This is a genomic window from Aeromicrobium sp. Root472D3 (genome assembly GCF_001426485.1).
Classification (GTDB): Bacteria; Actinomycetota; Actinomycetes; order Propionibacteriales; family Nocardioidaceae; genus Aeromicrobium.
Map to the genome: position 1 here is coordinate 1,489,151 of NZ_LMET01000001.1, position 113,414 is coordinate 1,602,564.

A 113,414-nucleotide genomic window follows, 5' to 3' on the forward strand; every position below is an offset into this window, starting at 1 on the left:
GCTTGCTGCGGTGGTGATGACGGCTCCTCGGTCGATGTGTGCTCCCAGCCTATCGGCGCGGGACCGCCGAACCGTGGAGGCCGCGACGAAAGAACGCGGTGCCGGAGGGGTGTACGGACGATTCGACGGGGAACCGTCAGGTGGTTCTGTGCGTTCTCTCAGGTGAAGGAACAACGATCGACCCATGAAGGCAGACGACGTGGCCACCTCGACGCTCGACCGGGCACCCGCCGACGGGGCCCTGCCCGACTGGGAGGGCATCGTCGCCGAGCACTCGGCCCGCGTGTACCGGCTGGCCTACCGGCTGACCGGCAACCGTCCTGACGCCGAGGACCTCACGCAGGACGTGTTCATCCGCGTCTTCCGGTCGCTCGACACCTACGAGCCGGGCAACTTCCCGGGCTGGCTGCACCGCATCACGACCAACCTGTTCCTCGACCGGGTGCGTCGCAAGTCGCGGCTGCGCATGGACGGCTTCGGCGAGGGTGCCGAGGACCGGCTGCTGAGCGCCGAGGTGCTGCCGGAGTCGGCGGTGCACGACGCCAACTTCGATCCCGACATCGAGGCCGCGCTGGCCTCGTTGTCCGACGACTTCCGGGTCGCGGTCGTGCTGTGCGACATCGAGGGCCTGTCGTACGAGGAGATCGCCGACGTCCTGGGCATCAAGCTCGGCACGGTGCGCTCGCGCATCCACCGCGGCCGCACCCAGCTGCGCGAGACCCTCGCCCACCGCGCCCCCACCGAGGGTCGCACCAGGTTCGTGGGTCCGGTCGGCATCTGATGCCTCACCTGGGTGCCGACGTCGCCGCGTACGTGGACGGACAGCTGTCCGATGCCGCGCAGCGCGACGCGTCCACCCACCTGCAGACGTGCGACGCGTGCGAGAAGGCCGTGCGCCAGCAGCGTCTGCTGAAGTCCCGCATGTCGACGGTCGCGACCCCCGGACCGCCCGCGGCCCTGCTGGCCTCGCTGGCCGGCCTGGCCGCCGATCCGCCCGCGCGGGAGTCGTGGTGGGTGCGGCTCGGACGCTCGGTGCCCCTGCGCGCCGGCGTCGTGCTGGCCAGCGCCTCGCTCGCGGTGGTCGGGACGGCCTATGCGGTGGGCGGGTCGGAACGGGTCGGCGACGAGGTCGTCCCGTCGTACGCGCGCTACGCCGCCGACTTCTCCGCGCCGGCGCCGGGCCCCGACGACACGATCATCACGGCCGCCGCGATGGACGACCTGACGGAGTTCGGCTGGGCCTGCCACGACACCCTCGCCGGCGACCTCCACCGCGTCTCGGGCTCGTTCACCGACAGCGACGAGGTCATCGCGCTCGAGTACACCGACGGCTCGGCGCGGCTCAACCTGTTCGAGCAGAACGGCGTGATCGACCCGTCGACGCTGACGGGCTTCAGGCCCGAGACGATGGCCGGCTCGGAGGTCTGGGTGCGTGGCGGAACGCCGATGGTCGTGACGTGGGACGACGCGGGGACGGTCTTCACGATCGTCACCGACGTCGACCGGGACCGCGTCGAGCAGGCCGTCGCGGAGCTGCCGACGGGATCGCACGAGCAGGGCGTCGGGCAGCGGGTCGGCAACGGGCTGACGCGGATGTCGTCGTGGATCGGCGCCGCCTGACCCGTCGGGCCGACGACGACGGCGTCAGGTCGCCTCGGAGTCGAACGGCGGACGCTCGCCGGGGCGCAGGATGCGCGTCTCCTTGGTCGCCGCGGGCGTCGTGTCCCCGGCGTCGTCGTCGAGGAAGTTGCGGCGCACGATCTCGCGCGGGTCGAGGTCGCGCAGGTTGAGGTCGGAGAAGTCCTCGCCCATCTCGCGGCCGAGGTCGTTCTTGGCGTTGTCGGCCATGCGCCGCACGGTGCGGACGAACCCGCCCGCCTGCTTGGCGAGCTCGGGGAGCTTCTCGGGCCCGAACAGCAGCAGGGCGACCACGAGGATCAGTCCGATCTCGGGCCAGCCCATGCCGAACATGCGGGGACCCTACAGGCGTCCGGCGGGCGCGAGCCCCAGCTGCATGCCCACGAGGCCGCGTGACCGGCCGCTGAGCTGGTCGGCGACGCCCTGCAGGATCTTGGCCGACTCGGAGTCGGGATCGGACTCGACGATAGGGTCGCCGGCGTCGCCGCCCTCGCGCAGCTTCTGGTCGAGGGGGATCTGCCCGAGCATCGGCACGTCGTAGCCGAAGCGGCCGCTGAGGGTCTCGGCCACCTTGGCGGCACCGCCCGAGCCGAAGATCTCCATGCGCTCGCCGCCGGGGACCTGCAGGTACGACATGTTCTCGATCACGCCCGCGACCCGCTGGTGCATCATCGAGGCCATCGTGCCGGCCCGCTCGGCGACGTCGGCGGCAGCGGGCTGCGGCGTCGTGACGACGACGATCTCGGCGTTCGGCAGGTGCTGGCCCAGGCTGATCGCCATGTCGCCCGTGCCGGGCGGGAGGTCGAGCAGCAGCGCGTCGAGGTCGCCCCAGTAGACGTCGCTCAGCATCTGCACGAGCGCGCGGTCGAGCATCGGCCCGCGCCACGCGACGACCTGGTCCTTGCGGGGCTTGAGCATGCCGATGCTGATGACCTTGAGGCCCTTGATCGGGACCGGCATGATCATGTCCTCGACCTGGGTGGGGCGGATGTCGCCCACGCCCAGCATGTCGGGGATCGAGTGGCCGTAGATGTCGGCGTCGACGATGCCGACCTTGAGCCCGCGCTTGACCATCGCCAGGGCGAGGTTGACCGTGACGGTCGACTTGCCGACGCCGCCCTTGCCGGACGCGATCGCGAACACCTTGGTCAGCGAGCCGGGCTGGGCGAAGGGGACCTCGCGGTCGGCGCGTCCGCCGCGGAGCATCGTCTGCATGTCCTTGCGCTGCTCGTCGCTCATGACGCCCATGTCGACCACGACGGCGGCCGCGGGGGCGACGGTGCCGACCGCGGCGGTGACGTCGCGGGTCAGCGTGTCCTTGAGCGGGCATCCGGAGACCGTCAGGAGGATGCGGACCGTGATCTGGTGGTCGTCGATCGTGATCGTGTCGACCATGCCCAGCTCGGTGATCGGTCGCTTGATCTCGGGGTCGTTGACGCCGTCGAGGGCTGTGCGGATCTGCTCTTCGGTCACTGCTGCCATGTCCCCATCGTACGGGGAGGACCGTCACGGCGAGCCTGAGTGTGACCTAACCACGGGCGCACCGGGGGCCGCGGCGCTTTGAGAGGATGACCGGGTGGGACACCTCGACCTCAACTCCGTGAGCTACACCCTGTCGGACGGACGTCCGCTGCTCGACGACGTCAGCCTGCGCGTCGGCGAGGGGGCCAAGGTCGCGCTGATCGGTCCCAACGGCACCGGCAAGACGACCCTGACCCGCATCGCGACCGGCGACCTCGCGCCTCACGCGGGGGCCGTGACCGTGACGGGAGGGCTCGGCGTGATGCGCCAGTTCATCGGGTCGGTGCGCGACGAGACGACGGTGCGCGACCTGCTGCTGTCGGTCGCGCCCGGGGCGGTGCGCGACGCCGCGGCCGAGGTCGACCGCACCGAGCTGCTCATGATCGAGCGCGACGAGGAGCAGGACCAGATGGCGTACGCGCAGGCGATCGTCGACTGGGGCGACGTCGGCGGCTACGAGCACGAGTCGCTGTGGGACGTCTGCGCGACGTCGGCGCTCGGCCTGCCGTTCCAGCAGGTGCAGCACCGTGCGGTCACGACGCTGTCGGGCGGGGAGCAGAAGCGGCTCGTGCTCGAGGCGCTGCTGAGGGGGCCCGAGCAGGTGCTGCTGCTCGACGAGCCCGACAACTACCTCGACGTCCCCGCCAAGCGCTGGCTCGAGGAGCAGCTGGCCGAGTCGCCCAAGACGGTGCTGTTCGTCAGCCACGACCGCGAGCTGATCGAGCGGGTCGCGCAACGCATCGCGACGCTCGAGCCGGGGCCGGACGGCAGCACGCTGTGGGTGCACCCGGGACGCTTCTCGACGTACCTGCAGGCGCGCATCGACCGCAACGCCAAGCTCGAGGAGCGGCGCCTGCGGTGGGACGAGGAGCGCGCCAAGCTCAAGGCGCTGGTGATCATGTACCGGCAGAAGTCGGCCTTCAACTCCGACATGGCCTCGCGGCTGCAGGCCGCCGAGACGCGGCTCGAGCGCTTCGAGCGGCAGGGGCCGCCCGAGGCGGTCCCGATCGCGCAGAACCTGCGGATGCGGCTCGAGGGTGGCCGGACGGCGAAGCGGGCCGTCGTCGCCGAGCAGGTGGGGCTCACGGGACTCATGAAGCCCTTCGACCTCGAGATCTGGTTCGGCGAGCGGGTCGGCGTGCTGGGCGGCAACGGCTCGGGCAAGTCGCACTTCCTGCGGCTGCTGGCGGGGGGCGGATCGCGACCGGACGTCGAGCACGAGCCGGTCGGCGACGTCGTCCCGCCGCCGGTCGACCACACCGGCATGGCGCGCCTGGGGTCCCGGGTCCGTCCGGGCTGGTTCGCGCAGACCCACGAGCACCCGTCGCTGGTGGGACGGACGCTCCTCGAGGTGCTGCACCACGGAGACGGTCACCGCCGGGGCATGGGGCACGAGGCCTCGGCCAAGGCGCTCGACCGGTACGGGCTGGCCAAGGCCGGCGACCAGGTGTTCGACCAGCTGTCGGGCGGCCAGCAGGCCCGGTTCCAGATCCTGCTGCTCGAGCTGGCGCACGCGACGCTGCTGCTGCTCGACGAGCCGACCGACAACCTCGACCTCGAGTCGGCCGAGGCGCTGGAGTCGGCGCTGTCGACCTTCGAGGGCACCGTCATGGCCGTGACGCACGACCGGTGGTTCGCCCGCGGCTTCGACCGGTTCGTGGTCTTCGGCGCCGACGGCCAGGTCTACGAGGCGGACGAGCCGGTGTGGGACGAAGGTCAGGTCGACCGGGTGGAGCGCGCGAGGGAGAGGAACGACCGATGAGCCAGGACGTGTTCGGCGAGGAGTTCTGGGACGAGCGCTACGGCGCGGACGACCGCGTCTGGAGCGGGCAGCCCAATCCGCAGCTCGTCGACCGGGTGACGGGTCTGACGCCCGGCCGGGCGCTCGACGTCGGCGCGGGCGAGGGCGCCGACGCGGTGTGGCTCGCGCGGCGGGGGTGGGACGTCACGGCGTTCGACGTCTCGCGGGTCGCTCTGGACAAGGTGCGCGCCCACGCCGTCGACGCGGGCGTCGCCGACCGCGTCACGTGCCACCGGGTCGACCTCGCCACGTGGGTCGGGGAGCCCGCCGCGTACGACCTGGTGTCGGCGCAGTTCATGTACCTCGACCAGCCGGGGCTGACGACCCTGTACCGCCAGCTCGGCGCCGCGGTCGCGCCCGGCGGCCGGCTGCTGCTCGTGGGGCACCACCCCGTCGACGAGCGGCACGGCTCGCACGACTTCCCCGACGTGCGGTGGACGCCCGAGGACGCCGCGGCCTGGCTCGACGCCGACGACTGGGCGTCGATCGACACCGCCACGGTGCAGCGGCAGGGGCACCTCGGGACCATGCACGACGGCATCGTCGAGGCGGTCAAGCGGAGCGGGTGACGCGCGTTCACCGGGGCGTCGCCGCACGGTCACGCACTGGACGGCCTCGTACCGAAAAACTTGCTGGCTTGGCAGGACGTTCGTCCGTCGATCCGTTAGAGTCGGGCTGTCATTCCGATTGTCATCCCGCCGTGGTTCGTCCGTGGCGCTGTAGAAGGGGTATGCAGCATGGCCAATGTTTCAGTTTCCTACCAGGAGATGCAGGACCAGGCGACCAAGCTCAACAACGGTCGCGTCGACATCGAGTCGCAGCTGTCGGCTCTGAAGACCCAGATCGAGGGCCTCGTGTCGGGCGGCTTCGTCACCGACTCGGCCTCGGACGCGTTCCGCACGTCGTACGAGGAGTTCAACTCCGGCGTCTCGAAGGCCCTCGAGGGCCTCGACGGCATGGCGACGTACCTCAACAAGGCTGCCGAGACGTTCGCCGACGTCGACACGCAGCTCGCGAGCGCCCTCAAGGGCTGATCCGCCCCGATCGATCGCCCGGCAGGGGCGCCCTCAGGGGTGCCCCTGCCGACGCGGTCGTGAGCGCCGCGGCGCGCTCTTCACGACCTCTTCACGGTGACCACTCCCACGCGAAGGATGCCTCACGATGGCTGATCTGACGTACAACAGCGGCGACCTCGAGACCTTGGGCGCCCAGCTGAAGGACCTGCACGGCAAGCTCAAGGACGACGGGCGCCTCAAGGAGCTCAACAAGGAAGAGGTCGGACACACGAAGGTCGCCGAGGCGATCGACGACTTCGTCAACGACTGGGACGACAAGCGCAAGAAGCTCAACGACAAGGTCGAGGCACTCGGCGAGATGGCCAGCAAGTCCAGCGAGGAGTTCACGAAGGCGGACCTCGAGCTGGCCGAAGCACTCAAGCAGGAAGCGGAGTAGAGATCGTGAGCGCGCGCAACTACCTCCAGTGGGAGCTCGTCGGCGAGGGTTCGGACCCCGTCGTGGCGTCGGAGTACGACGTCGACCAGTCGGCCAAGATCTTCGCCGACCAGGGCCAGCAGATGAACGACGCCGCGTCCCTGCTCAAGCAGATCGCGGACCTCACCGGCTGGACGGGCGAGGCCGCCACGCAGCTGGCCGACAAGGCCGACGACGCCTACAGCGACCTCGACAAGGCCGCCCAGAAGTACATCGACGCGGGCGCCGCCCTCAGCACCTTCGCGGGCAAGGTCGGCACGGCACGCGCCGAGACGGCCGCCGCGGTCGCCGACGCCGTCGAGGCCGAGGCCCAGCGCAAGAGCAACGCGACGAGCGAGCTCGAGGGCGTCGCCGAGCCGACCGACGCGCAGAAGGACGCCGACGAGCTGCGCGGCGACCGGCTCGACGCGGCCAACTCCGCCCTGTCGGCGGCGCGCACGCGCCTCGTCAACGCGCTCGAGGACCTCGAGAGTGCCGCCAGCACGTGTGCGAGCGCGATCAAGAACGCGTCCGAGCAGTTCAAGGACAGCACGATGGACGACGTCAAGGGAGCCGTCAGCTCGGCCCTGGCCGTGATCGTCGACGCGCTCAACGTCCTCGCGATCATCCTGGCCGTCGTCATCGTGGTGCTGCTGATCATCGGCACCGGCGGCGCCTTCCTCGCCTTCCTCATCACGGCCGCCTTCTGGGTCGGCATCGCGATCCTCGCGGGCACGACGATCCAGTTCCTGATGGGCGACGCCGACGGGTGGGACCTGCTGTTCGCCGCCTTCGGTGCGTTCGGTGGCAAGCTGCTCACGGCGGGCGGCAAGCTCGCCGCGAACTCGATCAAGTCGGCCCGGGTGCTCCAGGTCGCCCGCATCACGCAGTCCACCAAGGACGGCATGAACGGGCTGGTCAAGTTCGGCCAGCGCTTCCCCCTGAAGTCGGTCCGGGCGTTCGCCAACGGCTTCGAGACCCGCGCCATCACCAAGGCCGTCAGCGCGTTCAACACCCAGATCGACGACCTCGCGTCGACGTCGCGTCTGCTGCGCGGCCTCGACCTGGCCGAGATGTCGACGAGCATCCGGCAGATCAACGCGCTGCGCGGCATGAACCCGACCCCCGCCATGATGGCTCACCTCGACGAGGCGGTCGGCGGGCTCAAGCTGGCCGGCACCGGTGCCGCGATGCAGTTCTCGTCGCAGTTCAAGGACGGGCTGGGCGCCCCCGAGTCGTTCACCAACACCTTCAACAACATGCGTGACGGTCTCGACATGCTGCAGGACAACCCGCCGGTCGGGCCCATCAGCGCCCCGATCAACATCCACGTCTCCGGCGTCGGGCGGTGACGCGCTCGTCCCTGCGACCCGGTCCGCGTGCCGGCCTGGAGATCGCGGAGGCGAGGGGGTGGCGCATCGAGGTCACCTCGGGTGGCGGGGTCACGATGACGTCGCCGGGCGAGCCCGACACCCTCATCGCGTCGCCGGGCCAGGTCGCCCGGGCGGTCGTGCTGCGTGGCGCCCAGGTTCCTGACGCCGCCCTGCACCCTCGAGGGTTCGAGGAGAGCCTGGCGCTGCTCTCCGACGACGCGGCGCTGCTCGTCGTCCCGTTGCACCTGCTCGCGCACGGCGACGTGCGCGACGCCGCCGAGCTGCGTCGGGTCGCCGGGGCCGACGACTTCGCCCAGTCCCTCGGGCTCGCCCTCGAACCGGCCACCGACGCCGAGGCCGCCCTCGCATCGCGCTCCGCCGTGACGGTGGACCGCGGTCCGGTGCGGTCGGGTCTTCGGCGGGCTGCGTCGCGGCACGTCGCCCTGCTGGTGCTCTCGGCACTGGGCGCGATCGCGGCGATGGCCCTGGGTGGCGACATCGGGCCCTACATCGGCCTCGCGGCATCGGCCGTCGTGCTGTTCGTGGCCTTCGAGCAGTGGCGCTACCGCGCGACGTTCCTCCAGCTCGTCGCGGGGCCGCCGGCGGCCTCCGGACGGGCCGACGTGTCCAACGGGTCGACCGGCGAGCTGCTGCAGATCGGCGCCGACGACGTGGTCCACGTCGGCGCGGGCACCGAGACCTGGCTCGCGGGCCCAGGCCGGGGCGGGGTCGTGACGTGCTCGGTCTCCGGCGGCAGTCTGCGTCTGGTCGACCGACGCGGCACCGACCTGCTGGTGCTGGGCGCGACGGGGTGGTCGTCGGCCGGCGACCGGGACACGCTGCAGCGTGCCTGTCGCGCCGCCGGCATCGACCTCGACGTCGCCCGGGGCGCGTTCGAGGGCGGCGACACGGCAGAGCCTCGCGGCACGACCCGCATGTCGGCTGCTGCGTCGGGCGACGTCGTGACGGCGGGCCCGTTCGCGGCCCTGCTGATCTCGTTCTTCATCGCCGTGACCCATGCCGCCCCGGTCGACGACCTCGACCCGATCCGGGCCGTGGTCGTCGTGGTGGCCCTGGCGGCGCTGGCGCTGACCGGCGTCGCCCAGCTGCGACAGCGACAGTGGTCGCGTCGCCAGACCCGTACGAGAGGATGACGATGGAGGACGACTACCTGGACGTCGGGGGATTCCGCGAGTGGCTCCCGCTCGAGATGGAGCTCGACGCCGACCAGTACGTGGAGTCCGTCGTCGACCACTTCGTCGACGATCCGGCCGATCCGGCCGTGCTGCGGGCCATGGCCGCACACCTGGCGACGATGGCCGCACAGCTCAGGGACATGAACGACGACCAGACCATGGTGCTGGGTGGCTGGGTCCTGCTCCCGCCGGGGGGCCGGCGGCTCGAGCCCCTCACCGTCGCCCGTCTGCTCGCCGTGCGCGTGCCGCAGGGCATCACGACCTCGGAGCTCGTCGCCGACCTGATCCACGACGCCCCGCTGCACCAGCCGATCGAGGCCGAGACGATCACCACGGCCTCGGGACCGGCCGAGCTGGTGCGGGTCCGCACCTACGAGACCACCGAGCACGGTGTCGACCTGAGCGAGACGATCTGCGTCCTGTGGCTGCCGTCCGGCGAGAACTACGCCATCGTGCTCGCGACGCTGCCCATCGACGACCTGGTCGTGGCCGCCGACGCGGTGCCCGCGATCACGGGTCTGGCCGAGTCCGTGAAGGGCCTCCCGCAGTGAACGGCATCCGAACCGTCAGGGCCCCGGGCGGCTGGAAGCTCGTGATCCCCGCGGGGTGGGCGACGCTGTCGACCGACCCGAACGTGCGCAACGACCAGATCAAGCGGCTGCTCGACCGTCAGTTCGAGGGCACGGCCCGCGACGAGCTGATCCAGGTACGGGTCGAGGCGGACCGGCGGCTCAAGCAGGACCTCGCCCGGGCTGCCGAGAACGGCGTGACCCAGATGCACGCCCTGGTGGACCCGATCGTGAAGCTCCCGATCTCGGCGACGCTGCTGGTCGCGCAGCTCTACGTCGGATCGGACCGCGAGGTCGTCGACGGGCTCGCGAAGCTGCTCGGCAAGGCCGAGGGCGTGCTCGAGGTCGAGAACCTGACGCTCGGCGGGGTCCCCGCGACGCGCCGCCGCCGTCGGGCGCTCGAACCGTCGGGCGAGGAGCCGGACGCCCCGGAGATATGGCACACCCACGTCGACTACATGATCCAGATCAGCATGGACGACCTGCTGGTCCTGAGCTTCGTCACCTCGACCGATGCGCTGTCCGACCAGCTGACCTTCGTCTTCGACTCGATCGCCGCGACGCTGCACCAAGGAGACAGCGGTCTGGAGTGGGAGCCGACGTTCTACGCGCCGAACGAGGCAGAATGAGCACTCCCTGACGTCGAGGAGAGCTTCATGACCGACATCCGCACGCGCACCTTCTCGGCCGGCTCCGGCGCCGGCCCCCGACCGTGGGGCGTGCTCCTGGTGGCGATCCCCGCCCTCGTCGTGGCGGTGTACTTCCTCGGGATCGTGCTGGCCGCGGTCGTGGCGCTGGTGACCGCCGTGATCGTGGTCCCGCTGGCGCTGCGACACCGCCGGCTCGAGTCCACCGGCGAGGTCGACGTCACCGCCGACACCGTGACGTACCGGCGGGGCGGCTCCGAGCAGACGCGGCTCGACCGTCGGTCGTCCGCCTACGAGGTCGTCTCGTTCAGCGACCGGTACGGCATGAACCCCCAGCTGCTCCTGACGGACGGCTCGCAGCACGTGCGCCTCGTGCGCGGCCAGTGGACGGCCTCGACGCTGACCGAGCTCGCCGCCGCCGCGGCCGACGGCCCGCCGCGCGTCGCGACGTGGCAGCAGGTCAAGGCCGAGCACGGCGCGGGGCTGGCCTGGTGGGAGCGCCACACCACGGCCCTGATCGCCGGCACCGTCATCGGCCTCCCGGTGCTCGCGATCGTCGGCGCCGTGCTCGCGGTGCTGCTGTTCGACGTCGGCTGACGACCCTGTGGGTCGCCGGCCGACGTCGTCAGCGCGGGGGAGCGATCGTGGCGACCTGCACCGGCGTGCCGTCGCCGAGGTGCAGCCAGCCACGCCCGACGGCCACGGGCAGACCGAGCACGTTGCGCGGCATGCGCGTGCCGATCAGCTCGCCGTCGGAGATGCCCTGCGGTGACAGGAGCAGGCCCTGCCGGGCCTTCTTCATCTCGGGCTGCCAGCCGCTGAGCCCGGCGCCGACGCCCTCGGAGTGACCGCCGAGGACGACGAACGTGTCGGCGACCTGGCCCCGCGCGACCCGCAGGAAGAAGTCGCCGCCCGCGGCGTCGCGCAGGCCCTCGCCGTCGTCGATCAGCACCAGGACGGGCCGGCCGGCCTCGGCGACGAGCTCGTCGAACGTCGCCGCCGGGGTCGTCGGGTCGGTGAAGACCGCCAGCACGCCGGGACCGTCGAGGTCGCGCAGCGGGCTGGGCCGCGGGGCCATCGCGATGACGGCACCGCCCGTCGCGATGAACGTCCGCGCCATGCCGACCAGCACCGAGCTGCGCCCCGACCGTCCGGGGCCCGCGACGATGAAGGCATTGCTGCGGGTCGTGTCGATCGCGAAGGCCGTGAGCTCGTCGCCGCCGACGCCCGCCACGACGTGGGGTGCGGGAGTCCCCGTCGGCACGAGTGCCATGGCCTCGTCGGCCTCGATGCGCGCGGGCAGGGCGTCGACGCGGAACGGGGGCACGGCGACCTCGCCGACCCGCTCGGCGGCACGGGCACCGATCTCGCGCAGGGCCGCGGCCTGGGCCTGACCACCGAGGTCGTCGGCGAGCAGGTAGATCTGCGACTCGTTGCCGTCGCGTGTGAACCCGCGCCCCGGCAGGACCGTGTCGGGCATGTCCTTCGGACGCAGCCCCACCAGGCCGTAGTCGTCGCGCTCGGCCAGTCGCAGCGTCAGCTTGTTCTCGGTCATCGAGAACACGCGCGTGTTGTAGGCCAGCGAGCGGTCGCCCGTGATGATGGCGTGGATGCCGAGGCTCGCGCCCTCGCGCAGCACCCGCATGACGACGTCGTTGAGCGCGTCGACCGTGCCGAGGGTCGCCACGAAGCCCTCCCAGCGGTCGAGCATGACCACGAGGTGGGGCAGCGGCTCGTCGCTGACCCGACGCTGCTCGGAGATGTCGCCGAAGCCCTCCGCCGAGAGGATCTGCTGGCGACGGTCGAGCTCCTCGCCGATGCGCGCCAGCAGACGGCTGGCGCGCTGGCCCTCGCTGCGGCTGACCACGGTGCCGGTGTGCGGCAGGCTCGTGAACACGTTGAGCGCTCCGTTGCCGCAGTCGATGCCGTAGAGGTGGACGTCGGACGGATCGGCCAGCTTCGTGATCGACGCGGCGATCGTCCGCAGCAGCTGCGACCGGCCGCTGCCGCTGGACCCGACGACCAGGAAGTGGCCGTCGCGCTCGAGGTCGAGCTCGGCGACGACCTGGCGCTGCTGCGCCGGCACGTCGCGGCGGCCGAAGGGGAACGACGGGACGTGACCGCGGCGGGCCTCGCCCTGCACCTCGTCGGCCCACTGCATCGTCGTCGGCAGGGCCGGCAGCCACGGGCTGCGCTGCTGCTGGATCTGCTCGTCGGCGGAGGCGTCGACGATCGCGGACACCAGCTCGGACAGGTCGGTGCCGGCGACCTCGGTCTCCTTGCGGCGCGGCGGCCGGGCGGCCGGGTAGCCGAGGGTCCGCCACGACACCCGTGACACGAACGGCGGCGGCACGTCGGCGGCGACGGTGCCCGGCCGGCGTCCACCGACGCGGCCCGACTGGAACGCCTGGAGGGCGCCGGCGCCCAGGCGGGCGTAGGCGCGGCCGGGGGTCGACTTGGCGATGCGGGACGCGTCGGGGGTGTCGAGCACGTCCGTGCTGTCGGCGGCGTCGCCGACGCGCAGGGCGATGCGCATGTTGGTGTTGGCGCGGATCTCGGCCGACACGACACCGCTCGGGCGCTGCGTCGCCAGCAGCAGGTGGATGCCGAGGCTACGTCCGAGCTGCGCGATGCTGACCAGCCCGGCGACGAAGTCGGGCAGGTCCTTGCTGAGCTGGGCGAACTCGTCGATGACGAGCAGCAGGCGGGGGAGGGGCGGACGGTCGGGCTCCTTGGCGTGCAGGGCCTGGTAGTCCTCGATGTCCTTCGTGCCGGCCTCGGCCAGGAAGTGCTCGCGGTACTTGAGCTCTGCCTTGAGCGACTCGAGCGCGCGGACGACCAGGTGCGGGTCGAGGTCGTTGACCTTGCCGACGGTGTGCGGCAGCTTGACGCACTCCTTGAACGCGCTGTCGCCCTTGTAGTCGACCAGCACGAAGTTGATCGCGTCGGGGCGGTTGGCCACCGCCAGCGAGGCGATGATGGTCTGCAGCAGCTCGGTCTTGCCCGATCCGGTCATGCCGGCGATCAGGCCGTGGGGGCCGTCGGTGCGCAGGTCGAGCGAGAAGGGGCCGTCGATGCCCGCGCCCAGCACCATCGTGGTGCTCATGGGGCTCATGATCCAGCCCGAGCGGACCTTGTCGGCGGTCGGCGGGTCGAGGTCGAGCACGTCGAGCAGACGGGCGCTGTCGGGCAGCGTCTCGCCGTCCTCGGGCCCGCCGATGTCGCGCAGGCTCGCGAGCGAGCGGGCGACGTCGTCGGCCCAGCGGACCGAGACGCCGTCGAGCAGCAGGTCGGGGACGGCCCGGTGGCCGCTGCGGCGCAGCGCCGCCCGGTTCTGGTCGACGGGGTCGACCTGCACCGTGGCGTCGCACCGCTCGGGCAGCGACCGCTGGTGCTCGTCGACGCACAGCGCGAAGACGCCGACCGCGGGGCCGTCCTCGAGCACCTGGTTGAGGCCCGGCACGGCGCGCAGACCGCGGTATCCGTGCAGCACGACGACGTGCGCGGCGAAGCTGTCGGCGCTGGCGCGCGAGGCCTTGCCGGCGTCCTGGCGGGCCTTGATCGTCGCGTTGAGCCATGCCACCTGCGCGGCCAGCGTGTCCGCGTCGTTGCCGATCATCGCGACGGGGCCCTCGGGGTCGTCGGAGCGCACGTGCGGCAGCCAGCCGATCCACGACCACTCGTCGGTGCCGCGCGACGTGAGGAACGACATCGAGAGGTCGCGCGGTGCGTGGTACGCGGCCATCTGCGCGATCGTCCAGCGCAGCACGGCGTCGGCCGCGTCGTCGGGACCGGCGATGCCGACGATCTTCGACTCGGTGACCGAGAACCCGACCGGCACGGCGTGGAGCACGGGCAGGGTCTCGGGCACCTCGCCCGTGATCGAGATCGTCGTCGGCTCGTCGCTGGTGCCGAGGCGCAGGCTCAGGAAGTCCTCGTCGTGCCGGCGTCGCTCCCACAGACGGTTGCCGGGCAGCGTCGCCGTCACGAACGTCTCGGCCGCGTCGGGCATCTCGTCGCGCAGCCGGGCCTGCTCGGACGTCGTCGACTCCGACAGCCGGGTCTGCGCCGTCTCGAGCGCCTCGTGGTACTCCGCGAGCTTCTGCTTGTAGTTCTTGGCCCCGCCGCGGCGCTCGGAGAAGTAGTTGGCCAGCAGCATGACCGGCGACATCAGGCAGAAGATCAGGAACGTCTTGCTGCCCGTGACGGCGACCATGACGAAGCCGAGCACCAGCGGTGCGAGGGCCGCGATGATCGGGAAGCTGCGGCGGCTCTGCTCGGACGGCGGCTTCGGCACCTCGACGGCGGGTGTCAGGTGGTAGGGCTTGATGCGCGGCGGACGCAGGAACGTGCGCCAGCCGGGCTCGGCCGCCTCGACGACCGTCTCGTCGTGGCGTGCCGGGCGCACCATCACGGCCGAGTCGCCGATCTCGAGCACCTCGCCCAGCGGCCACGGGGTCTCGACGTCGGGATCGAGCTGCACGCCCTCGAGGAACGTGCCGTTGGTGGAGCCGAGGTCCGTCACGGTGATCCCGTCGGCCGAGACCGTCAGGCGGGTGTTGCGGCGCGAGAGCGAGCGGTCGTCCCAGGCGATCGAGGCACCGCGGCCCAGCTCGTGGGTGCCCTGCGGCAGCGCCATGACGGTCCCGGCGTGCAGCCCGCCGACGACGTGCAGCTGCAGGCCGGACGGCGGGAGGTGCGTCGGGGCCGCGTCGACCCCGAAGCCGATGCGCGCGCCGTGGCGCAGCCCGTCGGGGACGACCGTCGCGACGGCGCTGTCGCCGGTCTCGGCGCGTCCGAGGCTCCAGCCGCGGTCGGCGCCGATCTCGAGCGCCAGCGCGCGCTCGATCTCCTCGGCGGGTGTCGCGTCGTCACAGTCGACGACGACGTCCGTCTCGTCCGTGGGCTGTGCGAGGGTCACGGTGATCCGCATGCTGGCGAGTCCTATCCGTTGGGGCCGACGACGAGCAGGCTGTTGCTCTGGACGTCGTCGAAGTTGCCGACGCGCCCGGTGAGGGTGCATCCCTGTACCTGGCCGCGCACGACGACGGTGCCGTCGCTGTCGGCGATGACCGCGCCGTCGCAGCTCGAGGAGGGCGTGAAGGTGGGCTGTGCGCCGCCCGAGAACGAGCTCAGCAGGGCCGACGGCCGTCCGGTGGAGCTGCTGTCGTACAGCGGCTGGAGCTCGTCGGGCTTGCCGTCGGCGAACACGGGGTACAGGCGCACGCGCACCGCGTCGTCCTTGCCCAGGGTCAGGGTGCTCGGGATGCGCAGGTCGAGCCCGGTCAGACGCTGCAGGGGGTACGACGTGACACCCGTGACCTTGGGATCGGTGACGGCCGCGCGGGTGATCTCCTGCTGGCGGTCGAGCCACGACTGCAGCGCGTCCTGCGGCTCGCTGCCGAGGTCGATGTCGGTGATCTTCGCCTCGACCTGGACGTCGCCCGCCGCCGCGATGCCGAGATCGATCGAGTACCCGCCGCACTGCGGCAGGACGCCCGTGCTGCGACCGATGTTGGGGGTCACGGGGCCGCCCCAGGCGACCGCGGGGCACTCGTCGGTCTCGCGGACCGGCGGGACGACCGCCAGCACGTCGCCGTCGAGACCCGACCGGTCGGCCGAGTAGGTCATCGTCAGCGAGATCGTCTGCGAGTCGGCGTCGTACTGGGCGCTGGACTCGATGCCGAGCCCCGTCGGGTAGACGTCCTCGTCGGTCGTGGCCTCGACGGCCTGGGCCGCGGACGGGCCGGCGGAGCCGCCGCCACCGGGCAGGCCCTTGGACACGAACAGGAACACCACGCCGATGACCGCCGCGGCACCGACGAGGCCCAGCACCCACCACCACCGCGTACGGCGTCGGTCGGCCTCGGGCGTCGGGGCTGCCGGCTCGAGGATCGGCGGGGCGTACGTCGGCACGTGGCGGCCGATGTTCGTCTGGTCGGTGCCGACGCCCGGGTCGCCGGGCGACAGCGGCACGACCTCGCCGGGCTCGGCCACGGGTGCGACGGGCGCCGCCAGCCCGCGGATGTTGGTCGCGCCGACGTCGAGCTGCTCCTCCTGGCGCACCTGGACGACCTGCGACGGTGCGCCGGCTCCTCCCGTGCTGGTCCACGTGGCGGGATCGCCCTGGGGCATCAGGGCGGGCACCGCGAGCACGTCGTCGTCGAGCTCGCGCAGCATCGCGGCGGCGCCGGACGCCGACGGGCGGGCCGTCGGGTCCTTGCCGAGCATCGCCCGCAGCACGTTCCAGAGCGGGTCGGGCACGGGCAGGACCGGCGGGTCGGCCGTGACGTGGCGGAAGCCGATCGTGTGGGCCGTGCCGGGGCCGGCGAACGGGGTGCGTCCGGCCAGCAGCTCGTAGAGCATGATGCCGGCGGCGTAGACGTCGGACGCCCCGCTGAAGCGTCCCTCGGAGAACAGCTCGGGCGGCATGTAGCCGGGGGTGCCGAGCAGCCCCGTGGCCTGGACCGTCGACTCCTGGGCGAGGCGGGCGATGCCGAAGTCGGAGAGGCGCACGCGACCGGCCAGGGGTGTCTCGCCGTCCTCGACCAGCACGTTGTCGGGCTTGATGTCGCGGTGCAGGCACCCCTGCTCGTGGGCGGCGGCGATCGCGTCGAGCACCGCTGCCATCGCGGTGACCGCCTCGTGGGGGGCGAACGTGCCGACGCGTCGCAGGTGGGCCCGCAGGTCCTGGCCCGTGACGAGGTCCATCACGATCGCGAGGTCGTCGCCCTCGACGACCAGGTCGCGCACGCGGACGATGCCGGGGTGGTCGAGACCCAGCAGGATCGAGCGCTCCTGGATGAACCGACCGACGATCTCGGGGTCCTGCGTCAGGTCGCTGCGCAGCAGCTTGGCCGCGACGAGCTCGTCGGCGACACGGTCGTGGGTGCGCCAGACCTCGCCCATCGCACCCGAGCCGAGCCGGTCGATCAGCTCATAGCGGCTGCCGAGCGCCCGACGACTGCCGACGTCCATGCTCCACTCCCTACGCGTCGTTGCCGTCGTCGGTCAGCTCGAACCACGTGAGGACGGGGGAGTCGCCGACGGGTCGGACCCCCGGGTCCTGCGTCGTCGCGTAGAGCGGGGCGACGCTGTCGGCGGGCAGGGCGTAGGGCGAGGAGAAGTCGAGGCCCGGCCCCGCGAGCGACTGCTTCGTGCCCAGCGTCAGGGTCGGGAGCGCCTTCGCGACGTCGGCGGGGACGGCCGATCGGGCCTTCGCCGCGGCCCGAACCAGCGCGAGGACCGCGTCGTGGCTCGGCAGGTCGGCGTCGGCGGCGATCGCCGAGAACGGCGAGCCGTCGAGGGACGACGTGAACGACTCGTCACCGGCCGCGAGCCGCAGGGCCGCGAAGTAGGCGGCGGCCGAGTCGGCGGCGGCGGTCGAGCCGAGCGTCGAGGAGTCGGACGCGGGGGCGCCGACCGACACGAAGCGTCCCGACGTCGTGCCCGAGCTGCTGTCGAGGGCGGCGGCGAACTCCGGCGTGAGGGCCTCGGGCGTCAGGTACAGCGGCACGTCCGGGACAGCGCCCTGCAGCGCCGCGACGACGGCGCCCTGGCTGGCGGCCGGGGCGCTGACGACGACGCTGTCGACGGTCTTGTCCTCGACCGCCTTCGTGGCGTCGTCGACGATGTCGTCGAGCGCCGAGCCGGTGAACTGGACGGGGGCCGCGGTGCCGATCGCGGGCGCGGGGGCCGCGTCGGCGCTGATGACCAGCGGCGAGGAGACCTCGTCGGCCTGCATCGCCTGCTCGACCGAGGCCGTGATGGCGTCCTCGCTGGGCCCCGTGACGTAGACGCCGTCGGGCAGCTCGTCCTGCGTGCGCAGGTACGGGGCAATGACGGGCACGCCGGCCTCGGACGCGGTCTCGAGGGCCGGCAGGACGTGGGCTCCCGTCGTCGCGACGACGATGCCGGAGACGCCCTGGTCGATCAGCGACTGGACGCCCGTCTCGGCCTCGTCGGCGTCGCCGCGGTCGTCGGCGACCGTGACCTTCACCTTGGTGCCGCCGAGGCGCAGGCGGTAGCCGGCGAGCTCGGCACCGGCCGACGGGCCGATGTAGTCGGAGCCCTCGCCGGCCGCCGAGGTCGTCGACACGAGCACGCCGATCGAGACGTCGTCGACGCCCTTGACCGTGAGCCCGACGTCGGCGGGCTCACGCGGCGGCGGTGCGTCGTCGCCGCCGGTGCAGGCCGCGAGCGTGGTCGAGGCCACCAGGGCCAGACCCGCGAGGGACAGGGCGGTGGTGCGCGTACGTGCCATCGTGCGTCAGTCCTTGCCGATGTGGAACGAGAAGACCGTGCGCGTCGTCGACCCGGCCGGGGCCTTGAGGTCGAACAGCGGGAACGCGGCCTCCTTCTCGAGCGATGCCGTGACCTGCGCCTGCTGGAGGTACAGGTCGTCGAGCGAGGCGCCCCGCACGCGGCTGAAGGCGTCGGCGAGTCCCGCGGCGTCGGCGAGGTCGCCGTTCGAGGCGCCCGTGCGGCGTGCGCCGGTGTAGATCGCGCCGAGCAGGCCGCTGCCGTTCTTCTCGGGCGTGCCGATGTTGACCAGGATTGCCTTGAGGTCGGCCACGAGGTCCTTCTCCGACGAGCTCAGGTCGCGGTTGGCCGAGCCGACCTGCGCACCGATCGTGCGGATCGCCTTGGCCACGGTGCCGTCGAGCCCCTTGGCGAACGAGCTCGCCTCGGCGTCGAGCTGGTCGCGCTGACGACGCACCGACTCGGCGCCGTCGGCGACGATCGAGGAGCCGACACCGGCCAGCGACTTGCTGAACTCGCTGAACAGGCCGCTCGAGCCGGCCTCGGCCTCGGCGCGGGCTGCGTCGACGACGGACTTGCTGCCCTCGATCTTGCCGGTGCCGTCTGCCAGATCGGTCTGGGCGTCCTTGAACGCCGTCGCGAGCTTGCCCTCGACGTCGCGCTGGTTGGCCTCGAAGGAGTCGAAGGCGGCCTCGAGCGTGATGGCCGGACCCTCCACCGTCTTCTTGATCGGCGCAGGGTTCGGGTTCTCCTCGGTCGGCGGCACCGGGACCTCGATCTGGTACGAGTACAGCCTCTCGATGTCCGTGGTGAGGGCCTGCACCCTCGCGGTGTAGTCGCCGCTGTTGCCGGTCAGGATCTCGTTGAGCTGGGCGATCAGGTCGTCGACCTGGTCGAGCAGGTCCGCGACGACGCCGCCGACGGGCGGGGTGGGCGAGCCGGGATCGGGCGTCGAGGACGAGTCGGCCTGCACGAGCTTCCACGCAGCGAGCGTGCTGGCGATCTTGCCGCGCAGCGAGTCGGTCTCGTCGGTGGCCGGGGCGGTGTCGCAGGTCGATCCCTGCAGCAGGTCGATCGCCTGGTCGCGGGCCGCCGGGTCGGTGACCTGCGTGCAGATCAGCTCGGCGAGGTCGTCGGCCTGCGTCAGCGCACCGCCGCTGCCCTCGAGCAGCGTGATCTGGTCGGTGGCGCTCTGGTTGATCTCGCCGAGGTCGGTGCTGACGTCGTCGAGCTGGTCCTTGACGTCGCCCAGCCCCTGCTTCAGCTCGTCGAGGGTCGCGCCGACGGCACCGCTGTTGAGCGCCTGGGCGCGGGCGCGGATGACGGCCAGTCCACCCTGTCGCTCCGACGTGTCCGGGTCAGGGGTGCGGACGCCGGTGAGCAGGTCGTCGATCTTCGTGCGGGCATCCGTCAGGAGCTGGCCGTCGAAGGTCTTCTTGATGTCGGCCTCGACGGCGGTGAGGCTCGTCGTCGTGACGCTGAGGGCGGTGGTCGCGCAGTCGAGCGAGCCGATCGCCGTCGACTCCTCGCACGTGTCGTCGAGGGCGCCGATCGACTCCTTGAGCCCGACGGCGATCTGGTCCTTGCAGCCCGCGGTGGCGGTGGAGAGCTGCGTCAGCTGCGACTCGATGACCCGCAGCTGTCCGAGCACCGTCGAGGAGTCCTTCTCGGTGAGCACGGGCACGACGCAGCCGGCCGCGTTCGGCGGGGGGATGGCCGGCGGGAGGTTGTCGGGATCGCCGAGCACCTTGTCCTTGACCTGCTTGAAGCTGGTCGCGAGCTGCTGGACGGCCTTGTCGCGCGACGTGTTGAGCTGGCTGTCCATCGACGTCTCGAGGCTGTCGAGGTCGCCGGACAGGCCCGTGAGCGCCGACGTGACGTAGGACGAGCTCGACTTCAGGTCGGAGATCGTCTTGCTGCCGAGGTCCTGGGCCGATCCGTCGAGCTGCTGCTCGACCTTGGCCAGCACCGTCGTGGCGTCGGTCAGGACGGTGCCGACCGATCCGAGCAGCGCGATCGTGCGGCTCGTGAGCTTCTGGGTGCCGTTGTCGTCGGTGAACACCGAGTCGATCAGGCGCGACACCGACGTGTCGGTCACGAGACCGGGCTGGACGCTGATGTCGAACGTCGGGGGCTCGAAGTCGTCGACGTCCTGCACGAGGGTGAAGGTCGCGCTCGTGGCCAGGCGGGGCGGCGCGAGCATCGTGGCCCACTGCACCTGCGAGCTGCCGCCCGAGGCGCGGCTCACGACGCCGTTGGTGCCGGCCGAGTCGTCGTCGGCGTCGCGCGCGACGACCTGCGACAGGGGGGTGTCGCCGAGGTCGGCGGAGGCGACGACGGTCAGCGGCGTGCCGACCAGGGCGGGGGAGGTCTTGCTCTGCGCCTCGGAGTCGTACGACAGGAGCGTCGGACGGACCGTGGTGTTCTGGACCGTGACCTCGATGTGGACGCGGCCCGTGGCGCCCTTGAGGTCGTCGAGGTCGGTGCCGGTCTTCTTGCCGAGACGGTACGACGTCAGGACGCGGATGGGGAGCTCACCGGCGACCTTCGACGGGTCGTGCGTCGTGTCGTCGTCGGACGGCTCGTCCTGGCCGGAGTCGCGGATCGCGGTGCTCGAGATCGCGTCGACCGTGCCGTCGGTGCCGAGGGTGACGTCGACCGACTGCAGCACCTTCTCGGGTGCGGCCTGGGCCGCGGACTGCAGGCCGTAGGCGACCAGTCCGACGGTGACGGCGCCGACCGCCGCGACCCGCAGGCCGCCGGTGACGCGACGACGGTCCCGGGCGGTGGCCCGGGTTCCAGTGGTAGAGCTCTGCACGATTCCCCTGTCCGGCCCGCGTCGCTCGTCGCGCGGGCACTCTCGTGAACAACCGCCGAGACGTGACGAAGTCACGCCCCGGTGCGGGGACATCGTACCTGCAATCGGTCGAGGAGACTGCCTGACCGGAAGTCAGCCCCGATCGTCCTCGTGATCGTCGTCGCGCTTGTCGAGCTCGCTGACCAGGGTGCGCAGCTCGCCGCGGATGAAGTCGCGGGTCGCGACCTCGCCGATGCCGAGGCGCAGGCTCGCGACCTCGCGCGCCAGGAACTCCATGTCGGCCGTCGTCTGGGCCGCCGCGGCACGGTCCTGCTCCTGCGTCACGCGGTCGCGGGCCTCCTGGCGGTTCTGGGCCAGCAGGATCAGCGGGGCCGCGTACGAGGCCTGCAGCGACAGGATCAGGGTCAGGAAGATGTAGGGGTACTCGTCCCACCGGGGACGGTCGGGACCGTACGGCATGTTCCAGCCGATCCAGACCGCGACGAAGACCGTCATCCACGCGATGAACGTCGCGGTGCCGAGGAAGCGGGCGGTCGACTCGGCGAAGCGTCCGAACCGCTCGGGGTCGACCTCGCCGCGGCGGGGCCGGAAGGTGCGCCGGACCTCGCGGGGCTGGTCGAGACGTGCGCGCTCAGCCATGCGTGACCGCCTCCGCCTCGTCGGGGTCGCTCTCGCGCCACCCCTCGGGCAGCAGGTGGTCGAGGACGTCGTCGATGGTCACCGCCCCGAGCAGGTGGGCGTTCTCGTCGACGACCGGCAGCGCGACCATGTTGTAGGCGGCCAGCAGGTTCGCGACGTGCTGGAGCGAGGCGGTGGGGCGCGGCCAGTCGATGTCGTTGTCGACGATCGTGCCGACCAGGGTCGACGGCGGCTCGCGCAGCAGCGCCTGGAAGTGGACGATCCCGAGGAAGCGCCCGGTGGGGGTCTCGAGGGGCGAGCGGCACACGTAGACCATCGAGGCCAGCGCCGGGATGAGGTCGGAGTTGCGGACGCGCGCCAGGGCCTCGGCGATCGTGGCGTCGGCGGGCAGCACGACGGGCTCGGTCGTCATCATGCCGCCGGCGGTGCGCTCCTCGTAGGACAGCAGCCGGCGGACGCCCTCGGCGTCCTCGGGCTCCATCTGGGCCAGCAGCTGCTCGGCCGTGGCCGGGGGCAGCTCGCCGAGCAGGTCGGCCGCGTCGTCGGGGTCCATCTCGGTGAGCACGTCGACCGCGCGGCCCGGGTCGAGCACGCCCAGCACCTCGACCTGGTACTTCTCGGGCAGCTCCTCCAGGACGTCGGCGAGCCGCTCGTCGTCGAGCTCGGAGACGACCTCCATGCGGCGCTTCGGCGGCAGGTCGCGCAGCGCGTTGGCGACGTCGGCGGCGCGCATCTCGTCCATCGTCGCGAGCAGGTGCGTCGCGCCCTGCGTCGTCTCGGCGCCGGTGAGGCCCTTGACCTCGTCCCACTCGAGCACCTGGTGCGGGCCGCGCCGTCCGAACCGCTTGCCCGCGGCCTGCACCGCGAGGGTCGAGATGTACCAGTCACGGCGGGGGTCCTGCTCCATCGCGAGGTCGTAGACCGTGCCCGGGGTGCCGTCGGGCAGCGTGACCGAGCGGTCGAGCAGCTGGTGGATCGCGAGCGTCTCGGTGCTGCGCTGCTCGAAGCGGCGGACGTTGAGCACGCCCGTCGTGATGATCTGCCCGGAGCCCAGCGACGTGACCCGCGTGATGGGCAGGAACACGCGGCGACGTCCGAGCACCTCGACGACGATGCCGAGCACGCGCGGACGCTGCGTCGCCGACCGCACCGCGACGACGACGTCGCGCAGCTTGCCGACCTGGTCGCCCGCGGGGTCGAAGACGGCCTGCCCGACGATGCGGGACAGGAAGATCCGTCCGGGGGTTGCACTCACAACCCGAACCCTACCGGGGCGTCGAGGTGCGCCACCCCGGTGACCGGCCTACGTTGAGGGGCGCATCACCCGTGTCCGAGGACGCGCCTGCACCTGCATCAACGAGGGGGAACCATGTCACTTGCCATGCTCGATCGTCAGCGGACGGTCGCGAAACCGGGCTTCAACCGGTGGCTCATCCCGCCGGCGGCGCTGGCGGTGCACCTGTGCATCGGCCAGGCGTACGCGACGAGCGTCTACAAGGCGTCGCTGGTCAAGAACTTCGACGCGAGCCTGACGCAGATCGGCATCATCTTCTCGATCGCGATCGTGATGCTCGGTCTCTCGGCCGCGGTCTTCGGCACGTGGGTCGACACCGGCGGACCGCGCCGGGCGATGTTCACGGCGGCGCTGTTCTGGTCCGGAGGGTTCCTGATCGGCTCGGCCGGCATCGCGACGGACCAGCTCTGGCTCGTGTACCTGGGCTACGGGTTCATCGGCGGCATCGGTCTCGGCATCGGCTACATCTCGCCGGTGTCGACGCTGATCAAGTGGTTCCCCGACCGTCCCGGCCTGGCCACCGGCATGGCGATCATGGGCTTCGGCGGCGGCGCGATGATCGCCAGCCCGCTGTCGGCCAAGCTGCTCGGCATCTACGACGACTCGTTCGACACCGCGACCGGCATCGCGTCCGGATCGGCGGTCGCCAAGCTGTTCGTGACGCTCGGTCTGGTCTACCTCGTGCTGATGCTGTTCGGTGCGTGGCTGATCCGCGTGCCGGCCGACGGCTGGAAGCCCGCGGGCTTCGACCCGTCGACCGTGAAGGCGAAGGCGCTCGTGACGACCGACAACGTCTCGGCGGCCAACGCGATCCGCACGCCGCAGTTCTGGCTGCTGTGGGTCGTGCTGTTCTGCAACGTGACGGCCGGCATCGGCATCCTCGAGCAGGCCGCGCCGATGATCCAGGACTTCTTCCGTGACGGCGAGGCCTCGACCGTCACGGCCGCGTCCGCGGCCGGCTTCGTGGGGCTGCTGTCGCTGTTCAACCTGTCGGGCCGCTTCGTGTGGTCGTCGACGTCCGACGTCGTCGGGCGCAAGAACATCTACGTCGGCTACCTCGGCCTCGGCATCCTGCTGTACGCCTTCCTGGCGTTCCAGGGCTCGAGCTCGACGATCCTGTTCGCGCTCGTCGCGGGCGTCATCATCAGCTTCTACGGCGGCGGGTTCGCGACGGCCCCGGCCTACCTGCGCGACCTGTTCGGCACCTACCAGGTCGGCGCGATCCACGGGCGACTGCTGACGGCGTGGGCCGCGGCGGGCGTCGTCGGACCGCTGATCATCAACGGCTTCCTCGACGCCAAGGGCGAGCCGGGCCAGCTCAACGCGGGCGACTACCGTCCCGCGCTGCTGACGATGGTCGCGATCCTCGCGGTCGGCTTCGTGGCCAACCTCGCGATCCGTCCGGTCGCCTCGAAGTTCCACGAGGAGAAGAAGGCCGTCGCCGACTCGCCGGAGCAGACCGCGGGCGCGGCTGCGGGGCACGACGTCGCGGTCGACAAGGCCGGCCCGCTGCTGGTCGTGGCCTGGGTCGTCGTGCTGATCCCGCTGGTCTACGGGATCTACGAGACCGTCGTGAAGGCCGCCAACCTGTTCTGATCAGCAGGGGGCCCGCCCGAGGAGGTGGATCCGCGACGTTTCCGGTGCCGGGACGGTCGCGGATCCACCTCCTCGTGTTTCGTGCAGACGACGCGTGTCGACTAGATCGTTACAGCGCCGACATGCGGCTGGATCGTCCGGTTCACGCGAGCCGCATAGAAACGGTGACATCCCGTCCCCCTCGGAGAAAGTCACCGGCACACCCATGTCACACACCACCCCCGGGCGTCGTCTCACGCGCCTCGTCGCCGCCCCCGCGGCGACCGCCCTCGGCCTCGGCCTGCTGGTCTTCGCGCCGCCCGCGCAGGCGCTGACCGGCGTCGCGACCGGCAACGGCGCGACCGTCAACGTCAACGACGCGCGACGTCCCGGCCTCGACACCGGCTCGATCCGCAACGTCTCCGGCTCCCGCATGGAGGGGTTCGGCAACATCTTCGTGCACGTCGACACGCCCGCCGGCGAGACGCCGCGCATGAACGACCAGATGATGCGCGGCTTCGGCCTGACGGCCACCGCGCCCGGCTCGTACACGTCGACGAGGTCGGTCCGCCTCGACGACCTGCTGATGACCCGCAAGGTGCAGGTGCAGGCCTCGAGCAGCACGACGAGCTTCTTCGACACGTTCACCAACACGTCCGACGAGCCCCTGACGTTCGAGGTGTCGTTCGGCGGCTCGCTCGGATCGGGCTTCTCCGCCACCAGCCCCAACAAGGCGACGATCACGGCATCGAGCAGCGGTGACGCGGCGGTCGACACCGCCGACACCTGGATCGCCGCGACGACCCCCGGCAGCACCCGCCCGACCGGCGTGGTCGTCGGCTCGGACGTCACCGACCTCGGCGACCAGCAGTCGAACCCCTTCACGACCGCGTACGTGCCGACCGGCAGCCGTGCCAACGACCTCGGCTTCGTCCGCACGGTCACGGTCGAGCCGGGGCGGACGACGTCGCTGATGCAGTACGTCGTCGTGGGTGCCGTCGGCGACGCGCAGATCGCGGCGACCACCGCGAGCGCCGCCGCGAACCCCGACTTCAGCAACCTGACGCTCGACGAGCTGTGCACCGTGTCGAACTGGACGCTGCCCAGCGCGACCGAGGCGGCCTGTGCCGGCGCCGAGCCGCTCCAGGTGCCGGCCGCCCAGGCCGACGTCCAGCCCGTCACCGACGTCGCGTACGACGTGACCGGCAAGACCATCGCCGACCTGCAGGCCGACATGGTGGCCGGGAAGGTCACCTCGGTGCAGGTCACCAAGGCCTACCTCGACCGCATCGAGGCGTACGACGACGGAGCCCTCGGCTTCAAGGCGTTCATCACGGTCGCCCAGGACGCCGTCGCGCAGGCGATGGCGGCCGACGAGGCACGCGCCGCCGGCACGAAGGGCGACCTGCTCGGCGTGCCGATCGCGCTGAAGGACCTCTACGACACCAAGGACATGCCGACGTCCGGCGGCACCCTGGCCCTCGAGGACTGGGAGCCCGGCAAGGACGCCTGGCAGGTCGCCAAGCTGCGCGAGGCGGGTGCCGTGATCATCGGCAAGACCAACCTCTCGGAGTTCGCGAACTCGGGATCGTTCAGCGAGAGCGGCTTCCAGCAGACCTGGAACGCCCTGTACCCGTCCAAGACGTCGTTCGGCTCCAGCGGCGGCTCGGCCACGGCCGTCGGCACCGACATGGCGCCGGCCGCGATGGGCACCCAGACGGGCGTCTCGCTCTACGCCCCCTCGACCGGCGCGGGCCTGACGACGTTCCGTGGCACCGACGGCCTGACGAGCACCAACGGCGTCATGCCGCTCACGTGGGCGACCGACTACGCCGGACCGATCGCCAAGTCGGTCACCGACGTCGCGTCGATCCTCGACGCCACCGCGACGCAGTCGACCGGCAACGACCCCGACGACCTGCTGACGTCACGCGTCGACAACGCCAAGCGCCCCGTGGAGTGGAAGTCGGCGCTGAGGGCCGACGCCCTGCAGGGGGCGGTCATCGGGTACGTGCCGTCGGCGTTCGCGTCGACCGCGATCACCGACGACACGGCCGGGGCGGTCGCGCTGGCCAGGACCAAGGCGGCCGTGGAGGCCGCCGGCGGCACGCTCGTCGCACTGCCGAGCGGCGCGGCCACGGCACCGACCAACCCGCCCGCGGCGAGCTACCCGACCTCGGGCAGCGCCGGCGCGGAGGGCTGGGAGCGCTACATCGCCGAGAAGCGCCCCGCGACCTTCCCGCTCACGACCAAGCAGCTCATGGAGAGCCCGAAGAACCTGCCCTACAACGTGTCGAGCGGCTACACGTCGCAGCCCATGGACGACACCAGCGTCGACAACCTGCTGAAGCGTCGCGACGCCTACAAGGTCAACGCCGCGAGCTGGATGGACACGGCCTTCGGCCAGAAGGTCGACGCGGTCGTCTACCCGGGCTTCCTGACCAGCGTCGGCAACAACGACGCCTCGTCGGCGATCTTCAGCTCCGACCGCGCCTCGGGCGTCATCACGCAGGGCGTCGGCCTGCCGACGGCGATCCTGCCGATCGGCGCGAACGACGAGGGCCAGTCGAACAACGTCCAGATCGTCGGACGCGCGTGGGACGACACCACGGTGCTGGGTCTCGGCTACGCGCTCGAGCAGCAGGCCAAGGCCTCGGTCCGGACGCGCTTCGCCCCGGCCCTGGAGTGGAGCGGTCCGGCCGCCTCGGTCACCACGCTGACGCTGGGCACGACGGCCGCGACGTTCGGACGGTCCACGACGGCCACCGTGTCGGTCGAGGCCGATCCTGCCGCGGCCGGCACGGTGTCGGTCGAGGTCGCCGGCACGACCGTCCGGGGCACCCTGTCCGGGGGTCGGGCGACCGTCACGCTGCCGAAGGACGTCCCGGTCGGCACCCACCTGGTGACGGCGACCTACGGCGGGTCGGACCAGGTGGCAGGCAGCACCGCCACCGCGACCCTCAAGGTCGCCAAGACGGGTGCGTCGGCCCGCATCCGGTTGCAGAAGTCGACGGTCAGGAAGGGCCAGCGGGCCCTGCTGCGGGTCGAGGTCGACGCGCCGGTGCGCAGCACGGTGCTGATCTACGACGGGTCGAGGATCGTCCGCACCGTCACGGTCGACTCGCCCAGGTCGCTGCGGCTGCCCAAGCTGTCGCCGGGACGTCACGCGATCCGCGCGTACGTCGTCGCGGGCGACCAGTACACCCCGGCCTGGAGCAACAAGGTCAACCTGCGGGTGTCGAAGAAGAAGTAGGCGCTACCGGAGGTGGATCCGCGACGTTCCCAGCGCTGGGAAGGTTGCGGGTCCACCTCCGCCGCGTGGCGGCCCGGTCAGAGCAGCTCGAGCGTCGCCGGGTCGGGTCGACCGTCGAAGTGGCGGGCCAGCAGCATCTCGAACGTCGCGGTCGCCGGGGCGGCAGCACCGAACACCGTCAGCGACGAGTGCAGCTTCTGGGTGTCGACGCCGCCCAGCACGTCGACGACCGACACCTCGCCGAGGTCGAGCAGGGCCCGGCAGCACTCCTCGTACCGCGGGCCGAGCACGGGGTGCGCCCAGTACGCGGCGGCCTCGTCGACGCCCGACAGCGCGTAGCGCACCGACATCTCGCTGCGGCCGAGACCCGCGACCTGCGGGAAGACGAACCACATCCAGTGGCTCGTCTTCGCCCCGGTCGACAGCTCGCCGAGCGCCTGCTCGTACGTGCCGCCGTCCTGGGCGTCGACGAACCGCTGGAGGTCGTGCGGGTCGGCGTCGCTCACGACAGGTGCACGGGCTGCGGGTGCTCCTTGTGCCCCTCGTCGGACCCCTCGGCGTCCTGTCCGTCCTCGGCGACGTCGGGCTGCTGCGTGTCGTACGACCCGTGCCGGGTGCGACCCGTGTCGGCGGCCTTCATCGTGATGATGACGGCCTTCGACGTCGGCGTGTTGCTGCCCTCCGCGGTCGAGTCGAGCGGCACCAGCGGATTGGTCTCGGGGTAGTACGCCGCCGCCGTGCCGCGCGGCGTGTCGTACGGCACGATCCGGAAGTCGGGCGCCATGCGGACGATGTCGTCGTCGTCCCAGCGTGCCGTCAGGTCGACGAGGTCGCCGGCCGAGAACCCCAGGTGGGCGATGTCGTCGGGGTGGACGAACACGACGCGTCGGCCGCCCTCGATTCCCCGGTAACGATCGCTCAGCCCGTAGATCGTGGTGTTGTACTGGTCGTGGCTGCGCAGGGTCTGCAGGAGCAGGTGGCCCTCCGGCACCTCGAGGACGTCGATCGGCGACGCCACGAACTCCGCGAGGCCCGACTTCGTCTGGAACGTGCGGGTGTCGCGCGGCGGGTGCGGCAGGACGAAGCCGCCGGGACGGTCGACCTTGGCGGTGTAGTCCTCGCAGCCGACGACGACGCGCGAGATGTGGTCGCGGATGACGTCGTAGTCGTCGCGCATCGCCGACCAGCGGATGCCGTGCCGGTCGCCCAGCGTCGCCTCGGCGAAGCCGCACACGATCGCGGTCTCGGAGCGCAGGTGGGGGCTGGCCGGGTCGAGCACCCCGCGCGACGCGTGGACGGCGCAGACCGAGTCCTCGACGCTGATGAACTGCTCCTTGCCGCCGCGGACGTCCTTCTCGGTGCGCCCGAGGGTCGGCAGGATCAGCGCCGTGTCGCCGCAGCGCAGGTGTGAGCGGTTGAGCTTGGTCGAGATCTGGACGGTCAGGCGCGTCTTGGTCATCGCCTCGGCGGTGACGGCGGTGTCGGGCGAGGCGTGCACGAAGTTGCCGCCCAGGCCGATGAACACGTGCGCCTTGCCGTCGCGCATCGCGCGGATCGAGTCGACCGTGTCGAGACCGTGCTCGCGCGGCGGGTCGAAGCCGAACTCGGTCTGCAGCGAGTCGAGGAACGACTGCGGCGGACGCTCCCAGATGCCCATCGTGCGGTCGCCCTGCACGTTGGAGTGGCCGCGGACGGGGAACAGCCCCGCGCCGGGCTTGCCGATGTCGCCGCGCGCGAACGCGACGTTGCAGACCTCCTTGATCGTGGCGACGGCGTTGCGGTGCTGCGTCAGGCCCATGGCCCAGCAGTAGATCGTCTTCTTCGAGGCGCGGATCATCTCGGCGGCCTGGGTGATCTGCTCGCGCGACAGGCCGGTCGCGTGCTCGACCGTGGCCCAGTCGACGGAGCGGACGTGCTCGGCCCACTGCTCGAAGCCCGTCGAGTGACGATCGATGAAGTCGTGGTCGAGCGCGTCCCACTCCACGAGGAGCGAGCCGATCGCCTGGAACAGCGCGAGGTCGCCGTTGATCTTGATCGGCAGGTGCAGATCGGCGATGTCGGTGCCCTTGCCGACGATGCCGCGGGGCACCTGCGGGTTGCGGAAGTTGTGCAGGCCGGCCTCGCGCAGCGGGTTGACCGCGATGATCTTGGCGCCGCGACGCTTGGCGATCTCGAGCGCCGACAGCATGCGGGGGTGGTTCGTGCCGGGGTTCTGGCCGGCGATCAGGATGACGTCGGCCTGGTAGACGTCGTTCATCGACACGCTGGCCTTGCCGATGCCGATCGACTCGGCCAGCGCGATGCTGGTCGACTCGTGGCACATGTTCGAGCAGTCGGGCATGTTGTTGGTGCCCAGGGCCCGCGCGAAGAGCTGGTAGGCGAAGGCGGCCTCGTTGGAGGCGCGGCCCGACGTGTAGAAGATGGCCTCGTCGGGGGAGTCGAGCGCCGTGATCTCGCGCGCGATGATCGCGTTGGCCTCGTCCCAGTCGATGGGCTCGTAGTGCGTGCCGCCGGGGCGCTTGACCATCGGGTGCGTGATGCGTCCCTGCTGGCCGAGCCAGTACTCGTCGTGGGCGTCGAGCTCGGCGATGCTGTGCCGCGCGAAGAACGCCGGGGTGGCGCGGTCCTTGGTGGCCTCCTCGGCGACGGCCTTCGCGCCGTTCTCGCAGAACTCCGCGGCGTGACGGTTCTCCGGGTCGGGATCCGGCCACGCGCAGCTCATGCAGTCGAACCCGTCGGCCTGGTTGAGCTTCAGCAGCGTCTTGGCGGTGTTCTTCACGCCCATGTGTCCGACGGCGCGCTTCATGGAGACGGCGACGGCCGTGACTCCGGCTGCGTGGTCCTCTGGCGCGGTGACCCGCAGGTTCGCCTCGTCGATGGTGTCCTTGGCCATGGTGGTCCTCCCGGTTGGTCTCCAGTGTCTCCCGCGCGGCGTGCTGGCGCACGCCGCCGACCGCGTCAGCGGCTGAGCAGGGGAGCGGTGCGGCTCAGGTCGTGCGCGATGGTGGACGGGGTCGAGGCGGGTGCGTCCGGCACGAGCCGGACGACGACGCTCTCGGCGGCCCAGCGGTCGACGGCCGTCGCGGTGTCGGCCAGGTTGAGCCGGCCGGCTCGCAGCGCCGTCGTGACGGTCTCCCAGTGCTCCGAACCGGGCGCGACGACCTCGACCCGCGCCTCGACGCGGGCCGCGAGCGCCCGCGTCGACTTGCTGCGCAGGCTGATCGTCACGACGTCCTGGTCGGCGACGTGCGGCAGCGACTGCTCGGAGCCTCCCGACACGACGCACACCGCGTCTCCGACCCACTCGTGCCAGACCGCGTGGTCACGGCCCCCGTACGTCACCCAGACGAGGCCGGACTTCTTGGCCAGCTCGGCGACGAGATCGGTGGTGCTCACCCCGCCAGCACATCACACGTCAGAGCCGGGCGACGCGTGCGGTGGGGGCGACCGGCGCCGCGGCGACCGGTGCGGGGACGACGGCGGGCACCTCGCGCTCGGCGAGCCCGCGCACGAAGGTGCCGATCTCGTCGATCGCCAGACGTGCCTCGGGCACCCACGACGCGGCGGCCTGGAAGACGTGCACCTGCTTCTCCCAGACCTGCAGGTCGCAGGGGACGCCGGCCGAGACGAGCCGGTTGGCCATGAGCTCGGCGTCGGCCATCAGCACCTCGCGCGAGCCGACGTGGATCAGGGCGGGCGGCATGTCGGCCAGCGGCATGTTGACGGGGTCGACCCGCTTGGCCGTGACGCCGCGGCGCGTGTCGAGGCGCAGCGACACGTCGCCGAGCTTGGCGACGGCGTGGACCGGGAACGTCTGGCACCGGTTGGCGTTGCGGTGCGCCCGCTTGCCGGTGGGGTCGAAGTCGAGCAGGGGCGAGAGGGCCACGACGCCCGCGGGGCGTCCCCAGCCCTTGTCGATCACGGCACGCGCGACGCTGAACGCGAGGTAGCCGCCGGCGGAGTCGCCCGCGATCGTGATGTTCTCCGGCAGGTAGCCCTGGTCGAGCAGCCAGCGGAAGCCGTCGACGCCGTCGGCGACCGACTCGTTGATCGGCTCGTAGGGCATCTGGCGGTAGCCGACGTTGAGCACGGGCTGCTCGGCCGCGTACGAGATGCGCGAGACGAGGCGGCGGTGCGTGTTGAGGCCGCACGTCAGGAACGCGCCACCGTGGAAGTACAGGATCGCGCGGTCGTTGCCGCCGCCGATGTCGGCGACGCCCTTGGCCTGCAGCCACTCGCTGGTCGTGGTCGGCAGGTCGACCGGACGCCACATCGTGCCCTCGTGGACGGGCAGCAGCTTGGCCGCGTGCTCGACCAGGTTGGGTGGGAACACGTCGAACGGCAGATGGGTCCAGAGGCCCAGCAGGGGGCGGACGGTGTGGCGCAGCGTCAGGCCCAGCGCCCTCGATCGCAGGCTCTGGCCCCGGAAGTACTGGGGCTCGGCAGCCAGTGACAGGTGAGCCATGGATCCTCCTCGTGCGACCTCGTGGACGTTCGCGATGCGTTCACGAACGTTTCACATAGAGTGACCTGCGCCACATGTGGCTGTCAGCGTACTGCCGGTACGGGTACCCCGCAGCCGGTACTCCACTCCCGAAGGACCGTCGTATGTCTTACATGCCGCCCACCGACTCGATGTTCCTGCTGGCCGAGTCGCGTGAGCACCCGATGCACGTCGGTGGGCTGCAGCTGTTCACGCCCCCCGCGGACGCCGGCCCCGACTTCGTCCGCGAGGTCATCGAGTCGTTTAGGAGCCACGAGGTCTCGCCGCTGTTCCGCAAGCGTCCGGCCGAGCCCGTCGGATCGCTCGGCAACACGTGGTGGAAGGTCGACGACTCGATCGACTTCGAGTACCACGTGCGGCACTCGGCCGTCCCGCAGCCGGGGCGCATCCGCGAGCTGCTGCAGCTGACGTCCCGGTGGCACGGCTCGCTGCTCGACCGGCACCGTCCCCTGTGGGAGGCGCACGTCGTCGAGGGCCTGGCCGACGGGCGGTTCGCGGTCTACAGCAAGGTGCACCACTCGATGGTCGACGGCGTGGGGGCCCTGCGGCTGATGCAGCGGTCGCTGAGCGTCGACCCGGACGCCCGCGACTGCGTGCCCCCGTGGGCGCTGCCGAGCCGTGGCGGCGCGTCCGCGGCCCCGCGCAAGGGCCTCGACCCCACCGCCCTGCTGCGGGCGGGGGCCGACGTCGTGGGCGACGTCGCGGGTCTCGTGCCGGCGACCCTGCGCATCGCCCGCCAGGTCATCCGCGACGGCGACGTGACGCTGCCGCGTGCGCCGAAGACGATCCTCAACGGCCCCGTCGGCGGGGCGCGACGGTTCGCGGCGCAGTCGTGGGAGATCGAGCGCATCCAACGGGTCGCGAAGTCGTCCGCCACGACGCTGAACGACGTCGTGCTGGCGATGGTGTCGGGCGCGCTGCGGCAGTACCTGCTCGACCAGCACGCCCTGCCGGACGACCCCATGACGGCGATGGTGCCGATCTCGCTGGCCCTGCGGGCCGATTCGGCCGGTGGGTCGGACGGCGGCAACTCGGTCGGCGCGATCGTCGTCAACCTGGCCACCGACCGCGAGCACGGCGCGACGCGTCTGGAGGAGATCGCGTACTCGTCGCGGCAGGCCAAGAAGATCATGGGCGACCTGACGCCGACGCAGATCCTGGCGTTCTCGGCCGTCCAGATGCTGCCCCTGGCGATGACGCCCGTGCCGGGGTTCGTGCGCTACACGCACCCGCCGTTCAACGTCATCATCTCGAACGTCCCCGGGCCGAAGGAGCAGATGTACTTCAACGGCGCGAAGCTCGAGGGGATGTATCCGGTGTCGATCGTGCTCGACGGTCAGGCGCTCAACATCACGCTGACGAGCCGCGACAAGTACCTCGACTTCGGCCTGATCGGCTGCCGTCGCTCGGTGCCGTCGCTGCAGCGGCTGCTGGCGCACCTCGAGTCGTCCCTCGCCGAGCTCGAGCAGAGCTGGGGCTGACCGCCCGCCCGGCCGGCCGCGGGGGATGGGTCAGAGGACGAGGATCAGGATGCCGACGACCGCGATCGCGTCGGCGATCGCGATGAGCACGAACACCTGGGTCAGGGGAGTCGCCGCGCGGGCGTTCGCCGGGTCCTCGGCGTCGTAGCGGACCTGCACGGGCCCGCCGACGCCGGAGCCCGCGGTGGTCCCGTCGGGTGACCAGACCGTGTGCTCGGTGCCGTCGCCCGACGTGTACCGGAACGAGGCGCCCCGGTGCGGAGCCCACGCGGGTGCGCTGCTCGAGAGGCCGATGATCTCGCCCGTCGCACGGGCCCAACCGGTCGGGCGGACGATCAGGGACGTCGCGAAGAGGCTGAGCGCCGCTCCGACGACGATGAGGACGATGGCCACGAGAGTCATGCGGACATCGTGGCACGTCGACGTCCCGCGGCCTCCGTGCCGCGTGTTGAACATGTTCAAGAAATGCTCTAGATTCAATCTTGAACGTGTTCAACTATGAGGAGGTCGGCATGGGCCCGGACGTCTACGCGCGGACGATCGGCTGGTCGGCGCTGATCGGGATGGTGGCCGGATCAGGGTGCGCGGTCCTGGTCGCCGCCCTCGTGCTGGTGGGCGAGGGGTTGGACGGCGAGGTCGCAGGGCTCGTCGTGGTCGCCGCGCTGTACGGCGTCGGCATTGGCTTCGCCGCCGGCTGGGTGATCGGCCTGCCCGCCGCCCTCGCCGCCGGCCTGGCCCGCCGACGCACGCGTCACTGGCGTGCGGTCGGCACCGCCACCGCGGCCGTGGTCGCCGCCGTCCCCGGTGTGCTGATGACCGGTCCGTCGGGCGCGACCCTGGCCGTCCTGGCTGCGGGCTGCGCGTGGTGGGGCCTCGGTCGCGTGTTCGCGAACGACCCCGACGGCGTCGTGGGCCGGGAGGCCAGCACACTGTTCGGGTGAACGCCCTCCTCGTCGTCGTCGCGATCCTCGGGGTCTCCGCCTCCGGCCCCCTGATGGCCGGGGCGTCGGCCCCCGCGCTGGCGATCGCGTTCTGGCGCAACGCGCTCGGCACGATCGCCATCGCGCCGGTCGTCGCACCCCGCGCCCGGCGCGAGCTGGCGACCCTCGGACGCGACCTCTGGCGCACGACGGTGTTCGCGGGCGTCATGCTCGCGGTGCACTTCGCCACGTGGGTCACGGCGCTCAAGATGACGTCGGTCGCGGCCGCGACCGCGATGGTCAGCATGCAGGTCGTGTTCGTCGTCGTGATCGACCGGTTCCGGGGCGAGCTCACGCCCCGCTCCGTGATCGGGGGCATCTCGCTGGCGATCGTCGGCGTCCTCGTCATCACCGGCGTCGACTTCTCGCTGTCGGCCCGCGCCCTGGTCGGCGACCTGCTCGCGCTGGTGGGCGGCCTGACCGCGGCCCTCTACATGATCGCGGGCAGCCGGGTGCGCGAGCGCCTCTCGACGGGCTCGTACACCGTCGCCTGCTACGGGATCTGCGCGGCGACGCTGCTGGTCGCGTGCGTCGTGGCGCAGGTCGAGATGGTCGACTTCAGCGGACGCACGTGGCTCGCGATCGTCGGCGTGACGATCTGCGCGCAGCTGCTGGGGCACTCGGTGCTCAACCACCTGCTGGCGGTCATGAGCCCCGGACTGATCTCGCTCCTGCTGCTCCTCGAGGTGCCCGGCGCCGCGATCCTGGCCGGCATCTTCCTCGACCAGACGCCGCCCGTGGGCGTCTACGCGGGGCTCGCGCTGATCCTCGCGGGGCTCGTGGTCGTGGTGCTGCGCCGTCCGCCGTCGGCCCCCGCGATCGCCGACTGAGCGGGCCCGCAGGTTAACGTCTTGTAACGCAGGTCACCTCGTCGTCGAGGGGACGTGCCCGTTACTTGTCGGTACATTCAGCAGGTCGTCGAAGGCCGCACGCCAACCGTTGGAGGAGCACGATGGGTCGTCTTGTCAGCACCGAAGGTCTCACCGAGGATCAGCAGGAGATCCTGAAGCTCGTCCGGCAGTTCGTCGAGAAGGAGATCATCCCGGTCGCGACCGAGCTGGAGCACAAGGACGAGTACCCCACCGAGATCGTCGAGGGGCTCAAGGAGCTCGGCATCTTCGGCCTGATGATCCCCGAGGAGTTCGGCGGGCTCGGCGAGTCGCTGCTGACGTACGCGCTGGTCGTCGAGGAGATCGCCCGCGGCTGGATGAGCGTCTCGGGCGTCATCAACACGCACTTCATCGTGGCGTACCTGCTGATGCACCACGGCACCGACGAGCAGAAGCAGAAGTACCTGCCGAAGATGGCCACCGGCGAGGTCCGCGGCGCCTTCTCGATGAGCGAGCCGAGCCTCGGGTCCGACGTCTCGGCCATCTCGACGAAGGCCACCCAGACCGACGACGGCGGCTACGAGATCACGGGCCAGAAGATGTGGCTGACCAACGGCGGCTCGTCCACGCTGGTCGCCGTCCTGGTCAAGACCGACGAGGGCGCCGAGAGCGTCTACAAGAACATGACGACGTTCCTGGTCGAGAAGGAGCCCGGCTTCGGCGAGACGGCCCAGGGCGTCACGGTGCCCGGCAAGATCGACAAGATGGGCTACAAGGGCATCGACACGACCGAGATGATCTTCGAGAAGCACAAGATCTCGGCCGACCAGATCCTCGGCGGGGCGCCGGGGCAGGGCTTCTACCAGATGATGGACGGTGTCGAGGTCGGCCGCGTCAACGTCGGCGCCCGCGCCGTCGGCATCGCCAACCGGGCCTTCGAGCTCGGCATCGCCTACGCGCAGCAGCGCGAGACGTTCGGCAAGCCGATCGCCCAGCACCAGGCGATCCTGTTCCGCCTGGCCGAGATGGCCACCAAGGTCGAGACCGCCCACGCGCTGGTCGTCAAGGCCGCCCGCCTGAAGGACGCCGGCAAGCGCAACGACGTCGAGGCCGGCATGGCCAAGTACGTCGCCAGCGAGTACTGCAACGAGGTGGTGCAGGACTCGTTCCGCATCCACGGTGGCTACGGGTACTCCAAGGAGTACGAGATCGAGCGTCTCTACCGCGAGGCCGCGTTCATGCTGATCGGTGAGGGCACCTCCGACATCCAGAAGATGATCATCGGCCGGGCCCTCCTGAAGGACTACAAGATCTGAGACCAACGAGTCATTTCGGGAGTCCATGTCGCGATGACACGCCGGGGACGGTCGGGGACGCCTAGGCTGGCCGGCGGCCTGACGGATGGTTGGGCCTGCTCCCACAGCGCGACGTCGGTCGCGAGTCCAGAGGTTTCCGAATGTCCTTGTCCCGGCGCGTGCTCGCGTCCATCGTCTCGGCGGCCCTGGTCGCCGTCGTCCCCGTCGTCACGGCCCCGGCAGCGAGTGCTGCCGTGCCCGAGATCGCGACCTACTACCCGTCCGGACCGCAGAAGGACGTGCCGGTGTCGACCGTCACGGCCGGCGGCTGGACGCAGTGCGCGGTCAAGACCATGGCGGAGCCCGCCGGAGCTGCGGGTGAGAAGCTGCTCAGCACGTGCACCGGCAACTACATCATGCTGGCCGGACGGGCAGCGGGCAGCAACACGCTGTCGCTCCTCGCCGCCGCCCCCCGGGCGGACGCGACCTCCGCGACCGACGTCGAGAACAGCAGGACTCGGCTGTCCAACGGCTCCGAGTGGTACTTCGGCCCCGGCTACTCGTGGGGCTTCGCTCCCGCGGGCTCGTCGGTGTCCTTGAGCATCTGCGACGTCGACGACGGTGACCAGCGGCTGTGCGTGCACAACATCACGTACACCGGCGGGTACCGCATCGGCAACCGCCTCGGTCTGAACGGAAGCACGGACTACGAAGTCGTCGTGTACCAGGCAGACAAGGTCAAGGAGAACCAGACCGTCACGATCACGTCGACGCGTCCTGACCCCGCGTCGATCGGATCGACCTACACCGTCGCGGCGACCGCCAGCTCGACCCTGCCCGCGTCGTACTCGCTGACCGACACGAGCAAGGACGTCTGCTCGATCGACGGCGCGACGATCACCTTCGACCACGCGGGCTCCTGCACGGTGAACGCCGACCAGGCCGGCGACGACAGCTACAACGCCGCCCCGACGGCCACGGAGACGATCACGGTCGCCAAGACCGCGCAGACCGCGACGATCGACTCGACCCCGACGGCTGCGGTCGTCGGCGCGACCTACACGCCCACCACGAGCGGCAGCGCGGGCGGCTCGCCGACCGTGCTGGGCGTCGAGGGCGGCGCCTGCACGCTGGCCGACGGCACCGTGACCTTCACCCACGCGGGCCAGTGCACCGTGACGGCCGACCGCGCGGGCAGCGAGGACTTCTCGGCCGCCACGCAGGCGCGTCAGGAGCTCGTCGTCGACCGGGCGGCCACGAAGACGACGTTGACGGTCGAGCCCGACCGGCTCGTCGCGACGGTCGCCGTCGAGGCGCCCGGCGCGGGCAACCCCGGCGGGAACGTCGACTTCCTGGTCGGTGGCACGTCGGTCGGCACCGCGGAGGTCGAGGACGGCCGGGCCGTCCTGGCGTACGCCGTCCCGAGCGGCCAGTCGCGCCAGGTGGCGGCGAGCTTCGCCGGCACCGAGGACTTCGCCGGATCGTCGACGTCCGTGACGCGCAACGACCCGTCCATCACCGCCTCGATCAGCAGCCCGTCGGCGAAGTCGGCGGCGGGCTGGTACCGCGCCCCGGTCACGGTCAGCTTCACGTGCACGCCGAACGGCGCGCCGCTGGCATCGGCCTGCCCCGCGCCCGTCACGGTGGGTGCCGAGGGAGTGGCCCCGGCCATCACCCGATCGATCGCCGCGACCGACGGCGGCGTGGCGACGGTGAACGTCGACGGCATCGCGATCGACCGCTCGACGCCCCGCGCCAAGGTCACCGGCGTCAAGGCCGGCCGCAGCTACGCGGGCGCGGCGCCCAGGGCCCGGTGTGCCGCTCGGGACGCCGTGTCGGGCGTCGACTCCTGCACGGTGTCGCGCAAGACCAAGGGATCGCGCACGACGGTCACGGCTGTCGCCACGGACCGCGCAGGCAACACGTCGCGCGCCTCGGTGACCTACAGCACCCGCGCGGTCTACATCGACGGCGCACGCTACTCGCGCGGCGTCTACTCGGTGAAGGCCGGGCGGGCCTACCGCCTGGTCGTCGTCGGACGCTCCGGCCGTCCCGTGTACTACGACGCCGAGGTCTCGCCGCGCAAGCCGTTCAAGCGCGACCATGCCTTCAAGAGGGCCGGCAGGAACCGGTGGGCCCTGTCGGTGCTGATGGAGAACGGCATGCAGCGCCAGAAGCAGTGGAACCTGGGCGTCAAGACGGGCTCGACGATGAACGTCCTGAAGGTTCGCGCGAGGTAGCGCACGGCGCACGACCACGGGGCCCCGGACGATCGTCCGGGGCCCCCGTCCGCGCGACCGGACTACGCTGGAACCATGCCTCCCCTCCAGAACGGGCTCTTCGAGCTCGAGTTCCCCCAGTCGCTCGGGGTGTACGACAAGTACGCCGACGCCCAGAAGGTCGTCGACCACCTCTCCGACCACGACTTCCCGGTGCAGAACGTGCTGATCGTCGGTACCGACCTGCGCCAGGTCGAGCGCGTCACGGGCCGCCTGACCTGGAGCAAGGTGCTCTCCGCCGGCGCCTGGTCGGGCATCGGCATGGGTCTGTTCGTGGGCGTCGTGCTGTCGGCGTTCTCCGACGGCAGCGGCTTCCTGGCGACGGTGGCCGGATGCGTGCTGCTCGGCATCGTGTTCGCGATGATCTTCTCGGCAGCGGGCTACGCCGCCACCCGTGGGCAGCGTGACTTCAGCTCGGTGCAGAGGGTCGTCGCCACCCGCTACGAGGTGCTGGTCGAGCACAAGCTGCTCGGACGGGCGCAGGAGCTGGTCGGCCAGCAGCCCGGGCTGCGCCCCGACCCCTTCGCCTGAGACACCCGCAGATCGGGCATGCTGGGGCCGTGAACAAGACCAATCCCGGCAACTTCTTCGAGGACTTCGCGGTCGGCCAGGTCATCGACCACGCCACGCCCCGCACCGTCACCGAGGGCGATCGTGCGCTCTACCAGGCGCTGTACCCGACACGGTTCGCGATCCCGTCGTCGGCCGAGTTCGCCGCCTCGGTCGGTCTGACGCCGGCGCCGGTCGAGGACCTCGTGGCGTTCCACATCGCCTTCGGCAAGACCGTCCCGGACGTGTCGCTCAACGCCGTGGCCAACCTGGGCTACGCCGAGTGCCGGTTCCACCGGCCGGTCGTGCCGGGTGACACGCTGCGCACGTCCTCGGAGGTCATCGGCCTCAAGCAGAACTCGAACGGGAGGACCGGCGTCGTGTACGTCCGGTCGACCGCGACGAACCAGCGCGGCGAGACCGCCCTCGACTGGGCGCGCTGGGTCATGGTGCACAAGCGCGACGCCGCCGCACCGGCGCCCGAGACCGTGGTGCCCGAGCTGGCCGACGTCGTCGCGCCGGCCGACCTCGTCGTGCCCGACGGCCTCGACTTCAGCGCCTACGACGTCGTCGCGGCCGGCGAGCCCCACCGCCTCGGCGACTACGAGATCGGCGAGACGATCGACCACGTCGACGGCGTCACGCTCACCGATCCCGAGCACATGCTCGCGACCCGGCTGTGGCAGAACACCGCCAAGGTGCACTTCAACACCGAGGCGCGCCCCGACGGCACCCGGCTGATCTACGGGGGGCACGTCATCTCGATGGCGCGGGCGCTGTCGTTCAACGGCCTGGCCAACGCCCAGCTGATCGCCGCGATCAACGCGGGCGCGCACGTCGCACCGGCGTTCGCCGGCGACACGGTCTACGCGTGGTCGGAGGTGCTCGACACGGCCGAGACGTCCGCCCCCGGCGTCGGCGCGCTGCGGCTGCGACTCGTGGCCACGAAGGGTCGCGACGAGTCGACCACGCTGCGCGGAGACGACGGGAAGTACCGCGACGGGGTGCTGCTCGACCTCGACTACTGGGCGTTCGTCCCCCGATGAGCGGCGACGCGACGCCCGTCGAGCTGTGGCTCGTCCGCCACGGCGAGACCGAGTGGAGCCGCTCGGGCCAGCACACGTCCGTCACCGACCTCGAGCTGACGCCCGACGGCGAGGCCGTCGCGGCGCGCCTGACGCACCCGCTGGCCGAGCACTCGTTCGGTCTGGTGCTCACGAGCCCGCGTCGCCGGGCCCGACGCACGGCCGAGCTCGCGGGCTTCGCGCACGCCGAGCCCGACGCCGACCTGGCCGAGTGGGCCTACGGCGACTACGAGGGCCTCACGACGCCGCAGATCCACGAGTCCGACCCTGACTGGTCGATCTGGACGGGGTCGACGCCGGGCGGCGAGACGGCCGCGCAGGTCGGCGAGCGGCTCGACCGCGTGGTCGCCAGGGCGCGCGCGGCCGGCGGACGCACCCTGGTGTTCGCGCACGGCCACTCGCTGCGCGTCCTGGCGGCCCGGTGGCTGGGGCTCGAGGTGTCGGAGGGCCGGATCTTCGACCTCGACACCGCGACGGTCTCGGTGCTCGGCGACGACCGGGGCACCCCCGTCGTCCGCCGCTGGAACGTCTCCGCCTGACGGTCGTCCGTCTGTGGCAGGCTGTCGGCCAACACATCGGGGGACGATCATGCTGAGAACCGTCGCGACCACCGCGCTGGCGTCGTTGCTGCTGCTGACTGCCTGCGGCGGTGGCTCCGACGAGCCGTCCGGCACGGCGCCGAAGCCGACGGCGGGGGCGGGGGCGGCCGCGAGCAGCAGCCCGACGCCGGAGCGCGTCCGGACCGTCGCGGAGCTGACGGCCGCGTTGCCACGCAGCAGCCAGGTGCCCACAGGAGACCGGAAGATCGGGTCGTGCCCCGGGGACGACTCCTGCCAGGCCGACACGGCCTCGGTGACGATCGAGCTGACGCGGCCCGTCGGCGCCCAGGAGCAGGAGAGGCTGGCGGCCGAGGAGTTCTCCAGGGACTTCGTCCAGGTCACCGCCACCGCCGGCACCGACGAGGCGGCACCGCAGACGACGCTCGCGACGATCCGCGACCGTGCGGCGCGCTACGTCGGCGCGTTCGACCTGCCGGCCACGAAGACGTCCGACACGACGTACACGCCGGCCGAGAAGGGCGAGGGGACGCTCGACGACGTCACGCTCGAGGGGTGGAAGGGCTTCGTCTCCGCGCGGGACGTGACGTTCGCAGACCCCGAGGGCGAGGGCGCGACGCACCCGTACCAGTCGACGCAGGTGCACCTCGTCAAGGGCACCACCTTGATCTCCTGCTACGTCACGGTGATGACCGGGCCGCGGGGCGCGGGCGCGGCGACCGAGATGGCCCGGCAGCTGGCCACCGACTACATCCAGCGGCTGGGCTAGCGCGAGCGCCTCGATAGCCTGAGGCCGTGCGCATCGACCTCCACACCCACTCGAACCGATCCGACGGCACCGACACGCCCCGCGAGCTGGTCGAGAAGGCGGCGGCCCAGGGGCTCGACGTCGTGGCCCTGACCGATCACGACTCGACCGCCGGCTGGGCCGAGGCGCGTGCCGCCGCCGAGCGGGCCGGCATCGAGCTGGTCGGCGGCATCGAGATCTCGACGATGCTCGACGGCGTCAGCATCCACCTGCTGGGCTACGGCTTCGACCCCGACGACCCCGCGCTGCTGGCCGAGCTCGGACGCGTCCTCGGCGGGCGCGACGACCGGCTGCCGGCGCTGCTGGACCAGCTCGCCGGCCACGGCATGCCCCTGACGGTCGACGACGTCGTCGCCCAATCGGGCGCCGCGGCGGCGTCCGGCCGCCCCCACGTGGCCGATGCCATGGTCGCGGCGGGCTACGTCCGCGACCGCGACGAGGCGTTCCGCGACTGGCTCTACGACGACGGGCCGGTCTACGTCGCCCGCTACGGCACCCCGCTGCGCGACGCGATCGACCTGGTCGCCGCGGCGGGGGGCGTCTCGGTCGTGGCCCACCCGTGGGCCCGCAAGGCGCGACGGGTGCTGACGCCCGACGTCATCTCGGCCCTCGCGGCGCAGGGGCTCGGCGGGGTCGAGGTCGACCACCTCAACCACTCCGACGAGGCGCGCACCGAGCTGCGGGGTCTGGCTCGCGACCTCGACCTCGTCGTGACGGGCTCGAGCGACTACCACGGTGCCGGCAAGGGGCCCGAGTTCCACCTCGGGGCGCACACGACGGCCCCCGAGGAGCTCGAGCGCCTTCTCGGTCGCTGATCCGCCCGCGGCAGGGGGCCGGCTCAGCCGGTGGGGCCGAACTGCTCGACGCGCACGGCGTCGCTGCGCACGCCGGCCTCACCGAGGATGCGGCCGACGAAGCTCACGAAGCCCACCGACCCGCACACGTACGCCCGCTCGATCCCGTCGGCCAGCGGCACGAGCTCGTCGGGGTAGATGTGCGCCGCGACTCGCTCGGGCCCGTCGGCCTGCGGCTGGTTCTCGCGGGTCAGTGCGATGAACGCCCCGTACTCCTCGAGCTCGTCGGCGTACGGCAGACGGTCACGCGTCTGCGCCGAGGCCACGACGCGCAGCAGCGGCTCGGTGCCCGTGCGGCGCGCGTGCCGCATCATCGAGACGAACGGGACGACGCCCGAGCCTCCCGCGACGCACAGCGACGGCGTGGTGCCGCCCCACACGAACCAGCGTCCGATCGGGCCGCGCACCTCGAGCTCGTCGCCGACCTCGACGACCTCGTGCAGGAAGCCCGAGACCTCGCCGCGGGGCATGCGCTCGACCATGATCTCGACCAGCGGATCGGCCGGGTCGGACGCGATCGAGTACGACCGCTGGGCCGTGTAGTCGTCGGGGGCCCGCAGGCGGACGACGTAGTGCTGGCCGGGCACGTGGTCGTGCCGGTCGACGACCTCCAGGCGCAGCTTCACGAACGACGAGCCGACGTGCTCGACCTCGCGCACCGTGGCGGTCGTCCACGAGCTCGCGACCGGCTCGGGGAGCACCTCGTCGGCGGAGGCCGTCATGCATCGCCCTGGTAGCGCTGCTCGAGCCACGGGTCGCCGCGGTCGTGGTAGCCGTTGCGCTCCCAGAACCCCTGCTCGTCGTGGTCGCGCAGCTCGATGCGGGTGATCCACTTGGCGGACTTCCAGAAGTACAGGTGCGGCACGAGCAGCCGGACCGGGCCGCCGTGCTCGGGCGTCAGCGGCTTGCCGTCGAACTCCCACACGAGCCAGGCCTTGCCGCCCGTGATGTCGGCGAGCGGCAGGTTCGTCGTGTAGCCCGTCGTGGCCGTCGCGAAGACGTGGGTCGCCTCGGGCCGCACGCCGGTGACCTCGAGGAGCGTGTCGACGCTGACGCCGGTGAACGTCGTGTCGAACTTGGTCCACGTCGTGACGCAGTGGATGTCGCCGAAGTACGTCGAGCCGGGCAGGGCGTGGACGCCCCGCCAGTCCCACGTCGTCGGGGTGTCGACGAGGCCGTCGACCGTCATGGTCCACGTGTCGACGTCGACCTGCGGCGTGAGCTCGGCCGTCAGCGTCGGCCATCCCGCGCCGGTGTCGTACTGGCCCGGCGGCAGGCGGTCGTCACCGCCCCGGCGGTCGCGTCCGGTGAATCCTCGTGTGACGGCCATCAGATCGTCTCCTCGTGCTGGGTCTGCAGGAAGGGCAGCCACGCGTCCATCAGGGCTGCGGGGTTCTCGACGGCGGGGGAGTGCGCCGAGTCGGGCACGACGTGGACCGTGGTGCCGAGCCGCTCGGCCAACGTGTCCTGGACGTCGTGCGGCCACGCGTCGTCGTCCGCGCCGCGGCCCACCCACGTCGGCACGCCGGTGGCGAGCACGTCGTCGACGACGTCGGGGGCGTCGATCAGGTGCTGGGTGATGGCGCGCAGCGAGCGGGGGTCGTTGGACGTGAACCGCTTGGCCAGGAACCGCGTGATCTGCGCGGGGCGCTTGATGCCCTGCTCGCGCAGCTCGTGGATGTCGAGCAGCGGCACCTTGCCGATCGCCGAGACGAGCTTGTGGAGCGGACGCCGGTCGGAGTCGCCGAGCGCCCCGGGGCCGGTGCACAGCAGGCTGAGGCTGCCCACCTGTGACGGCGCCAGGACCGTGGCGACCTGCGCGACCAGACCGCCGAACGAGTGGCCGAGCAGGTGCGTTCCGGCGCCGGTCGCGTGGGCCAGGTGCAGGGCGTCGCGGGCGAAGGCCTCGAGGGAGTAGTCGTCGCTGGGGGCGCTCTCGTACTGGCCCGCCTGGTCGTACGTGCGCGCGTCGTAGCCGCTCGCGGCGAGCAGGGGCAGCAGCGGCAGCAGGTCCTCCTTGCTGCCGGTCCAGCCCGGGACGAGCAGCACGGCGCCCCGGCTGGGGCCCACGGCGTCCGCCGACAGCACCGCGAGCTCGCCGTGCAGGCCGGCCTCGGTGGTGCGGACGACGCCGGGCGGCAGCTCGAGGAACTTGGGGACGCTCACGACGGCTCGCCCACGCGACCGCTCACCTCAGCGGCCACGCTTGGCCATCCGGGTGACGAACGGGGCCGGCAGGTGACGGGCGAGGCCGGCGAGCACCTGGTAGCGCAGGCTCGGGATCGAGACCGCCTTGTCGCGCGCGAGGTCGGACAGCGACGCCGCGACGACCTTGTCGGCCTTGAGCCACATCCACCGCGGGACGCCCGAGACGTCCATCTCGCCGCGCTGGTGGAACTCGGTGCGCACGAAGCCGGGGCACAGGGCCTGCACCGAGATGTTGACGTCGTCGTAGTGCACGTCGGCCCACCGCGACAGGTTGACGAGCCACGCCTTGTGGGCCGAGTAGACGCCGCGCGGCGTGAAGGCCGCGACGCTCGCGACGTTGATGATCTGGCCCCCGCCGCGCCCGGCCATGGTCTTGATCGCGGCGTCCATGAGGTGCATCGGGGCGCGGACCAGCAGGTCGAGCTGACGGTCCTCGTCGGCGATGTCGGTGGTGCCGAACCAGCCCGCCAGCGACGCGCCCGCGTTGTTGACCAGCAGGTCGACCGGACGGGTCGTGTCGGTCAGGGCGTTGGACGCCAGCTGCATGCCCTGCTCGGTCGACAGATCGGCCGTGACGACGTCGACGCGGACCCCCGAACGGTCGCGGATGTCGGCGGCGACGGACTCGAGGCGGTCGGTCGTGCGGGCCACGATCACGAGGTCGTGGCCACGTCGCGCGAGCTCCTGCGCGAACGCGAGGCCGATGCCTGATGTCGCCCCGGTCACCAGTGCTCGACGTGTCATGCACCCAGCATGCCAAACCCTCGCGCGAGCGCCCCCTCTGCGGTCGCATTACTGACACAATGGGCGCGTGACGACGACGATCGCGGTGGCCAACCAGAAGGGCGGGGTCGCCAAGACGACCACGGTGGTGTCCCTCGGGGCGGCGCTCGCCGAGCTCGGGCAGCGCGTGCTGCTGGTCGACATCGACCCGCAGGGCAGCCTGACGTTCTCGCTCGGCATCGACCCGGAGGACCTCGAGCTCACGGTCGCCCAGGTGCTGCTGGGCACCCAGCTGGCCGACGACGCGATCGTCGTGACCGACGACGGCATGCACCTGCTGCCGGCGAACATCACGCTGACGCAGGCCGAGGAGAGCCTCGTGGGCCGCACCGGACGCGAGCAGCGTCTGCGCGTCGCGCTCGACAAGGTCGTCGACGACTACGACTACATCCTGATCGACTGCCCGCCGACGCTGGGCGTGCTGACCGTCGGCGCCCTCTCGGCGGCGCAGCAGGTGTTGATCCCGCTGCAGGCCGAGACGTTGTCGCACCGCGGCGTCGGCCAGCTGCTCGACACGATCCACGACGTCCGGCAGTTCATCAACCCCAAGCTCGAGATCATGGGCGTCCTGCCGACGATGTACGACGGCCGCACGACGCACGCCCGCAACGTCCTCGAGGCGATCGGCGAGACGTACGACCTGCCGGTCGTCCTGCCGCCGATCCCCAAGACCATCCGGTTCGCCGAGGCCCCCGCGATCGGTCGGTCGGTGCTGTCGACGGCCAAGAACCACAAGGGGGCCGAGGCGTACCGCGAGGTCGCGGCCGGCATCCTGGCGGCCGCGGGTGCGGCGACGGGCCCGAAGGGGCCCCGCTCGCGCAAGCGCTCCGACTCCCCGGACTGAGCCGTCGACCCGGGGCTAGGATGACGGGGTGTCCAAGCACCGCGCCGAACGTCGCCCTGCCCGCCGGGCAGCCCTCGCCGTGGCCGCGCTGGGGCTCACGGCCGTCGTGGGTGCCGCCGCAGCGGTGGTGCCGCAGCTCGGCACGGACGCGGCCGACGCCCGGCAGGCGGTCGCCGCACCCGGTGGCCCGACGCCCGCGGTGACGCAGGCCGCGCCGGTCGAGCAGGCCGCGCCGTCGACCGCCGTCACCGAGCCGGAGGTCGACGTCGACGTCGACGCCGTCGCGCTGGCCGTCGACGATCCCGCCGTGCCGGCCGACTCCGGCGAGGGCCGGCGCATCGTGTTCTCCGAGACCGAGCAGCGGGTGTGGCTGGTCGACGCCGACGAGACCGTCGAGCGCACCTACCCCGTCTCGGGCAGCCGCTTCGACAACCTCGACCCGGGCACGTACCGCGTCCAGTCCAAGACGCGCGACGCGACGGCCTTCGACGCGAGCGGCACGATGGAGTACTTCGTCCGCTTCGCGACGGGCTTCAGCGAGCCGATCGGCTTCCACTCCGTGCCCCGCGACAACGACGGCGTCCTCGAGCAGACCAAGGCCCAGCTCGGCACGCCGCTGTCGGCCGGCTGCGTGCGGCAGTGGAAGCCCGACGCGATCGCCCTGTGGGAGTTCGCCCCCGTCGGCACCGCCGTCGTCGTCACCCCCTGACGCCGACGAGTCGCGCACGCCCGCCGACGAGTCGCGCACGCTCGCCGACGAGTCGCGAAGGCCCGACCACGAGTGACTCGTGGCCGGGCCTGTGCGACTCGCGAGCGGGCGCCAGCGACTCGCGGGCGGGTGCTACTCGGGGTTGGTCGAGCGCTGACCGCTGCGGGTACGGGTGCGGCTGCGCTTGCGGATGCGGGGCGCGTCCTCGCCGGTCGGCAGGGGAGCCGGGGCATCGGGAGCGGCCTGCGGACGGCCACCGCCCGACGACTGCTGACGTCCGCCGCGGTCTCCGCCGCCACGGCTGCCGCCGTCACGACCACCGCCGCCACCGCCACCGCCGCGGTTGCCGCCCTCGCGACCACCGCCGCGGTTGCCGCCGCGACCGCCACGGTCGTCGTCCTTCTTCGGCTCGCGCGGCGACGCGGCCTTGAGGCGTCCCTTGACGTTCGGGTCGATGCCGAGGTCGTGGAACAGGTGCTCGGACGTCGAGTACGTCTCCTGCGGCTCGTCGAACGGCAGACCCAGGGCCTTGTTGATGAGCTTCCAGCGCGTGATGTCGGCCCAGTCGACGAACGTCACCGCGATGCCCGAGGCGCCGGCGCGACCCGTGCGGCCGATGCGGTGCACGTAGGTCTTGTCGTCCTCGGGGCAGTTGTAGTTGATGACGTGCGTGATGCCGGCGACGTCGATGCCGCGGGCCGCGACGTCGGTCGCCACGAGGATGTCGATCTTGCCCTCGCGGAACCGGGCGAGCGCCTTCTCGCGGGCCGGCTGCGCCATGTCGCCGTGCAGCGGCGAGGCCGGGAAGCCCCGGTCGATCAGCTCGTCGGCCACCCGCTGCGCCGTGCGCTTGGTGCGGGTGAAGATGATGACGCGTCCGACGTCCTCGGCCTGCAGGATGCGCCCGACGATCTCGGGCTTGTCCATGTCGTGGGCCTGCCAGACGAACTGCGCCGTCGCCGGCACCATCTGGCTGTCGTCGTCACCGGACTCGGCGCGGATGTTCATCGGGTGGCGCATGTGCTTGCGGGCCAGCCCGACGATCGCGCCCGGCATGGTCGCCGAGAACAGCATCGTCTGACGCGACTCGGGCGTCTTGGCCAGCAGCGACTCGACGTCGGGCAGGAAGCCCAGGTCGAGCATCTCGTCGGCCTCGTCGAGCACCAGCGTGCGGATGTGCGACAGGTCGAGCGCGCCCCGGTTGGCCAGGTCGAGCAGACGTCCGGGCGTGCCGACGACGATGTCGACGCCGGCGGTCAGCGCGTCGAGCTGCGACTCGTAGGGGACGCCGCCGTAGATCGTCAGGTTGCGGGTGCCGCGCCCCTTCGAGGCGACGGCGACGTCGCTGGCGACCTGGATCGCGAGCTCGCGCGTCGGCGCGACGATGAGGGCCTGCGGCTTGCCGGCGAGCTCCTCGTCGAAGTCGGCGTCGGCCGGCAGCGAGATGCGCTGGATGACCGGGATGCTGAAGGCCAGCGTCTTGCCGGTTCCGGTGCGCGCCTGGCCGATGAGGTCGGTGCCCTGGAGGGCGACGCCGAGCGTCATCTCCTGGATCGGGAAAGCTTCTTCGATGCCGACGGCGATGAGCGCGTCGGCGATCTCGGGCATGACGCCCAGATCTTTGAACGTAGTCAGGGTCTTCTCGAATTCTTCAGATTCGTGGGATTTCCACCGTCAGTCTAACGTCTGCGAGCCCTGTGGTTCGTGAGCCCGCCGCCGCGGGCGCACGCTACGCTCCATCGTCATGGCCTCCCTCGACGATCCGACCCCCTCCACGATCGACGATCCGGTGTACCGCACCGGCGTCCTGGAGCTGCTGGGGCTGCTCGCCTACGGCGAGATCAGCGCGTGCGAGCGACTCGCCGAGGACGCCAAGATGGCGCCCGACCTGCGCAACAAGGTCGAGATCGCCGCGATGGCGACGGCCGAGTTCGGGCACTTCGAGAAGCTGCGCGACCACCTCGTCGCGATGGGGGAGGACCCCTTCGAGGTCATGCTGCCGTTCGCGGCCACGTTCGAGCGGTTCCACCGGCAGACCAAGCCGTCCGACTGGCTCGAGGGCCTGGTCAAGGCCTACGTCGGCGACGGCCTGGCCGCCGACTTCTACCGCGAGATCGCGGCGTACCTCGACGCCGACACCCGCGAGCTCGTCCTCGACACGCTCAGCGGCACGGGCCACTCCGACTTCGTGATCGACGCGATCCGCGGCGCGATCGACGACGACCACCGCGTCGGCGGACGTCTCGCGCTGTGGGGGCGCCGGCTCATGGGCGAGGCGCTGAGCCAGGCGCAGATGGTCGTCGCGGAGCGCGACGCGCTGAGCACCGTCCTGGTGGGCGGCGTCGACCACCCGGGCATGGACCTGGCCGGCATCGGACGCATGTTCACGCGCCTGACCGAGGCCCACGCCGCCCGCATGGACAAGCTGGGCCTGGCTGCCTAGAGGCGCTCACCGTCCCGGTGACCCGGCGACCCGTCCGGTCGCAGGACACGTCGCCAGGTCACCGCCCAGCGGTCAGGCTCCCGCGGTGACGGCTTCGCTGGCGGCGAGGCCGAAGCCGACCTTGCGCCCGGCGTCCGACGTGAAGTCGAGGTAGGCGACCTTCGCGGCCGGGACGGCCACGGTGCGGCCCTTGTCGTCGGTCAGCGTGAAGACGCTGTCGTTCTTGAGAGCCTCGTCGAGCGCGGCCAGGACGTCCTTCGGCGCGTCCTCGGTCGACACGGACAGCTCACGGGGCGCGTACTGCACGCCGATCTTGACCTCCACGGTCACTCAACTCCTTGGATGTTGTCGTCTTCGTTGCGGGGAAAGGCTCCGATGCCGCGCCACGCGAGGGCTGCGACGAGCTGGACGGCCTCGTCGCGCGACAGGCTCGAGTCGTGCGACAGCCAGTTGCGCGCGCCGACGTGGCCCATGCCGACGAGGCTGACCGCCAGCAGGTGGGAGGCGGCCGGCGGCAGGCCGGTGTCGTCGCTGATGACCTCGGCCACGAGGGCCGCGGACTCCTCGACGACCCGGTCGACCTGCGCGCGGACGGCGGGGTCGCTGGTCAGGTCGGACTCGAACACGAGGCGGAACGCGGCGCCCTGGTCGGCGACGTAGTCGTACCACAGCTCCATCGTGGCCTTGACGCGTCGGCGGTTGTCCTGCGTCGACGCCAGGGCGTCCTTGACGCCCTCGACGACCGTGTCGCACGACGTCTCGAGCAGGGCGAGGTACAGGTCGAGCTTGCCGGGGAAGTGCTGGTAGAGCACGGGCTTGGACACGCCGGCGCGGTCGGCGATCTCGTCCATCGACGCCGAGTGGTAGCCCTGCTCGACGAACACCTCGAGCGCGACCTCGAGCAGCTGGGCCCTGCGCGCGGTGCGCGGCAGTCGGCTCGTGCGCTGACGCATCGGGATGGCTTCGGTCACCAGCCCAGCCTACTGGGGGCGCCCACGATCCGGACGGGCGGAGCGGGCCCGTGCCCCGACCGGGAACAATGGGGAACTGATGCGACGTTGTGCCTGAAGTCGTCGTACGTGCCATCGAAGGAGAACCCGTGGTCGCCCCACTCGTCGAACCAGCAAGCGAGCTCACGATCGACGAGGTGCGCCGCTACAGCCGCCACCTCATCATCCCGGACGTCGGCATGACCGGCCAGAAGCGTCTGAAGAACGCCAAGGTGCTGGTCATCGGCGCCGGCGGCCTCGGCAGCCCCGCGCTGCTGTACCTGGCCGCGGCGGGCGTCGGCACGCTCGGCATCATCGACGACGACGTCGTCGACGAGTCGAACCTGCAGCGCCAGATCATCCACGGCCAGTCCGACATCGACAGGCCGAAGGCCGAGTCGGCCGCCGCGTCGGTCGCCGAGACCAACCCGTACGTGACGACCATCGTCCACAACGAGCGTCTCGACAACGACAACGTGCTGGAGATCTTCGCCCAGTACGACCTGATCGTCGACGGCACCGACAACTTCGCGACGCGCTACCTCGTCAACGACGCCGCGGTCATCCTCGGCAAGCCGTACGTGTGGGGCTCGATCTACCGCTTCGAGGGTCAGGTCAGCGTCTTCTGGGCCCAGGAGGGACCGCAGTACCGCGACCTCTACCCCGAGCCGCCGCCGCCGGGCATGGTCCCGTCGTGCGCCGAGGGCGGCGTGCTGGGCGTCCTGTGCGCCTCGATCGGCTCGATCATGGTCACCGAGGCGATCAAGCTCATCACCGGCATCGGCGACCCGCTGATCGGCCGCCTGATGGTCTACGACGCGCTCGAGATGCGGTACTCGACGCTCAAGATCCGTCGCGACCCCGACGGCGTCCTGCCCACCGAGCTGCTGAGCGACTACGAGGCGTTCTGCGGTGCGATCAGCGAGGAGGCCGCCGACGCGGCCGCCGACTCGACGATCTCGGTCGCGACGCTCGACGGCTGGCTCAAGGAGCGCAACGACGGCGGCCGCGACTTCGTCCTGGTCGACGTGCGCGAGCCGGGCGAGTACGAGATCAACAAGATCCCGGGCTCGATCCTGATCCCGAAGGGCGAGTTCCTCAACGGCAAGGCGCTCGAGCAGCTGCCGAGCGACCAGCAGATCGTCCTGCACTGCAAGTCGGGCGTCCGCTCGGCCGAGGCGCTGGCGGTGCTGAAGGGTGCCGGCTACAAGGACTCCGTCCACGTAGGCGGCGGCGTCGTGGCGTGGGTCAACCAGATCGACCCCAGCCAGCCGACGTACTGAGCGAACCGACGTGGACGACGGTTACACCGATCGCGTCCTGGACCTGGTCGAGCGGATCCCGCCCGGCCAGGTCCTGTCGTACGGGGCGATCGCGGAGATCCTGGGCGAGGGCGGCCCGCGCCAGGTGGGTCGTGTCATGGCGATGGACGGTGGCGCGGTCGCATGGTGGCGCGTCGTGCGGGCCGACGGCAGCCTCACCGCGGCGCACGGCATGGGTGCCCAGGAGCACTACGCCGAGGAGGGCACGCCGATGCGTGCCAGCGGCCACGCGGTCGACATGTCGCGGGCACTCTGGCAGTACCGCGACTGACTGTCGGCCCCGTCTGGTGGGATGGGGTCATGCCGATCGAGTACGTGCTCCAGACGCCTGACGTCGAGCCCGCGCTCGTGCCGACGCTCGACGCCGAGCAGCGAGCCGTCGTCGACCACCCCGGTGGGCCGTTGCTGGTGCTCGCCGGCCCCGGCGCGGGCAAGACGTCCACGCTCGTCGAGGTCGTGGCCGACCGGGTCGACCGGGGCCTCGCGCCCGACGAGATCCTGGTGCTGACGTTCAGCCGCAAGGCCGCCGACGAGCTCAAGTCGCGCATCGCGCGCCGGCTCGCCCGCACCACCGCGTCCACGCCGGCCATGACGTTCCACTCCTTCTGCTACGCCCTGGTGCGGCAGCTGCAGGACCCGGACGACTTCGTGCGTCCCCTCCAGCTGCTCAGCGCGCCCGAGCAGGACGCCGTGATCCAGCGGCTCCTGGCCGAGGGCGACGCCGAGGAGTGGCCGGCGATCATCCGCCCGTCGCTGCGCACGCGCGGTCTGGCGGCCGAGATGCAGCGGCTGCTGTCCACGGCCCGCGGGCGCGACATGGACGCGCTCGACCTGCTGCGCCTGGGCGAGTCGACCGGACGCGAGGAGTGGAAGGCCGCCGCGCGGTTCTTCGACGACTACACCGGGGTCGCCGCCCTGCAGAACACGATCGACTACTCCGACCTGGTCTTCCAGGCCGTCCAGATGCTGCGCGACCCGGCCCGGCGCGACCGCGTCCGCGCCGCCTACCGCCTAGTGGTCGTCGACGAGTACCAGGACACCGACCCGCTGCAGGTCGAGCTGCTGCGGGCACTGGCCGGCGACGGGAGGGACGTCATCGTCGTCGGCGACCCGTACCAGTCGATCTACGGGTTCCGCGGCGCCGACGTGCGCGGCATCCTCGACTTCCGCACGCAGTTCCCCCGGTCGGACGGCTCGCCGGCCGATCTCGTGGTCCTCGGCCGCACCAGTCGCTACGGCGCGACGATCTCGTCGGCCGCCGCGTCGATCGTGTCCAACCGCGGTGTGCTCGGGGCGGTCGACGGCCCCGACTTCGACGGTCTGCGGCACCTGACGCCGCGTCGCCACCTCGAGGGCGACGTGCACGTCGAGACGTTCGCGACGCCCACCGCCGAGGCCGAGCACATCGCCCTGATCCTGCGCGAGCAGCGCCTGGCCCGCGAGGTGCCGTGGGGGCAGATGGCCGTGCTGGTGCGGTCGGGCGCCGACATCGCCCGCTACCAGCGGTCGCTCAGTGCGGCCGGCGTGCCGGTCGTCGTGGCCGGCGACGAGCTGCCGCTGGCGTCCGAGCCCTCGGTCCGCTCGCTGCTTGCGGCGCTGCGGGCCGCCGACGACATCGCGCACGACCGCCCCCTCGACCCGGCGGCCGCCGACTCCCTGCTCTCGGGACCGCTGTGCGGGCTCGACGCACCGGCCCTCCGGCGCGTCGGGCGTGCCCTGCGCACCGCCGACCGCACCGACGAGCGGGGTCCACGGGCCTCGCGGCTGCTGCTGGCCGAGGCGCTCGGTCAACCCGCCGTCCTGCTGACGCTCGCGCGACCCGACGAGCCGCTGGGCCACTCGGCGGCCAAGGCCTCGCGGCTGGCCTCGTTGCTGCGTCGCGCCGCCGACCAGATCCTGGGGGGGCAGTCGGCCGAGCGCGTGCTCTGGACGCTGTGGTCGGGCACCCCGTGGCGCGACCGCCTGCGGGCCGAGGCGCTCGGCGACGGCGAGGGCTCGGCCCGCGCCGACCACGACCTCGACGTCCTGGTGGCGCTGTTCGCGCAGGCGGCCCGCGCCGAGGAGCAGCAGCAGCGTCGTGGCCTGGCGACCTTCGTGGCCGAGCTCGAGGCGCAGCAGATCCCGGCCGACACGCTGGCCCAGGGGGCGATCGCCCCCGACGCCGTCCAGCTCATGACGGCGCACCGGTCCAAGGGGCTCGAGTGGCGCACCGTCGTCGTCGCCGGCGTGCAGGACGGCACCTGGCCCGACGTGCGGCACCGCGGCAGCTTCCTGCGCGCCGAGCGGCTCGGCCCGCACGGCGAGGTGTCGCCCCCGACGGCGCGCGAGGCGCTGCGCGAGGAGCGACGACTGTTCTACGTGGCGTGCACGCGGGCCCGGCAGCACCTGGTCGTCACGGCGGTCGAGAGCGGCCGCGAGGACGGCGACCAGCCGTCGTTGTTCGTCTCCGAGCTGTGGGACCACCTGCACCGGCACGCCGACGGCTCGGTGCCCGAGCGGCAGCCCCGGCGCCGCCCCGACCGCCCGCTGTCGCTGCGCGGGTCCATCGCCGCGCTCCGGCGCCTCGGCGAGACCACCGACAGCGACGTCGTCCGCGACCGGGTGGCCCGCTCGCTCGCGCTGCTGGCCGAACGCCCGGGCGGTGCCACGCGACCGGCCCGTCCCGAGCGGTGGTGGGGCATGGCGGCGATCACCCGCAGCGAGCTGCCGATGCGCGATCCCGAGGCGACGATCCGCCTGTCGGGCAGCTCGGTCAGCTCGATCGTCGAGTGCCCGCTCAAGTGGTTCTACGACCACGAGGTCAAGGCCTCCACCGCCACCACCACGGCCCAGGGCTTCGGATCGGTCGTCCACGCCGTCGCGGCCGAGGTCGCCGAGCAGCGCCTCCCGGCCGACGCCGAGGCGCTCGGGGTCTACGTCGACTCCGTCTGGGACCAGCTGGCCTTCGCCGCCGACTGGATCGGCGGCCGCGAGCGCGCCGAGGCGCGCGACGCGCTGGTGCGCTTCGTGTCGTGGCACCTGCGGCACGGCCGCACGACGCTGGCGGCCGAGCACGAGTTCTCGGTGACGACCACGATCGACGGGCGCGAGGTCACCCTCGACGGCTCGATGGACCGGGTCGAGATCGACGCGGACGGCGTCCACGTCGTCGACCTCAAGACCAGCAAGTCGGTGGCCGACCGCAAGGACCTCGCCGAGCACCCGCAGCTGGGCTTCTACCAGCTGGCGGTCGACCTCGGCGCGACGTCCGGGCTGGCCGAGGGCATCCGGGCGGCCGGTGCCGAGCTCGTCCAGCTGCGCAACGGCGAGAAGAAGCTGCCCGACTACCCGGTCGTCCAGCCGCAGGACGCGCCACCGGCCGACCAGCCGTTCTTCGCGCTCGAGCAGCTGACCCGATCGGTGCACGTCATCGCCGACGAGAGCTTCGACGCGACCCCCAGCGAGAAGTCGTGCCGCTACTGCGAGTTCCAGCGAGCCTGCCCCGCCCAGCCGGAGGGCGCCAGCATCCTCGGAGGTGGGCAGGCATGACGCGGCTCCCCACGACCGACGCGCTCGACCGCGTCTTCCAGGGCCTGTACCCGGCAGCGCCCGGGCGGCCGCCGTTCCGCTTCTCCGAGCCCCAGCTGGCCGCCATCACGGCTCCCGTCGACCGACCCAGCGTCATCATCGCGGGCGCCGGGTCGGGCAAGACGACCGTCATGGCCGCGCGCGTGGTGTGGCTCGTGGGCCACCACGGGGTCGCGCCCGAGCGCATCCTCGGCCTGACCTTCACCAACAAGGCCGCCGCCGAGCTCGGCGTCCGCATCCGGCGGTCGCTGGCCGCCCTCGAGGTCGAGGCCGACGGCGAGCCCACGACGTCGACGTACCACGCCTTCGCGGGCACGCTGATCGCCGAGCACGGCCTGCGGCTCGGCATCGAGCCCGATCTGCGCATCCTCTCGGACGCGTCGCGCTTCCAGCGGGTCGCGCAGGCCATCGAGTCGTACGACGGCGAGCTGGTCGAGGTCTCGACCAACGTGCCGCGGCTCGTCGGCGACGTTATGGCCCTCGACGGCCAGCTGTCCGAGCACCTCGTCACGACCGACGAGCTGCGCGCCTTCGACGTCGACCTCATCGCCCGGCTCGAGGGTGAGGAGAAGCGGTACGCGGTGCACGACAGCGGCATCGCGGCAGCCCGCAAGCGCATCGAGCTGACGCGCCTGGTCGACCGTTACCGCCGCGCCAAGGCGACCGCCGGCGTCATGGACTTCTCCGACCAGATGGCGTGGGGCGCCGAGCTGTCGGCCGTCCCCGAGGTCGCCGAGTCGCTGCGCGAGCGGTTCGACGTCGTCCTGCTCGACGAGTACCAGGACACCTCGGTGGCCCAGCGCGACCTGCTCAAGAACCTGTTCTCGGGCGACGACGCCGAGCACGGGCTCGGGCACCCCGTCATGGCGGTGGGCGACCCGGCACAGGGCATCTACGGGTGGCGCGGAGCCGCGGCGGGCAACCTGATCGAGTTCCTCGACCAGTTCCCGACGTCCGACGGCGGCCGCGGGGCACAGTTCTCGCTGGTCGAGACGCGGCGCTGCGGCCGCAGCATCATCGGCGCGGCCAACGAGCTGGCCGCCGAGTTCTACGCGACGTCCGACGTCGTGCAGCCCCTGCAGGCGCACCCCGAGAACGTCGAGGGCGAGGTGACGGTGGCGCTGCACCCGACGGTCGCCGACGAGGTCGCCTCGGTCGTGGCGGGGGTCCGTGCGGCGATCGACGCCGGCCACCCGCTGTCCGAGATCGCGATCCTCGTGCGCGTCGGCGGCGAGAACGGCGAGATCGTCGCGGGGCTGCGGGCCGCCGGCATCCCGTTCGAGGTCGTCGGGCTCACCGGGCTGCTGTCGCAGCCCGAGGTGCTCGACCTCGTGTCGGTGCTCGAGGTCGTCGACGACGTCACGGCCAACCCCGCGATGCTGCGCCTGCTCACGGGGCCGCGATGGCACATCGGGCCGCGCGACCTCGCGCTCCTGGGCCGGCGTGCGGCGTCGCTGAGCGGCCGGACGTTCGGCCGTGAGGGCGACCTGTCGCTGGAGGAGCAGCTCGCCAAGGCCGTCGAGGGCGCCGACCCCACCGAGATCGTGTCGCTCGCCGACGCCGTCGAGGACCCGGGCGACCTGCCCTACTCGCCCGAGGCGCGCGTCCGGTTCCAGTCGCTGGCCGGCCTGCTGTCGGGCCTGCGCTCGCACGTCGGCGAGCCGCTGTACGACTTCGCCCGCCGGGTCATGCACGCCCTCGACCTCGACGTCGAGCTCGAGGCGGCCGGGGCGCCGTCCGGCCTCGACAACATCGCCCTGCTGCTCGACGCCGTCGCGGCCTACTCCTCCGACGACTCCTACGCCTCGCTCGCGGGTCTGCTGGCGTACCTCGAGGCCGAGGAGCGCTACAACGACGGCATGGAGGTCTCCACCCCGTCCGACGCCGACTCGGTCAAGCTGCTGACGGCGCACAAGGCCAAGGGCCTGGAGTGGCGCGTCGTGTTCGTGCCCTTCATGGCCAAGGGCGTCTTCCCGCACTCGCGGGGGCGCTCGCGGTGGGTCGGCAGCGCCACGACCCTGCCGGTCGCGCTGCGCGGCGACGCCGACCAGCTGCCCGACATCGAGGCGTGGACGTACGCCGGCGACAAGGAGTACCGGGCGCTGAACTCCGCCGACGCCCTGCAGGAGGAGCGTCGCCTCGGCTACGTCGCCTACACGCGGGCCAAGCTCGAGCTGCACGTCTCGGGGCACTGGTGGGGTCGCACGGCGACCAGGCCGCGGGGTCCCTCGCCGTTCCTCGACAACACCCGGGCCTGGCTGGCGGCGCGCGGGGTCGAGCCGCTGCTGTGGACGCCCGAGCCCGACGCCGACGACCGCAATCCCCTGGCCGAGCAGCGACTCGCCGTGGCCTGGCCCGCCTCGACGGCCGACCTCACGGCCCGCCACCGGCTCGCCGCCCTGGTCGACGCCCACATCGACGACCCCGGCTCGCCCGACCTGCCCGAGTTCGGCACGGCCGACGAGCAGGCCGAGCTCGAGCTCGTCCGGCAGATCGAGGACGAGCTCGAGCTGCTGATCGCCGAGGCCGACCGGGCCGCCGACCCCGTGCGCACGATCGAGCTGCCGTCGACGCTGTCGGCCACGACGGCCCTGCGGCTCGCGCAGGAGCGCGACGAGCTGCTGGCCGAGCTCGCCCGCCCGATGCCGCGCGAGCCCGTGCCCGGCGCGCGGTTCGGCACCCGCTTCCACGCCTGGGTCGAGGCGCAGCTCGAGGGCGGTCAGCAGTCGCTGCTCGACCCTGCCGACCTGCCCGGGCGGGGCGACGCCCACATCGGCGACGACGACGAGCTCGACGAGATGACCGCGAAGTTCCTCGCGGGCCCCTACGGCGGCAGCACGCCCCACGCGATCGAGGCGCCGTTCTCGATCATGCTGGGCGGGCAGCAGGTCATCGGTCGCATCGATGCGGTCTACCGCACCGAGAAGGGCTTCGACGTCGTCGACTGGAAGACCAACCGGCAGCCGACGTCCGATCCGCTGCAGCTCGCGATCTACCGGCTCGCGTGGGCCGAGCTGCAGGGCATCGACCCGTCCACGGTCGATGGGGTCTTCTACTACGTGCGGCTCGACGAGGTCCGCCGGTACTCCGACCTGCCCGGCCGGGCCGACCTGGAGGAGCAGCTCGGGCTAACGTGATGGGGTGGACTTCGCCTTCGATCACGCCCAGCACGACCGCGCCGGACATCTCCGCAAGGACGACGCCTGGCGGCGCGTGCCGGTCGGCGACCCGGACGTCAAGGTGCTGGTCATCGGTGGCGAGCACGTCCCCACGACCGGTGGCTCGGGCCTGCGCTGGGTCTCGCTCGACGAGGCCCCCGACGGTGAGTGGATCTTCCTGGGCCTGAAGGGCGACCAGCGCTACGCCGCCGTGATGGTCGAGCGCGTCCCGGACGAGCTCGAGCCCGCCAGCCTGCGGATGATCGGGCCGAGCGTCGACGCCGGCGAGGCCTCGCTGGCCGTGCACGCCGTCGGCATCGCGCGATGGCACCAGACGCACCGCTTCTGCGCGCGCTGCGGCGCCCCGACCGACGTCGCGGACGCGGGCCACGTCCGCGTGTGCCCGGTGTGCTCGGCCCACCACTTCCCCCGCACCGACCCGGCCGTCATCATGCTGATCACCGACGACCAGGACCGTGCCCTGCTCGGACGTCAGCCGGTGTGGCCCGAGGGCCGCTTCTCGACGCTCGCGGGCTTCGTCGAGCCGGGGGAGACCCTCGGCGACGCCGTGCGCCGCGAGGTCATGGAGGAGGTCGGCGTGCCGGTCGGCGACGTCACGTACGCCGCGAGCCAGCCGTGGCCGTTCCCGTCGAGCCTGATGCTCGGGTTCTTCGGCCGGGCCCTGTCGTACGACATCAGGGTCGACGAGAACGAGATCGCCGAGGCCCGCTGGTTCACCCGCGACGAGGTCACCGAGATGACGGCCTCGAGCGAGCTGCTGCTGCCGCCCAACGTCTCGATCTCGCGCTGGCTCCTGCAGCAGTGGCACGGCGGCACGATCCACGGGAAGTGGGCCTGACCGGTCGGCTCAACCGCGATCCCGGTCGCCAGAAAGGCCGCTCTCGGCCGACCGTGAGCGCAGCGAGGCGACATCAATCGAGCTCGACCGCTCGCCACGCCTCGCAGGCGGGCGGCTCCGCCGCGCGGCGCTCACGCTTCGCTGGCGCACAGCCGGCCGTTCGCGCGCGGGGCGCGCTCAGGCCAGCTGTGCCTTGATCTGGGCGAGGCTGGGGTTGGTCAGCGCGGTGCCGTCGGCGAAGACGAGCGTCGGCACGGTCTGGTTGCCGTTGTTGGCCTTCTCGACGATCAGGGCGGCATCGGGCTGCTGCTCGATGTCGACCTCGTCGAAGTCGATGCCCTCGCGCTTGAGCTGGCCCTTCAGGCGGTGGCAGTAGCCGCACCACGGGGTGGAGTACATCGTGAACGTGCCGGACATGGAAGGTCTCCTTCGACGACTGGTGTCCATCATGTCAACAGGAGGGACGCCCGTGTCATTCCGGGGCCCCGTGTGAGCCACCGCTCGGCGCTCCACACCCCGTGACCCGGAGGGCCGGGGGTGTCGGCGGCGCCGACTAGTCTTGACGCATGCCCGACGCCGACGACCTGCTGACCGGCCTCGATCCCGAGCAGCGCGAGGTCGCGCTCGCGCTCCGCGGCCCCGTCAGCGTCGTGGCCGGAGCCGGCACCGGCAAGACCCGCGCGATCACGCACCGCATGGCGTACGGCGTCGCGACGGGCGTCTACAAGCCCACCGAGGTCCTGGCCGTCACGTTCACGACCAAGGCCGCCAACGAGATGCGCGTGCGGCTGCGCGACCTCGGCGCCGAGGGCGTCCAGGCGCGCACGTTCCACTCCGCGGCCCTGCGCCAGGCGCGCTACTTCTGGCCGCACGTCTACGGGGGCGAGTTCCCCGAGGTCACGCAGTCCAAGTTCTCGCTCGTCGCCGAGGCCGTGCGCCGGCTCGGTCAGCGCGCCGACACCCCGCTGCTGCGCGACCTGTCGTCCGAGATCGAGTGGGCCAAGGTCTCCAACATCGCCCCGACGGCCTACGCCGCCGCCGCGGGCCCCGCGCGGCGCGAGGTCGCCAACCTCGACCCGGGGCAGGTCGCCAACGTGCTGGCCGCCTACGAGGAGGTCAAGCGCGAGCGCGGGCGCATCGACATGGAGGACATCCTGCTCGTCACGGCCGCGATCCTGGCCGACGACGAGCGCATCGCGGCGACGGTCCGCCAGCAGTACCGCTGGTTCGTGGTCGACGAGTTCCAGGACGTCAACCCGCTCCAGTCGACGCTGCTCGACCTGTGGCTGGGCGGGCGCAACGACATCTGCGTCGTCGGCGACCCCCGTCAGACGATCTACTCGTTCGCGGGAGCCTCACCGCGCATCCTGACGTCGTTCGCCCGCCGGCACGAGGGCGCCGAGCGCATCGAGCTGGTCCGCAACTACCGGTCGACGCCGCAGATCGTCGCGGCCGCCAACGCGGTCTTCGCGCGGGCCGCCACCACCGACGACATCCGCCTGCAGTCGCAGCAGGAGCCCGGCGACCCCGTCAGCTACATCGGCTACCCCGACGAGCTCGCCGAGGCCAATGCCGTCGCCAGCGAGATCTCCCTGCTGCACCGTCGCGGCGTGCCGTACCGCGAGATGGCGATCCTGTTCCGCATCAACGCGCAGTCCGAGGCCTTCGAGGAGGCGCTCGGCGAGCACGGCATCCCGTACGTCATGCGCGGTGCGACGGGCTTCTTCAACCGTGCCGAGGTGCGGCAGGCCGTCACGCTGCTGCGGGGGTCGGCCCGCGGGGGAGAGGCCGAGGGTCACCACCTCGTCGACGACGTGCGCGCCGTCCTCTCGACCATGGGGCACACCGACGATCCGCCGACCGGCGCCGGAGCCGTGCGCGACCGGTGGGAGTCGTTGCACGCGATCGTGTCGATGGCGTCCGACCTCGCCGAGAGCAACCCCTCGGCCGGCATGACGGCCCTCGTGGCCGATCTCGACCGGCGCATCGAGCAGGCGCACGCGCCGGCCGCCGACGGCGTCACGCTGGCGACGCTGCACTCGGCCAAGGGCCTGGAGTGGGACGCCGTGTTCTGCGTCGGCATGCACGAGGGCATGATGCCGAGCGTCCACGCCGACACCCCCGAGATGGTCGAGGAGGAGCGCCGGCTGTTCTACGTCGGCGTCACCCGCGCCCGTCACGACCTCATGATCTCGTGGGCCGCGACCCGCAAGGCCGGAGGGCGCGGCAACCGCCAGCCGACCCGCTTCCTCGACACGCTGCTGCCCGCGGGGCACGCGGCGCGTCAGGTGTCGTCGCAGGCGCGCCAGCGCAAGGTGGCCAAGTGCCGTGTGTGCAACACGGTGCTGGCCGTGGCCGACCGCAAGCTCGGCCGGTGCGCCGACTGCCCGGCGACATACGACGAGGAGCTCTACGAGACGTTGCGCACGTGGCGCAAGGAGCAGTCGACCGAGCAGGGCAAGCCCGCGTACGTCGTGTTCACCGATGCCACGCTGCAGGCGATCGCGGAGTCGAAGCCGTCCGACGCCGATGCACTGGCCAAGGTCCCGGGGGTCGGGCCCGCCAAGATCGAGCAGTACGGCGAGGCCGTGCTCGACCTGGTGCAGCAGGCCTGACCGGCGCGCAGCACCCTCAGCCGTCGGCGAACCCCGGGAGCGACTCCTCGAGGATCGCGCGGAACGGCGCCGTCGCACCGAGCTGGCTCAGCACGCCGATGCCACCGATCCACACCCGGTGGATCAGCAGGTACTGCGGGGGCAGGTTGATCTTCATCGCCGTTCCCATGCCCTCGGCCGTGGGCGCACTGACGCGCAACGTCTGCTCGCGCATCCACTCGCGGCTGAAGGTGAACCGCTCGACCCGCGCCGGCTCGACGAAGGGCCCGATGTAGCGCGCGATCGTGTCGGCGTCGAGATCGGTCTTGCTCTTGAGGAAGCCCTCGTCGCGCAGGCCCTCGAGCACGCCGTCGTAGTCGCCGTCGACGGCGTGACGCAGGAGGCGCCCCATCGAGGCCGGGAGCCCCTCGGGCAGGCGCGCGACGGCGCCGAAGTCGACGACGCCGAGCCGGCCGTCGGGCATGATGCGGAAGTTGCCGGGGTGCGGGTCGGCGTGCAGCATGCCGGCGCGGCGGGGCCCGGCGAACAGGAACCGCACGTAGGCCTCGCCGTAGCGGTCTCGCTCGTCCTGGGTTCCCGACGTGATGACCTGCGCGAGCGACGAGTCGCTCTCGAGCCACGTCGACACCAGTGCGCGCTCGGTGTGGGCCAGCGGCTCGGGCACGACGATGTCGGAGTCGCCGTTGAACTCGGCCGCGAAGACCCCTTGGGCGCCGGCCTCGAGGCTGTAGTCGAGCTCCTCGGCGACGCGATCCTGCAGCTCCTTGACGAGTGGCTTGACGTCGAGCCCGGGTGCGATGACGCCGAAGAGGCGGGCGAGCCGCGAGATCTGCTTGAGGTCGGAGATGAGGGCCTTCGCGGCTCCCGGGTACTGCAGCTTGACCGCCACGTCGACGGGATCGGCGTCGTCGTCACCGGACCACGTGGCGCGATGGACCTGTCCGATCGAGGCCGAGGCGGCGGGCCGGTCGTCGAAGGTCGGGAACCGGTCGCGCCAGGCGGGGCCGAACTCCTCGGCCATGACGCGGTGGACGGTGCCGGGTGGCATGGGCGGCGCGGAGTCCTGCAGCTTGACGAGGGTCTCGCGGTAGGGCCCGATGAACTCCTCGGGCAGGGCGGCCTCGAAGATGCTCATGGCCTGGCCGAACTTCATGGCCCCGCCCTTGAGCTGGCCGAGCACGCTGAAGATCTGGTCGGCCGTGCGTCGCTGCACCTCGTCGAGGACGAGGTTCGCCGGCGTGCCGACGATGCGCTTGCCGAGGCCGAGGGTCGTGCGCCCGGCGAATCCGACCGGCAACGACGCGAGTCGTGCCGTGCGGGCAAAGGTGCTGCCGTTGATCGGACGGCTCCTGCTGGGATCCTTCGCGGGCTTGTCGGACACCTCGTCAGGATAGTCCCCAGCCGGTCGCTCCGCCCCGTCAGCGATCGGGCCCGGTCGGCGGGGCCCCACGCTCCCGCGACTATGCCGCGGTGAGCAGATCACAGGCGCAGCGGTGGTGGAACGCGACGGGCCACGACGCGCGGTCGTCGTGCCGGGGGCCGACGACCAGGCAGTGCCCGGCGGTGCGGAGCGTGTCGTCGTCCAGCAGCGCCACGACCTCGGCCGCGACCTCGACGGCGGCGGCGTGCAGCGCGAGGCCGTCGAGGGCGGCGGGCCGGACGAGCGGTGGCCGGCTGCCCAGCTGCGGCACGATCGCGGTCCAGGCGGGGTCCCAGTCGGCCCGGTGCAGGTCGTGGCACGTGACGCACGGGGTGCGTCCGGGACGGACGAGGGGCCCGATGCGCACGCGGTCCTCGTCGACGACGACCGGCAGGTGGTCGAGGCCTCTCGTCGACGCCAGCTCGTAGACCGACCGCTCCACCTCGCCGTGCGACACGATGACCAGCAGCTCGGGATCGGACGAGGTGAGGTCGTGCAGGCCCGCCGACACGAGGGCGGCTCGCGTCGTCGCGACGAGACCGGCGGCGCCGGGGGTCACGACGAACCCGACACGTCGTCGGTCGAACCGCCGGCGGACGGCCTCGGCGGCGTCGGCGTCGACGACCGCCCCGACGGCCCGCAGCTCGGCGAGTGTCGATGCGACGTCGGCGTGCAGCTCGGGGACGTCACGGGCGACGAGCTGCTGGAGGCGCTCGGTGTCGCGGACGCCGTCGAGCAGGCGCAGGAGGGCCCCGAGCCCCGGACGATCGGGGATCACGATGCCCGGGGAGGTGCCGATCTGCAGGTGTGTCGCGTCGCGTCGCAGCAGCGGAGCGCCGGGTCGCAGGGCGGGTCGGAAGGCCATGGCGCCAGCGTCGTCCCGCGGCGGGCTCCAGGCCAGCCGGTCGTCCACAGGAGGACACGGAGGCGGCGACGCGAGGGCGACGCACGGTGCGACCGATCACGGCTACCCTGACAGTGATCCACATCACAACTTCTAGGAGGCAGCCATGGCGGAGACCTGGAGTGGCGAGTTCTACTGCGTCAAGTGCAAGGAGAAGCGCGAGACCACCGGAGAGGTGCAGGTCAGCGAGAAGGGCACCCGGATGGCCAAGGGCATCTGCCCGGTGTGCAGCACCAAGCTCAACCGCATCCTCGGCAAGGCCTGACGACCGTCCGACCGGGACCTCGGCGGCGTGACCGTAGGGGTCCCGGGAGGGTCCCGTCAAGCGACTTCTCCGAACTGTTGTCCACGCTTGTGGATAAGACTGGGGACAAGCTGTGGGGAACGCCGAGCGAGCGTGTGGACGGGGCCGTGCACAACATGTGGACAGCCTGGGGACGAATGCATCGAAGGTCCTCTGACCAGCGCTGATGCCTGCATGAGCCTGTGGACAACATCAGCTCGACCGGACCGGTAGATTGCTGGTGTGGGAGACATCGAGATCCGTCGAAGCGCCCGTCGCAAGCGCACCGTGCGCGCGTACCGCGACGGTGACACGACCATCGTCCTGATGCCGGCGAATCTGCCCCGGGCGGTCGAGGAGGAGCACGTGCGCACCCTCGTGGCCCGGCTCGAACGACGCGAGCAGCGGGTGCGGCCCGGCGACGACGAGCTCCTCGAGCGTGCTGCCGTGCTGTCGCGGAAGTGGCTCGGTGGCGAGGCCGTCCCGGCGTCGGTGCGGTGGGTCACCACGATGGAGAAGCGCTGGGGGTCGTGCACGAGCGACGACCGCACGATCCGTCTGTCGCACCGTCTCCAGGGCATGCCGACCTACGTCGTGGACTACGTGCTGCTGCACGAGCTGGCGCACCTGATCGAGCCGAACCACGGCGCACGGTTCTGGTCGCTCGTCGACGCCCACCCGGAGGCGACGAAGGCTAAGGGATTTCTCGAAGGCGTCTCGTGGCAGCAGCGATGAGGTCGCGCACCGACTGATCCACGCCGTCGGGCAGGTCGTGGACCCCGAACCAGCCCAGGTCGTCCGACTCGTCGCTGATGACCTCGCGCGCGCCCTCGGGGGCGACCGCGACGTACTGCACGTCGAGGTGGTGGGACGGCCGGACGGGCCCGCAGCCGGGCACCTCGTGCAGCGACAGCAGCACCGGGTCGGGATCGACGGCGAGGTCGTCGATGCCGCTCTCCTCGCGCCCCTCGCGGGTCGCGGCCTGCGCCAGGGAGGCGTCGGACGACTCGCAGTGCCCGCCGGTCTGCAGCCAGCGCCCCAGGCGTCGGTGCAGGGTCAGCAGGACCCGCGTGTGGTCGGCCGAGACGATCAACGCGCTGGCGGTGAGGTGGTCGGGGTGGCACTCGCGGCTCAGGGCGTCGTCGTGACGCTCGACGTGGTCGAGGTAGAGCGACCGCAGGCGATCCTGCTCGTCGTCGGGTGCCGACCAGTGGGTCAGGACGTCGCGAGCATCCTCGCGCAGCGTCACCCGGTGGGGCCCTTGTCGTCGGGGGAGTCGGGCGACTCCGGCGACTCGGGTGCCGTGCCGTCGAGCAGCTCACCCAGCGCGGCGTCGAAGTCGTCGTCGCTCTGCGACCGCTTCTCGCCCTGCGCGAAGCCCAGGGGGTCGTCGAGGTCGGAGGCGTCGGGCATCAGGTCGGGGTGGCTCCACACGGCGTCGCGCGCCTCGGCGCCCTGCCGGTCGCGGATGGCCGCCCACAGCGACGTCGCCTCGCGCAGCTTGCGGGGGCGCAGCTCGAGCCCGACGAGCGCGGCGAACGTCTGCTCGGCCGGCCCACCGGTCGCGCGGCGCCGACGCATCGCCTCGGCCAGCGGGGTCGCGGCGGGCATGCGTCCGGCGGTGGCCTGGGCGACGACCTCGTCGACCCAGCCCTCGATGAACGCCAGCAGGGTCTCGAGCCGGTCGAGCGCCCGCTGCTGCTCGGGGGTGCGCTCGGGCTCGAACAGGCCGCCGGCGAGCGCCTCCTGGATGTCCTCGGGGCGCGACGGGTCGAGACCGCGCATCTGCGACTCGATCGCCGCGACGTCGATGCGCGTGCCGCGTCCGTACTCCTCGATCGCGCCGACGAGCGCGGACCGCAGCCACGGGGAGTGCTGGAACAGGCGGTGGTGCGCGCACTCGCGCAGCACGACGTAGAGCAGGACGTCGGAGGCGGGGTGCTCGAGCCCCTCGCCGAACGCGGCGACGCCCGACGGGATGACCGCGGCGACGCGCTCGCGCCCGAGCGGCAGCCCGATGTCGGTCGACGAGACGACCTCGCCGGCGAGCCCACCGAGGGCCTGGCCGACCTGCTGGCCGAACATCGCCCCGCCGGCCTGCGACAGCATGCCCATGAGCGGACCGGCCATCGCCTTGGCCTCGTCGGGCAGCGCCTCGCTCATGGCCGTGACGACGTGCTGGGCGATCGGCTCGACGAGCTGCTGCCACGTCGCGGCGGTGGCCTCGATCCACTCGGCCTTGCTCCACGCGGTGGCCGTGGTGGCGCCCGCGGGGAACGAGGTCGCGGTGTCGAGCCACAGCTCGGCCAGGCGCGCGGCGTCGTCGACGGCGTTCTGCTGGTGGGACGTGGGGCTCGGATCGGGACCGGCGGCGGCCAGCGTCTGGCGCGCGACGTCCTTGGCGAGATCGAAGTTGACGCTGCCCTCGTGCGGCGCGAACATCTTCTGCATCTGCCCCATGATCTGGTTCATGTCGATCTGACCACTCGAGAACGCGCCGAAGATCTGCTCCATCGGCGTGCCCTTGAAGGGGTTCTGCGCGTCGTCCCTGTCGTCATCGGCCATGCGTCCACAGTACCGAGTGGTCCCGCCGGATCCCCGCCCTCGCTGTTCGCCCTACGATGAATTCCCGCCCCCAGGGCAGCCACCACCCCGAAAGGTCGCCGTGACCGCCGTACGCCTCGTCGACATCCGCGAGACCCCGCTGAGCCTCGACGAGGTCTACGCCGCCGTGGGCGACCCCGCAGCCGGGGGCATCTGCCTGTTCGTCGGCACGGTCCGCGACCACGACGGGGGCCAGGCCGTCGCGGGCCTCGGCTACTCGTCGCACCCGACGGCGGTCGACCGTCTGCGCGAGGTGGCCGAGCGCATCGCGGGGGAGTGCGACGTCGTGGCGCTCGCCGGCGTCCACCGCGTCGGTGACCTGCGGATCGGCGACCTGGCGGTCGTCGTCGCGGCGTCGGCCGCCCACCGCGCCGACGCCTTCGAGGCGTGCCGCCGGCTGATCGACGAGCTCAAGGCCGACGTCCCGGTGTGGAAGCACCAGACGTTCGTCTCCGGCGACGCCGAGTGGGTGCGCCCGGACCACGGCGGGTAGCGCCGGACCACGTGCCCGTCGAGTTGGGGCGATTCACTAGGATTCACCCCGTGTCCGACCCCACACGGCTGAGCCGTCGCTACTCGACGATGGTCGTGGCGACGATCTCGTTGATCGTGCTGACGTGTGCGGCGTACCTCATCCCGATGCCCTACGTGACGATGCGTCCGGGGCCGGCCTTCGACACGCTCGGCTCGTTCGACGACCAGCCGATGTTCACGTTCGGCGAGGACGTCAAGACCTACCCGACCTCGGGCTCTCTCGACTTCACGACGGTGTCGGTGACGCGCGCCGACGCCCGGCTCTCGCTCGCCGACGCCGTGCGCGCCTACTTCTCGGGCGACGTCGCGGTCGTGCCGAAGTCGCTGGTCTACCCCGACAACCAGACGGCGCAGCAGTCGACCGCGGTCTCGGCGGCCCAGCTCGACGGCTCGAAGGACTCCTCGCGCGTCGCCGCCCTGCGCGCCGCCGGGTACACCGTGACGGGACGCCCGCAGGTCGCCGGTCTGACGCCTGGTGGGGCGGCTGCGAAGCTGCTGAAGGTCGGCGACGTCATCACGTCCGTCGGCGGCACGAAGGTCGCGAGCTCGCAGGAGGCCGTCGCCGCGATCGGCGAGACCACCCCGGGCGAGTCCGTCGCGGTGACCGTCGAGCGCAAGGGTGCCGAGCGCACGGTCGACGTCACGACCCGCCCCGACGCCGACGACCCGTCGGTGCCCCGCATCGGCGTCTCGCTCGGCACCGACTACACGTTCCCGTTCGAGATCGACAACAACGTCGGACGCGAGATCGGCGGGCCCAGCGCCGGCACGATGTTCGCCCTGGCCATCTACGACAAGCTGACCCCCGGCGAGCTGACGGGCGGCCGGAAGATCGCCGGCACGGGCGAGATCGACGCCGACGGCGTCGTCGGCGCGATCGGCGGCATCCGCCAGAAGATGCGCGGGGCGGCGAACGCCGACGCCTCGATCTTCCTGGTGCCCCAGGCCAACTGCTCCGAGGCGACCGACGGCGACGACGACGGCCTCAAGCTCGTCAAGATCACCAAGCTCGACGACGCGATCTCCTCGCTCGAGGCGCTCGCCCAGGATCCAGACGCGAAGGTCCCCTCATGCAGCTGATGCCCGACTCACCCCTGCGCCGCGCCGCCCTCGAGGTCGAGGCGCACGTCGCGGCCGAGGGCTGGGACCAGTCGCCGCGGCTGTTCGCGCTCGTGCCGACCGCCGACCTGATCGCGCACGAGCCCGCGCTCGCCGACCAGCTGTCGTCCGACCCCGACGGCATCACGCCGGTCGAGCAGGAGCTCGACCACTCCCGCGAGCTCGAGGACCTGCTCACCGAGATCGAGTGGCCCGAGGCCGTGATCGGGTGCGCCGCCGTCATCGAGCGCATCATGCTGCCGCCGGAGGCCGAGGAGTCCCTGCCCGACGATCCCGAGGCACTCGTCGCCGCGGCCGCCGCCCACCCCGACCGCCAGGAGGTGCGCCTCGTCGCCGCGGTCGTCCGCGAGGGCCAGTCGCACAGCGCCGTCCGGGCCCGCGAGCCCCTCGAGGCCGAGCTGCTCGAGGGCCCCGACCTCGTGCCCGGCCTGATCGAGCACCTGCGCAGCACGCTGACCGCAGCACCCTGACATAGAGTCATGAACCACCCCTACCCAGGAGACCCGTGAGCGACATCTTCGGAACGCCCCGACCTCGACAGCCGAGCCCACCGGCCGGCCGCCGCCAGAAGGTCCTGGTGCCGACCCTGATCACTCTGGCCGTGCTGCTGTTCCTCGGCTCGATCTTCACGAGCGTGTGGACCGACCGGCTGTGGTTCAAGTCCGTCGGCTACAGCGACGTGTTCCGGAGCATCCTGTTCACGCGCATCTCGCTGTTCGTCGCGATGGGGCTGATCTTCGGCCTGTTCGTGATGGTCAACCTCTACATCGCGTACCGCACCCGTCCCGCGACGGTGCCGGTGCGCCGTGACGACCCCGCCTACCGCTACCGCCTCGCGCTGACCCCGATCCTCAAGCCCATCGGCATCGGCGTGTTCGTCGTCCTGACGGCGTTCAGCGGATCGGTCGGCGCGAGCCACTGGGACACGTTCAAGGTCTGGCGCAACGGCACGTCGTTCGGCATCAAGGACCCGCAGTTCGGCAAGGACGTCGGGTTCTACACGTTCGACTACCCGTGGTGGCGCTTCATCACGTCGTTCTCGTTCGCGATGATCATCGTGACGGTGCTGGCGGTCGTGTTCGTCAACTACGTCTACGGCGGCATCCGCATCGCGGGTCGCGGACCCAAGCTCACGCGGGCGGCGCAGATCCACCTGTCGGTGCTGGTCGGCATCGGCATCCTGACGCGTGCCGTCTCGTACTACCTCGACCGCTTCGGCCTGCTGGTCGCCAACGGCGGTCTGGTCGACGGCGGCACGTTCACCGACATCAACGCGCGCATCCCCGCCAAGAACATCCTGATCTGGGTCGCGATCGCGTGCGCCGTGCTGTTCTTCGCCTCGGTCCTGATCCGGTCGTGGGCCCTCCCGGCGATCGGCCTGGGTCTGCTCGCGGTCTCGTCGATCCTGCTCGGGGCGATCTGGCCCGCCATCATGCAGGGATTCCAGGTCAAGCCGTCGGAGCCCGACAAGGAGGCGCCGTACATCGCGCGCAACATCGAGGCGACGAGGCAGGCCTACGACGTGGCCGACACCGAGGTCGAGTCGTACAGCGCGACGACCGACCTGACGCCCGAGGCCCTCGCGGCGTCCGCCGAGTCTCGGGTCAGCACCCGCCTGCTCGACCCGACCCTGATCTCCGACGCGTTCGAGCAGCTGCAGCAGGTGCGTGGCTACTACTCCGTGCCGCAGACGCTCGACGTCGACCGCTACACGCTGCCGGGCGAGACCCAGCCGCAGGACACGATCATCGCCGCGCGCGAGCTCAACCTGAGCGGTCTGCAGTCGAACCAGCGCAACTGGGCCAACGACCACACGGTCTACACGCACGGCTACGGCATCATCGCCGCGCGCGGCAACCAGCGTGGCCCCAACGGCGAGCCGGTCTTCACGGCCAGCGACATCCCGCAGGCGGGCGAGATCGAGACCACGGTCCCGCCGCGCATCTACTTCGGCGAGCAGTCGCCGTCGTACTCGATCGTGGGTCGCCCCGAGGGCGCGGCACCGATCGAGGTCGACATCCCGCGCGGCGGATCGGCCTCCAGCTCGGCCGACACCGACAGCGAGAACGTCACGCAGAACACGTACGACGGCAAGGGCGGCGTCCCGGTCGGCAACCTGTTCCACAAGGTGCTGTACGCGTTCAAGTTCGCCGAGCCCAACATCGTCCTGTCGGGTCGCGTCAACTCCGAGTCGAAGATCCTCTACGACCGTGAGCCGCGCGACCGCGTCAAGAAGGTCGCCCCGTGGCTGACGGTCGACGGCGACACCTACCCGGCCGTCGTCGACGGTCGCGTCGTGTGGATCGTCGACGGCTACACCACGAGCAACTCGTACCCGTACTCCGAGCACCGCTCGCTGCGCGAGGCCACGGCCGACACCCTGACCGACGGCAACGCCCAGGCGGCGCTGCCGACCGACCAGGTCAACTACATGCGCAACTCGGTCAAGGCCGTCGTCGACGCGTACGACGGCACGGTCAAGCTGTACGAGTGGGACAGCAAGGACCCCGTGCTGAAGACGTGGAAGAAGGTCTTCCCGGGCGTCGTCGAGCCCAAGTCGTCGATCGACCAGGGTCTGCTCGAGCACCTGCGCTACCCGGTCGACCTGTTCAAGGTGCAGCGCGACGTGCTGCAGCGCTACCACGTGACCGACGCGCAGACGTTCTACGAGGACGGCGAGCGCTGGAAGGTCCCCGAGGACCCGACGGCTCCCGCCAGCTCGCGAGCCCTGCAGCCGCCGTACTACCTGTCGACGGCGCGTCCGGGCGAGACCGATCCCAAGTTCTCGGTCACCAGCGTCTACCTGCCCAACAGCCGGCAGAACCTGGCGGCGTTCGTCTCGGTCAACTCCGAGGCGACCGACACCGAGAACTTCGGCAAGATGCAGATCCTGCAGCTGCCGAGCGAGACCCAGATCCCGGGTCCGAGCCAGATCGCCAACTCGTTCCAGACCGACCGAGGGGTCACCCAGGCGCTGCTGCAGTTCGAGCAGTCACGGGAGGCGCGGATCCTGCGCGGCAACCTGCTGACCCTGCCCGTCGGCGGCTCGCTGCTGTACGTCCAGCCGGTGTACATCCAGCGCAGCGCGTCCGAGGGAAGCTTCCCGGTGCTGCAGTTCGTCGCGGCGACGTTCGGCGAGTCGGTGGGCTTCGGCACGACGCTCGACGAGGCGCTGCGCGTCGCGCTGGGCATCGAGGAGGGCACCTCGCCCCCTGCCACCGACGGTGAGGGCGACACGCCGGCCGACGGCGACACCGGTGGCGGTGGAGACACGCCGACCACCAAGACGACGTCGCAGTGGCTGGCCGAGGCATCGGCGGCGTACAACGACGCGCAGCAGGCGCTGGAGGACGGCGACCTCGCCGGCTACCAGAGCAAGATCAACGACATGAACACCGCGATCGAGGGTGCGCAGAACAGCCTGACGCCCGCGGAGTAGCACCGGCACGACGATGCGAGGCCGGGATCCCCACGGGGTCCCGGCCTCGCGTCACGTCTCAGAGCAGGTAGTGGAACAGCGGGCTGCCGGGCGGGATCTGCTCGACGCCGAGCGGGCTGTCGTCGAGGCGTCCGAGCAGGCCCGGGAGGTCGTCGCGGTCGGCCAGCTCGATGCCGATCAGCGCGGGCCCGTTCTCGCGATTGTTGCGCTTGACGTAGTCGAACAGCGTGATGTCGTCGTCGGGGCCGAGGATCTCGTCGAGGAAGCGACGCAGGGCACCCGGCTCCTGCGGGAAGCTGACCAGGAAGTAGTGCTTGAGCCCCCGGTGGATCAGCGATCGTTCGAGGATCTCGCCGTAGCGGCTGACGTCGTTGTTGCCGCCCGAGACGACGCACACGACGGTGCTGCCGGGCTCGATGCGCAGGCCGTCGTCCAGCACCGCCGTGGCGAGGGCGCCCGCAGGCTCGGCGATGATGCCGTCGGACTGGTAGAGGCGCAGCATCTCGGTGCAGATGTGGCCCTCGTCGACCGTCCGCATCTCGACGCCGGCGTCGCGCACGAGCGGGAAGGTGTGGGCGCCGACGGTGCCGACCGCGGCGCCGTCGACGAAGGGGTCGACGGCGTCGACCGCGACGGGCTGGCCGGCCGCCAGGGCGGCGGTCATCGACGCGGCGCCGGCGGGCTCGACGCCGACGATGCGCGTCGACGGGTGGCGCTCGTGCATCCACGTCGAGATGCCGGCGACGAGCCCGCCACCGCCGACCGGCAGCACCAGCAGGTCGGGGGCCGAGCCGAGCTGGTCGACGACCTCGCTCGCCACGGTGCCCTGGCCGCTGATCGTGCGCGGGTCGTCGAACGCGGGCACGAGCACGGCGCCGGTCTCGGCCGAGTGGGCCTGTGCCGCGCGGAACGCGTCCTCGTAGGAGTCGCCGACCACGACGACCTCGACGTTGCTGCCCCCGAGCGTCACGATGCGCTCACGCTTCTGCCGCGGGGTCGTGCCGGGGACGACGATGCGTCCCTGCACGCCGAGACGCCGACAGGCCAGTGCGACGCCTTGGGCGTGGTTGCCGGCGCTCGCGCACACGACGCCCTTGGCGCGTGACTCGTGGTCGAGCTGGACGATCAGGTTGTAGGCGCCGCGGATCTTGTACGACCGGACGGGCTGCAGGTCTTCGCGCTTGAGCCACACCTGCGCGCCCGTCGCCTCCGACAGCCGCGCACTGAGCTCGAGCGGGGTCCGGCTGACGACCTCGGCCACGCGCACGGCGGCCTCGTCGATCGTGGCGGCGGTGACGGGCGAGGGGAAGGGGGTGGGACTCACGTGGACCCACGCTAGTCCTGCCCCGTCCGCCCCGGGATCGCAGTGTCGGACCGCGGACGTCCGCACGTCCGCCCACCCCGATTTGGTCTGCCGGACACCGACCTGTAAAGTTGTCTTCAGCGACGCGGGGTGGAGCAGCTCGGTAGCTCGCTGGGCTCATAACCCAGAGGTCACAGGTTCAAATCCTGTCCCCGCTACCACCACGAAGGCCCTCACAGGATTGACTGTGAGGGCCTTCGTCATGTGTGCGGCCTCCTGGCCGACCAAGCACGTCGCAGCGGGTTGGCCGGTCATCGCGGCGAGGGGACGCAGCGGTGGCCGGCCGTCCACGCCCTGCGCGCCGCCGTCCTGTTCCGCCTCGCGCTCGAGTCGGCGCCGGCCGGCACGACGGGGCGGGCAGTTGCCGACGAGGTGACCAGGTCCGCGACATCGTCGCGATGGACCACGGATGCTGGGCTGCGCTTCGTCCTCGGGGTGCTCCGCGGGTCTGCATGCTGGCTAGGCGGGTTGGGTCGTCAGCGACCTTGAGGGCACGGTCGTTGGCGTGCTCGCGTGTGGGACGCTGGCTCGGTGACCCCTTCAGCGGACCGTTCGGCTCCCGTCGCCCTGCACTGGCGGTCCGGCTCGTGGACGACGCCACCGCCGTCGGCCGTGGAGCGCGGCACGAGCCTGCTGGTGACGGCCGCCGAGGGTAGTGACGCGTGGCGTTACACGTCCTACGGATTCGTCCACGCCAGCGAGCACGCGCTGCTGGCGGGGATGCCACCGAGCTCGAGCGTCGAGGTCACGTTCGTCGCGGATCTGCCGGAGCAGTTCGACCAGGCCGGTGTCTTCCTGAAGGTGGACGAGACCCGGTGGATCAAGGCGGGCGTGGAGCGCTCCGACGGCGTCCTCCAGCTGGGGGCCGTCGTGACCGATGGGTGGTCGGACTGGTCGGTCGCACCCGTCCCGGACTGGGCGGGCGGTCGGGTCACGATCCGGGTGAGCCGGACCGCCGAGTCCGTGACGATCCGGGCCCGGCTGGACGATCAGCCCTTTCAGCTCGTGCGGGTGGCACCGCTGCGCACCGAGGACGAGATCGGCGCCGGGCCCTACGTCTGCGCTCCGACACGCGACGGGCTGACGACCGAGTTCCTGTCGTGGACGGCCGGACCGCCTGACGCCGACCTCCATCCCGACTGAGAGGAGCTCGTCTACCCGCGGCGATAGGCTGGGCCGATGGTGTCACCACCCGGGTCGACCGGCGAGAGCTCGCTACGGGCAGATGCCGCGCGCAACCGCGAGCGCATCGCCGAGGCGGCACGATCCGCGTTCGCCGAGCTGGGAGCCGATGCCCCGATTGCGGAGATCGCGCGGCGTGCCGGCGTGGGTTCGGCGACGCTGTACCGGCGGTTCCCGACCAGGGACGACCTGCTCGAGCTGGTGTTCGCCGACCAGATCGTGCGGTGCGCTGACGAGGTCGAGGGCCTCGTCGACCGCGCTGACCCGTGGGAGGCCTTCGCGGAGTACCTGACGTTCCTGTTCGAGCTGCAGCGCGAGGACCGGGCCTTCACCACCGCCCTGCTCCGGTCCTTCCCCGAGGGTGGTCGCCTGGCCCGCGAGCATCGACGAGCCGACGACGGTCTCGAGCTGCTCGTGGATCGGGCGCGTGCCGCCGGGGTGCTGCGCGCCGACTTCACAGGCGTCGACGTGGTGATGCTCCTCCAGGCGCACGAGGGCGTCATCGCCGGCTTCGACGCGGCGGATCGGGACGGTGCCGAGGCGGCGTCGGCCCGCGTGGCCGCCATCCTGCTGGACGGTTGCCGTCCGCGCGGGGCAGGAACCTGAGCGCACACGACTAAGTGGAGAGCAGTCCCCGCTTACGTGTAGGCTCCTAAGTGAACGCACATCCTCACTTAGGAGCATGCCATGAGCACGATCGCCATCGTCGGAGCCGGACCGGGTCTGGGACTCGCCATCGCCCGCGTCTTCGGAGAGCAGGGATTCTCCGTGGCACTCATCTCCCGGACGCAGAGCCGCCTCGACGAGCTCGCCGAGACGCTGGGCGACGAGGGCATCGAGGCGCGCGGCTTCGCCAGCGACGTGATGGACCGCGACAGCCTCGCGGCCGCCCTGGCTTCGGCCAAGGAGAGCTTCGGCTCGATCGACGTGCTCGAGTTCTCGCCGGCACCGCACTCGCCGGTTCCGGGACTCGAGATGGTCGGAGCGCTGGACCTCACCGTCGACTCCATGGCACCCCAGCTGGAGTTCTACCTGTACTCGGCCATCGCGGCGGTCCGCGAGGTGCTGCCCGAGATGCTGGAACGCCGCTCGGGGACGCTGCTGTTCACGACGGGCGGCGGCTCGATCAGCCCGATCCCGATGATGGGCAACATCAATGCCGCCTCGGCGGCTCTGCGCAACTGGGCCGTCAACCTGAACGGCGCACTCGCCGGCTCCGGCGTGCACGCCGCCTACGTCGCGATCAACCTGCTGATCGACTCCGGACCCGAGGAGGCGTCCGCGGCCGCCATCGCGCCGCTGTACTGGACGGCCTACGAGGCGCGCGACACCGCCGAATACCTCTACGCGCTCGACTCCGACTGAGTGCGGCACCAGGGGCAGCGTCATTGGTTCTGCTCGAAGCACGTCTCGTCCCGCTTCGACAGGTCATGCACCCGTTGCCGACCCCGCCCCGAGAGGTCCAGATAGGCGACGCCGCGGCCTTCGTCGGCATCGCCCTCGACGACGTCCGTGACGCCTTCGGCGGCGCCGCACCCGGATCGGCAGTGATGCGGATCGGGCGCTCGTGCCCGGCCGTTGGCGCATCGGGACCTGATCGCGCCATGCGGGCACCCGACGACGTGGGTACCGTCGAAGCATGACGAAACTCGCGATCATCTACTACTCCAGCTATGGAACGATCCACTCGATGGCGTCTCGCCTCGCGGCCACCGCCGAGAGCAGTGGAGCCGAGGTGCGCCTGCGCCGGGTGCGTGAGACCGCTCCCGACGACGTCGTGAAGAGCGTCGAGCCGTGGGCGGCGCACGCCGAGTCGGTGGCCGACCAGCCCGTGGCCGAGCCCGCCGACATCGACTGGGCCGACGCGGTCATCTTCGGGTCGGGGACGCGCTACGGCCACGTGACCAGCCAGCTGCAGTCGTTCATCGACACCCTGGGCCCGCTGTGGCAGGAGGGGAAGCTCGCCGACAAGGTGTACGCCGCCATCACCTCGGCCTCCACCCAGCACGGCGGCCACGAGACGACCCTCGAGGCGATGAACACGACGTTCGCGCACTTCGGCGGCATCATCGTCCCGCCCGGCTACACCGACCAGGTCAAGTTCAACGACGGCAACCCCTACGGTGTCAGCAAGGTGGCGGGCAGCGACCTGGACGACGCCGACACGGCCGCGCTCGACCACCTGGTCACCCGGGTGCTCACCGTGGCCGGCAAGCTGAACAGCTGAATCCACGCGAGCTCCGGAGGGACGACCGCCATGTGCGGTCGTCCCTCCGTCGTGTGCGGCAGGTCGTGCAGAGGGACTTCTTCGACGCGCCCAGGGACCTTCGACCCTGCTGACGGGTCGCGTCGTGGGGTCGAGTGATGGATAGACGAAGGGGCGTCCAGTCGTCGGCCCGCGACGACGACAACTGCTCGTGGAGAGGTGGCAGTCCCGTGACCGCATCCAGCTCCCGTACCTGGCCCCGCAGGGCTGCCGCGATCGTGACGCTGTCCGTGGTGGTGACGCTGGGAGCGCCGGCCGTCGCGCCTGCAGCGACCGGTGCCGAGACGAACGCGTCGTCGGCGCGGCAGCTGGAGGCGCAGCGGGCGTCGGCCGACACCACGTTGAACTCGGTCGGTGCGCGCTACGTCGGCGCGCGGATCCCGATCAAGGGCTACACCTCGGGGCTGGGCTCGGGCAGGCACAAGCTCGTCCTGCAGCGCCGCAAGCCCGGCACGCGCCGATGGGTCACGCGCGCCGTCAAGCACGTGCGCAACGGCGCCTACCGGTTCAGCTCCCAGACGTGGAGGACTGCGGGGCGCGTGAAGTTCCGCACGGTGCTGTACTCACGCGGCCGCAAGGCCGATGTCTCGAACGTCATCACGGTCAGGGTGCTGGCCACGCCGCAGGTCACCTGCGCGAACGCCCCCAGCCCGAGCACGTGCCCGAGGCCCGCCTCGATCGTCGAGCAACGCGTCGTCGAGATCCCCAGCTGCCCCCAGCTGACCGTGACCCGGCGCGACGAGACGCGCGTCGTGTCGTGGGCCTGGGACGCCGGCCGCCTCGAGTGGGTGCAGAGCCCGCAGGCCTGGGTGCAGGTGGGGGCCGAGACGTCGCGGGCCGCGGGTGCGGCCGACTGCATCAAGGTCGTCGACCGGGCACCTGCGGGTGCGGCCCTCCCGGACCTGCGGATTAAGGACCTGACGAAGTGCGGTCTCGGCGACTCCGCGGCGACGGGGGGAACCTGCTTCATGATCGTCCCCGAGGCGCCGTTCAACGCCTCCTTCCCGGCGTTGGCGGGCAGGAAGCTGCTGAAGTTCGGCGTGATCACGATGAACGTCGGCGACGGACCGGGGGAGATCGTCGCCGATCGTTCCAGCCCCGACGCCGCCTCGTGGCGGGCGTTCCAGAGCTTCTACGACCCGAGCGGCGCGCTGCTGGGCTCCGTGGCCAAGCCGGAGGTGCAGTTCTACTTCGCCGGTGACGGCCACGACCACTGGCACGTGCGCGACTTCGACACCTACGAGCTCCTCGACGCGACCGGGGCCGTGGCGGCACGTGCGGAGAAGCACGGCTACTGCATGCAGGACAACACCTCGTACGAGCCGTTCAGGGCGCAACCCCGTGTACCGGCCGCTCCCGTCTACACCGATGCGACCTCGTGCGGGAAGGGCCTGCCTGACGCCCTGACGATCATCCACGGCCTCAGCAGGGGATGGGGCGACACGTACCCGACCACCCTCCCGGACCAGGCCATCGACGTCACGGACCTCGCCGACGGCGAGTACACGGTGCGCGTGCACGCCGACGCGGTGGGCGCCGTCACCGAGTCCGACGAGAGCAACAACACCACCGAGGTCAGGATCTCGATCGCCGGGAACGCGGTGACCGTCGTCCCCGGCACGTCGTCGGGCGGGCTCTCCTGAGGCGTCTGACGGCGTTCGCGCACCCGCACCGACGGCGGCTCGTCGCGCGAGCCTGATCAACCCCCGACAATTGCGAAGGCGCCACCGTCGCCGAAGGCCGTCGCGGCGAAGCGATCGCCGATGAGCCGGTGCGTCGCCGCGTCCGGGTGCAGGGCGTCGGGCAGGGGGTGGTCGACGGCGTCCGCCTCGCCGTAGAGGGCCAGTCCGTCGAGGTGGTGCAAGTGGGGATCGGTCGCCGAGCGCTGCTCGACGATGCGGGACAGCTCGCTGCGGATCACGCCCAGCGTGAGCTTGCCCGCCGCCCGCTCGGACGGGTCGCCGGTGGCGACGAACCGCACCTGCCCGTCACTCATCTCGACGGCACCCGGCCCGGGGGTCTCCTCGTGGATCGGGCACCAGAGGGGGGAGATCACCAGCAGGGGGACGTCGGGGTGACCGTCCCGGATCGTGTCGAGGAACCCGTGCACGGCCGGCCTGAACGCCCGCAGCCGCATGAGGTCGAGGTTGACCAGGTTGATGCCCATCTTGACGCTGACGAGATCGGCCGGCGTGTCCCGCATGGTGCGGGCCGTGAACGGGTCGAGCAGGGCGCTGCCGCCCATGCCCAGGTTCGTCAGGGCGACCCCTCCACGAGCCGCCGCGAGAGCGGGCCACGTGGTGCTGGGGCTGGCGGCGTTCGAGCCGTGACTGATCGAGCTGCCGTGGTGCAGCCACGCGCGGCGGGCGTCGTCGGCGGCCGGGGCGATCGAGGCGTCGGAGCGGATCGCCACGAGCTCGGTGGTCTCGGTGTGCGGCAGCCAGATCTCGACGTCCTTGGCCCGCGCGGGCAGGCCCTCGAAGCGGACGGTGGCGGCCTGCCCGGGACGGGTGGCGGCCGACCCGGTCGCCAGGTCGATCTCGAGCACGTTGCCGCCCGCGACGACACCCTGGTCGAGGAGCACGCCGTCGACCACCACGTCGTAGACGCCGTCCGGACGCGGAGGAGCCCCTCGGTACGAGACCTTGGTCGGCCGGGTCCGCAGCTCGACGACCGTCGCGTCGGTGCGGAACGCCAGACGGACGCCCGACGGTTGCGACTCGGCCATGAGCAGCTGGCCGTCGCCGCTCTGTCGACGGGCCCAGGCGGGCAACCGATGCGGGATCACGCCGTCCGTGGTCTGCTCGAACTCGATGGCGCCGCGCACCAGGTCGGCCGTGATCGGTGTCGTCCGCAGGGGGTTCGTGGCGCTCATGAGGTGGGCCAGCCGAGCAGGAGGGCGTGCAGGGACTCGAGGATCTTCTCCCACGACTGCTGGGCGTCGGGACTGCTGTGGCTGAACCCGCCGCCCCGCTCGAGGCTGACGTACCCGTGGAAGACGCTCCCGAGGAGCCGGACGGCGTGGGTCTGGTCGGCCTCCGTCAGGTCGTAGCCCCGCAGCACCGCTCGCATCATGGCCGAGTGCCGGGGGCCCGCGCTGGCCGCGGCCGTCGCGGCGTCCAGCGGCAGTCGCGCGGCGTCGTACCGGCCGGGGTGGTGGTGGCCGTAGTCCCGGTAGACGTTGCCGAGTGCCGCCAGCGCGTCCGCGCCCGCCCGACCGGCCAGCGCGTCGGCGCCGTGGTCGGCCATCTCCTGGAGGGCGAGGAGGGCGATCCGGGTGCGCAGGTCGTCCGAGCTCGCGACGTGGGCGTACAGGCTCGGTGCCTTGACGCCGAGTCGTCGAGCCACCTCGGAGACCGTCACCCGGTCGAGCCCGACCTCGTCCGCGAGCTCGGCGCCCGCTTCGGATATCCGTGCGGACGTGAGTCCTGCTCGTGCCATCGTGTGCTCCTCGTCGTGGACGACCGTGCGGTCGACCGGTCAACTACAGACTATAGGCAGAACATGAATAGTCATAGTCTCGTGCGCGGCACCGGCTACCGCAGCGCGTCGACGGCGATGCGGGTCGCCGCGGCGACGACGGCGTCGTCGGAGGGGCGTCGACGTCGTCACGGCTCGTCATGACGGCGATCAGCACGGCTGCACGCCCGGGCGGGAACGCGACGGCCACGTCGTTGCGGACGCCGTGGTCGGCGCTGCCCGTCTTGTCGGCCACGACCCACCCGTCGGGGACGCCGGCGCGGATCAGCTCGTCGCCGGTCGTGCTGCCGACCATCAGCGTCCGCAGCAGGTCGCGATCGCTCGGGGGCAGGGTGTCGCCCAGGACGTAGGCGCCGACGGTCGTCGCGATCGCCCGCGGGGTGGTCGTGTCGCGGACCTCGCCCGGCACGGCGGAGTTGAGGTCGGGCTCGATGCGCACCGGCCGGGTGACGCGGTCGCCGAGACGCTCGAGCGCGCGGTCGAGGCCCGAGGGCCCGCCGACCTCCTCGAACAACAGGTTGGCCGCGGTGTTGTCGCTGAAGCGCAGCGCCGCGTCCATGACGTCCCGCAGGGGCATCCCGGTGCCGACGTGCTGCTCGGTGACGGGGGAAGTACGGCACCAGGTCCCCGGCGTCGAAGCGGATGACGCGCGACAGGTCCTCGGACGGGACGAGGTCGAGGACCGCGGCCGCGAGCGGAGCCTTGATCGTCGAGGCGAAGGCGAACCGTTCGCCGCTGCGCCAGGAAACGGAGCGTCCTGAAGCGGTGTCCAGGACGAAGACCCCGACGCGGGCGTCGTGCCTCTCCTCGAGCGCGGAGAAGGCCTGGTCGGTAGACGCCGAGACGTCGGCGACGTCGGACGGTCGCGCGCCGGCGTCCCGCCCGGGACGGTCGGGACGGTCGGCGGGCGTGCTCGCGCACGCGGCCACCAGGGCGACCACCGCGACCACGGCGGCCCGGAGCGCGATGCGGTCCGTGAGCCTCACGGCATCGTCCCGGTGTGCTGCCTGCTGCCTGCTGCGCCGGTCGCCGGCCGCGGGCGACGGTCGGCTAGGTGGCATCGGACCCGTTGATCGTGGCCATGAGGCGGTCGACGAGCTCATCGAGGCGGTTGACGAGGAACTTCGCCTCGGCCCCGCTGCTGGTCGTGACCAAGAGGCACCTTCTGGGGGAGAAGGTGCGGGGATTCCAGCTACGGTCCGTCCGCTCGACCGCCGTGATCGAGCGGAGGTCGACGGTGAAGGGCTTCCCGCCGGTGCGGCGGTCCAGCACGTGCGGCACGAACTCGAATCGTCCGCGGCCGACCTCGATGCGTCCGCCGATCGCGCGGCGGCCTTGGTAGAGGCTCGCTCCGTGCTTGCATGAGGTCGTCATGCGTTCATCCTGACCCACGGACTCCCGAAACCTCACCGGGCGCACCCGGCTCCCACCGCGCCGGGGACCTCAGTGCGACCGGACCGACAGCACCTGCCAACCGTCGGGGACGCGGTCGTCGAGGGCGTCGCGCGCGGTGTCGTAGTCGTCGGCGCGAGCCGTGATGACGTCCATCACGAGGTCGTCGAGGGGTGTTCCGGGTCGGGGACGGGTGCGGATCGTGGCCGTGAGCTGCATCCGTCCGACGGTAGCCGCGGGGCCTGACAGAACCGTCCTACGCGGTGCCGGCGAACCGGCGACGGTACGACGTGGGCGTCGTGCCGTAGGCGTCGCCGAAGCGCTGGCGGAACGTCACGACGCTGCCGAAGCCGGTGCGGGCGGCGATCGCCTCGATCGGCAGCGACGTGCGCTCGAGCAGGCGACGGGACTCGTCGAGCCGCCGTGTCACGAGCCAGCGGGCGGGCGTCGACCCCGTCATCTCGGCGAAGCGCCGGGTGAAGTTGCGTCTGCTCATCCGCGCGTGCGCCGCCATCGTCTCCACGGACATCTGCTCGTCGAGGTGCGACAGGACCCAGTCGATCGTGGGGCCCAGCTGCCCCGTGCCGTCCGGCTCGGGCATCGGCCGCGCGATGTACTGGGCCTGGCCACCGTCGCGGTGGGGTGCGACGACGAGGTACCGCGCGAGGGTGGCCGCCGTCTCGGACCCGAGCTCGCGCCGCACGACGTGCAGGCACGCGTCGATCGCCGAGGCGGTGCCGGCCGAGGTCAGCACGTCGCCGTGGTCGACGTAGATCGCATCGGCGGTGACCGTCACCGCGGGATGCCTGGCCGAGAGCTCGTCGGCCGCGTCCCAGTGCGTCACGACCGTCCTGCCGTCGAGGACCCCCGAGCCGGCCAGGGGGAACGCGCCGAGGCACAGGCCCACGAGGCCGACGTCCCGCCGCGCGGCGACGTCGATCGCGGACGCGACGTCGGCATCGGCCGGGCGCAGGTCGGCATGCCACGACGGGAAGACCAGCAGATCGGCGTCGAGGACGGTGTCGGGCCCGGCGAGGTCGTCCAGCGTGACGCCCTCGGCCGTCGTGACCCGCGGCGCGCTGCTCCAGACCACGGTCGACCAGTCCGGCGCGAGGCCGAGGTGGTCGACCTCGCCGAAGACCGTCGTGGGCACCGCGAGGTGGAACAGGCTGATGCCGTCGAAGGCGTGGATCGCGATGCGCATGGTCTGTCCTGAATCCATCGGTAGTCGGCTTCTGCGCCACTCACGATAGCGCCGCCGGGCGGCGAGCATGGAGGTCCACCACCCCCGAGGAGACCATCGTGACCACCACCCGCGCGCTCATCGTCGTCGACGTCCAGAACGAGTACTTCGACGGCATCCTGCAGGTCCAGTACCCGCCCCGCGACGAGACGCTGGCCAACATCGCCCGTGCGATTGACACCGCCGTCGAGCTCGACCTGCCCGTCGTGGTGCTGCAGCACGAGGCGCCTGAGGGGTCGCCCGTGTTCGCCGTCGGCTCGTCGAGCTGGTCGCTGCACCCCGAGATCGAGCGTCGCCTGGCGCCCGGCTTCCACCGCGCCTCGAAGGTGCTGGGAAGCGCTTTCACCGGTGAGGGCGTCGCCGAGTTCCTGGCCGAGCGGCACGTCGACACCGTCACGATCGTCGGCTACATGACGAACAACTGCGACATCGCGACGGCCGTCGACGCCGAGATCCGCGGCATCGACGCCGAGGTGCTGTCGGACGCGTCGGGGGCCATCCACCTGTCGAACGACGCCGGCGAGGTCTCGGCCGAGCAGGTGCACCAGACGCTCATGGTGCTCCTGAACTCGAACTTCGCGGCGGTCGGCAGCACGGACGACTGGATCGAGGCCGCCCGCACGGGCGCCGCGCTGCCGAAGAGCGACCTGGGATCGTCTGCCGTGCAGGGACGCGAGCGCTTCGGCGCCTGACGTCAGGGCGCCGGGTGCACCCGGCCCGTCTCGTCGACCCGGTGTCCCTCGGCGACGAGCAGGGGTGTCGCGACCTCGCGGTGCTGGCGGTACAGGCGTCCGTCCATCGGCAGCACACGCCACCACGGCAGCCCCGGCACGCGCCGCAGGACGTTCGCGACGGCCTGCCCCGCGCCCGGGTGGCCGGCTTCGAGGGCCACCTCGCCGTAGGTCACGAGATCGCCCGGCTCGAGCGTCGACACGACCGCGACGACGTGCTGCTGAAACGGGCTGAGCCGCTCGGGCGGATCGGCGTGACCGCCTCCGGGGAGCGGCATCACCGCGTCGTCCGAGCTCATGGGGCCAGTGAACCAGCAGCCGGTGTGAGTCGCGTCATTCCACCCGGCCGACCGCGGCACCGGCCCGCACACTGGATCCATGATCACCTCGCGGCTGCCGATGACGACCACCGCCTGGCGACCGCTGCTCGTGCCGGTGGCCGTGCTGCTGGCGTGGGACGTCGGCGTGACGATCGCCTTCCAGGTCGGCTGGATCGAGTTCCGCGGCATCACGATCCAGTACACGCTCTACGGGACGGCCATCGCGCTGTTCCTCGGCTTCATGGTCAACGCGTCGTACGCGCGCTGGTGGGAGGCGCGGACGCTGTGGGGCAGCATCGTCAACCACTCCCGCAACCTCGCGCGCCAGACGACGACCCTGCTCGACACCACGGTGCCCCACGCCCGGCCGGGGATCGTCGACGAGATGGTGCGGGCCCAGATCGCGTACGTCCAGTCGCTGCGGACGTCGTTGCGCGGCCAGCCGCTGGCGCCCGAGGTCGAGGTGTACCTCGACGAGGCGGCGGTGGCCGGCGTCCGTCGCGCCACGAACGCCCCGACCGCCGTGCTGTCGCACCTCGGCCGCCTGCTCGCCGAGGCCCACCGCTGCGGCATGGTCAGCGACATCGCCCGCGTGCAGGTCGAGTCGACGCTGAGCGTCCTGACCGACTCCCAAGGTGGGCTCGAGCGCATCAAGAAGACGCCCCTGCCGGTGCAGTACCGCTTCCTGCCCTCGTTCTTCGCCCGGGCCTTCTGCCTCGTCCTGCCGTTCGCGGTCTACAAGGACCTGCAGTGGTGGACGCCCGTCGGCTCGGGCCTGGTCGGCGTGATGTTCCTGCTCGCGGTGCAGATCGGGCGCGACCTGGCCGACCCGTTCCTCGACCGCGTCCACGACGTGCCGATGACCGCGATCTGCCGGTCGATCGAGATCGACCTGCTCGAGATGATCGGTGCCGAGACGCCCGAGGCCGTGGGCCCCGTCAACGAGGTGCTCTGGTGACGACCGGCCGCTGATCGCGCGGCGTTCACGGGAGGCTCACAGGATCGGCACAACGCCCTGACTGCTCGCGGCGCCACGGTGGTGACACAGCCACCCAGCAGTCAGGAGCACACCATGAGCCAGATCCCCGAACCCGACGAGACCCCGCAGGGGCCGGCCTACGAGGGACGGCTGCTCGTCCGTCCCGAGGACGAGGTCGTCGACCAGGGCGCGGGCTTCGATCTGACGACGCTGCTGTCGCGACGTCACGTGCTGAGCGCGCTGGGTCTCGGAGCGGGCGCCCTCGCCCTCGCCGCATGCTCGGGCGGATCGTCGGGTGGCTCGGGATCGTCCGCCTCCGCCGGGACGACGACCGCCACCACCGCCGGCGAGATCCCAGAGGAGACCAACGGTCCGTACCCGGCCGACGGGACGAACGGCGTCACGGTGCTCGACGAGTCGGGCATCGTGCGCAGCGACATCACGTCGAGCCTCGAGGGCGGCACCGTCGCCGAGGGCGTGCCCCTGTCGTTCACCTTCACGCTGACCGACCTGTCGGCCGACGGCGCCACGCTCGAGGGTGCGGCCCTGTACCTGTGGCAGTGCGACGCGGCCGGCCGCTACTCGATGTACTCCGAGGGCGTCGAGGACGAGACGTACCTGCGCGGCATCCAGGTCGCGGACGCCGACGGGGCGCTGACGTTCTCGACGATCGTCCCGGCCTGCTACACGGGCCGGTGGCCGCACCTGCACTTCGAGGTCTACCCCGACGCGGACTCGGCCACGTCGGCGGAGAACGCGATCGCCACGTCACAGGTCGCCTTCCCCGAGGACGTGCTCGCCGACATCTACGCCCTCGACGCGTACGCCGGGTCGACCGAGAACCTGGCGCAGGTCAGCCTCGACACCGACAACGTGTTCTCGGACGGCCACGAGCTCGAGATGGCGACGCTGACCGGCGACACGTCGTCGGGCTTCGTCGGCTCGCTGGCCGTCGCGATCGACCCCACGACCGAGGCCGGAGTCACCGGTGGCGGCGGGGGAGGCGCCGGTGGTGGCGGCGAGCCGCCGTCGGGCGGTGCCGGCGGCACCCCGCCGAGCCGCGACGACGGCTGACGCCCCACTCCTCACGCGACCCCACCGCACGACCCCCACCACGACACACACCAGGAGAACACCATGCTGCAGAACCTCACGGGCTGGCACGCCCTCGTCATCCTCGCGATCGTCCTTCTCGTCTTCGGCTCCTCCAAGCTGCCGCAGCTCGCGAAGGGCGTGGGCCAGTCGATGCGCATCCTGAAGGACGAGGTGCACGACGCCTCCTCGACCGACGCCGCCGTCGACCCCGTCACGGGTCAGCGCGCCGCATGACCACCGCCACCGCCGCGCGCGGCACGATGCCGCTCGCAGGTCACCTGGCCGAGGCGAAGCGGCGCGGCGTCCGCTCGGCGGTGGCCCTGGTCGTGGCGGTCGCGGTCGGCTTCGCGCTGTCCGACCAGGTCCTGGACGTCCTGCGGCAGCCCGTCGAGGACCTCGCCCGGTCGCGCGACGCGAGCCTCAACTACGACACCGTCACGGGGGCCTTCGACCTGCGGCTCCGGATCGCGGTGTTCGCGGGCGTCGTGCTCGCGAGCCCCGTCTGGCTGATCGAGCTGTTCGCCTTCGTGACCCCCGGCATGACGCGCCGGGAGAAGAGGTACGTCCTGGGCTTCGGTGCCGCCGCGGTGCCGCTGTTCGCGGCCGGCTGCGCGTTCGGGTTCGTCCTGTTCCCGCACATGGTGACGATGCTGACGGGCTTCGCGCCCGCGGAGGACAGCACGATCCTCTCGGCGTCCTACTACGTCGACTTCGTCATGAAGATCGTAATCGCGATCGGCGTCGCGTTCGTGCTGCCGGTGTTCATGGTCATGCTGAACGTCGTGGGGCTCGTGTCGGCGCGGACGCTGCGTCGGAGCTGGCGGGTCATCGTCGTCGTGATCGCGCTCTTCAGCGCCCTGGTCACGCCCGCCGCCGACGTCCTGTCGATGTTCATGGTCGCCCTGCCGATGTCGGCGCTGTTCGGTGCCGCCCTGCTGGTCGCCCACCTGCACGACCGGGCCCTGCCGGCCCGGGAGAGGAGCGCGTCATGTTCGGACTGACCTTCGAGAAGCTGCTGCTGGTGGCGATCGTCGCCGGGGTGCTGATCGGGCCGCAGCGGCTGCCCGTCCACGCCCACGAGCTCGCCCGCCTCGTTCGGTCGTTCCGGTCGCTGCTCGAGACGGCCCGCGCCCGGGCCGAGCACGACTCGGGCGTGTCGCTGCAACGGTCCGACTGGGACCTGACGCAGTACGACCCGCGCCACATCGTCCGCGAGGCCCTGCAGGACCCGCCCGCCCCCCGGGACGTCGTGGGCGAGCAGGCGCTCCGGGTCCGTCCGGGCCAGACGCACGTCGTGACGGGCTCGGCCGCCCACCCCCGGCGCGTCCTGATCGACTCGCTGCCCCCCGACGACCCCCGCCGCGTGGCGGCCTCGGCAGGGGAGGACCGCTTGCGGGACGCCCAGCCGGGTACGCCTCCGGCATGACCCCGCCACCGACCGGCCCGCACCGCTTCGACTTCGCATGGGACGAGCGCTACCGCCGCGCCGCGCGTCTCGTCGGCGTGACGCCGGCCAAGGCGTGGATCGAGGTCGACGACACGTCGCTGACGGTCCGGTTCGGGTGGTGGAGGCTCACGTCGCCGATCGACAACGTCGTGGACGCCGAGGTCACCGGGCCCTACGGGTTCGCGAAGACCGCGGGGCCTCCGCACCTGTCGCTCGCCGACCGTGGCATCACGTTCGCGACGAACGGCCGCGCCGGACTGTGCGTCTCGTTCCGCGAGCCCGTCCCCGGGATCGACCCGACGAAGATCATCCGGCACCCCGGGGCGACGATCACGGCCGCCGATCCGGAAGGCCTCGCGCGGGCCCTGGGCCGACCGATCCGCTGACCCCGAGGATGTCGTCGTTCGGTGAGGAGCGCAGCTCCCTCATGATCCCGGCGCGCGACCACCTCCAGACCCTCGGCGACCAGTCGGCCCGACCACGCGTGACCAGGCCCTGCTCGACGCTGCGAGCGACGTCCTGTCGCACCGCGACGCCAGAAGCTACGAGATCCGTGCCTTCGGCTGGTAGTCTCACCGAGTTCGTCCAACAGCCGATGTCGGGGATTCCATGAAGTTTCGTCTTGCTCTAGCGGTCCCGGCTCTCGGGGCTCTCGTCGCCGGGGTGCTCGTCGCCTCACCTGCAGAAGCGGTTCGCTCGCAGGTCATCACCGGCACGGTCTCCGGCCCCGGCGGAGCCGGCAACGTCGGTCCGACCCGGGTCGAGCTGATCTCGGTCGTCAAGGGCGGCAACACCAAGGTCGTCCGGTTCGCCAACGACATCCCGGACGGCGGGTCGTACTCGTTCGCGATCCCGCTCAACGGCTCGAAGAACAAGTCGTCGAAGCCCTACCGCCTGCGGATCGTCGCCCAGTCGAGCGCCGGCGAGGCCCGCTCGTGGTACTGGCGCGGCAAGAACAACGCCGCCTCCAGCGGCGGACGCCACCTGCGCGACGCGACCGTCGTCAAGGCCACCAAGTACGGCGCCTTCCGCGCCGACTTCCGGTACTCGTCGATCTCCGGCACGGCCCCGGCCGGCGCCCAGCTGACGGTCGCGGGGGCCCCCGCCTCGTACAGCGGCGGACGCGACGCGCGCCGCGAGCTCGACATCGCCGGCTGCGGCAACGTCTTCTCGTCGGCGACGGCCTCCAACGGCACGTACCGCTTCGACTTCCTGCCCTTCGCCCCCGGTGACCGCCGCTACATGATCGGCGCGCGCCTGGACGGCGAGACCCGCTGGAACAACCAGTTCGGCAGCTGCTTCGACGTCCAGGAGTACCGCTACTCGCGGTCGAACATGATCGCCCTCGACGCGGGCGGCACGAACTTCCCCGTCGCGGTCGGCGCCAGCGGCAACCACCTGACGGTCAAGAGCCTCTTCCGCGGGTACAAGGCCACGGCCGAGGGCGACCGCTGGATCAGCATCCGCGAGGCCGCCCCCCGCACCGCGATCCTCGACTCGCCGATCGTCGCGCAGCGACAGGCGTCCAGCAGCGGCCGCACGACGTTCTACAACCTTCCGCCCGGCCGCTACTACGTCGAGCTCGGCCGCCGCACGGGCTGCGCCGACTGGGCCCCGAGCCGCTACACCAACAACAACTCCTACTTCAACGGCCTCGACCGCGGGTCGGAGCGGTGGAAGACGTTCCCGTACTTGAGCAAGCTGCCGGGCAACAAGAACCGCGGCCTCGAGCTGCTCGCGCGTCGCGCCAACCCGAACCCGGCCACCGACGCCGAGCAGGGCAAGAAGCCCCGCGGCGCCAAGGGATGGATGTACCGCCTGCACTGCAAGGCGCTCGGTTACGGCCAGGTCAAGACCGTCGACATCACCGGCACCGGCACGGGTGAGCGTCGCACCACGCTGACCTCCAAGCGGGGCGGCGTCGTCAAGGGTCACGTGAGCCGCTCGCCGGGCCGCACCAACCAGGAGATGATGGTGACGCTGTCGTCGCGCGACGGCAAGCGGGTCCTGCGCACCGACCTGACCGACGGCAAGGGCAACTTCTACGTCGCGGGCCTCGCGCCCGGCCGGTACCAGATCTCGGTCAACGCCGACTCGTGGCGCGGCATCGGCCGCGCGTTCAAGGGCCGTCACTTCATCACGGTGAAGGCCGGTCGCACCAAGAACGCGGGCAACCTCCGCTTCAGCCGCTGAACCCGCTGACGATCTCGACCCCGATCCCGGGCGGCCTTCTCACAGGCCGTCCGGGATCGTCGGGTCCCACGAGCCCAGGGAGCAGACGCGCATGACCGCCGCCCAGCACCGCGGACCGTCGTCGGCACCGGACGCGACGGCGCTGACCCGGCCCGACCACGGACGCACGATCCGCCTCGACATCGAGGGGATGCGCACGATCGCGGTCGGCTCGGTGCTCGTCGCGCACGCGGGGGTGCCGTTCCTGGCCGGCGGCTTCGTCGGCGTCGACGTGTTTTTCGTGCTGTCGGGCTTCCTGATCACGGGTCTGCTGGCGCGCGAGGTGTCTCGGTCGGGACGCGTGAGCCTGACGACGTTCTGGGCGCGGCGGATGAAGCGGCTCCTGCCCGCCAGCGCGACCGTGCTGCTGTTCTCGGCCGCCGTGGCCTACGCGTTCCTGCCGATCACCCAGCGCAAGGACTTCGGCGGCGACATCGTCTCGGCGGCGCTGTACGTCGTGAACTGGCGCCTGGCCGACCGCGGCGTCGACTACCTGGCCGAGGACGTGGGTCAGTCGCCGGTGCAGCACTACTGGTCGCTGGCGGTCGAGGAGCAGTTCTACGTCGTCTGGCCGATCCTGATGCTGGTCATCGGGCTCATCGCGGCGCGCCGGTGGAGGCTCGGTGCCTTCGGCGTGCTCGGCGTCGTCACGCTCGCGTCGTTCGCGTACTCGGTGCAGCAGACCGCCTCGAGCCCCGCGACGGCGTACTTCGTGTCGACGACCCGCATCTGGGAGCTCGGCATCGGCGCCCTGCTGGCGCTGGGGGCCTCGCAGGTCGAGCGTCTCCCCGCCGTCGTGCGCGCCGTCGGCGGCTGGGTCGGCATCGCGATGATCGCGTACGCGGTGCTCGTGTTCGACGACTCGACGACGTGGCCGGGCGCCAACGCGCTCGTGCCGACGATCGGGGCGGCGCTGATGATCGCGAGCGGGCTGCGCGCCACCCCCGGGTCTCCGCAGCGGCTGCTGAGCCTGCCGCCGATGGTCTGGGTCGGCGGGCTGTCGTACTCGATCTACCTGTGGCACTGGCCGATCCTGGTCGCGGTCCAGGCCGAGCGTCCCGACCTGCAGCTGCGGTGGGTCGTCCTGGCGATGATCGCCTCGATCGTCCCGGCGTACCTGTCGAACCGGTTCATCGAGAACCCCATCCGGTTCGGCACGTTCTTCAAGCCCGACGGCCGGGCGATCGGTATGGGCCTGGCGTTGACGGCCGTCGGCGTGGGCGTCGGCTGGGGCCTGTCCGTCTCGGCGACCGCCGGCGGGGTCGACGAGGCGACGACCGCGGCCAGCCCCGGAGCCGCGGCGCTGCTCGACCCCTCGAACCAGGACGTCGACTGGTCGGCGATCCGCGAGGTCGACCGCATGCGTCCCCTTGCGACCGAGGCGGTCGACGACCGTCCGGCGTTCTACGACGACGGATCCGGCTGCCAGGTCAGAGACGGCGACGCGGTCCCGAAGCCGTGCGAGTCGGGCGACACGTCGTCGAGCCGCACGGTCGTGATCGTCGGCGACTCCAAGATCGCCCAGTGGCAGCCCGCGATCGCCGCGATCGGGCGGCGCGAGGGCTTCAAGGTCGTCCAGTTCACCAAGTCGGCGTGCTCGTGGACCGACGTCGACCTCGACCGCAAGAACAACACCGACTGCCGGGCCTGGGGCCGCGCGGTGCTGAAGGACGTGCTCGCGCTCGATCCCGAGCTCGTCGTCGTGTCGCACCGTCAGGGCACGGCGCTGCCGGCGGGGGCGACCGATCGGAGCCAGGAGACGAAGGCCGCGATGGTCGGGGGCCTGGTCTCGTACTGGGGCACCCTGACCCGCGCGGGCATCCCGGTCACGGCGTTGCTCGACAACCCCGCGCCGACGACGCAGCCCGTGTACGAGTGCGTCGCCCAGAACCCGAAGGACCTGCCGCGGTGCGCCTTCGACCGTGACGCGGGCATCGCCGCCTCGGGCGCCCCGGCCGCCCGCGAGGCCGCCGCCGAGGTGCCGGGGGTGTCGGTGGCCGACCTGACCTCGACGATCTGCCCCGATGGTCGGCGCTGCGCGGCCGTGATCGGCAACGTGCTGGTCTACCGCCAGACGACGCACCTGACGAAGACGTTCGTGCTGAGCGCCGAGCGACAGCTGTCGGCCGCGCTCGCGGCCGCGACGGACGGTGCCGTGGGCGAACCGCTCGCCGCCCCCTGACCGTCCGACCCGCCCGCCACGCGGGAGGTGCATCCGCAACCTCCTGGAGGCCGAGACGGTTGCGGATCCACCTCGTCGCGAGGACGGCGCGGTCAGTCGGTCGTGACGGGCTGGGTCGAGCCGAGCCACGGGCCCAGCAGGCGGACGGTGAGGACCGCGGCGACCGTCTGCGCCGCGAGCAGCCCCGCCAGCACCAGCAGCTGCACCTCGGCGGCCTCGGCGGGGGAGGCCCCACCGAGCAGCAGGCCGACGAACGCGCCGGGCAGCGTCACGAGCCCGGCGCTGCGGGTCTGGTCGATCGCCGGGACGAGCGCCCGGGCGACGGCCAGTCGACCGAAGGTCGACGTCGCCTGCCGGGGGGAGGCCCCGATCGCGAGCCACGCCTCGACCTGGCCCCAGTCGCGGGCGACGTCGTCGCGCATGCGTCCACCGGCCAGCGACGCCGCCGTCATCGAGCCGCCGACGATCTGTGCCGCGAACGGCACGACGGTCTGCGAGCGCCACTCCAGCGCGCCGGTCGCCAGCACCGTGACGACGGCGGTCGTCGCGCCCACCACGATCGCCGCGCCGACGTGCGGCGCGAGACGGGCACCGCAGCCGATGCGCCGCACCGACGTCGCGGTCGCGGCGGCGATCATCACGCCCAGGTACAGCGCGACGCCCTCGGGGTGCCGGAACACCCAGGCGATGACGAGCGCGACGGCCACGAGCTGCACCGCGGCCCGGGCGACCGCCACCAGGGCGTCACGGCGGACGTGGACACGCGACACGGTCAGTGCCAGCAGGGCGAGACCCACCAGTGCGGCGACGGCCAGTGCCGACTGCGCCGGATCGATCGTGCTCACCCCGGCAGTCTGCCCCCTCGGGGATCAGTGCGGCGGTCTCAGGCGCGGACCGCCGGTGGCCGGTCGGCCGACAGCGACGCGAGCAGCGACAGCTTCTCGGACGTCCTGGTGCCCGGCGCGGGGTGGTAGACCACGAGGGTCAGGCCGTCGTCGCCCGCGACGGCGAGACGCTCCTTGGACAGCGTGAGGTCGCCGACCTGCGGATGGGGCATGACCGCCACGCCGCCCTCGCGGACGTGCACGTCGTGCCGGGCCCAGAGCCGTCTGAAGTCGTCGCTCGCGATCGACAGCTCCCCGACCAGGCGGACGGACCGTGGGTCGTGCGCGTCAGGACCGATCGACTGCCTGAAGCTCGCCACCATGAAGGCCATCGCGTCCTCGAAGCCGGGGCACAGGGCCTGCTCGGCCGGATCGAGGAACATCGCCCGCAGCCGGTTCCCGCCCACGTGCAGGTTGGGGTTGACCGCCCGTGCCAGGTCGTTGGCGGCCAGGACGTCGAGGTGCCGGCTCTCGACGTGGGCCGGCAGGCCGATCGACGCGACGAGACCCAGGATGCCGTCCGGCACGCGGGGGCCCCGGCGCACGGCGCGGTTGCGGGGTCGCGGTGCCACGAGCGCGAGCAGGTAGGCCGTGGCGGTCTCGTCGAGCAGCAGCACCCGTGCGAGCGACTCCAGCACCGGGGCGGACGGGTTGTGGTCGCGCCCCTGCTCGAGGCGGAGGTAGTAGTCGGCGCTGATGCCCGCCAGCATCGCGACCTCCTCGCGACGCAGACCCTCGACACGGCGGCGCCCCAGCGCGGGCAGCCCCACGTCGTCCGGACGCACGAGGGCCCGCCGGGCGCTCAGGTAGTCACCGAGCAGGCTGTGGGCGGTCATGGCTCCACGGTACCGACGGGGGCCGCCCGCTGACTGTCCCTGCGACTCCCAGGATGACGGGGGCACTGGTGGGGACGGCGAGGGGCCCGCACGGTGGTGGCATGACATCGACCCTTCCCGGCGGAACCTTCACCCTCTTCGACGACGTCGTCGTCCCTCGCTTCGGCTACGGCGCCATGCAGCTCGCGGGCCCGCTCGTGCTGGGACCGCCTGCCGATCCGGCGCAGGCCGTGCGGGTGCTGCGCGAGGCGGTGGCTCTCGGCATCACGCACGTCGACACGGCCGACGCGTACGGGCCGCACGTCACGAACCGGCTCATCCGGCAGGCGCTCCATCCGTACGACGGCGCGGTGCACGTCGTCACGAAGGTCGGATCCCTGCGCGACGACGACGGGGGGTGGCCACCCGCGCGCTCGCCCGACCAGCTGCGCGAGGCGGTGCGCTCGAACCTCGACACCCTCGGCCTCGACGTGCTCGACGTCGTCAACCTGCGCGTCGGCGGGCCGACGGGTCCCGAGGACGGCTCGCTCGAGGAGGCGTTCACCGCATTGGCCGAGCTGCAGCAGGCGGGACTCGTCCGGCACCTGGGCGTCAGCAACGTGACGTCGGAGCAGATCGCCGAGGCCCGAGCGCTCGCACCGGTCGTGTGCGTGCAGAACGCCTACAACCTCGCGCACCGCGCGGACGACCACCTCGTCGACGAGCTCGCCGACGCCGGCATCGCGTACGTGCCGTTCTTCCCCCTCGGCGGGTTCAGTCCGCTGCAGGCGGGCGCCCTCACGACCGTCGCGTCACGACTGAGGTCGACACCGATGGGGGTGGCGCTGGCGTGGCTGCTGCACCGCTCGCCGAACATCCTGCTGATCCCCGGCACGTCGTCGGTGGAGCACCTGCGCGAGAACGTCGCGCAGGCCGGTGTGTCGCTGTCCGCGACCGACCTGGCGGAGCTGGACGGCATCGCGGGCGTCTGACGCCGGTCAGGAGGCGACGAGTCGCGGAGCCACCGCGGCGACACGGCGCCGCAGGTCGAGGTACGCGGAGTCGAAGGCCGCGTCGCCGCCCTGCCGGACGGGGTCGGGCACCGACCAGTGAAGGGCGGGGGAGGACGTCGACGCGAGCTCCTCGTACGCCTGGTCGCAGACCGCGACGATGAAGTCGCCGTCGGCCGCGACGTCACCCCACGAGGTCGGGGTCGATGACAGCAGCGCGAGGTGACGGCGCTCGGCCACGCGTCGCGCACCGTCCGCGATGCCCTCGGCAGGTCGGGTGCCCGCCGAGGCGACGGGCACGTCGCTCGCCTCGGCCCACAGCGCGGCTGCGAGCTGCGACCTGGCCGAGTTGGCCGAGCACACGAACACGACCCGGGCGACGGCCAAGGGGGTCGGTGCCGGGCCGGTGGACGCCTCGACCGACGCGAGGGTCAGGTAGGTGCGTCGGCGGTCTCCCTCCGACCGGCGCCGGACGACGAGCCCTGCCTCCTCGAGCACCCCGAGGTGGTGGGCCAGGAGGTTCGACGGCAGGCCGACCAGCTCCTGCAGCGAGCTCGGCGAGCGGTCACCGAGCTCGAGCGCGTCCATGACGGCGAGGCGGGTCACGTCCGCCAGCGCAGCGTGCTGGTGGGCCCGACGCGATAGCTCACTTCGCTCAGTGTTCATTGAGTCAAGTTTGACTGACCGGCATCGGGACGTCAAGATGGTCGCGTGAGCACCACTCCGCAGACGTCCCCGCCGGCCGACGCCGACGTGATCTCGGGCCTCTCGCGGCTCGATCGCCTCCTGCCCGTCTGGATCGTCGTCGCGATGGCCGTCGGGCTCGTGCTCGGCCGCACGGTCGACGGCCTCGACGACGCCCTGGACGCCGTGAGGATCGGCTCGGTGTCGCTGCCGATCGCGATCGGCCTGCTCGTGATGATGTACCCCGTCCTGGCCAAGGTGCGGTACGACGAGACCCGCCGGGTCACCGGCGACCGGCGACTGCTCGTGGCCTCGCTCGCGCTCAACTGGATCCTCGGGCCGGCGCTGATGTTCGCCCTCGCCTGGCTGCTGCTGCCCGACCTGCCCGAGTTCCGCACGGGCCTCATCATCGTGGGCCTCGCCCGGTGCATCGCGATGGTGCTGATCTGGAACGACCTCGCCTGCGGTGACCGCGAGGCCGCGGCCGTGCTGGTCGCGATCAACTCGGTCTTCCAGGTCTTCGCGTTCGCGGCTCTCGGCTGGTTCTACCTCCAGATCCTGCCGGGCTGGCTCGGCCTGTCCACGACCAGCGCCGACTTCTCGGTGTGGGCGATCACCGCCAGCGTCCTGGTCTTCCTCGGCATCCCCCTCGTCGCCGGGTTCCTGACCCGGACGATCGGCGAGAAGGCCAAGGGGCGCGACTGGTACGAGGGGACGTTCCTGCCCCGGCTCGGGCCCTGGGCGCTCTACGGTCTGCTGTTCACGATCGTCGTGCTGTTCGCCCTGCAGGGCGACGCGATCACCAGCCGCCCGCTCGACGTCGTCCGCATCGCCGTCCCGCTGCTCGTCTACTTCGCTATCACCTTCGGTGCCGGCATGGTGATCGGCCGGTGGCTCGGCCTCGGGTACGCCAAGACCGCGACGCTCGCGTTCACGGCAGCGGGCAACAACTTCGAGCTGGCGATCGCCGTGGCGATCGGCACCTTCGGGGTCACCTCCGGCCAGGCCCTGGCCGGTGTCGTCGGCCCCCTCATCGAGGTCCCGGTGCTCGTGGGACTCGTGTACGTCTCGCTCTGGGCCCGCAGGTTCTTCACCGACGGCCCCACCTCGTCCCCCACCCCAGGAGGCACCCGTGCCTGACCGCCCCACCGTCCTGTTCGTCTGCGTGCACAACGCCGGACGCTCGCAGATGGCGGCCGGCTTCCTGACGGCCCTGGCCGGTGACCGCATCGACGTGCTGTCGGCCGGATCGATGCCCGGCGACCAGATCAACCCGACCGCCGTCGCGGCGATGGCCGAGGTCGGCATCGACATCGCCGGCGAGCAGCCCAAGAAGCTGTCGGACGACGCGGTGCGCGCCTCCGACGTCGTCATCACGATGGGCTGCGGCGACGAGTGCCCGTACCACCCCGGCAAGCGGTACGAGGACTGGGTGCTCGACGACCCGGCCGGGCAGGGCATCGAGGCCGTCCGCCCCATCCGTGACGAGGTCAGGGCGAGGGTCGAGGCGCTGATCGACTCGCTCGCGACGTCGCCGTCCTGATCAGCCGACGGCGTCGGCCGCCGCGCGGCCCGCGACCCGTCCGGAGAACAGGCAGCCGCCGAGGAACGTCCCCTCGAGCGCGTTGTAGCCCATCATGCCGCCGCCACCGAAGCCGTTGACCTCGCCCGCGGCGTACAGCCCCGGCAGGGGAGCGCCGTCGGGCGTCAGGCAGCGTCCGGACAGGTCGGTCTCGAGCCCGCCGAGCGTCTTGCGGGTCAGGATGTTGAGCCGGACCGCGATCAGCGGGCCGTTCTTCGGGTCGAGGAACCGGTGCGGCGTCGCGACCCGGATGAGCTTGTCGCCCCGATATCGACGAGCGCCCCGCATCGCGGTGATCTGCGCGTCCTTGGTGAAGTCGTTGTCGATCTCGCGGTCGCGCGCCTCGAGCAGGTGTCGCAGGTCGGCCTCGTCGACGTGCCCCGTGTCGCCGACCTCGTTCATGCCGGCGACGAGCCCCGTGAGGTTGTCGGCCACGACGAAGTCCTCGCCGTGGTTCTTGAACGCCTCGATCGGGCCGGGCGCCCCGGCCTTCAGCCGGCTCAGCAGCAGCTTGACGTCCTTGCCGGTCAGGTCGGGGTTCTGCTCCGAGCCCGACAGCGCGAACTCCTTCTCGATGACCTTCTGCGTCAGGACGAACCACGAGTAGTCGTGCCCTGTGCCCCGCAGGTGCCGCAGCGTGCCGAGGGTGTCGAAACCCGGGAAGTACGGTGCCGGCAGCCGTCTGCCGGTGGCGTCGAGCCACAGCGACGACGGGCCCGGCAGGATGCGGATGCCGTGGTTGTCCCAGATCGGGTCCCAGTTGCGCAGGCCCTCGACGTACGCCCACAGGCGGTCGGGGTTGATGACGCGGGCTCCCGCATGCTCGCTGATGGCCAGCATGCGCCCGTCGACGTGGGCGGGGACGCCGGCGACCATCGTCGCGGGCGGGGTTCCGAGCCGCTCCGGCCACACCGTCCGGACGAGGTCGTGGTCGCCGCCGATGCCCCCTGACGTCACGATGACGGCCTGGCCGCGCAGCTCGAACTCGCCGGTCTCGACGCGGCTGGAGGCGACGCCGCGATCGACCGCGGTGGGCTCGAGGACGGCCCCTCGGACGCCGACGACGGCGCCGTCCTCGACGACCAGGCCGTCGACCCGGCGTCGGAACGCGAACGAGATGCGGCCGGTCGCGACGTGCTCGCGCACGCGCCGCTCGAACGGTGCGACGACACCGGGACCCGTGCCCCACGTCAGGTGGAAGCGCGGCACCGAGTTGCCGTGTCCCTCGGCGCGTCCGTCACCGCGCTCGGCCCACCCCACGACGGGGAACAGCCGCAGCCCCATCTCGTGCAGCCACGCGCGCTTCTCGCCGGCGGCGAAGTCGAGGTAGGCCTCGGCCCACCGGCGCGGCCAGGCGTCCTCCTCGCGGTCGAACTGTGCGCTGCCCATCCAGTCCTGCGTCGCCAGCGCGAGCGAGTCCTTGACGCCCATGCGTCGCTGCTCGGGGGAGTCGACGAAGAACAGGCCGCCCAGGCTCCAGAACGCCTGACCGCCGAGGTTCTGCTCACCCTCCTGGTCGACCAGCACGACCGACCGTCCCCGGTCGGCCGCCTCGGCCGCGGCGGTGAGTCCGGCGATGCCCGCCCCGACGACGATGATGTCTGCGTCCACTGTGTGCTCCTCGGTCGTGGCCCGTCCGGCCTGTCACTCAGGATGTAGAACGGTGGTCGCTGGGGCAAGATGTGTTGTCACCGGGTGAGCACGCCGCCCACCGCGGGGTGACAGAGAGGTCGACGGCCGTGGGGCAGACGGAGCGTGCCCGGATCCAGCAGCGCGTCGTGGCGTCACGGACCGTCGTGACCGAGCGCATCTCCGACGCGATCCGTCGGCAGATCCCCGCGTACGCGACGCTCGGCGACGCCCAGCGCCGCGAGACCGAGGCGATCGCCGCGTGGGGCGTGCAGCGGCTGCTCGAGCTCTGGGTCTTCGGCACGTCGCTCGACGAGGCCGACCTGCGTCAGTTCCACGGCATCGGCGTGGCCCGCGGCACCGACGGACGTCCGCTGTTCGCGGTGCTGCGGGCGTACCGTGTCGCGGCGGTCGAGGCCAGCGGCCTGATCCACGAGATGGCCGGCGACGACCTGACGCTCGACGACGCCCTCGCGCTCAACCGGGTGCTGCTCGAGAGCCTCGACGAGATCTCCGAGGTGCTGTTCGCGGGTCACACGTCGGCGACGACCCGGCTCACGGGCGACCGGGCCGACGTCGTGCGGGCGCTCGCCGACGACCTCGTCACGGGGCGGCAGACCTCGACCGCGGCCCTGGCCGACCGGTCCGAGCAGCTCGGCATCGCGCTGCCGTCGCGGTTCGGGTTGACGGTGGTCGGATCCCCTGACGGCGAGGAGGTCACGGCCGGTGAGGTCGCCCGGTTCGCGGCGGCGGTCGACGACCCCGACGGCGACGCGCTGGTGCTGACGACGACCCGGTCGGGGCAGGGTGTGCTGCTGCACTCCCGGCCGGTCGTCGACGCGACGCCGTCCGCGCGCTGGCGCGTCTGCGTCGTGGACGACGTCGCCCTCGCCGACCTGCCCGCGACGTTCCGGGTCGCCTCCGCGGCCGTGCGCCACGCCCCCGCCGAGGCCTTCGGGAGTGGCCCGCTCGACGAGGCGGACGCACTGCTCGTCGCCCTCCTGCGGGGCGAGCCCCGCGTCGATCCCCGCACCTTCGCGTCGACCGCGCTGCGCCCGCTGCTCGCACCGGGCCAGGCGCACGTGCTGGAGGGGCTGTCGGCGTACCTGCTCACGGGCTCGTCGACCGAGGCCGGGCGTCGCCTGGGCCTGCACCCGCAGAGCATGCGGCACCGGCTCCGGCGCTCGCGGGCCGTGACGGGACGCGACCTCGCCGATCCCTGGGACCACCTGGTGCTGCGCACCGCGACGACGGTGCTGGCGATCGCCGCCGACTGACCGCCAAGCGGTCTGGCCGTCAGGCGGTCTGGAACGTGTGGTCGTGCCGCAGCTCGGCCGTGACCCGCAGGCCGTCGTCGGTCTGCACCTCCCACGAGTCGCACAGGTGCTCGACGATCGCGAGCCCCCGTCCGCGCAGCGAGTGGTCGTTGAACTCCATGGCCTTCAGGTGCGTGGCCTCACCGCTGTCGCACACGCTGATCCGGACGAGGTCGCCCTCGACGCACCACGAGATGTCGATCTGGCCCCGGGCGTTGGGGCGGCCGTGGTCGATGCCGTTGGCGGCGAGCTCGGCGAGCACGAGCTCGGCGTCGTCGACGAACGTCTGGCGGAAGCCCAGATCGGCCAGCTCGGCGGCGAGGCGCTTGCGGGCCACGCGGACGCTGAGCGTGTCGAACGGCAGGCTCAGCGTCGTGCAGGGGTCGTCGTCGGTCGAGTCGGACGCATGGGAGGTGGCCACGACAGCAAGCCTGTCAGAGGTGCCCGGGTCGCGCATGCCCATCGCGTCGACGTGCCCGATCGCCGCGGCACGGTAGCGTATTGATCGTCCGCTGACAAGGGTGGGCCGGACAGGACGGAGCGCGCGGTGGCGGCCGACATGACGTGGCACGAGGAGCGCGGCGACGGGCAGGTCGTCCTCGCGGTCACGGGCGACCTCGACATCGCGAGTGCTGCCGCGTTCCGGGACGTCGGCCTGCGGGCTCTCGGCATCGACCCCGTCACGCTCGTGCTCGACCTGACCGAGGTCCCATTCGTCGACTCGTCGGGCATCGCGGTGCTGGTGCTGCTGCGCCGCAAGGCCCGCAACCGCCGCAGCGAGCTGCGCCTCGTCACGCACCGCCGCATCGACTCGGTGCTGAGGGTCACGGGCCTGATGCAGGCCTTCGACATCTACCCGACCCGCGAGGCCGCCGTCGAGGGAGTCGGACAGCCGGTCTAGGGCGCGGTGCGGCCAGGGTGGCACGATGGCGTCGTGATTGTGTCCGCGGTCACATCGTCGATCGCGAAGAGGTGGCACCCATGCCGAGTCACGAGGCAGGCCCCACGGATCTCGAGCTCCTCGAGACGACGATCGGCGAGAACCTCGCCGCGACGGTGGCCGCGCACGGCTCGCGCGAGGCGCTGGTCGAGTGCGCGTCGGGACGGCGCTGGACGTACGACGAGCTGTCGGCAGACGTCGACGCCGTCGCCCTGGGGCTGCTGGCGCTGGGCGTCACGACCGGCGACCGGGTCGGCATGTGGGCACCCAACTGCGCGGAGTGGGTGCTGACGCAGTACGCGACGGCCCGCATCGGGGCGATCCTGGTCAACATCAACCCCGCGTACCGCGCGCACGAGCTCGCATTCGTCGTCGGCCAGTCGGGCATGCGCGCGATCGTCGCGGTGCCCGGGCTCCGGGACGCCAGCTTCACCGCGATGATCGACGAGGCGCGTGCGGCGCACCCGTCGCTGACCGACGTCGTCGTGATCGGCGAGCCGTCGTGGGACGCCCTGCTCGCGACCGGGCGGGCCGCCGATCCCGACGTCCTCGACCAGATCGGGTCGGGGTTGTCGGCCGACGACCCGATCAACATCCAGTACACGTCGGGCACGACGGGCTTCCCGAAGGGCGCGACCCTGTCGCACCGCAACATCCTGAACAACGGCTGGTTCGTGGGCGAGCTGATCGACTACTCCGAGCACGACCGCATCTGCATCCCCGTGCCGTTCTACCACTGCTTCGGCATGGTGATGGGAAACCTGGCAGCGACCTCGCACGGCGCCACGATGGTCGTCCCTTCGCCGTCGTTCGACGCCGCGGCGACGTTGCGCGCGGCAGCCGACGAGCGGTGCACGTCGCTCTACGGCGTCCCGACGATGTTCATCGCGATGCTCGACGACCCCGCATTCGACACGTACGACCTGTCGCACCTGCGCACCGGCATCATGGCCGGCTCGCCGTGCCCGGTCGAGACCATGAGGCAGGTCATCGATCGCATGGGCGCCGAGGACGTGTCGATCTGCTACGGCATGACCGAGACCTCGCCGGTCTCGACGCAGACCCGCACCGACGACAGCCTCGACCGCCGGGTCTCGACCGTCGGTCGCGCGGGGCCGCACGTGGAGGTCAAGGTCGTCGACCCCCTGACGGGCGAGTCGTCGCCGCGTGGCGTGCCCGGCGAGCTGTGCACCCGCGGGTACCTCGTGATGCTGGGCTACTGGGACCAGCCCGAGCGGACCGCCGAGGCGATCGACGGCGACGGCTGGATGCACACCGGCGACCTCGCGGTGATGGACGACGACGGGTACGTCAGCATCACGGGCCGCATCAAGGACGTCGTCATCCGGGGCGGCGAGAACATCTACCCGCGCGAGGTCGAGGAGTTCCTGATGGGCCACCCCGACGTGCTCGACGTGCAGGTCATCGGCGTGCCCGACGACCGCTACGGCGAGGAGGTCATGGCGTGGGTCCGCATGCGCGGCGAGGCAGCCCCTCTCACCGTCGACGACGTGCGGGAGTTCTGCGCCGGGCGTCTCGCGCACTACAAGGTCCCCCGTCACGTGGCGGTCGTCGACGAGTTCCCGATGACCGTGACGGGCAAGGTGCGCAAGGTCGAGATGCGCGAGCGGGCCGTCGAGATGCTGCGCTGACCGGCCCGCCCGCGTCCCGTCCGGCCGTCAGCCGCGGGGCTCGACCGACATCTCGCCCATCGGTCCCCAGCCGTCGTCGGGCACGACGGTGTTGATGATCTGCGGTGTCGCCGCGAGATACCGGGGCAGCTCGGCGATGGCCTTCTTGAAGTGGTCCGAGCCGACGTGCGCCTCGGCGGCGTCGTCGTCGAAGGCCTCGAGCAGGACGTACTCGGTGGGGTCGTCGAGGCTGCGCGACCACGTGAACCAGCGGTTGCCGGGCTCGGCCCGGGTCGCCTCGGTGAACTCGCGGCTCAGCTCGGGCCACTGCTCGGCGTGCTCGGGCAGGACGGGGAAGCGGACGTTGATGATGATCATGTCCCCATGATGCCGAGCGTCGACGGTCAGCGCGCGGCGGCGTCGACGAAGCGCGGCAGCTCGCGACCGGCCTCCGGACCCGACGTCAGGCGCGAGGCGAGGCCCTGCACGAGCGGCGTCGCCGCGACCTTGGTGCCCCACTTCAGCAGCTGGGCCCCGACGCGGGTCTGCGGTGCCGCGGCCTTCGGCACGCCGGGCGGCAGGTCCTGCGCGTCCTCGACGAGGGGACGCATCCACTGCTCGAACTCGTCGAGCGCCGCGGTGTGGTCCGTGCCGTCCTCGGACGCGCGCGACAGAGCGGCCGCCAGGACGTAGGCGCCCGTGATGGCCAGCGACGTCCCGCCGCCCCCGACGGGGGTCACGCACCAGGCGGCGTCGCCGAGCAGCACGACCCGTCCGCGGTGCCACGTGGGGCACATGATCTGACGCAGGTAGTCGACGTACAGGTCGTCGGAGTCGTCGAGGCCGTCGAGGATGCGCGGCACCTGCCACCCGACGCCCGAGAACTCGTCGCGCAGGGCGGCGCGCAGCTGCCGGCCGTCGAGGCCCTCGAGCGTGGGGGAGTCGACCACGAAGTTGAGCATCGCGCGGGTCGTGCCCTCGTCGTCGGGCCGCAGCCCCGCCTGTCGTCCGCCGGGCACGACCAGCCAGTTCCACCACCGGTCGTCGTCGGCGGTGCGCTCGATCGTGGCGTACGAGCAGTACATGCCGAGCGCCTTCTCCTGCGGCTCGTCGCCGAAGACGAGCCCGCGCGTGTGCGAGCCGACGCCCTCGGCCACGACGAGCAGGTCGAACCGGTCGCGGGTGCCGTCGGACAGCTCGACCTCGACGCCGTCGGGGCCGTCGACGACCGCCGTGATGCTGGTGCCGAACCGCCACGTCACGCCGTCGGGGCAGGCCTCGACGAGGATCTGCGACAGCGCGCCGCGCAGGATCTCGAGCTCGGCGGTCGGACCGTCGTGGCCGTCGCCCTCCTGCACGCCGAACTCCGAGACGACGGTGCCGTCCTCGGCGACGAACCGCGTGCCGATCTCGCCGGTGTTGCGATTCCGGACGGCGTCCTCGAGGCCCATGAGCCGCAGCACGTCGCGGCCCGTCGCGCGGACGTCGATGTTCTGGCCGCCGGGACGCAGCTCGGGCGCCTTCTCGACGACCGTGACGTCGTAGCCGGCACGGTCGAGCCAGAAGGCGGCGGCGGGGCCGGCGACGCTGGCCCCGGTGACCAGGATGCGCTGTCGATCGGTCATGGAGTGCTCCTTCGAGGGGGTGGGCGAGCGGGGTGCCCGTACCCATCCGCCCGCCGTCGAGACCTCCGCCGCGGGGTCAGTCGTCCGCCGGGACCGACCAAGGATCGACCAGCGCGACGTCGAGCGACTTGAAGTCGGCGACGTTGCGCGTGACGACGGTGAGGCCGTGGACGGTCGCGGTGGCGGCGATCATGGCGTCGCGCTCGGGTCGGGGGTCGGGCACGTGGAGGCGGGCGACTCGTCGTGCCACGGCCAGGTCGACCGGCAGGATGCGTCCGGCGAAGGCAGCGAGCACGGCGTCGTCCAGCCACGTTCGCAACCGATCCGCCTGGATCTGGTCTCGGCGCGCGAGGCGGCCTATGCCGATCTCGATCTCCATGATCGTGATGGCAGACAGGTGCAGGCTCGACACGTCTCGGGAGGCTACCCACGCGCGAACCCGTGCATCGACGCGGACAGGTGACTTGCGGAGCTCGCTGACGACGTTGGTGTCGAGCAGGAAGCTCACAGGTCGGGGATCCGCAGTTCGACGGCGAGCGGCTCGAACTCGACGTCGAGGTCGTCGTCCATGCTCAGCCGGTCGATGAGGTCCGCGCCGCTCTCGCCCAACCTTCGGTACTGCGCGATCGAGAGCAGCACGTAGGACGGCTGGCCTCGGTCGGTGATCACGACGGGCCCGTGGTCTGCCGCGCGCTTGGCCGCGCTGACGTCGTGGTTGAAATCGCGTGCACTCATCGTCGTCACCGTCGCCACCCCCTTGTAGGTATGTACCTACATTACTGCTCGCGCGGCCGGGATGCCAGAAGACTGCCTCACGGCAGTTTCCGTCACGGGATGATGTGGGCCGCCCGGTACCGTTCGACGTGGTGGAAGAAGCTCTCGCGTGAGTCGCGGAAGCCGAGGAACCCGGCCGAGCGGCTCTTGTTCATGTCGGTCAGGCTCTCGACGGTGCGGCCGAGGTCGCCGTCGGTGTGCCACCACGACGCGAGCCGGTCGATGTCGGGCTCGACGAGATCGTGCTGCTCGGCGATGCGCCGCCACACCGGGGCCGAGTCGGCCATGGCCTGCTCGAGGGGTCGGGGAGCGCCGTCGAAGCCCTCCCACCGGACGCCGAAGTGCTCGGCGATCCGCGGCCACAGCGACCGCCAGCGGAAGACGTCCCCGTTGGCGATGTTGAACGCCTCGTCGTGGCCCGCCTCGTGGCTGGCCGCCCAGATGATCTGCTCGGCGAGCAGGTCGGCGTCGGTGACGTCCGTGACGCCGTTCCACTGCAGCTCGGAGCCGGGGAACACGAACGGCTGGTCGAGCTCGCGGCAGATCGTGGCGTACGCCGCGATCGTCAGCACCATGTTCATGGCGTTGCCGGTCGCGAAGCCGAAGACCGTGTGCGAGCGGTGCACGCTCCACGTGTGCCCGGAGCGCCGGGCCGAGTCGAACAGCTCGTCCTCCTGCGCGTAGTAGAAATTGGGGTGGTCGAGCCGCGGCTCTTCCTCGCGGAACGGGGTGTCGGGCATGTCGCCCGTGCCGTACGCCTCGAACGGGCCCAGGTAGTGCTTGAGGCCCGTCATGAGCGCGACGTGCCGCACGCTGCCGGCCGGTTCGAGGGCGGCCAGCACGTTGCGGACCGCGGCGCCGTTGACGGCGATGTTCTCGGCCTCGGTCTCCTGGCGCGTCCACGCCGTGATCGCCACGAGCTCGGGCGCCACGCCGTCGAGCGCCGTCCGCAGCGCCTCGGGGTCGGACAGGTCGGCCGCGACCGGCGTCACCCCGTCGATGCCCCCGCCGCTGCGCGACAGGCCGAACGTCGTCCAGCCGGCGTCGACGAGCTGCGTGCTGAGCGCCTGGCCGATGATGCCGGTGGCACCGACGACGAGGGCGCGTCCGGGCGTGGGGGAGGAGGTCATGGAGGTCCTTCGCGAGACGGGGAGGGGAAGACAGGCACTCGCGACCGTACCCCCGCCCCCGAAGCCGAACCCGTGTCCGACGTCTCCCCGGAGCGCTCAGCCGCGCGTCGTGAAGGGGGCGCCGGTGGCGGCGCGGACCGACTCGACGTCGTCGCCCGGTGCGACGTCGACGAGCACGAGGCCGTCGGGCGTCACGTCGAGGACGGCGCGGTCGGTGATGATGCGGTCGACGACGCCGAGCCCGGTGAGCGGGAGCGTGCAGTGCTCGACGATCTTGGGGCTGCCGTCCTTCGCGGTGTGGTCGGTCAGCACGACGATGCGCCGGGTGCCGGCGACGAGGTCCATCGCACCGCCCATGCCCTTGACGAGGGCGCCCGGCACGGCCCAATTGGCCAGGTCGCCGTTGGCGCCGACCTGCAGCGCGCCGAGGACCGCGAGGTCGATCTTGCCGCCGCGGATCATCGCGAACGACTCGGCGGAGTCGAAGAAGCTCGCGCCCGGGTTGACCGTGACGGTCTGCTTGCCGGCGTTGATCAGGTCGGCGTCCTCGTCGCCCTCGTAGGGGAAGGGCCCCATGCCGAGGATGCCGTTCTCGGACTGCAGCGTGACCCGGATGCCCGCGGGGACGTGGTTGGCGACCAGGGTCGGGATGCCGATGCCGAGGTTGACGTAGTCGCCGTCGGACAGCTCGCGGGCCGCGATCGCGGCCATCTCGTCGCGGGTCCAGCTCATGCGGAGGCTCCTTCTCGTGGCGCGGTGGTGCCGTCGGGGCGGGGTCGCGTCGTGCGCTGCTCGATGTCCTTGACGCGGTCGGACGCCCGGACGACGTGGGTGACGTACACGCCCGGCGTGTGGACGAGCTCGGGGTCGACGGCGTCGACCAGGTGCTCGACCTCCGCGATCGTGATGCGTCCGCACGTCGCGACGACGGGGTTGAAGTTGCGGGCCGCGAGCCGGTAGCGCAGGTTGCCGTGCGCGTCGCCGGTGTGGGCGTGCACCAGGGCCAGGTCGGCGACGATGCCCCGCTCCTGCACGTACGTCATGCCGTCGAACTCCGCGGTGGGCTTGCCCTCGGCGACCGCGGTGCCCACGCCGGTGCGGGTGTAGAACGCCGGGATGCCCGCGCCACCGGCCCGCAGACGCTCGGCGAGCGTGCCTTGAGGGGTGAACTCGACGTCGAGGACGCCGTCGAGGTACTGGCGGGCGAAGAGCTTGTTCTCCCCGACGTACGACGCGACGACCTTGGTGACCTGCCGGTTCTCGAGCAGCAGCCCGAGGCCCTTGCCGTCCACGCCCATGTTGTTCGACACGATCGTCAGGCCCGTCACGCCGGAGTCGCGCACGGCCTCGATCAGGTCGGACGGGATCCCACTGAGGCCGAACCCACCCACCGCGATCGTCATGCCGTCGCGGACGACGTCGTTGATCTCGTTCATTGGACGAACGCTGCCAGCAGGCGCTCCGGCCGTCAATGGCAGCCCGGCGCGTGCGTGCGAGATGCTCCGAGCGTGGACGGATCGCCGATGCGCGTCCGCTGAGTGGACGTACGATGCAGGCGTGGCGGACATGTCGAGGGGACAGGGCATCGAGGTCGTCGCGCGCGTCGGCGCGCTGCTCAGGGGGGTCGGCACGCACGAGCCGGGCGGCGTCTCGACGACCGACGCGGCGCGCGAGGTGGTGATGGCCCGTCCGACGGCGCACCGCCTGCTGACGTCGCTGGCCCGCGAGGGCCTGGTCGATCGCGACCCCCGCACCGGCCTGTGGCACCTGGGCCCCGAGCTGTACCTGCTGGGGACGTCCGCCGCGTCGCGCTACGACATCAGCCACCACGCTCGCGCGGTCGTCCACGAGCTCGCCGCCGAGACCGGCGAGAGCGCGTTCCTGTCGGCTCGACGCGGCGACGAGACGGTGTGCCTGCTGAGCGAGGACGGCAGCTTCCCGCTGCGCTCGCACGTGCTGCGCGAGGGCATCCGGTTCCCCCTGGGGGTCGCCTCGGCCGGACTGGCGATCCTCGCTCACCTGCCGGAGCGCGAGCTGCAGGCGTTCCTGGCCGGCGCCGGAGCCGACCTCGCCCCCGCTTGGGGGGACGCCCACGCGGTCGAGGCGCTGACGGATCGCGTGCACGAGACGCGGACGGCGGGCTTCGCGACCAATCCGGGGCTCGTGGTCGAGGGGAGCTGGGGGATGGGGGCAGCGGTCTTCGACCGGTCGGGCTCGCCGGCGTGGGCGCTGTCGCTCACGGGGGTCGAGTCGCGGTTCCGCGACGACCGGCGGGTCGAGCTCGGCCGGCTGCTGCTCGACCGGGCGCACCAGCTGACCCAGCTGCTGCGCTCCAGCCCGGTGTGATGTGCCGCCGGGCGCTTTTCGACGTCGGGCGTCGGGGTACACCGAGCCCATGACGACGATGCACGGCACGACGGCAGGGACGAGGCGGATGGCCGCCGGCGGACGCGGGCTGGCCTGGGCGGTGCTCGCCGCCGCGGTGCTCGAGGTGGTCGCCCCCCTCGTGACGATCAACGGGCCGGGCAGCTCGCCCGGCAGCGGTTCGGGTCCGGACCTGCTGATCACCCCGGTCGGCTGGGCGTTCTCGATCTGGGGCGTCATCTACACCCTCGCGATCGTGCAGGCGGTGTCGGTGCTCGTCACGCGCACCGACACGGTCTCGCGTCGTCTGCAGGTCGACCTGGTGGTGCTGTACGTCGGCGGTGCGGTCTGGATCGCCCTCGCCGGGCTCGACAGCAGCGCCGCGACCGCCGCGGCCCTGCTGGTCATGGTCGTCGCCGGCGTCGACGCCGTGCTGACGGTCAGCCGCGACGCGATCGCGCCGCACTGGCTCGCCGTCCTGACACGCGCGTCGGTCGGCCTCTACGCGGGCTGGGTCACGGCGGCGTTCTTCCTGAACGTGTCGACCGCGCTGGTCGACGCCGACGTCGTCGAGGCCGACGTCGTGGGGTGGCAGCTGGTCGTCGTCGCGGTCGCCGTCGTCACGCTGCTGGCGGTGCTGGCCGCCACGCGCGGCAACGTCGCCTACGCCGTCGCCGGCACGTGGGCCATGGTGGGCATTGCCGTCACGGGCCGCAGCGACGGCACCGACGAGGTCGTGATCGGAGCGGTCGTCGCCGCGGTGCTGATCGTGGGCACGCTCGCAGCGGTGCGCCTGACGGGCCGTCGCCGCAGCGCACCGTCGACCGCCTGACGCCAGCCGGGCCGTGGTCGTGGCGGCAGGATGCGCCTACCCTCGTGCCATGGACTCACCGGTCGTCATCGTCGTCGCAGCGGGCCCGGGGGTCAGCGGATCGGTCGCCCGACGGTTCGCGGAGCGCGGCCACCGCGTCGGGCTGCTGGGGGCCGACGAGGACGCCGTGCGCCGGCTCGCCGATGGCATCTCGTCAGACCCGCAGAAGGTCCGCGTCGAGATCGCCGACGTCACCGACCGTCGGGCCGCCGTCGGCGCCGTGACCCGGCTGGCCGAGGCCTTCGGCCGGGTCGACGTGCTGCACTTCAACCCCAGCGCATACCGCCCGCACGATCCCCTGCAGCTGACGGCCGACGAGCTGCTGGCCGACGTCGCGGTGGGCGTGGGGGCCCTGCTGACGGCCGTGCAGGCCGCCCGCCCGTTCATGGGCGACGGGGCGCGCATCACGGTGACCGGCAGCATGGCCGCCGACGAGCCGCCGTCCGGAGCCGCGTCGCTCGGCGTGCAGAAGGCGGGCGTGCGCAACCTCGTGCACAGCCTCGACGCGCGACTGGCCGGCGACGGCATCCGTGCGGTCTCGGTGACGGTGCGTGGGGTGCTGTCGCGCGACGGCGCGTTCACGCCGGACCGTGTCGCCGCCGCGATCGTCGCCGCCTCGGAGCAGGATCCGGCGTCGTGGCGCACCGAGGTGCCGTACGACGGCTGAGGTCCGGACGCGCGAAGGGCGGCACCCCCGGTGGGGTGCCGCCCTTCGCGTGGTGTGGCGTCGATCAGCTGCCGGCGACCTTGCGCTTCAGGGCAGCGGCGGGCTTGAAGGCGGCCGAGGTCGAGGCGGCGATGTCGATCGACTCGCCGGTCTGCGGGTTGCGGCCGGTGCGGGCGGCGCGCTCGCGCGTCTCGAACGTGCCGAAGCCGGAGAGGACGACCTGGTTGCCGGCGGCGAGCTGGTCGGCGATTCCGTCGAGCACGGCGTCGAGGGCGGTGCCCGCGTCGGCCTTGGACGAGCCGGTCTTGTCGGCGACGTGGGCGATGAGCTCGTTCTTGTTCACAGCTTCTCCTGAGGGTAGATCGTGGTCGTGCCTGACAGGCACCGCTCCGACACTAGCGTCAATGGGTGACGAACTCGCGCCATGGCGGGCGTTTTGCGGCGCGACTCGCCGATTTCGTGCCCGTGGGGGACGTCAGAGGCTCAGGCGCGTGCGCGCCTGCTGGTACTGCGTCGCGAGGGCCTCGACGAGCTCGGCGACCGGCACGACGTCCGAGATCGCACCGATGCCCTGGCCGGCGCCCCAGATGTCCTTCCAGGCCTTGGCGTCGGAGCCGCCCGTGCCGAAGTCCATCGCGCTGGGGTCGGAGACCGGCAGGTCGTCCGGATCGAGCCCGGCGGCCTCGATGCTGCCGCGCAGGTAGTTGCCGTGCACGCCCGTGAACAGGTTGCTGTAGACGATGTCGGACGCCGTGCTGCCGGCGATCATCTGCTTGTACTCGGGCTGGTTGTTGGCCTCGGACGTGGCCAGGAACGCCGAGCCGACGTAGGCGAGGTCGGCGCCGGCGGCCTGCGCCGCGAGGATCGAGCTGCCGTGCGCGATGGCGCCCGAGAGCAGCAGGGGGCCGTCGAACCAGGTGCGGATCTCGCGCACCAGCGCGAAGGGCGACTGCGTGCCGGCGTGTCCGCCCGCGCCGGTCGCGACGGCGATCAGGCCGTCGGCGCCCTTCTCGACGGCCTTGCGGGCGAAGCGGTCGTTGATGACGTCGTGCAGCACGATGCCGCCGTAGGAGTGCACGGCGTCGTTGATGTCGGTGCGGGCGCCCAGCGACGTGATGACGATCGGCACCCGGTGCTCGACGACGACGGCCATGTCGGCCTCGAGGCGGTCGTTCGACCGGTGCACGATCTGGTTGACCGCGAACGGGGCCGCGGGGCGGTCGGGGTGCTCGGCGGTGTGCTGCGCCAGCTCGGTCTCGATGCGGGTCAGCCACGTCGTGAGCTCGGAGGCCGGGCGCGCGTTGAGCGCCGGGAACGAGCCGATGATGCCGGCCTTGCACTGCGCGATGACGAGCTCGGGGCCCGACGCGATGAACATCGGCGACGCCACGACGGGCAGGGTCAGGGGCTGGGTCAGGATGTCGGGCAGTGCCACGGTGGTGCCTCCGGTGGTCGTCGGTGCGCTCGTCGTCGATGCGTCGGGGCGAACGTAGCAACCGTGCCGACGCGGTGCAACTCGTTGCATACGCGGGCGCCCCGCGGACAGGTCCGACGAGGGGGCGGCGACCGTCCGGAGGCGCGACCCTCGTGGACCGACCGCCCGCTCCGTGCGGGACGAGCAGGGCGGCGGGTGACGGGACGCACGCCGTCAGGGGTCGTACATACTCCAAGTATGTGAGATTCTCGCGGTATGAGCCATGATGCCGAGCGCACCGTCCCGCCCCTCCCGCGCGTCGACCTGCTGATCCGCGGCTCTGCGCGGCTGGCGGAGATCCCCGGGCTCACCGAGCAGGCGCTTCGTTGGCACCACGACGCCGTCGACCAGCGCGCCGTCGTCGCCCGCGAGGCGCGGCGGCTGTCGACGCCGCGGGTGTGGCCCGACACGATCGCCTCGCTGGCCACGACGGGCTGGCGCATCGTCAGCGTCGCGGCACCGGCCGCGCCGTTCCAGCTGCTGGCCGCGGCGTCGGCGGCCGTGGGGGTCCGGGTCGAGCCGCCGCGGGCCGACGCCGGCACGCTGGCCCGCGTCCAGCGTCTCGTCCGCGCCAGCGGCCCGGCCTACGTCAAGCTCGGCCAGTTCATCGCGACGGGCGACGGTCTCGTGCCCGACGAGTGGGTCGAGGCCTTCGCCTGGTGCCGCGACGAGGCGCCGGCGCTCGACGCGGGCGTCGCGCACGACGTCATCGCGCGCGGGCTCGGCCCCGAGCGCGACCGTCTCGAGTGGCTCGACGACGAACCGCTGGCCGCCGGCTCGATCGGGCAGGTGCACCGGGGGCGACTGACCGACGGCACCGAGGTCGTCGTCAAGGTGCTGCGCCCCGGGCTGCGGCGACGGTTCCGCACCGACATCGAGACGCTGGCACTCGCTGCCGCGGCGGCCGAGAAGGTCAACGCCGGAGCGCGGTCCGCCAACCTGACCGGGTTCGTCGAGCTGTTCGCGCAGCTGGCGCTCGAGGAGCTCGACTTCCGGCTCGAGGCGGCCAACCTGGTCGACTCCAGCGC

The 113,414-nt window shown here is 71.8% G+C and carries 109 protein-coding genes, 1 tRNA gene and 2 pseudogenes (2 of these 112 running past the window's edge); 63 read left to right on the forward strand and 49 right to left on the reverse strand.

Annotated elements, in window-relative coordinates:
- Positions 1-18, reverse strand: the 5' end (the start) of a protein-coding gene (locus ASD10_RS07330) for an O-methyltransferase (RefSeq protein WP_056609983.1). The gene continues 612 nt to the left of window position 1, outside the view; 18 of the gene's 630 nt are visible here — the first part of the coding sequence; it begins with the start codon at positions 16-18; the stop codon falls past the left edge of the window.
- A gap of 166 nt (positions 19-184) precedes the next feature.
- Between ASD10_RS07330 and sigE the strand changes: the two genes are divergently transcribed.
- Entirely contained in the window at positions 185-781 is a 597-nt protein-coding gene (gene sigE / locus ASD10_RS07335) for an RNA polymerase sigma factor SigE (RefSeq protein WP_056606797.1), read from the forward strand.
- A complete protein-coding gene (locus ASD10_RS07340; protein ID WP_056606801.1) occupies positions 781-1,620 on the forward strand; it encodes an anti-sigma factor in 840 nt (279 codons plus the stop codon). Before sigE ends, ASD10_RS07340 begins: the two co-directional genes overlap by 1 nt.
- A gap of 24 nt (positions 1,621-1,644) precedes the next feature.
- On the opposite strand, the gene ASD10_RS07345 is transcribed toward ASD10_RS07340, so the two are convergent.
- Positions 1,645-1,971, reverse strand: coding sequence for a sec-independent translocase (locus ASD10_RS07345; RefSeq protein WP_056606804.1), 327 nt, complete (start codon positions 1,969-1,971; stop codon positions 1,645-1,647).
- Between the two features lie 9 nt (positions 1,972-1,980).
- Complete coding sequence (locus ASD10_RS07350; RefSeq protein ID WP_056606806.1) at positions 1,981-3,120, reverse strand: Mrp/NBP35 family ATP-binding protein; 1,140 nt, start codon at positions 3,118-3,120, stop codon at positions 1,981-1,983.
- Positions 3,121-3,214: 94 nt separating this feature from the next.
- On the opposite strand from ASD10_RS07350, the gene ASD10_RS07355 reads away from it, so the two are divergent.
- From ASD10_RS07355 to ASD10_RS07395, 9 genes are all read left to right on the forward strand, one after another.
- A complete protein-coding gene (locus tag ASD10_RS07355; RefSeq protein WP_056606809.1) occupies positions 3,215-4,921 on the forward strand; it encodes an ABC-F family ATP-binding cassette domain-containing protein in 1,707 nt (568 codons plus the stop codon).
- On the forward strand, positions 4,918-5,529 hold the full coding sequence (locus ASD10_RS07360; RefSeq protein WP_056606812.1) for a cyclopropane-fatty-acyl-phospholipid synthase family protein: 612 nt from the start codon (positions 4,918-4,920) through the stop codon (positions 5,527-5,529). Before ASD10_RS07355 ends, ASD10_RS07360 begins: the two co-directional genes overlap by 4 nt.
- A gap of 168 nt (positions 5,530-5,697) precedes the next feature.
- Positions 5,698-5,994, forward strand: coding sequence for a WXG100 family type VII secretion target (locus tag ASD10_RS07365; RefSeq protein WP_056606816.1), 297 nt, complete (start codon positions 5,698-5,700; stop codon positions 5,992-5,994).
- 127 nt (positions 5,995-6,121) lie between these two features.
- Complete coding sequence (locus ASD10_RS07370; RefSeq protein ID WP_056606819.1) at positions 6,122-6,412, forward strand: hypothetical protein; 291 nt, start codon at positions 6,122-6,124, stop codon at positions 6,410-6,412.
- A 5-nt stretch (positions 6,413-6,417) separates the two neighbouring features.
- Positions 6,418-7,782, forward strand: a complete 1,365-nt coding sequence (locus tag ASD10_RS07375) for a putative T7SS-secreted protein (protein WP_056606822.1) — start codon at positions 6,418-6,420, stop codon at positions 7,780-7,782.
- On the forward strand, positions 7,779-8,957 hold the full coding sequence (locus tag ASD10_RS07380) for a hypothetical protein (RefSeq protein WP_056606824.1): 1,179 nt from the start codon (positions 7,779-7,781) through the stop codon (positions 8,955-8,957). Before ASD10_RS07375 ends, ASD10_RS07380 begins: the two co-directional genes overlap by 4 nt.
- Positions 8,958-8,959: 2 nt before the next feature.
- On the forward strand, positions 8,960-9,550 hold the full coding sequence (locus ASD10_RS07385) for a hypothetical protein (protein WP_056606827.1): 591 nt from the start codon (positions 8,960-8,962) through the stop codon (positions 9,548-9,550).
- Positions 9,547-10,197: a hypothetical protein gene (locus ASD10_RS07390; RefSeq protein ID WP_056606830.1), complete on the forward strand. Its 651-nt coding sequence runs from the start codon at positions 9,547-9,549 to the stop codon at positions 10,195-10,197. Before ASD10_RS07385 ends, ASD10_RS07390 begins: the two co-directional genes overlap by 4 nt.
- Positions 10,198-10,224: 27 nt before the next feature.
- Positions 10,225-10,812 carry a hypothetical protein gene (locus ASD10_RS07395; RefSeq protein WP_056606833.1) on the forward strand — a complete coding sequence of 196 codons (588 nt, stop codon included), beginning with the start codon at positions 10,225-10,227 and terminating at the stop codon, positions 10,810-10,812.
- Between the two features lie 28 nt (positions 10,813-10,840).
- On the opposite strand, the gene ASD10_RS07400 is transcribed toward ASD10_RS07395, so the two are convergent.
- The 6 genes from ASD10_RS07400 to ASD10_RS07425 form a co-directional block, all read right to left on the reverse strand.
- On the reverse strand, positions 10,841-15,148 hold the full coding sequence (locus ASD10_RS07400) for an FtsK/SpoIIIE domain-containing protein (RefSeq protein WP_056606835.1): 4,308 nt from the start codon (positions 15,146-15,148) through the stop codon (positions 10,841-10,843).
- A gap of 11 nt (positions 15,149-15,159) precedes the next feature.
- Complete coding sequence (locus tag ASD10_RS07405) at positions 15,160-17,193, reverse strand: serine/threonine-protein kinase (RefSeq protein WP_056606838.1); 2,034 nt, start codon at positions 17,191-17,193, stop codon at positions 15,160-15,162.
- A gap of 10 nt (positions 17,194-17,203) precedes the next feature.
- Entirely contained in the window at positions 17,204-18,478 is a 1,275-nt protein-coding gene (locus ASD10_RS07410) for an ABC transporter substrate-binding protein (RefSeq protein ID WP_056606840.1), read from the reverse strand.
- A gap of 6 nt (positions 18,479-18,484) precedes the next feature.
- On the reverse strand, positions 18,485-21,295 hold the full coding sequence (locus ASD10_RS07415; RefSeq protein ID WP_056606842.1) for a hypothetical protein: 2,811 nt from the start codon (positions 21,293-21,295) through the stop codon (positions 18,485-18,487).
- Between the two features lie 132 nt (positions 21,296-21,427).
- Positions 21,428-21,934, reverse strand: coding sequence for a DUF1003 domain-containing protein (locus tag ASD10_RS07420; RefSeq protein ID WP_056606844.1), 507 nt, complete (start codon positions 21,932-21,934; stop codon positions 21,428-21,430).
- Entirely contained in the window at positions 21,927-23,189 is a 1,263-nt protein-coding gene (locus tag ASD10_RS07425) for a magnesium transporter MgtE N-terminal domain-containing protein (protein ID WP_056606845.1), read from the reverse strand. The genes ASD10_RS07420 and ASD10_RS07425 overlap by 8 nt, the downstream gene beginning before the upstream one ends.
- A gap of 114 nt (positions 23,190-23,303) precedes the next feature.
- Between ASD10_RS07425 and ASD10_RS07430 the strand changes: the two genes are divergently transcribed.
- Both ASD10_RS07430 and ASD10_RS07435 read left to right on the forward strand, forming a co-directional pair.
- Positions 23,304-24,824, forward strand: a complete 1,521-nt coding sequence (locus ASD10_RS07430) for an OFA family MFS transporter (RefSeq protein WP_082556078.1) — start codon at positions 23,304-23,306, stop codon at positions 24,822-24,824.
- 205 nt (positions 24,825-25,029) lie between these two features.
- Positions 25,030-28,056, forward strand: a complete 3,027-nt coding sequence (locus ASD10_RS07435; RefSeq protein ID WP_056606847.1) for an amidase family protein — start codon at positions 25,030-25,032, stop codon at positions 28,054-28,056.
- Between the two features lie 77 nt (positions 28,057-28,133).
- On the opposite strand, the gene ASD10_RS07440 is transcribed toward ASD10_RS07435, so the two are convergent.
- From ASD10_RS07440 to ASD10_RS07455, 4 genes are all read right to left on the reverse strand, one after another.
- Positions 28,134-28,562 carry a DUF1810 domain-containing protein gene (locus ASD10_RS07440; RefSeq protein WP_056606849.1) on the reverse strand — a complete coding sequence of 143 codons (429 nt, stop codon included), beginning with the start codon at positions 28,560-28,562 and terminating at the stop codon, positions 28,134-28,136.
- On the reverse strand, positions 28,559-30,949 hold the full coding sequence (locus ASD10_RS07445; protein WP_056606851.1) for an FdhF/YdeP family oxidoreductase: 2,391 nt from the start codon (positions 30,947-30,949) through the stop codon (positions 28,559-28,561). Before ASD10_RS07445 ends, ASD10_RS07440 begins: the two co-directional genes overlap by 4 nt.
- A 65-nt stretch (positions 30,950-31,014) precedes the next feature.
- Complete coding sequence (locus ASD10_RS07450) at positions 31,015-31,452, reverse strand: hypothetical protein (protein WP_056606853.1); 438 nt, start codon at positions 31,450-31,452, stop codon at positions 31,015-31,017.
- Between the two features lie 19 nt (positions 31,453-31,471).
- Complete coding sequence (locus ASD10_RS07455) at positions 31,472-32,521, reverse strand: alpha/beta hydrolase (RefSeq protein WP_082556079.1); 1,050 nt, start codon at positions 32,519-32,521, stop codon at positions 31,472-31,474.
- A gap of 143 nt (positions 32,522-32,664) precedes the next feature.
- Here ASD10_RS07455 and ASD10_RS07460 point away from each other — a divergent pair, with 143 nt between their 5' ends.
- Positions 32,665-34,041 (forward strand): wax ester/triacylglycerol synthase family O-acyltransferase, encoded by a 1,377-nt coding sequence (locus tag ASD10_RS07460; protein ID WP_082556080.1) that lies wholly within the window; start codon positions 32,665-32,667, stop codon positions 34,039-34,041.
- Between the two features lie 30 nt (positions 34,042-34,071).
- On the opposite strand, the gene ASD10_RS07465 is transcribed toward ASD10_RS07460, so the two are convergent.
- Positions 34,072-34,443: a DUF3592 domain-containing protein gene (locus ASD10_RS07465; RefSeq protein WP_162248827.1), complete on the reverse strand. Its 372-nt coding sequence runs from the start codon at positions 34,441-34,443 to the stop codon at positions 34,072-34,074.
- A gap of 86 nt (positions 34,444-34,529) precedes the next feature.
- Between ASD10_RS07465 and ASD10_RS19015 the strand changes: the two genes are divergently transcribed.
- The 9 genes from ASD10_RS19015 to ASD10_RS07510 all read left to right on the forward strand — a co-directional run bounded on the left by ASD10_RS19015 (position 34,530) and on the right by ASD10_RS07510 (position 43,239).
- Positions 34,530-34,982 carry a hypothetical protein gene (locus tag ASD10_RS19015; RefSeq protein WP_162248828.1) on the forward strand — a complete coding sequence of 151 codons (453 nt, stop codon included), beginning with the start codon at positions 34,530-34,532 and terminating at the stop codon, positions 34,980-34,982.
- Entirely contained in the window at positions 34,979-35,851 is an 873-nt protein-coding gene (locus ASD10_RS07475; protein ID WP_162248829.1) for a DMT family transporter, read from the forward strand. The genes ASD10_RS19015 and ASD10_RS07475 overlap by 4 nt, the downstream gene beginning before the upstream one ends.
- 122 nt (positions 35,852-35,973) lie before the next feature.
- Entirely contained in the window at positions 35,974-37,167 is a 1,194-nt protein-coding gene (locus tag ASD10_RS07480; RefSeq protein WP_056606859.1) for an acyl-CoA dehydrogenase family protein, read from the forward strand.
- A 140-nt stretch (positions 37,168-37,307) separates the two neighbouring features.
- Positions 37,308-39,386 carry an Ig-like domain-containing protein gene (locus tag ASD10_RS07485; RefSeq protein ID WP_082556082.1) on the forward strand — a complete coding sequence of 693 codons (2,079 nt, stop codon included), beginning with the start codon at positions 37,308-37,310 and terminating at the stop codon, positions 39,384-39,386.
- Positions 39,387-39,461: 75 nt separating this feature from the next.
- Complete coding sequence (locus ASD10_RS07490; RefSeq protein ID WP_056606863.1) at positions 39,462-39,956, forward strand: general stress protein; 495 nt, start codon at positions 39,462-39,464, stop codon at positions 39,954-39,956.
- A 29-nt stretch (positions 39,957-39,985) separates the two neighbouring features.
- Positions 39,986-41,020: a MaoC family dehydratase gene (locus ASD10_RS07495; RefSeq protein ID WP_056606865.1), complete on the forward strand. Its 1,035-nt coding sequence runs from the start codon at positions 39,986-39,988 to the stop codon at positions 41,018-41,020.
- Positions 41,017-41,598, forward strand: a complete 582-nt coding sequence (locus tag ASD10_RS07500; RefSeq protein ID WP_056606867.1) for a histidine phosphatase family protein — start codon at positions 41,017-41,019, stop codon at positions 41,596-41,598. The genes ASD10_RS07495 and ASD10_RS07500 overlap by 4 nt, the downstream gene beginning before the upstream one ends.
- Positions 41,599-41,647: 49 nt before the next feature.
- A complete protein-coding gene (locus ASD10_RS07505) occupies positions 41,648-42,385 on the forward strand; it encodes a hypothetical protein (protein WP_056606868.1) in 738 nt (245 codons plus the stop codon).
- A 26-nt stretch (positions 42,386-42,411) separates the two neighbouring features.
- Positions 42,412-43,239, forward strand: a complete 828-nt coding sequence (locus ASD10_RS07510) for a PHP domain-containing protein (RefSeq protein WP_056606870.1) — start codon at positions 42,412-42,414, stop codon at positions 43,237-43,239.
- 23 nt (positions 43,240-43,262) lie between these two features.
- Here ASD10_RS07510 and ASD10_RS07515 read toward each other — a convergent pair whose 3' ends face one another.
- The 4 genes from ASD10_RS07515 to ASD10_RS07530 are packed head-to-tail and all read right to left on the reverse strand — an operon-like array spanning position 43,263 to position 46,230.
- Complete coding sequence (locus ASD10_RS07515) at positions 43,263-44,000, reverse strand: FAD-binding oxidoreductase (RefSeq protein WP_082556083.1); 738 nt, start codon at positions 43,998-44,000, stop codon at positions 43,263-43,265.
- Complete coding sequence (locus tag ASD10_RS07520; protein WP_056606873.1) at positions 43,997-44,608, reverse strand: sulfite oxidase-like oxidoreductase; 612 nt, start codon at positions 44,606-44,608, stop codon at positions 43,997-43,999. Before ASD10_RS07520 ends, ASD10_RS07515 begins: the two co-directional genes overlap by 4 nt.
- Complete coding sequence (locus ASD10_RS07525) at positions 44,608-45,444, reverse strand: alpha/beta fold hydrolase (protein ID WP_056606876.1); 837 nt, start codon at positions 45,442-45,444, stop codon at positions 44,608-44,610. The genes ASD10_RS07520 and ASD10_RS07525 overlap by 1 nt, the downstream gene beginning before the upstream one ends.
- A 27-nt stretch (positions 45,445-45,471) precedes the next feature.
- Positions 45,472-46,230 carry an SDR family oxidoreductase gene (locus tag ASD10_RS07530; RefSeq protein ID WP_056606878.1) on the reverse strand — a complete coding sequence of 253 codons (759 nt, stop codon included), beginning with the start codon at positions 46,228-46,230 and terminating at the stop codon, positions 45,472-45,474.
- A 67-nt stretch (positions 46,231-46,297) separates the two neighbouring features.
- On the opposite strand from ASD10_RS07530, the gene ASD10_RS07535 reads away from it, so the two are divergent.
- Both ASD10_RS07535 and ASD10_RS07540 read left to right on the forward strand, forming a co-directional pair.
- Positions 46,298-47,113, forward strand: coding sequence for a ParA family protein (locus ASD10_RS07535; protein WP_056606881.1), 816 nt, complete (start codon positions 46,298-46,300; stop codon positions 47,111-47,113).
- Positions 47,114-47,141: 28 nt separating this feature from the next.
- Positions 47,142-47,822: a L,D-transpeptidase gene (locus tag ASD10_RS07540; protein WP_157432490.1), complete on the forward strand. Its 681-nt coding sequence runs from the start codon at positions 47,142-47,144 to the stop codon at positions 47,820-47,822.
- A gap of 132 nt (positions 47,823-47,954) precedes the next feature.
- Here the strand turns inward: ASD10_RS07540 and ASD10_RS07545 are convergent, their stop codons facing one another.
- The gene (locus tag ASD10_RS07545; protein WP_157432491.1) at positions 47,955-49,430 is read right to left on the reverse strand and encodes a DEAD/DEAH box helicase; all 1,476 of its coding nucleotides are present in this window, start codon (positions 49,428-49,430) and stop codon (positions 47,955-47,957) included.
- A gap of 136 nt (positions 49,431-49,566) precedes the next feature.
- Here ASD10_RS07545 and ASD10_RS07550 point away from each other — a divergent pair, with 136 nt between their 5' ends.
- Positions 49,567-50,265 (forward strand): ferritin-like fold-containing protein, encoded by a 699-nt coding sequence (locus ASD10_RS07550; protein WP_056606886.1) that lies wholly within the window; start codon positions 49,567-49,569, stop codon positions 50,263-50,265.
- Positions 50,266-50,337: 72 nt separating this feature from the next.
- On the opposite strand, the gene ASD10_RS07555 is transcribed toward ASD10_RS07550, so the two are convergent.
- Together ASD10_RS07555 and ASD10_RS07560 are read right to left on the reverse strand one after the other, a co-directional pair.
- The gene (locus tag ASD10_RS07555; protein ID WP_235501781.1) at positions 50,338-50,595 is read right to left on the reverse strand and encodes a DUF3107 domain-containing protein; all 258 of its coding nucleotides are present in this window, start codon (positions 50,593-50,595) and stop codon (positions 50,338-50,340) included.
- Complete coding sequence (locus ASD10_RS07560) at positions 50,592-51,236, reverse strand: TetR/AcrR family transcriptional regulator (RefSeq protein WP_235501782.1); 645 nt, start codon at positions 51,234-51,236, stop codon at positions 50,592-50,594. Before ASD10_RS07560 ends, ASD10_RS07555 begins: the two co-directional genes overlap by 4 nt.
- A 128-nt stretch (positions 51,237-51,364) precedes the next feature.
- On the opposite strand from ASD10_RS07560, the gene moeZ reads away from it, so the two are divergent.
- From moeZ to nudC, 5 genes are read left to right on the forward strand one after another with little or no spacing between them, the layout of a single operon-like run.
- Positions 51,365-52,537 (forward strand): adenylyltransferase/sulfurtransferase MoeZ, encoded by a 1,173-nt coding sequence (gene moeZ / locus ASD10_RS07565; protein WP_056606891.1) that lies wholly within the window; start codon positions 51,365-51,367, stop codon positions 52,535-52,537.
- 10 nt (positions 52,538-52,547) lie between these two features.
- Entirely contained in the window at positions 52,548-52,847 is a 300-nt protein-coding gene (locus ASD10_RS07570) for an MGMT family protein (RefSeq protein WP_056606894.1), read from the forward strand.
- 29 nt (positions 52,848-52,876) lie between these two features.
- The gene (locus ASD10_RS07575; RefSeq protein ID WP_056606896.1) at positions 52,877-56,104 is read left to right on the forward strand and encodes an ATP-dependent DNA helicase; all 3,228 of its coding nucleotides are present in this window, start codon (positions 52,877-52,879) and stop codon (positions 56,102-56,104) included.
- Complete coding sequence (locus ASD10_RS07580; protein WP_056606898.1) at positions 56,101-59,280, forward strand: ATP-dependent DNA helicase; 3,180 nt, start codon at positions 56,101-56,103, stop codon at positions 59,278-59,280. Before ASD10_RS07575 ends, ASD10_RS07580 begins: the two co-directional genes overlap by 4 nt.
- Before the next feature lie 4 nt (positions 59,281-59,284).
- Positions 59,285-60,160, forward strand: a complete 876-nt coding sequence (gene nudC, locus ASD10_RS07585; protein WP_056606901.1) for an NAD(+) diphosphatase — start codon at positions 59,285-59,287, stop codon at positions 60,158-60,160.
- 177 nt (positions 60,161-60,337) lie between these two features.
- Here the strand turns inward: nudC and ASD10_RS07590 are convergent, their stop codons facing one another.
- Positions 60,338-60,577, reverse strand: a complete 240-nt coding sequence (locus ASD10_RS07590; RefSeq protein ID WP_056606904.1) for a mycoredoxin — start codon at positions 60,575-60,577, stop codon at positions 60,338-60,340.
- A 149-nt stretch (positions 60,578-60,726) separates the two neighbouring features.
- On the opposite strand from ASD10_RS07590, the gene ASD10_RS07595 reads away from it, so the two are divergent.
- Positions 60,727-62,775 carry an ATP-dependent DNA helicase UvrD2 gene (locus tag ASD10_RS07595; protein ID WP_056606907.1) on the forward strand — a complete coding sequence of 683 codons (2,049 nt, stop codon included), beginning with the start codon at positions 60,727-60,729 and terminating at the stop codon, positions 62,773-62,775.
- Between the two features lie 16 nt (positions 62,776-62,791).
- On the opposite strand, the gene ASD10_RS07600 is transcribed toward ASD10_RS07595, so the two are convergent.
- The gene (locus ASD10_RS07600; protein ID WP_235501783.1) at positions 62,792-64,156 is read right to left on the reverse strand and encodes an AarF/ABC1/UbiB kinase family protein; all 1,365 of its coding nucleotides are present in this window, start codon (positions 64,154-64,156) and stop codon (positions 62,792-62,794) included.
- 79 nt (positions 64,157-64,235) lie between these two features.
- Complete coding sequence (locus ASD10_RS07605) at positions 64,236-65,060, reverse strand: hypothetical protein (RefSeq protein ID WP_056606910.1); 825 nt, start codon at positions 65,058-65,060, stop codon at positions 64,236-64,238.
- 145 nt (positions 65,061-65,205) lie between these two features.
- On the opposite strand from ASD10_RS07605, the gene ASD10_RS19140 reads away from it, so the two are divergent.
- Together ASD10_RS19140 and ASD10_RS07610 are read left to right on the forward strand one after the other, a co-directional pair.
- Positions 65,206-65,364, forward strand: a complete 159-nt coding sequence (locus ASD10_RS19140; protein ID WP_192165755.1) for a DUF5679 domain-containing protein — start codon at positions 65,206-65,208, stop codon at positions 65,362-65,364.
- Between the two features lie 261 nt (positions 65,365-65,625).
- On the forward strand, positions 65,626-66,117 hold the full coding sequence (locus ASD10_RS07610) for a M48 family metallopeptidase (protein ID WP_235501784.1): 492 nt from the start codon (positions 65,626-65,628) through the stop codon (positions 66,115-66,117).
- Here ASD10_RS07610 and ASD10_RS07615 read toward each other — a convergent pair.
- On the reverse strand, positions 66,077-66,631 hold the full coding sequence (locus tag ASD10_RS07615) for an NUDIX hydrolase (RefSeq protein ID WP_056606912.1): 555 nt from the start codon (positions 66,629-66,631) through the stop codon (positions 66,077-66,079). The two genes, ASD10_RS07610 and ASD10_RS07615, sit on opposite strands and share 41 nt — an antisense overlap.
- Positions 66,628-67,947, reverse strand: coding sequence for a zinc-dependent metalloprotease (locus tag ASD10_RS07620; RefSeq protein WP_056606915.1), 1,320 nt, complete (start codon positions 67,945-67,947; stop codon positions 66,628-66,630). The genes ASD10_RS07615 and ASD10_RS07620 overlap by 4 nt, the downstream gene beginning before the upstream one ends.
- A gap of 100 nt (positions 67,948-68,047) precedes the next feature.
- On the opposite strand from ASD10_RS07620, the gene ASD10_RS07625 reads away from it, so the two are divergent.
- The 4 genes from ASD10_RS07625 to ASD10_RS07640 are packed head-to-tail and all read left to right on the forward strand — an operon-like array spanning position 68,048 to position 73,078.
- Entirely contained in the window at positions 68,048-68,479 is a 432-nt protein-coding gene (locus ASD10_RS07625; RefSeq protein WP_056606918.1) for a molybdenum cofactor biosynthesis protein MoaE, read from the forward strand.
- Positions 68,480-68,529: 50 nt separating this feature from the next.
- Positions 68,530-69,600, forward strand: a complete 1,071-nt coding sequence (locus tag ASD10_RS07630) for a PDZ domain-containing protein (protein WP_056606921.1) — start codon at positions 68,530-68,532, stop codon at positions 69,598-69,600.
- Positions 69,591-70,109 (forward strand): PPA1309 family protein, encoded by a 519-nt coding sequence (locus ASD10_RS07635; RefSeq protein WP_056606924.1) that lies wholly within the window; start codon positions 69,591-69,593, stop codon positions 70,107-70,109. The genes ASD10_RS07630 and ASD10_RS07635 overlap by 10 nt, the downstream gene beginning before the upstream one ends.
- 35 nt (positions 70,110-70,144) lie before the next feature.
- Positions 70,145-73,078, forward strand: coding sequence for a UPF0182 family protein (locus ASD10_RS07640; protein WP_056606927.1), 2,934 nt, complete (start codon positions 70,145-70,147; stop codon positions 73,076-73,078).
- Between the two features lie 58 nt (positions 73,079-73,136).
- Here ASD10_RS07640 and ilvA read toward each other — a convergent pair whose 3' ends face one another.
- Positions 73,137-74,402, reverse strand: coding sequence for a threonine ammonia-lyase IlvA (gene ilvA, locus ASD10_RS07645; RefSeq protein ID WP_056606929.1), 1,266 nt, complete (start codon positions 74,400-74,402; stop codon positions 73,137-73,139).
- A gap of 123 nt (positions 74,403-74,525) precedes the next feature.
- On the opposite strand from ilvA, the gene ASD10_RS07650 reads away from it, so the two are divergent.
- The 6 genes from ASD10_RS07650 to ASD10_RS07675 all read left to right on the forward strand — a co-directional run bounded on the left by ASD10_RS07650 (position 74,526) and on the right by ASD10_RS07675 (position 79,532).
- Positions 74,526-74,602 (forward strand) — tRNA-Met (locus ASD10_RS07650).
- Positions 74,603-74,972: 370 nt separating this feature from the next.
- Positions 74,973-75,584 (forward strand): DUF1349 domain-containing protein, encoded by a 612-nt coding sequence (locus tag ASD10_RS07655; RefSeq protein ID WP_056610000.1) that lies wholly within the window; start codon positions 74,973-74,975, stop codon positions 75,582-75,584.
- A 36-nt stretch (positions 75,585-75,620) separates the two neighbouring features.
- Entirely contained in the window at positions 75,621-76,229 is a 609-nt protein-coding gene (locus ASD10_RS07660) for a TetR/AcrR family transcriptional regulator (RefSeq protein WP_056606931.1), read from the forward strand.
- Between the two features lie 81 nt (positions 76,230-76,310).
- Entirely contained in the window at positions 76,311-76,988 is a 678-nt protein-coding gene (locus ASD10_RS07665; RefSeq protein ID WP_056606934.1) for an SDR family oxidoreductase, read from the forward strand.
- A gap of 274 nt (positions 76,989-77,262) precedes the next feature.
- The gene (wrbA, locus tag ASD10_RS07670; protein WP_056606938.1) at positions 77,263-77,850 is read left to right on the forward strand and encodes an NAD(P)H:quinone oxidoreductase; all 588 of its coding nucleotides are present in this window, start codon (positions 77,263-77,265) and stop codon (positions 77,848-77,850) included.
- A gap of 209 nt (positions 77,851-78,059) precedes the next feature.
- On the forward strand, positions 78,060-79,532 hold the full coding sequence (locus tag ASD10_RS07675) for a lysyl oxidase family protein (RefSeq protein WP_157432492.1): 1,473 nt from the start codon (positions 78,060-78,062) through the stop codon (positions 79,530-79,532).
- Between the two features lie 56 nt (positions 79,533-79,588).
- On the opposite strand, the gene ASD10_RS07680 is transcribed toward ASD10_RS07675, so the two are convergent.
- The 7 genes and pseudogenes from ASD10_RS07680 to ASD10_RS07700 all read right to left on the reverse strand — a co-directional run bounded on the left by ASD10_RS07680 (position 79,589) and on the right by ASD10_RS07700 (position 83,965).
- Entirely contained in the window at positions 79,589-80,764 is a 1,176-nt protein-coding gene (locus tag ASD10_RS07680) for an SGNH/GDSL hydrolase family protein (protein WP_056606943.1), read from the reverse strand.
- Positions 80,761-81,330 (reverse strand): TetR/AcrR family transcriptional regulator, encoded by a 570-nt coding sequence (locus ASD10_RS07685; RefSeq protein ID WP_056606946.1) that lies wholly within the window; start codon positions 81,328-81,330, stop codon positions 80,761-80,763. The genes ASD10_RS07680 and ASD10_RS07685 overlap by 4 nt, the downstream gene beginning before the upstream one ends.
- 43 nt (positions 81,331-81,373) lie before the next feature.
- Positions 81,374-81,973: pseudogene (locus ASD10_RS19145) on the reverse strand (serine hydrolase); the annotation flags it as partial.
- 19 nt (positions 81,974-81,992) lie between these two features.
- Positions 81,993-82,472: pseudogene (locus ASD10_RS19590) on the reverse strand (serine hydrolase); the annotation flags it as partial.
- Entirely contained in the window at positions 82,420-82,743 is a 324-nt protein-coding gene (locus tag ASD10_RS07695; protein ID WP_056606949.1) for a hypothetical protein, read from the reverse strand. The gene ASD10_RS07695 and the pseudogene ASD10_RS19590, both read right to left, overlap by 53 nt.
- A 69-nt stretch (positions 82,744-82,812) precedes the next feature.
- The gene (locus ASD10_RS18735; protein ID WP_157432493.1) at positions 82,813-82,980 is read right to left on the reverse strand and encodes a hypothetical protein; all 168 of its coding nucleotides are present in this window, start codon (positions 82,978-82,980) and stop codon (positions 82,813-82,815) included.
- Between the two features lie 37 nt (positions 82,981-83,017).
- Positions 83,018-83,965 carry a GlxA family transcriptional regulator gene (locus tag ASD10_RS07700; RefSeq protein ID WP_056606953.1) on the reverse strand — a complete coding sequence of 316 codons (948 nt, stop codon included), beginning with the start codon at positions 83,963-83,965 and terminating at the stop codon, positions 83,018-83,020.
- Positions 83,966-84,063: 98 nt separating this feature from the next.
- Between ASD10_RS07700 and ASD10_RS07705 the strand changes: the two genes are divergently transcribed.
- Positions 84,064-84,696, forward strand: coding sequence for an isochorismatase family protein (locus tag ASD10_RS07705; RefSeq protein WP_200938161.1), 633 nt, complete (start codon positions 84,064-84,066; stop codon positions 84,694-84,696).
- A gap of 2 nt (positions 84,697-84,698) precedes the next feature.
- On the opposite strand, the gene ASD10_RS19025 is transcribed toward ASD10_RS07705, so the two are convergent.
- The gene (locus ASD10_RS19025) at positions 84,699-85,034 is read right to left on the reverse strand and encodes an MGMT family protein (RefSeq protein WP_056606958.1); all 336 of its coding nucleotides are present in this window, start codon (positions 85,032-85,034) and stop codon (positions 84,699-84,701) included.
- Positions 85,035-85,113: 79 nt separating this feature from the next.
- On the opposite strand from ASD10_RS19025, the gene ASD10_RS07715 reads away from it, so the two are divergent.
- The 8 genes from ASD10_RS07715 (at position 85,114) to ASD10_RS07750 (ending at position 92,990) form a co-directional block, all read left to right on the forward strand.
- Positions 85,114-86,013, forward strand: coding sequence for a bestrophin family protein (locus ASD10_RS07715; RefSeq protein ID WP_200938163.1), 900 nt, complete (start codon positions 85,114-85,116; stop codon positions 86,011-86,013).
- 114 nt (positions 86,014-86,127) lie between these two features.
- Positions 86,128-87,108, forward strand: coding sequence for an intradiol ring-cleavage dioxygenase (locus tag ASD10_RS07720; RefSeq protein WP_056606961.1), 981 nt, complete (start codon positions 86,128-86,130; stop codon positions 87,106-87,108).
- Positions 87,109-87,171: 63 nt separating this feature from the next.
- Entirely contained in the window at positions 87,172-87,363 is a 192-nt protein-coding gene (tatA, locus tag ASD10_RS07725; RefSeq protein ID WP_056606964.1) for a twin-arginine translocase TatA/TatE family subunit, read from the forward strand.
- On the forward strand, positions 87,360-88,130 hold the full coding sequence (gene tatC, locus ASD10_RS07730; RefSeq protein WP_056606967.1) for a twin-arginine translocase subunit TatC: 771 nt from the start codon (positions 87,360-87,362) through the stop codon (positions 88,128-88,130). The genes tatA and tatC overlap by 4 nt, the downstream gene beginning before the upstream one ends.
- Complete coding sequence (locus ASD10_RS07735) at positions 88,118-88,555, forward strand: twin-arginine translocase TatA/TatE family subunit (protein ID WP_056606971.1); 438 nt, start codon at positions 88,118-88,120, stop codon at positions 88,553-88,555. Before tatC ends, ASD10_RS07735 begins: the two co-directional genes overlap by 13 nt.
- On the forward strand, positions 88,552-88,962 hold the full coding sequence (locus ASD10_RS07740; protein WP_056606975.1) for a hypothetical protein: 411 nt from the start codon (positions 88,552-88,554) through the stop codon (positions 88,960-88,962). Before ASD10_RS07735 ends, ASD10_RS07740 begins: the two co-directional genes overlap by 4 nt.
- Positions 88,963-89,239: 277 nt before the next feature.
- Positions 89,240-90,769, forward strand: coding sequence for a carboxypeptidase regulatory-like domain-containing protein (locus ASD10_RS07745; protein ID WP_056606978.1), 1,530 nt, complete (start codon positions 89,240-89,242; stop codon positions 90,767-90,769).
- 91 nt (positions 90,770-90,860) lie between these two features.
- A complete protein-coding gene (locus tag ASD10_RS07750; protein WP_056606981.1) occupies positions 90,861-92,990 on the forward strand; it encodes an acyltransferase family protein in 2,130 nt (709 codons plus the stop codon).
- 92 nt (positions 92,991-93,082) lie between these two features.
- Here ASD10_RS07750 and ASD10_RS07755 read toward each other — a convergent pair whose 3' ends face one another.
- Complete coding sequence (locus tag ASD10_RS07755) at positions 93,083-93,835, reverse strand: ABC transporter permease (RefSeq protein WP_056606984.1); 753 nt, start codon at positions 93,833-93,835, stop codon at positions 93,083-93,085.
- Positions 93,836-93,873: 38 nt separating this feature from the next.
- Positions 93,874-94,710 carry a helix-turn-helix domain-containing protein gene (locus ASD10_RS07760; RefSeq protein ID WP_056606987.1) on the reverse strand — a complete coding sequence of 279 codons (837 nt, stop codon included), beginning with the start codon at positions 94,708-94,710 and terminating at the stop codon, positions 93,874-93,876.
- Between the two features lie 101 nt (positions 94,711-94,811).
- On the opposite strand from ASD10_RS07760, the gene ASD10_RS07765 reads away from it, so the two are divergent.
- Positions 94,812-95,681 (forward strand): oxidoreductase, encoded by an 870-nt coding sequence (locus tag ASD10_RS07765; RefSeq protein WP_056606990.1) that lies wholly within the window; start codon positions 94,812-94,814, stop codon positions 95,679-95,681.
- Positions 95,682-95,687: 6 nt separating this feature from the next.
- Here the strand turns inward: ASD10_RS07765 and ASD10_RS07770 are convergent, their stop codons facing one another.
- Positions 95,688-96,305, reverse strand: a complete 618-nt coding sequence (locus ASD10_RS07770) for a helix-turn-helix domain-containing protein (RefSeq protein WP_235501785.1) — start codon at positions 96,303-96,305, stop codon at positions 95,688-95,690.
- Positions 96,306-96,410: 105 nt separating this feature from the next.
- Here ASD10_RS07770 and arsB point away from each other — a divergent pair, with 105 nt between their 5' ends.
- Positions 96,411-97,523 (forward strand): ACR3 family arsenite efflux transporter, encoded by a 1,113-nt coding sequence (arsB, locus tag ASD10_RS07775; protein ID WP_056606997.1) that lies wholly within the window; start codon positions 96,411-96,413, stop codon positions 97,521-97,523.
- The gene (locus ASD10_RS07780; protein ID WP_056606998.1) at positions 97,516-97,926 is read left to right on the forward strand and encodes an arsenate reductase ArsC; all 411 of its coding nucleotides are present in this window, start codon (positions 97,516-97,518) and stop codon (positions 97,924-97,926) included. The genes arsB and ASD10_RS07780 overlap by 8 nt, the downstream gene beginning before the upstream one ends.
- On the opposite strand, the gene ASD10_RS07785 is transcribed toward ASD10_RS07780, so the two are convergent.
- Positions 97,927-99,576: an FAD-binding dehydrogenase gene (locus tag ASD10_RS07785; protein ID WP_056607001.1), complete on the reverse strand. Its 1,650-nt coding sequence runs from the start codon at positions 99,574-99,576 to the stop codon at positions 97,927-97,929.
- A 167-nt stretch (positions 99,577-99,743) separates the two neighbouring features.
- Here ASD10_RS07785 and ASD10_RS07790 point away from each other — a divergent pair, with 167 nt between their 5' ends.
- Positions 99,744-100,871 (forward strand): CdaR family transcriptional regulator, encoded by a 1,128-nt coding sequence (locus ASD10_RS07790; RefSeq protein WP_157432494.1) that lies wholly within the window; start codon positions 99,744-99,746, stop codon positions 100,869-100,871.
- Positions 100,872-100,890: 19 nt separating this feature from the next.
- On the opposite strand, the gene ASD10_RS07795 is transcribed toward ASD10_RS07790, so the two are convergent.
- The gene (locus ASD10_RS07795) at positions 100,891-101,331 is read right to left on the reverse strand and encodes an ATP-binding protein (protein WP_056607008.1); all 441 of its coding nucleotides are present in this window, start codon (positions 101,329-101,331) and stop codon (positions 100,891-100,893) included.
- A gap of 138 nt (positions 101,332-101,469) precedes the next feature.
- Between ASD10_RS07795 and ASD10_RS07800 the strand changes: the two genes are divergently transcribed.
- Together ASD10_RS07800 and ASD10_RS07805 are read left to right on the forward strand one after the other, a co-directional pair.
- Complete coding sequence (locus ASD10_RS07800; RefSeq protein WP_157432495.1) at positions 101,470-101,811, forward strand: STAS domain-containing protein; 342 nt, start codon at positions 101,470-101,472, stop codon at positions 101,809-101,811.
- 80 nt (positions 101,812-101,891) lie between these two features.
- Positions 101,892-103,502, forward strand: coding sequence for an AMP-binding protein (locus ASD10_RS07805; RefSeq protein ID WP_056607014.1), 1,611 nt, complete (start codon positions 101,892-101,894; stop codon positions 103,500-103,502).
- 27 nt (positions 103,503-103,529) lie between these two features.
- Here ASD10_RS07805 and ASD10_RS07810 read toward each other — a convergent pair whose 3' ends face one another.
- The 7 genes from ASD10_RS07810 to ASD10_RS07840 form a co-directional block, all read right to left on the reverse strand.
- The gene (locus ASD10_RS07810) at positions 103,530-103,859 is read right to left on the reverse strand and encodes a putative quinol monooxygenase (RefSeq protein WP_056607017.1); all 330 of its coding nucleotides are present in this window, start codon (positions 103,857-103,859) and stop codon (positions 103,530-103,532) included.
- Between the two features lie 26 nt (positions 103,860-103,885).
- Positions 103,886-105,106 carry an FAD-dependent monooxygenase gene (locus ASD10_RS07815; RefSeq protein WP_056607020.1) on the reverse strand — a complete coding sequence of 407 codons (1,221 nt, stop codon included), beginning with the start codon at positions 105,104-105,106 and terminating at the stop codon, positions 103,886-103,888.
- A gap of 76 nt (positions 105,107-105,182) precedes the next feature.
- Complete coding sequence (locus ASD10_RS07820; RefSeq protein ID WP_056607022.1) at positions 105,183-105,614, reverse strand: type II toxin-antitoxin system VapC family toxin; 432 nt, start codon at positions 105,612-105,614, stop codon at positions 105,183-105,185.
- Positions 105,611-105,841 carry a type II toxin-antitoxin system prevent-host-death family antitoxin gene (locus ASD10_RS07825; protein ID WP_056610005.1) on the reverse strand — a complete coding sequence of 77 codons (231 nt, stop codon included), beginning with the start codon at positions 105,839-105,841 and terminating at the stop codon, positions 105,611-105,613. Before ASD10_RS07825 ends, ASD10_RS07820 begins: the two co-directional genes overlap by 4 nt.
- Positions 105,842-105,933: 92 nt before the next feature.
- Positions 105,934-107,010, reverse strand: coding sequence for an SDR family oxidoreductase (locus ASD10_RS07830; protein WP_056607025.1), 1,077 nt, complete (start codon positions 107,008-107,010; stop codon positions 105,934-105,936).
- A 96-nt stretch (positions 107,011-107,106) separates the two neighbouring features.
- Positions 107,107-107,742 (reverse strand): CoA transferase subunit B, encoded by a 636-nt coding sequence (locus ASD10_RS07835; protein WP_056607028.1) that lies wholly within the window; start codon positions 107,740-107,742, stop codon positions 107,107-107,109.
- Positions 107,739-108,446, reverse strand: a complete 708-nt coding sequence (locus ASD10_RS07840; protein WP_056607030.1) for a CoA transferase subunit A — start codon at positions 108,444-108,446, stop codon at positions 107,739-107,741. Before ASD10_RS07840 ends, ASD10_RS07835 begins: the two co-directional genes overlap by 4 nt.
- A 130-nt stretch (positions 108,447-108,576) precedes the next feature.
- On the opposite strand from ASD10_RS07840, the gene ASD10_RS07845 reads away from it, so the two are divergent.
- The 3 genes from ASD10_RS07845 to ASD10_RS07855 are packed head-to-tail and all read left to right on the forward strand — an operon-like array spanning position 108,577 to position 110,912.
- Positions 108,577-109,356: an IclR family transcriptional regulator gene (locus tag ASD10_RS07845; protein WP_056610006.1), complete on the forward strand. Its 780-nt coding sequence runs from the start codon at positions 108,577-108,579 to the stop codon at positions 109,354-109,356.
- Positions 109,357-109,405: 49 nt separating this feature from the next.
- Positions 109,406-110,206, forward strand: a complete 801-nt coding sequence (locus ASD10_RS07850) for a hypothetical protein (RefSeq protein WP_056607033.1) — start codon at positions 109,406-109,408, stop codon at positions 110,204-110,206.
- Between the two features lie 49 nt (positions 110,207-110,255).
- On the forward strand, positions 110,256-110,912 hold the full coding sequence (locus ASD10_RS07855) for an SDR family oxidoreductase (protein ID WP_056607035.1): 657 nt from the start codon (positions 110,256-110,258) through the stop codon (positions 110,910-110,912).
- A 64-nt stretch (positions 110,913-110,976) separates the two neighbouring features.
- Here ASD10_RS07855 and ASD10_RS07860 read toward each other — a convergent pair whose 3' ends face one another.
- Positions 110,977-111,255 (reverse strand): HU family DNA-binding protein, encoded by a 279-nt coding sequence (locus ASD10_RS07860; protein WP_056607038.1) that lies wholly within the window; start codon positions 111,253-111,255, stop codon positions 110,977-110,979.
- A 132-nt stretch (positions 111,256-111,387) separates the two neighbouring features.
- The gene (locus tag ASD10_RS07865) at positions 111,388-112,347 is read right to left on the reverse strand and encodes a nitronate monooxygenase family protein (protein WP_056607040.1); all 960 of its coding nucleotides are present in this window, start codon (positions 112,345-112,347) and stop codon (positions 111,388-111,390) included.
- 255 nt (positions 112,348-112,602) lie between these two features.
- Between ASD10_RS07865 and ASD10_RS07870 the strand changes: the two genes are divergently transcribed.
- A protein-coding gene (locus ASD10_RS07870) for an AarF/ABC1/UbiB kinase family protein (RefSeq protein ID WP_056607044.1) crosses the window boundary here: on the forward strand, positions 112,603-113,414 show its 5' portion. Its footprint extends 691 nt past the window's final position; the window shows 812 of its 1,503 coding nt (coding positions 1-812); it begins with the start codon at positions 112,603-112,605; its stop codon lies off the right edge, out of view.

Excerpts from the sequence above, each read along its gene's own strand:
- sigE (WP_056606797.1), top strand. The coding sequence starts at position 185 with ATGAAGGCAGACGACGTGGCCACCTCGACGCTCGACCGGGCACCCGCC.
- ASD10_RS07340 (WP_056606801.1), top strand. The coding sequence starts at position 781 with ATGCCTCACCTGGGTGCCGACGTCGCCGCGTACGTGGACGGACAGCTG.
- ASD10_RS07345 (WP_056606804.1), bottom strand. The coding sequence starts at position 1,971 with ATGTTCGGCATGGGCTGGCCCGAGATCGGACTGATCCTCGTGGTCGCC.
- ASD10_RS07350 (WP_056606806.1), bottom strand. The coding sequence starts at position 3,120 with ATGGCAGCAGTGACCGAAGAGCAGATCCGCACAGCCCTCGACGGCGTC.
- ASD10_RS07360 (WP_056606812.1), top strand. The coding sequence starts at position 4,918 with ATGAGCCAGGACGTGTTCGGCGAGGAGTTCTGGGACGAGCGCTACGGC.
- ASD10_RS07365 (WP_056606816.1), top strand. The coding sequence starts at position 5,698 with ATGGCCAATGTTTCAGTTTCCTACCAGGAGATGCAGGACCAGGCGACC.
- ASD10_RS07370 (WP_056606819.1), top strand. The coding sequence starts at position 6,122 with ATGGCTGATCTGACGTACAACAGCGGCGACCTCGAGACCTTGGGCGCC.
- ASD10_RS07385 (WP_056606827.1), top strand. The coding sequence starts at position 8,960 with ATGGAGGACGACTACCTGGACGTCGGGGGATTCCGCGAGTGGCTCCCG.
- ASD10_RS07395 (WP_056606833.1), top strand. The coding sequence starts at position 10,225 with ATGACCGACATCCGCACGCGCACCTTCTCGGCCGGCTCCGGCGCCGGC.
- ASD10_RS07400 (WP_056606835.1), bottom strand. The coding sequence starts at position 15,148 with ATGCGGATCACCGTGACCCTCGCACAGCCCACGGACGAGACGGACGTC.
- ASD10_RS07405 (WP_056606838.1), bottom strand. The coding sequence starts at position 17,193 with ATGGACGTCGGCAGTCGTCGGGCGCTCGGCAGCCGCTATGAGCTGATC.
- ASD10_RS07410 (WP_056606840.1), bottom strand. The coding sequence starts at position 18,478 with ATGGCACGTACGCGCACCACCGCCCTGTCCCTCGCGGGTCTGGCCCTG.
- ASD10_RS07420 (WP_056606844.1), bottom strand. The coding sequence starts at position 21,934 with ATGGCTGAGCGCGCACGTCTCGACCAGCCCCGCGAGGTCCGGCGCACC.
- ASD10_RS07430 (WP_082556078.1), top strand. The coding sequence starts at position 23,304 with ATGTCACTTGCCATGCTCGATCGTCAGCGGACGGTCGCGAAACCGGGC.
- ASD10_RS07435 (WP_056606847.1), top strand. The coding sequence starts at position 25,030 with ATGTCACACACCACCCCCGGGCGTCGTCTCACGCGCCTCGTCGCCGCC.
- ASD10_RS07445 (WP_056606851.1), bottom strand. The coding sequence starts at position 30,949 with ATGGCCAAGGACACCATCGACGAGGCGAACCTGCGGGTCACCGCGCCA.
- ASD10_RS07455 (WP_082556079.1), bottom strand. The coding sequence starts at position 32,521 with ATGGCTCACCTGTCACTGGCTGCCGAGCCCCAGTACTTCCGGGGCCAG.
- ASD10_RS07460 (WP_082556080.1), top strand. The coding sequence starts at position 32,665 with ATGTCTTACATGCCGCCCACCGACTCGATGTTCCTGCTGGCCGAGTCG.
- ASD10_RS07465 (WP_162248827.1), bottom strand. The coding sequence starts at position 34,443 with ATGACTCTCGTGGCCATCGTCCTCATCGTCGTCGGAGCGGCGCTCAGC.
- ASD10_RS07480 (WP_056606859.1), top strand. The coding sequence starts at position 35,974 with ATGGGTCGTCTTGTCAGCACCGAAGGTCTCACCGAGGATCAGCAGGAG.
- ASD10_RS07485 (WP_082556082.1), top strand. The coding sequence starts at position 37,308 with ATGTCCTTGTCCCGGCGCGTGCTCGCGTCCATCGTCTCGGCGGCCCTG.
- ASD10_RS07490 (WP_056606863.1), top strand. The coding sequence starts at position 39,462 with ATGCCTCCCCTCCAGAACGGGCTCTTCGAGCTCGAGTTCCCCCAGTCG.
- ASD10_RS07500 (WP_056606867.1), top strand. The coding sequence starts at position 41,017 with ATGAGCGGCGACGCGACGCCCGTCGAGCTGTGGCTCGTCCGCCACGGC.
- ASD10_RS07505 (WP_056606868.1), top strand. The coding sequence starts at position 41,648 with ATGCTGAGAACCGTCGCGACCACCGCGCTGGCGTCGTTGCTGCTGCTG.
- ASD10_RS07515 (WP_082556083.1), bottom strand. The coding sequence starts at position 44,000 with ATGACGGCCTCCGCCGACGAGGTGCTCCCCGAGCCGGTCGCGAGCTCG.
- ASD10_RS07520 (WP_056606873.1), bottom strand. The coding sequence starts at position 44,608 with ATGGCCGTCACACGAGGATTCACCGGACGCGACCGCCGGGGCGGTGAC.
- ASD10_RS07530 (WP_056606878.1), bottom strand. The coding sequence starts at position 46,230 with ATGACACGTCGAGCACTGGTGACCGGGGCGACATCAGGCATCGGCCTC.
- ASD10_RS07545 (WP_157432491.1), bottom strand. The coding sequence starts at position 49,430 with ATGCCCGAGATCGCCGACGCGCTCATCGCCGTCGGCATCGAAGAAGCT.
- ASD10_RS07550 (WP_056606886.1), top strand. The coding sequence starts at position 49,567 with ATGGCCTCCCTCGACGATCCGACCCCCTCCACGATCGACGATCCGGTG.
- ASD10_RS07575 (WP_056606896.1), top strand. The coding sequence starts at position 52,877 with ATGCCGATCGAGTACGTGCTCCAGACGCCTGACGTCGAGCCCGCGCTC.
- ASD10_RS07580 (WP_056606898.1), top strand. The coding sequence starts at position 56,101 with ATGACGCGGCTCCCCACGACCGACGCGCTCGACCGCGTCTTCCAGGGC.
- ASD10_RS07590 (WP_056606904.1), bottom strand. The coding sequence starts at position 60,577 with ATGTCCGGCACGTTCACGATGTACTCCACCCCGTGGTGCGGCTACTGC.
- ASD10_RS07595 (WP_056606907.1), top strand. The coding sequence starts at position 60,727 with ATGCCCGACGCCGACGACCTGCTGACCGGCCTCGATCCCGAGCAGCGC.
- ASD10_RS07605 (WP_056606910.1), bottom strand. The coding sequence starts at position 65,060 with ATGGCCTTCCGACCCGCCCTGCGACCCGGCGCTCCGCTGCTGCGACGC.
- ASD10_RS19140 (WP_192165755.1), top strand. The coding sequence starts at position 65,206 with ATGGCGGAGACCTGGAGTGGCGAGTTCTACTGCGTCAAGTGCAAGGAG.
- ASD10_RS07620 (WP_056606915.1), bottom strand. The coding sequence starts at position 67,947 with ATGGCCGATGACGACAGGGACGACGCGCAGAACCCCTTCAAGGGCACG.
- ASD10_RS07635 (WP_056606924.1), top strand. The coding sequence starts at position 69,591 with ATGCAGCTGATGCCCGACTCACCCCTGCGCCGCGCCGCCCTCGAGGTC.
- ASD10_RS07660 (WP_056606931.1), top strand. The coding sequence starts at position 75,621 with ATGGTGTCACCACCCGGGTCGACCGGCGAGAGCTCGCTACGGGCAGAT.
- ASD10_RS07665 (WP_056606934.1), top strand. The coding sequence starts at position 76,311 with ATGAGCACGATCGCCATCGTCGGAGCCGGACCGGGTCTGGGACTCGCC.
- wrbA (WP_056606938.1), top strand. The coding sequence starts at position 77,263 with ATGACGAAACTCGCGATCATCTACTACTCCAGCTATGGAACGATCCAC.
- ASD10_RS07680 (WP_056606943.1), bottom strand. The coding sequence starts at position 80,764 with ATGAGCGCCACGAACCCCCTGCGGACGACACCGATCACGGCCGACCTG.
- ASD10_RS07685 (WP_056606946.1), bottom strand. The coding sequence starts at position 81,330 with ATGGCACGAGCAGGACTCACGTCCGCACGGATATCCGAAGCGGGCGCC.
- ASD10_RS07695 (WP_056606949.1), bottom strand. The coding sequence starts at position 82,743 with ATGACGACCTCATGCAAGCACGGAGCGAGCCTCTACCAAGGCCGCCGC.
- ASD10_RS18735 (WP_157432493.1), bottom strand. The coding sequence starts at position 82,980 with ATGCAGCTCACGGCCACGATCCGCACCCGTCCCCGACCCGGAACACCC.
- ASD10_RS07700 (WP_056606953.1), bottom strand. The coding sequence starts at position 83,965 with ATGCGCATCGCGATCCACGCCTTCGACGGCATCAGCCTGTTCCACCTC.
- ASD10_RS19025 (WP_056606958.1), bottom strand. The coding sequence starts at position 85,034 with ATGAGCTCGGACGACGCGGTGATGCCGCTCCCCGGAGGCGGTCACGCC.
- ASD10_RS07715 (WP_200938163.1), top strand. The coding sequence starts at position 85,114 with ATGATCACCTCGCGGCTGCCGATGACGACCACCGCCTGGCGACCGCTG.
- ASD10_RS07720 (WP_056606961.1), top strand. The coding sequence starts at position 86,128 with ATGAGCCAGATCCCCGAACCCGACGAGACCCCGCAGGGGCCGGCCTAC.
- tatA (WP_056606964.1), top strand. The coding sequence starts at position 87,172 with ATGCTGCAGAACCTCACGGGCTGGCACGCCCTCGTCATCCTCGCGATC.
- tatC (WP_056606967.1), top strand. The coding sequence starts at position 87,360 with ATGACCACCGCCACCGCCGCGCGCGGCACGATGCCGCTCGCAGGTCAC.
- ASD10_RS07735 (WP_056606971.1), top strand. The coding sequence starts at position 88,118 with ATGTTCGGACTGACCTTCGAGAAGCTGCTGCTGGTGGCGATCGTCGCC.
- ASD10_RS07740 (WP_056606975.1), top strand. The coding sequence starts at position 88,552 with ATGACCCCGCCACCGACCGGCCCGCACCGCTTCGACTTCGCATGGGAC.
- ASD10_RS07750 (WP_056606981.1), top strand. The coding sequence starts at position 90,861 with ATGACCGCCGCCCAGCACCGCGGACCGTCGTCGGCACCGGACGCGACG.
- ASD10_RS07760 (WP_056606987.1), bottom strand. The coding sequence starts at position 94,710 with ATGACCGCCCACAGCCTGCTCGGTGACTACCTGAGCGCCCGGCGGGCC.
- ASD10_RS07765 (WP_056606990.1), top strand. The coding sequence starts at position 94,812 with ATGACATCGACCCTTCCCGGCGGAACCTTCACCCTCTTCGACGACGTC.
- ASD10_RS07800 (WP_157432495.1), top strand. The coding sequence starts at position 101,470 with ATGACGTGGCACGAGGAGCGCGGCGACGGGCAGGTCGTCCTCGCGGTC.
- ASD10_RS07805 (WP_056607014.1), top strand. The coding sequence starts at position 101,892 with ATGCCGAGTCACGAGGCAGGCCCCACGGATCTCGAGCTCCTCGAGACG.
- ASD10_RS07810 (WP_056607017.1), bottom strand. The coding sequence starts at position 103,859 with ATGATCATCATCAACGTCCGCTTCCCCGTCCTGCCCGAGCACGCCGAG.
- ASD10_RS07815 (WP_056607020.1), bottom strand. The coding sequence starts at position 105,106 with ATGACCGATCGACAGCGCATCCTGGTCACCGGGGCCAGCGTCGCCGGC.
- ASD10_RS07825 (WP_056610005.1), bottom strand. The coding sequence starts at position 105,841 with ATGAGTGCACGCGATTTCAACCACGACGTCAGCGCGGCCAAGCGCGCG.
- ASD10_RS07830 (WP_056607025.1), bottom strand. The coding sequence starts at position 107,010 with ATGACCTCCTCCCCCACGCCCGGACGCGCCCTCGTCGTCGGTGCCACC.
- ASD10_RS07835 (WP_056607028.1), bottom strand. The coding sequence starts at position 107,742 with ATGAGCTGGACCCGCGACGAGATGGCCGCGATCGCGGCCCGCGAGCTG.
- ASD10_RS07840 (WP_056607030.1), bottom strand. The coding sequence starts at position 108,446 with ATGAACGAGATCAACGACGTCGTCCGCGACGGCATGACGATCGCGGTG.
- ASD10_RS07845 (WP_056610006.1), top strand. The coding sequence starts at position 108,577 with ATGTCGAGGGGACAGGGCATCGAGGTCGTCGCGCGCGTCGGCGCGCTG.
- ASD10_RS07850 (WP_056607033.1), top strand. The coding sequence starts at position 109,406 with ATGACGACGATGCACGGCACGACGGCAGGGACGAGGCGGATGGCCGCC.
- ASD10_RS07855 (WP_056607035.1), top strand. The coding sequence starts at position 110,256 with ATGGACTCACCGGTCGTCATCGTCGTCGCAGCGGGCCCGGGGGTCAGC.